The 99,578-nt window shown below is 72.8% G+C and carries 88 protein-coding genes and 1 pseudogene; 45 read left to right on the top strand and 44 right to left on the bottom strand.

The features are described 5' to 3' along the window. Window positions 1-661: 661 nt before the first annotated feature. Window positions 662-1,330 carry a hypothetical protein gene (locus AB0H28_RS23225; protein WP_358043783.1) on the top strand — a complete coding sequence of 223 codons (669 nt, stop codon included), beginning with the start codon at window positions 662-664 and terminating at the stop codon, window positions 1,328-1,330. Window positions 1,331-1,796: 466 nt separating this feature from the next. Here AB0H28_RS23225 and AB0H28_RS23220 read toward each other — a convergent pair whose 3' ends face one another. After that, entirely contained in the window at window positions 1,797-2,042 is a 246-nt protein-coding gene (locus tag AB0H28_RS23220) for a site-specific integrase (RefSeq protein ID WP_358043781.1), read from the bottom strand. Between the two features lie 304 nt (window positions 2,043-2,346). After that, window positions 2,347-3,129, bottom strand: a complete 783-nt coding sequence (locus tag AB0H28_RS23215) for an HAD family hydrolase (RefSeq protein WP_358043777.1) — start codon at window positions 3,127-3,129, stop codon at window positions 2,347-2,349. 948 nt (window positions 3,130-4,077) lie between these two features. Here AB0H28_RS23215 and AB0H28_RS23210 point away from each other — a divergent pair. The 3 genes from AB0H28_RS23210 (at window position 4,078) to AB0H28_RS23200 (ending at window position 8,107) form a co-directional block, all read left to right on the top strand. Continuing rightward, the gene (locus AB0H28_RS23210) at window positions 4,078-6,249 is read left to right on the top strand and encodes an N-6 DNA methylase (protein WP_358043774.1); all 2,172 of its coding nucleotides are present in this window, start codon (window positions 4,078-4,080) and stop codon (window positions 6,247-6,249) included. After that, window positions 6,236-7,462, top strand: coding sequence for a restriction endonuclease (locus AB0H28_RS23205; protein WP_358043771.1), 1,227 nt, complete (start codon window positions 6,236-6,238; stop codon window positions 7,460-7,462). The genes AB0H28_RS23210 and AB0H28_RS23205 overlap by 14 nt, the downstream gene beginning before the upstream one ends. Window positions 7,463-7,573: 111 nt before the next feature. After that, on the top strand, window positions 7,574-8,107 hold the full coding sequence (locus tag AB0H28_RS23200) for a hypothetical protein (protein WP_358043768.1): 534 nt from the start codon (window positions 7,574-7,576) through the stop codon (window positions 8,105-8,107). 93 nt (window positions 8,108-8,200) lie between these two features. Here the strand turns inward: AB0H28_RS23200 and AB0H28_RS23195 are convergent, their stop codons facing one another. Continuing rightward, window positions 8,201-8,479: a hypothetical protein gene (locus AB0H28_RS23195; protein WP_358043766.1), complete on the bottom strand. Its 279-nt coding sequence runs from the start codon at window positions 8,477-8,479 to the stop codon at window positions 8,201-8,203. Window positions 8,480-8,561: 82 nt separating this feature from the next. Then, window positions 8,562-9,878, bottom strand: a complete 1,317-nt coding sequence (locus AB0H28_RS23190) for an ISL3 family transposase (RefSeq protein WP_358043763.1) — start codon at window positions 9,876-9,878, stop codon at window positions 8,562-8,564. A 597-nt stretch (window positions 9,879-10,475) separates the two neighbouring features. Here AB0H28_RS23190 and AB0H28_RS23185 point away from each other — a divergent pair. Both AB0H28_RS23185 and AB0H28_RS23180 read left to right on the top strand, forming a co-directional pair. Then, window positions 10,476-11,384 (top strand): septum formation family protein, encoded by a 909-nt coding sequence (locus AB0H28_RS23185; RefSeq protein WP_358043760.1) that lies wholly within the window; start codon window positions 10,476-10,478, stop codon window positions 11,382-11,384. 115 nt (window positions 11,385-11,499) lie between these two features. Then, window positions 11,500-12,174, top strand: coding sequence for a pyridoxamine 5'-phosphate oxidase family protein (locus AB0H28_RS23180; protein ID WP_358043757.1), 675 nt, complete (start codon window positions 11,500-11,502; stop codon window positions 12,172-12,174). 35 nt (window positions 12,175-12,209) lie between these two features. On the opposite strand, the gene AB0H28_RS23175 is transcribed toward AB0H28_RS23180, so the two are convergent. Continuing rightward, window positions 12,210-13,127, bottom strand: a complete 918-nt coding sequence (locus tag AB0H28_RS23175) for an NB-ARC domain-containing protein (RefSeq protein WP_358043754.1) — start codon at window positions 13,125-13,127, stop codon at window positions 12,210-12,212. Window positions 13,128-13,638: 511 nt separating this feature from the next. Here AB0H28_RS23175 and AB0H28_RS23170 point away from each other — a divergent pair. The 9 genes from AB0H28_RS23170 (at window position 13,639) to AB0H28_RS23130 (ending at window position 22,293) form a co-directional block, all read left to right on the top strand. Further along, window positions 13,639-14,022, top strand: coding sequence for a cupin domain-containing protein (locus tag AB0H28_RS23170; RefSeq protein ID WP_358043751.1), 384 nt, complete (start codon window positions 13,639-13,641; stop codon window positions 14,020-14,022). Further along, complete coding sequence (locus AB0H28_RS23165; RefSeq protein ID WP_358043748.1) at window positions 14,015-15,379, top strand: class I tRNA ligase family protein; 1,365 nt, start codon at window positions 14,015-14,017, stop codon at window positions 15,377-15,379. Before AB0H28_RS23170 ends, AB0H28_RS23165 begins: the two co-directional genes overlap by 8 nt. Beyond that, window positions 15,366-16,430 (top strand): FAD-dependent oxidoreductase, encoded by a 1,065-nt coding sequence (locus AB0H28_RS23160; RefSeq protein ID WP_358043745.1) that lies wholly within the window; start codon window positions 15,366-15,368, stop codon window positions 16,428-16,430. The genes AB0H28_RS23165 and AB0H28_RS23160 overlap by 14 nt, the downstream gene beginning before the upstream one ends. Window positions 16,431-16,444: 14 nt before the next feature. Further along, window positions 16,445-17,704 carry a SidA/IucD/PvdA family monooxygenase gene (locus AB0H28_RS23155; RefSeq protein WP_358043743.1) on the top strand — a complete coding sequence of 420 codons (1,260 nt, stop codon included), beginning with the start codon at window positions 16,445-16,447 and terminating at the stop codon, window positions 17,702-17,704. 5 nt (window positions 17,705-17,709) lie between these two features. Continuing rightward, on the top strand, window positions 17,710-18,108 hold the full coding sequence (locus AB0H28_RS23150) for a hypothetical protein (protein ID WP_358043800.1): 399 nt from the start codon (window positions 17,710-17,712) through the stop codon (window positions 18,106-18,108). Beyond that, window positions 18,101-18,799, top strand: a complete 699-nt coding sequence (locus AB0H28_RS23145) for a LysE family translocator (protein WP_358043740.1) — start codon at window positions 18,101-18,103, stop codon at window positions 18,797-18,799. Before AB0H28_RS23150 ends, AB0H28_RS23145 begins: the two co-directional genes overlap by 8 nt. A gap of 205 nt (window positions 18,800-19,004) precedes the next feature. Continuing rightward, on the top strand, window positions 19,005-20,018 hold the full coding sequence (locus AB0H28_RS23140; protein WP_358043737.1) for an acetamidase/formamidase family protein: 1,014 nt from the start codon (window positions 19,005-19,007) through the stop codon (window positions 20,016-20,018). 168 nt (window positions 20,019-20,186) lie between these two features. Then, complete coding sequence (locus AB0H28_RS23135; RefSeq protein ID WP_358043735.1) at window positions 20,187-21,122, top strand: peptidoglycan-binding protein; 936 nt, start codon at window positions 20,187-20,189, stop codon at window positions 21,120-21,122. Window positions 21,123-21,342: 220 nt separating this feature from the next. Continuing rightward, a complete protein-coding gene (locus tag AB0H28_RS23130) occupies window positions 21,343-22,293 on the top strand; it encodes a TerC family protein (protein ID WP_358043733.1) in 951 nt (316 codons plus the stop codon). A gap of 12 nt (window positions 22,294-22,305) precedes the next feature. Here AB0H28_RS23130 and AB0H28_RS23125 read toward each other — a convergent pair whose 3' ends face one another. Next, entirely contained in the window at window positions 22,306-23,349 is a 1,044-nt protein-coding gene (locus AB0H28_RS23125) for a helix-turn-helix domain-containing protein (protein ID WP_358043730.1), read from the bottom strand. A 140-nt stretch (window positions 23,350-23,489) separates the two neighbouring features. Here AB0H28_RS23125 and AB0H28_RS23120 point away from each other — a divergent pair, with 140 nt between their 5' ends. Both AB0H28_RS23120 and zwf read left to right on the top strand, forming a co-directional pair. After that, a complete protein-coding gene (locus tag AB0H28_RS23120) occupies window positions 23,490-23,945 on the top strand; it encodes a DUF2690 domain-containing protein (protein WP_358043727.1) in 456 nt (151 codons plus the stop codon). A gap of 618 nt (window positions 23,946-24,563) precedes the next feature. Next, on the top strand, window positions 24,564-26,057 hold the full coding sequence (gene zwf / locus AB0H28_RS23115) for a glucose-6-phosphate dehydrogenase (RefSeq protein ID WP_358043724.1): 1,494 nt from the start codon (window positions 24,564-24,566) through the stop codon (window positions 26,055-26,057). Between the two features lie 40 nt (window positions 26,058-26,097). On the opposite strand, the gene AB0H28_RS23110 is transcribed toward zwf, so the two are convergent. Then, complete coding sequence (locus tag AB0H28_RS23110) at window positions 26,098-26,946, bottom strand: formate/nitrite transporter family protein (RefSeq protein ID WP_358043721.1); 849 nt, start codon at window positions 26,944-26,946, stop codon at window positions 26,098-26,100. 254 nt (window positions 26,947-27,200) lie between these two features. Between AB0H28_RS23110 and AB0H28_RS23105 the strand changes: the two genes are divergently transcribed. Genes AB0H28_RS23105 through AB0H28_RS23090 form a run of 4 tightly spaced genes read left to right on the top strand, consistent with a single transcriptional unit; the run spans window position 27,201 to window position 30,224 of the window. Next, complete coding sequence (locus AB0H28_RS23105; protein ID WP_358043718.1) at window positions 27,201-28,160, top strand: acyl-CoA dehydrogenase family protein; 960 nt, start codon at window positions 27,201-27,203, stop codon at window positions 28,158-28,160. Further along, complete coding sequence (locus AB0H28_RS23100; RefSeq protein WP_358043715.1) at window positions 28,154-28,891, top strand: PIG-L family deacetylase; 738 nt, start codon at window positions 28,154-28,156, stop codon at window positions 28,889-28,891. The genes AB0H28_RS23105 and AB0H28_RS23100 overlap by 7 nt, the downstream gene beginning before the upstream one ends. Further along, window positions 28,888-29,508, top strand: a complete 621-nt coding sequence (locus AB0H28_RS23095) for an SAM-dependent methyltransferase (protein WP_358043712.1) — start codon at window positions 28,888-28,890, stop codon at window positions 29,506-29,508. Before AB0H28_RS23100 ends, AB0H28_RS23095 begins: the two co-directional genes overlap by 4 nt. 5 nt (window positions 29,509-29,513) lie before the next feature. Beyond that, window positions 29,514-30,224, top strand: coding sequence for a glycosyltransferase (locus AB0H28_RS23090; protein WP_358043709.1), 711 nt, complete (start codon window positions 29,514-29,516; stop codon window positions 30,222-30,224). Between the two features lie 65 nt (window positions 30,225-30,289). On the opposite strand, the gene AB0H28_RS23085 is transcribed toward AB0H28_RS23090, so the two are convergent. The 3 genes from AB0H28_RS23085 to AB0H28_RS23075 all read right to left on the bottom strand — a co-directional run bounded on the left by AB0H28_RS23085 (window position 30,290) and on the right by AB0H28_RS23075 (window position 32,046). Continuing rightward, window positions 30,290-30,496, bottom strand: coding sequence for a hypothetical protein (locus AB0H28_RS23085; protein WP_358043706.1), 207 nt, complete (start codon window positions 30,494-30,496; stop codon window positions 30,290-30,292). A gap of 21 nt (window positions 30,497-30,517) precedes the next feature. Next, on the bottom strand, window positions 30,518-31,318 hold the full coding sequence (locus tag AB0H28_RS23080) for a DUF4253 domain-containing protein (RefSeq protein ID WP_358043703.1): 801 nt from the start codon (window positions 31,316-31,318) through the stop codon (window positions 30,518-30,520). Between the two features lie 62 nt (window positions 31,319-31,380). Further along, window positions 31,381-32,046 carry a hypothetical protein gene (locus tag AB0H28_RS23075; protein WP_358043700.1) on the bottom strand — a complete coding sequence of 222 codons (666 nt, stop codon included), beginning with the start codon at window positions 32,044-32,046 and terminating at the stop codon, window positions 31,381-31,383. A 144-nt stretch (window positions 32,047-32,190) separates the two neighbouring features. Here AB0H28_RS23075 and AB0H28_RS23070 point away from each other — a divergent pair, with 144 nt between their 5' ends. Further along, window positions 32,191-32,661 carry an SRPBCC family protein gene (locus tag AB0H28_RS23070; RefSeq protein ID WP_358043697.1) on the top strand — a complete coding sequence of 157 codons (471 nt, stop codon included), beginning with the start codon at window positions 32,191-32,193 and terminating at the stop codon, window positions 32,659-32,661. A gap of 261 nt (window positions 32,662-32,922) precedes the next feature. On the opposite strand, the gene AB0H28_RS23065 is transcribed toward AB0H28_RS23070, so the two are convergent. The 4 genes from AB0H28_RS23065 to AB0H28_RS23050 all read right to left on the bottom strand — a co-directional run bounded on the left by AB0H28_RS23065 (window position 32,923) and on the right by AB0H28_RS23050 (window position 37,596). Further along, window positions 32,923-33,879, bottom strand: a complete 957-nt coding sequence (locus tag AB0H28_RS23065) for a glycosyltransferase family 2 protein (protein WP_358043694.1) — start codon at window positions 33,877-33,879, stop codon at window positions 32,923-32,925. Window positions 33,880-33,894: 15 nt separating this feature from the next. Beyond that, window positions 33,895-35,673 (bottom strand): hypothetical protein, encoded by a 1,779-nt coding sequence (locus AB0H28_RS23060; protein ID WP_358043691.1) that lies wholly within the window; start codon window positions 35,671-35,673, stop codon window positions 33,895-33,897. Between the two features lie 85 nt (window positions 35,674-35,758). Continuing rightward, window positions 35,759-36,178 (bottom strand): PPOX class F420-dependent oxidoreductase, encoded by a 420-nt coding sequence (locus AB0H28_RS23055; protein WP_358043688.1) that lies wholly within the window; start codon window positions 36,176-36,178, stop codon window positions 35,759-35,761. A gap of 113 nt (window positions 36,179-36,291) precedes the next feature. Then, a complete protein-coding gene (locus AB0H28_RS23050) occupies window positions 36,292-37,596 on the bottom strand; it encodes a cellulose binding domain-containing protein (protein ID WP_358043685.1) in 1,305 nt (434 codons plus the stop codon). A 464-nt stretch (window positions 37,597-38,060) separates the two neighbouring features. On the opposite strand from AB0H28_RS23050, the gene AB0H28_RS23045 reads away from it, so the two are divergent. Together AB0H28_RS23045 and AB0H28_RS23040 are read left to right on the top strand one after the other, a co-directional pair. Continuing rightward, window positions 38,061-38,558, top strand: coding sequence for a YcxB family protein (locus AB0H28_RS23045; protein ID WP_358043682.1), 498 nt, complete (start codon window positions 38,061-38,063; stop codon window positions 38,556-38,558). Window positions 38,559-38,663: 105 nt separating this feature from the next. Then, the gene (locus tag AB0H28_RS23040) at window positions 38,664-39,530 is read left to right on the top strand and encodes an aldo/keto reductase family oxidoreductase (RefSeq protein ID WP_358043680.1); all 867 of its coding nucleotides are present in this window, start codon (window positions 38,664-38,666) and stop codon (window positions 39,528-39,530) included. Between the two features lie 139 nt (window positions 39,531-39,669). Here AB0H28_RS23040 and AB0H28_RS23035 read toward each other — a convergent pair whose 3' ends face one another. From AB0H28_RS23035 to AB0H28_RS23020, 4 genes are all read right to left on the bottom strand, one after another. Beyond that, the gene (locus AB0H28_RS23035; RefSeq protein ID WP_358043677.1) at window positions 39,670-40,791 is read right to left on the bottom strand and encodes an RICIN domain-containing protein; all 1,122 of its coding nucleotides are present in this window, start codon (window positions 40,789-40,791) and stop codon (window positions 39,670-39,672) included. A 13-nt stretch (window positions 40,792-40,804) separates the two neighbouring features. After that, window positions 40,805-42,574 carry a family 43 glycosylhydrolase gene (locus AB0H28_RS23030; protein WP_358043674.1) on the bottom strand — a complete coding sequence of 590 codons (1,770 nt, stop codon included), beginning with the start codon at window positions 42,572-42,574 and terminating at the stop codon, window positions 40,805-40,807. A 36-nt stretch (window positions 42,575-42,610) separates the two neighbouring features. After that, on the bottom strand, window positions 42,611-44,131 hold the full coding sequence (locus AB0H28_RS23025; protein ID WP_358043671.1) for an arabinofuranosidase catalytic domain-containing protein: 1,521 nt from the start codon (window positions 44,129-44,131) through the stop codon (window positions 42,611-42,613). 326 nt (window positions 44,132-44,457) lie between these two features. Further along, entirely contained in the window at window positions 44,458-44,832 is a 375-nt protein-coding gene (locus AB0H28_RS23020) for a metalloregulator ArsR/SmtB family transcription factor (protein WP_278106822.1), read from the bottom strand. Window positions 44,833-45,173: 341 nt separating this feature from the next. Here AB0H28_RS23020 and AB0H28_RS23015 point away from each other — a divergent pair, with 341 nt between their 5' ends. Further along, on the top strand, window positions 45,174-46,226 hold the full coding sequence (locus AB0H28_RS23015; RefSeq protein ID WP_358043668.1) for a transporter substrate-binding domain-containing protein: 1,053 nt from the start codon (window positions 45,174-45,176) through the stop codon (window positions 46,224-46,226). Continuing rightward, window positions 46,112-47,230 (top strand): hypothetical protein, encoded by a 1,119-nt coding sequence (locus AB0H28_RS23010; RefSeq protein ID WP_358043665.1) that lies wholly within the window; start codon window positions 46,112-46,114, stop codon window positions 47,228-47,230. The genes AB0H28_RS23015 and AB0H28_RS23010 overlap by 115 nt, the downstream gene beginning before the upstream one ends. 40 nt (window positions 47,231-47,270) lie before the next feature. On the opposite strand, the gene AB0H28_RS23005 is transcribed toward AB0H28_RS23010, so the two are convergent. Both AB0H28_RS23005 and AB0H28_RS23000 read right to left on the bottom strand, forming a co-directional pair. Beyond that, complete coding sequence (locus AB0H28_RS23005) at window positions 47,271-47,546, bottom strand: class I SAM-dependent methyltransferase (protein WP_358043662.1); 276 nt, start codon at window positions 47,544-47,546, stop codon at window positions 47,271-47,273. 190 nt (window positions 47,547-47,736) lie between these two features. Then, window positions 47,737-48,720 carry an NAD(P)-dependent alcohol dehydrogenase gene (locus AB0H28_RS23000; RefSeq protein ID WP_358043659.1) on the bottom strand — a complete coding sequence of 328 codons (984 nt, stop codon included), beginning with the start codon at window positions 48,718-48,720 and terminating at the stop codon, window positions 47,737-47,739. Window positions 48,721-48,821: 101 nt separating this feature from the next. Here AB0H28_RS23000 and AB0H28_RS22995 point away from each other — a divergent pair, with 101 nt between their 5' ends. After that, window positions 48,822-49,556 (top strand): TetR/AcrR family transcriptional regulator, encoded by a 735-nt coding sequence (locus AB0H28_RS22995; RefSeq protein WP_358043656.1) that lies wholly within the window; start codon window positions 48,822-48,824, stop codon window positions 49,554-49,556. Window positions 49,557-49,699: 143 nt separating this feature from the next. Further along, entirely contained in the window at window positions 49,700-50,602 is a 903-nt protein-coding gene (locus AB0H28_RS22990; protein ID WP_358043653.1) for a sulfotransferase domain-containing protein, read from the top strand. A 132-nt stretch (window positions 50,603-50,734) separates the two neighbouring features. On the opposite strand, the gene AB0H28_RS22985 is transcribed toward AB0H28_RS22990, so the two are convergent. Both AB0H28_RS22985 and AB0H28_RS22980 read right to left on the bottom strand, forming a co-directional pair. Next, window positions 50,735-50,905 (bottom strand): hypothetical protein, encoded by a 171-nt coding sequence (locus AB0H28_RS22985; RefSeq protein WP_358043650.1) that lies wholly within the window; start codon window positions 50,903-50,905, stop codon window positions 50,735-50,737. Beyond that, complete coding sequence (locus tag AB0H28_RS22980; protein WP_358043647.1) at window positions 50,902-51,225, bottom strand: metalloregulator ArsR/SmtB family transcription factor; 324 nt, start codon at window positions 51,223-51,225, stop codon at window positions 50,902-50,904. The genes AB0H28_RS22985 and AB0H28_RS22980 overlap by 4 nt, the downstream gene beginning before the upstream one ends. Window positions 51,226-51,299: 74 nt before the next feature. Between AB0H28_RS22980 and AB0H28_RS22975 the strand changes: the two genes are divergently transcribed. Further along, window positions 51,300-52,046 (top strand): hypothetical protein, encoded by a 747-nt coding sequence (locus AB0H28_RS22975; RefSeq protein WP_358043644.1) that lies wholly within the window; start codon window positions 51,300-51,302, stop codon window positions 52,044-52,046. Window positions 52,047-52,061: 15 nt separating this feature from the next. Here the strand turns inward: AB0H28_RS22975 and AB0H28_RS22970 are convergent, their stop codons facing one another. Then, window positions 52,062-52,487, bottom strand: coding sequence for a hypothetical protein (locus AB0H28_RS22970; RefSeq protein WP_358043641.1), 426 nt, complete (start codon window positions 52,485-52,487; stop codon window positions 52,062-52,064). A gap of 234 nt (window positions 52,488-52,721) precedes the next feature. On the opposite strand from AB0H28_RS22970, the gene AB0H28_RS22965 reads away from it, so the two are divergent. Beyond that, a complete protein-coding gene (locus AB0H28_RS22965) occupies window positions 52,722-53,267 on the top strand; it encodes a DinB family protein (RefSeq protein WP_358043638.1) in 546 nt (181 codons plus the stop codon). Window positions 53,268-53,353: 86 nt separating this feature from the next. Continuing rightward, complete coding sequence (locus AB0H28_RS22960; protein WP_358043635.1) at window positions 53,354-53,968, top strand: dihydrofolate reductase family protein; 615 nt, start codon at window positions 53,354-53,356, stop codon at window positions 53,966-53,968. Between the two features lie 31 nt (window positions 53,969-53,999). Here the strand turns inward: AB0H28_RS22960 and AB0H28_RS22955 are convergent, their stop codons facing one another. Continuing rightward, window positions 54,000-54,896 (bottom strand): LysR substrate-binding domain-containing protein, encoded by an 897-nt coding sequence (locus tag AB0H28_RS22955; protein WP_358043632.1) that lies wholly within the window; start codon window positions 54,894-54,896, stop codon window positions 54,000-54,002. Window positions 54,897-55,009: 113 nt separating this feature from the next. On the opposite strand from AB0H28_RS22955, the gene AB0H28_RS22950 reads away from it, so the two are divergent. Next, on the top strand, window positions 55,010-55,954 hold the full coding sequence (locus tag AB0H28_RS22950) for an FAD-dependent oxidoreductase (RefSeq protein ID WP_358043629.1): 945 nt from the start codon (window positions 55,010-55,012) through the stop codon (window positions 55,952-55,954). Window positions 55,955-56,003: 49 nt separating this feature from the next. Beyond that, window positions 56,004-56,426, top strand: coding sequence for a pantetheine-phosphate adenylyltransferase (coaD, locus tag AB0H28_RS22945; protein WP_358043626.1), 423 nt, complete (start codon window positions 56,004-56,006; stop codon window positions 56,424-56,426). Window positions 56,427-56,495: 69 nt separating this feature from the next. Here the strand turns inward: coaD and AB0H28_RS22940 are convergent, their stop codons facing one another. From AB0H28_RS22940 to AB0H28_RS22930, 3 genes are all read right to left on the bottom strand, one after another. After that, window positions 56,496-57,152 (bottom strand): HAD family hydrolase, encoded by a 657-nt coding sequence (locus AB0H28_RS22940; RefSeq protein ID WP_358043623.1) that lies wholly within the window; start codon window positions 57,150-57,152, stop codon window positions 56,496-56,498. A gap of 564 nt (window positions 57,153-57,716) precedes the next feature. Further along, entirely contained in the window at window positions 57,717-57,941 is a 225-nt protein-coding gene (locus tag AB0H28_RS22935) for a hypothetical protein (RefSeq protein WP_358043620.1), read from the bottom strand. A 96-nt stretch (window positions 57,942-58,037) separates the two neighbouring features. Beyond that, window positions 58,038-59,411, bottom strand: coding sequence for a DNRLRE domain-containing protein (locus AB0H28_RS22930; protein WP_358043617.1), 1,374 nt, complete (start codon window positions 59,409-59,411; stop codon window positions 58,038-58,040). 227 nt (window positions 59,412-59,638) lie between these two features. Here AB0H28_RS22930 and AB0H28_RS22925 point away from each other — a divergent pair, with 227 nt between their 5' ends. After that, the gene (locus AB0H28_RS22925) at window positions 59,639-60,952 is read left to right on the top strand and encodes an MFS transporter (RefSeq protein WP_358043614.1); all 1,314 of its coding nucleotides are present in this window, start codon (window positions 59,639-59,641) and stop codon (window positions 60,950-60,952) included. Beyond that, on the top strand, window positions 60,949-61,923 hold the full coding sequence (locus AB0H28_RS22920; protein WP_278106795.1) for a hypothetical protein: 975 nt from the start codon (window positions 60,949-60,951) through the stop codon (window positions 61,921-61,923). The genes AB0H28_RS22925 and AB0H28_RS22920 overlap by 4 nt, the downstream gene beginning before the upstream one ends. On the opposite strand, the gene AB0H28_RS22915 is transcribed toward AB0H28_RS22920, so the two are convergent. The 4 genes and pseudogenes from AB0H28_RS22915 to AB0H28_RS22900 all read right to left on the bottom strand — a co-directional run bounded on the left by AB0H28_RS22915 (window position 61,809) and on the right by AB0H28_RS22900 (window position 66,284). Beyond that, window positions 61,809-65,024: a hypothetical protein gene (locus tag AB0H28_RS22915; RefSeq protein ID WP_358043610.1), complete on the bottom strand. Its 3,216-nt coding sequence runs from the start codon at window positions 65,022-65,024 to the stop codon at window positions 61,809-61,811. The genes AB0H28_RS22920 and AB0H28_RS22915 overlap by 115 nt on opposite strands. Before the next feature lie 54 nt (window positions 65,025-65,078). Then, window positions 65,079-65,731 (bottom strand): annotated as a pseudogene (locus AB0H28_RS22910) (nucleotidyl transferase AbiEii/AbiGii toxin family protein). Window positions 65,732-65,733: 2 nt separating this feature from the next. Continuing rightward, entirely contained in the window at window positions 65,734-66,048 is a 315-nt protein-coding gene (locus tag AB0H28_RS22905) for a hypothetical protein (protein ID WP_358043607.1), read from the bottom strand. A 50-nt stretch (window positions 66,049-66,098) separates the two neighbouring features. After that, on the bottom strand, window positions 66,099-66,284 hold the full coding sequence (locus AB0H28_RS22900; protein WP_358043604.1) for an AAA family ATPase: 186 nt from the start codon (window positions 66,282-66,284) through the stop codon (window positions 66,099-66,101). A gap of 241 nt (window positions 66,285-66,525) precedes the next feature. On the opposite strand from AB0H28_RS22900, the gene AB0H28_RS22895 reads away from it, so the two are divergent. Beyond that, window positions 66,526-66,774 (top strand): hypothetical protein, encoded by a 249-nt coding sequence (locus AB0H28_RS22895; protein WP_358043601.1) that lies wholly within the window; start codon window positions 66,526-66,528, stop codon window positions 66,772-66,774. 89 nt (window positions 66,775-66,863) lie between these two features. On the opposite strand, the gene AB0H28_RS22890 is transcribed toward AB0H28_RS22895, so the two are convergent. Continuing rightward, window positions 66,864-67,046 carry a DUF397 domain-containing protein gene (locus tag AB0H28_RS22890; RefSeq protein ID WP_358043797.1) on the bottom strand — a complete coding sequence of 61 codons (183 nt, stop codon included), beginning with the start codon at window positions 67,044-67,046 and terminating at the stop codon, window positions 66,864-66,866. A gap of 136 nt (window positions 67,047-67,182) precedes the next feature. Between AB0H28_RS22890 and AB0H28_RS22885 the strand changes: the two genes are divergently transcribed. Beyond that, the gene (locus tag AB0H28_RS22885; protein ID WP_358043598.1) at window positions 67,183-67,752 is read left to right on the top strand and encodes a hypothetical protein; all 570 of its coding nucleotides are present in this window, start codon (window positions 67,183-67,185) and stop codon (window positions 67,750-67,752) included. A gap of 89 nt (window positions 67,753-67,841) precedes the next feature. Here AB0H28_RS22885 and AB0H28_RS22880 read toward each other — a convergent pair whose 3' ends face one another. The 3 genes from AB0H28_RS22880 to AB0H28_RS22870 all read right to left on the bottom strand — a co-directional run bounded on the left by AB0H28_RS22880 (window position 67,842) and on the right by AB0H28_RS22870 (window position 69,208). Beyond that, complete coding sequence (locus tag AB0H28_RS22880) at window positions 67,842-68,024, bottom strand: DUF397 domain-containing protein (RefSeq protein WP_358043794.1); 183 nt, start codon at window positions 68,022-68,024, stop codon at window positions 67,842-67,844. A gap of 115 nt (window positions 68,025-68,139) precedes the next feature. Next, the gene (locus AB0H28_RS22875) at window positions 68,140-68,322 is read right to left on the bottom strand and encodes a DUF397 domain-containing protein (protein WP_358043791.1); all 183 of its coding nucleotides are present in this window, start codon (window positions 68,320-68,322) and stop codon (window positions 68,140-68,142) included. Window positions 68,323-68,326: 4 nt separating this feature from the next. Then, window positions 68,327-69,208 (bottom strand): helix-turn-helix transcriptional regulator, encoded by an 882-nt coding sequence (locus AB0H28_RS22870; protein ID WP_358043595.1) that lies wholly within the window; start codon window positions 69,206-69,208, stop codon window positions 68,327-68,329. 205 nt (window positions 69,209-69,413) lie between these two features. On the opposite strand from AB0H28_RS22870, the gene AB0H28_RS22865 reads away from it, so the two are divergent. The 4 genes from AB0H28_RS22865 to AB0H28_RS22850 are packed head-to-tail and all read left to right on the top strand — an operon-like array spanning window position 69,414 to window position 71,177. Then, entirely contained in the window at window positions 69,414-69,665 is a 252-nt protein-coding gene (locus tag AB0H28_RS22865; protein WP_358043592.1) for a DivIVA domain-containing protein, read from the top strand. Window positions 69,666-69,709: 44 nt separating this feature from the next. Then, entirely contained in the window at window positions 69,710-69,922 is a 213-nt protein-coding gene (locus AB0H28_RS22860; RefSeq protein WP_358043589.1) for a hypothetical protein, read from the top strand. Then, a complete protein-coding gene (locus tag AB0H28_RS22855; protein WP_358043586.1) occupies window positions 69,919-70,911 on the top strand; it encodes an FAD-binding oxidoreductase in 993 nt (330 codons plus the stop codon). The genes AB0H28_RS22860 and AB0H28_RS22855 overlap by 4 nt, the downstream gene beginning before the upstream one ends. Further along, complete coding sequence (locus tag AB0H28_RS22850; RefSeq protein ID WP_358043583.1) at window positions 70,911-71,177, top strand: DivIVA domain-containing protein; 267 nt, start codon at window positions 70,911-70,913, stop codon at window positions 71,175-71,177. The genes AB0H28_RS22855 and AB0H28_RS22850 overlap by 1 nt, the downstream gene beginning before the upstream one ends. On the opposite strand, the gene AB0H28_RS22845 is transcribed toward AB0H28_RS22850, so the two are convergent. Continuing rightward, entirely contained in the window at window positions 71,162-71,770 is a 609-nt protein-coding gene (locus tag AB0H28_RS22845) for an NAD(P)H-dependent oxidoreductase (RefSeq protein WP_358043579.1), read from the bottom strand. The two genes, AB0H28_RS22850 and AB0H28_RS22845, sit on opposite strands and share 16 nt — an antisense overlap. A 154-nt stretch (window positions 71,771-71,924) precedes the next feature. Between AB0H28_RS22845 and AB0H28_RS22840 the strand changes: the two genes are divergently transcribed. Both AB0H28_RS22840 and AB0H28_RS22835 read left to right on the top strand, forming a co-directional pair. Further along, the gene (locus AB0H28_RS22840) at window positions 71,925-72,956 is read left to right on the top strand and encodes a sigma-70 family RNA polymerase sigma factor (RefSeq protein ID WP_358043576.1); all 1,032 of its coding nucleotides are present in this window, start codon (window positions 71,925-71,927) and stop codon (window positions 72,954-72,956) included. A 264-nt stretch (window positions 72,957-73,220) separates the two neighbouring features. After that, entirely contained in the window at window positions 73,221-73,895 is a 675-nt protein-coding gene (locus AB0H28_RS22835; protein ID WP_358043573.1) for a winged helix-turn-helix domain-containing protein, read from the top strand. Window positions 73,896-73,987: 92 nt separating this feature from the next. On the opposite strand, the gene AB0H28_RS22830 is transcribed toward AB0H28_RS22835, so the two are convergent. Continuing rightward, on the bottom strand, window positions 73,988-78,379 hold the full coding sequence (locus AB0H28_RS22830) for a S8 family serine peptidase (protein ID WP_358043570.1): 4,392 nt from the start codon (window positions 78,377-78,379) through the stop codon (window positions 73,988-73,990). Window positions 78,380-78,630: 251 nt separating this feature from the next. Between AB0H28_RS22830 and AB0H28_RS22825 the strand changes: the two genes are divergently transcribed. Both AB0H28_RS22825 and AB0H28_RS22820 read left to right on the top strand, forming a co-directional pair. Beyond that, a complete protein-coding gene (locus tag AB0H28_RS22825; protein WP_358043567.1) occupies window positions 78,631-79,167 on the top strand; it encodes a helix-turn-helix domain-containing protein in 537 nt (178 codons plus the stop codon). 26 nt (window positions 79,168-79,193) lie between these two features. Then, window positions 79,194-80,633: a cryptochrome/photolyase family protein gene (locus AB0H28_RS22820; RefSeq protein ID WP_358043564.1), complete on the top strand. Its 1,440-nt coding sequence runs from the start codon at window positions 79,194-79,196 to the stop codon at window positions 80,631-80,633. A 69-nt stretch (window positions 80,634-80,702) separates the two neighbouring features. Here the strand turns inward: AB0H28_RS22820 and AB0H28_RS22815 are convergent, their stop codons facing one another. The 7 genes from AB0H28_RS22815 to AB0H28_RS22785 form a co-directional block, all read right to left on the bottom strand. Beyond that, entirely contained in the window at window positions 80,703-81,818 is a 1,116-nt protein-coding gene (locus tag AB0H28_RS22815) for an epoxide hydrolase family protein (RefSeq protein WP_358043561.1), read from the bottom strand. A gap of 107 nt (window positions 81,819-81,925) precedes the next feature. After that, entirely contained in the window at window positions 81,926-83,137 is a 1,212-nt protein-coding gene (locus tag AB0H28_RS22810) for an aminotransferase class I/II-fold pyridoxal phosphate-dependent enzyme (protein WP_358043558.1), read from the bottom strand. After that, entirely contained in the window at window positions 83,134-88,512 is a 5,379-nt protein-coding gene (locus tag AB0H28_RS22805; RefSeq protein ID WP_358043555.1) for an amino acid adenylation domain-containing protein, read from the bottom strand. Before AB0H28_RS22805 ends, AB0H28_RS22810 begins: the two co-directional genes overlap by 4 nt. Continuing rightward, complete coding sequence (locus tag AB0H28_RS22800; protein ID WP_358043552.1) at window positions 88,509-89,528, bottom strand: TauD/TfdA family dioxygenase; 1,020 nt, start codon at window positions 89,526-89,528, stop codon at window positions 88,509-88,511. The genes AB0H28_RS22805 and AB0H28_RS22800 overlap by 4 nt, the downstream gene beginning before the upstream one ends. Next, window positions 89,525-90,568 carry a TauD/TfdA family dioxygenase gene (locus AB0H28_RS22795; RefSeq protein ID WP_358043549.1) on the bottom strand — a complete coding sequence of 348 codons (1,044 nt, stop codon included), beginning with the start codon at window positions 90,566-90,568 and terminating at the stop codon, window positions 89,525-89,527. The genes AB0H28_RS22800 and AB0H28_RS22795 overlap by 4 nt, the downstream gene beginning before the upstream one ends. Next, entirely contained in the window at window positions 90,565-93,750 is a 3,186-nt protein-coding gene (locus tag AB0H28_RS22790) for an amino acid adenylation domain-containing protein (protein WP_358043546.1), read from the bottom strand. Before AB0H28_RS22790 ends, AB0H28_RS22795 begins: the two co-directional genes overlap by 4 nt. Beyond that, the coding region (locus AB0H28_RS22785) for an amino acid adenylation domain-containing protein (protein WP_358043542.1) at window positions 93,747-99,578 on the bottom strand (5,832 nt) is incomplete at its 5' end. The genes AB0H28_RS22785 and AB0H28_RS22790, both read right to left, overlap by 4 nt.

Raw genomic sequence — 99,578 nt, 5'->3', positions numbered from 1 at the left:
GTGTCTACATGGCACTGATGAGCCTCGACCCGACCGGAGACGGACGCCGGCGCTGGACCATGCGCTGGAAAGCACCCCTGAACGCCTTCCAGATCGCCTTCGAAGGCCGGCTCACCCCGGCCAACCACTGACCACCTCAACAACCAAGATCAGCCGTTAACTTGACAGACCCCCGCCTGGGCGCGTGCCCGTCGCTCCGCTGACGCTCCGACTCCGGCCACGCAACACGCCCGGCGGCTGGCGCGGAAGCGGGAAGCCCAAGGAGCCGCCGCAGAACGACAGCGGCGTTGACCGGGTGGGGGTGAGCCGGCAGCCGGCCGGGCCGCGCGGCCACGAGCCCGCGCGGCGTAGGGGAGCGCACGCCGGCCGCGTCGGCGAGCTGGCGGCGGTCGCGGGGTTGCGGTTACTGCGCCTCCGGCGGGGGCGCTCCGGCTCCAGGATGGCCGGGGCTCCGTCGGCGGCTCGCGGTCCGTGGGTGGTTGCGGTAGCCATCCTGCCTGCCATCGACCCGGGCAAGCCGAGCAGACCACCGCCCGGCCCGCCAGCGTCCGACCGTGCGTCAAGTCCGTCTTGACGTGGCGGGCCGGGCGGAGGCCCGCTCCCCAGGAGGGCGGGTCGACGGCAGACGGGATGGATGGTCAGCTCGGGTTAGGATCTGACCGTGGCATTGAGACGTGATCCGCCGCCTAGAAGAACGGGTCCTGAGCTCTACCGTCGCCCGTTTGGAAAGCTGGCACTCCATGTTGGAGACATCGACGACGTTTTGACTCTGCTAAGGCGGAGAACAAGCGACGTAGCGCTTAGGGCTGGCCGAGCAATCGCTGACGAAGCCTCGGACCTCAAAGAAGCTACGTCAGAAGAACTGACAAACATAACGATCGTGACGGCAAGTCCGGCAATAACGGTCCGGCTTGGACAATCCGCTGCGGAGGTTAGCACCGCCGAGGCTTCGAGCGATGCCGCCAAGGTGATCGTGGACGACGTGCACGCGTTACTCTCGGAGCGACAGAGCTTTTGGGCTGGCTCCGGACCGTTTTGGGCATTCGCTGGCATCGGCATCGCTGCTTCGTTCGTACTCATTGGATCTGACATGCTCAGCCGCGAGGAGCAAGACATTCTCTTGCCGGCAATCGGGCTAATCGCGACGGGCGTCCTATTCGGTCTAATTGTCTGGCGCGATCACGTTAAGGGCGGAATTGCTGTCGTCAAGCCGGCCAGAATAAGCGAGCGACGTTCTTTCCTGCAAGGGGCATGGGTTGTGGTGTTCAGCGTCGTTGCTTCATCAATTGTCACCTTCTTTCTGACGTATTGGCAAATAAGCGCGAAATAGACGTGGTGGACCTGTTGTGCCTGTCGTTGCTGGGCAACACCGTCAAACGTCGGCAATCAGCCGGCAGCGACGGCAGCCCACAGCGGAGCCGCGACAAGGGTGACAGCCAGGTCGCCACAGCTCGCGCGCGAGCCGGTCAAGGTTCCACTTCGACGTCTGACACCCGAGCTGGGTAACCAACTGGGTGACGATGGGCACGAGCAACGCCGGACACCCATGGACTGCGGTGGACCCTTCAGGCAGCTCAGCCCTGCTGCATGTGCAGCTCATGGACGGCTGATAATTCCTTCACACCGAAGAGGTCACTGGTTCGATCCCAGTATCGCCCACCATCGAAATACGCAGAAGAGCCATCCTCGTGGGAGGGTGGCTCTTGCTGATTCCATCGTCAGTCGTCGTTGGCGGTCAGCGGATCGTCAGCGAACGCTTCCCGGATGCGTTGATCGCACCCGTCCGACCGGTGGGTTTAGAGGTTGAGCGTGGTCGACGGTTTCTCGTGGCCCATCACCGTCTGGACGTCGTTGACCGGGACGCCGCGCGACACCAGCTCGGTTGCGTACGAGTGCCGTAGATCGTGAAACCGCAGCCCGCCCGGTGCCGTCTTCGCCACGTGTGCCACCGCTTCCCTTTCGGTGGGGAACTCCACCGACTGCTTGGCGCCTTCCAGGTCGACCCAGGACGCACGCCATGTGAAGTGGCCGACCCGACTCACGTCACCGAGGAGCCCGGCGCGGACCAGCGACGGGCGCCAGACGCGAGCCCGGAAATGGGTCCGGCGCAGTGGACCGACGACGAGTTGGTGAAGACCTCACCGCAGCGGTCACAGGTGTTCGCTGGTGCGTGGTCTACCTCTGGTGCCCACGAGAGGTAGCGGAGCAGCGGATCGTTGCCCGGCGAACCGGAGACACTGAGGCGCGTCTACGGGTGTGGGATGCGACCGAGCCGCTACCCGGGGCCGACCTGACTGTGAACACGTCCGAGTTGTCTCCCCGCGAGGCCGCCGAGCGGATACACCGTCACGTCCTGGCCGACGATGCTGCGGAGGTCCCCCAGGTTCGGCGTAACAGTGCGAGCAGCTCGTAGCCGTCGTCAACCCTGGCGTCCGGTCGCAGGTCCTCGCGCGGTGGCTCCCGGTCCGTGCGGGGTGAGCGCATGAGAATCGCCGCCTGGGCGCCGGCACGCCGAGCGCAGGCAACGTCGCGGCCGAGAGTGTCACCGATGAACCAGCAGGCGCCGATTGGTACGCCGATGGCGTCGGCCGCGAGGAGCGCGAGTTGCGGGTTCGGCTTCCGAGGGCCGGCTTCATCGCTGTAGAACTCGGCGGCGAAGAGAGGCGACAATCCGACGCTGGCGAGGAATTCACGGTGTGCCGCGCCGCAGAGAGTGTTGCTGACGACGGCGAGAGGTAGGCCGGCGTCGGAGGCTGCCTGTAGCGCTTCCGGAATTCCGGGTCTTACTTCCCATTCGGCGCGCCAGGTCCACGTGTACGCCAGAGAGGTAGCTTCCCGCTCGACGGCGTCACGGGCCGGCTGAGGCCAGGTGCGGGTGACAAAGTCGGCCCACACCCGAGCGTGCGGCAGCTCGACCGGATGGCCGGTTCTGCCGACGTCATCGCGCCACCGCGCGTACGCCCGAGCGCCCTCGCGGAGGTCAGTGGCGATTTGCTGGCTGGGGACCGTACCCGCGACCAGGTACGAGAGCTGGTCGACCAAGTCCGGCTGTGCCGGAGCTTGGGGAGACGGTGCGTCGACCAGGACGCCACCAAAGTCCAGAAGGAGCGCACTCGGGGACCGAAGCATGTCGACCATCCTCTATGACGTGGGAGACGGCGTGGGTGAAGGGGACAGGGGTGACCCAGGCAGAGGGCCGAGCGGAAACCGTGGAGCCGATGAGCAGAAGGACGAAAGGCGACCACGAACGGAGCAGGTAGAGGCAGCCAGCGTCACGCGAGGATGAGCCCCATTCTTCACGAGGCCGCACAGGACGACGGCGGCGGGGCCGTGTTGTGGTCGTGCCGGGCTGAGGCCGACTCGGCGCGCTGTCCGTGATCGAGGTCGGCCCAGGGCGCGCGTCCGTCGCTCCGCTGGCGCTCCGACTCCGGCCACGCAACACGCCCGGCGGCTGGCGCGGAGGGCGGGTAGCCCGGAGGGCCGCCGGATGACGACAGGCCGTTTCCGGTGACTGGTGGGCCGGCAGCCGGCCGGCCCCGCGGCAGCATATGAACTTCTGTACGTCTGTTAAGGCGGCCCGCAACGGGCGCACGAGCCGCCGGTCAGCACCGCGTGGCGTGGGAAGCGCACGCCGGGTCCGTCGGCGGCCGGCGGCCGGTGGCGGGGTTGCGGTTACTGCGCCTCCGGCGGGGGGCGCTCCGGCTCCAGGGTGGCCGGGGCTCCGGCGGCGGCTTGCGGTCCGTGGGTGGTTGGGGTGGCGGGGTCACCCCGTCCGCCGTCGACCCGGGCGAGCCGAGCAGACCATCGCCCGACCCGCCAGCGTCCGTACGAGCCGTCAAGGCCGTCTTGACGTGGCGGGCCGGGCGGCGGCCCGCTTCCCCGAGAGCGGGTCGACGGCATGCGGATGGCACAAGGTAGTGAGGGTCTAGCTGCGTGTTACATCGTGTCCGGCTGAGGGGTGGCGGTACGGACTCCGGAGGGGCTTACGACATAGGATCTCCTCGCACCTAGCCGGATGATCTTTACGGCGAGCAGCGCAACCCGTGATCGTCGGCACATGCAGGATCGGAGACAGTCATGCCGCCTCGGAGTAAGAAGACAGCAGTCTTGGGCCTCGAAGCTTCACTGTGGGAGGCAGCAAACCGACTCCGGTCAAGCATGGACGCCGCCGAGTACAAGCACATAGTCCTAGGGCTGATATTCCTAAAATACGTATCAGACCTCTTCGACGCTCATCATAACCGCATCGTTAAAAGAGACCCAGACCGCTGCACTCGCCAGTTGGCAGTGGCCGACCTCCGGGCCGAGTATTCCTCCGCAGGCGTCTTCTGGATTCCTGAGGGGCATCGATGGGATGATCTTCTCTTCAAATCGGCGCTACCTGAAATTGGCGACCACATTGACAACGCGATGGAAGCGGTCGAGCAGGCGAATCCGGCGCTCTGCGGAGTTCTGCCGAGAAACTACTCCAGGCGCGAACTGACACCCGCAATGCTTCGGGGTTTAATCGAAGCTTTCTCACGAGACGATTTGTTGGCGGCAGAGCGGACGGATCTGGATGTGCTCGGACGAGTCTACGAGTACTTCTTGGGTCAGTTCGCCTCGGCCGAAGGACGTCAAGGTGGAGAGTTCTATACTCCTCGAACGGTCGTGCAACTTCTCGTAGAGATGATTGAGCCTTATAGTGGCAGGGTATACGACCCAGCCTGCGGCTCAGGCGGTATGTTCGTTCAAGCTGACGCCTTTGTTCAAGCGCATGGCGGAAGCCGGGGCGACATTAGTGTCTTTGGGCAGGAGCAGAATCCGACCACTTGGCGTCTGGCCAAAATGAATCTCGCTCTCCGAGGCATCGAGGCCGACTTGGGCGACAAATGGGGAGACTCGTTCCTAAATGACAAGCACCCGGATTTGCTTGCCGACTACATCTTGGCTAACCCGCCATTCAACATCAGCAAATGGGGCGGCGACGAACTGCGGAGCGACAAGCGCTGGAAATTCGGGGTACCGCCGGAATCGAACGCAAACTTTGCGTGGATCCAACACATGGTCCATCACCTCGCTCCGAATGGCTCAATGGGAACGGTTCTTGCCAACGGCTCACTCTCATCGACTCAAAACGGCGAAGGCGAGATTCGAAAGAGGCTCGTAGAGGCAGATCTAGTCGAGTGCATCGTCGCGCTTCCCACGCAACTCTTCTACACCACTCCCATTCCGGTATGCCTGTGGATTCTCGCGGCCGATAAAAACGCGCGGGCTGACGAGCATGGAGGATCCCGACGTGACCGCCGAGGTGAAGTCCTCTTCATTGACGCGCGGGAGTTGGGACGCATGACGAGCCGCACTACCCGTGATTTGTCTCCTGGGGACATTTCAAAGATCGCTGAGACATACCGATCCTGGCGGGGGCGGCCCGATCTGAAGCCTTACGGGGATGTTGCAGGCTTCTGCGGTAGCGTCAACCTAGAGGTCCTCAGGCAGCACAACCACATCCTTTCGCCTAGCCGATATGTGGGGATGAACCGCGTTGGCACCGACGAAAGTGCATTGGCCGAAGAGAACCAGAGGCTAATGGCGCAAGTGCGCCAGCGCTTTAGCGAGCGCGTCCAGGCGCAGGAAGGCGTCCTCAAATCGTTCGCAGATTTAATGCGCCCTGAAGAAAGCACCTGGCAACGGGTCCGGATCGGAGATGTCGCGAAAGTCGTTGGTGGTGGGACGCCCCCGACTAGCGACCCCGACAACTTTGGCGGTGAGGTGCCTTGGGTCACGCCTAAGGACCTAACTGCGCATGTTGGGCGCTACATTTCTCGGGGCGCCCGGTCTCTATCCCAGCAAGGGTTTGCGAGATCCAGCGCAAAGCTCCTGCCGAAGAACGCCTTGCTCGTGTCGAGTAGGGCGCCTATCGGGCTCGTCGCACTCGCGGAAGACTCGCTGGCCACTAATCAGGGCATCCGATCTCTGATTCTGGACGAAACGCAAGTGCCGGAGTTCTGGTACTACTTGTTGCGCTTAGCTACTTCTCTCCTAGACGCTCATGCCAATGGCACGACCTTCAGGGAAATCAGCGGCGGCAGTCTCGCAAACATAAGTATCATGGTCCCGGATCAGCCTCGCCAGCAATACATTGCTGACATGCTCGGTGCTCTCGATGCCGAAATCGAAAACAACCTCCGTGTTAATGAATCGCTCGCTCGGCTCGTATCAGCCAACTCCTCTCATTTACTAGGGCGTGCACTGCATGGTGATCTATGATGCGGAACTCTGCGGCCAACTAGGATGCAGGAAACTCGCTAAACATGGCGGAGTCCACAAAGAAAGGCCAGAAGATGCCTGGGATTTCCTCTTGCCCAAAGACCGGGCGAAGGTCAATAAAGCAGGGTATGCGACGCCTCGTGGTGGCGCCAAAGGTGCCTACCAAAATCACGTCTACAGGAACAGCAAGGTAATCGTTCCTTACGAGCGCTTGGCGGAAGTTGATCTGGCGCAGTTCAAAGACGGATACGTCATTCGCCTTCTGCCTAACCAATACTTCGCCTCGGCCGGTGTGCCACGATCAGAGTTCGAAAGACCTGGCAGCCCGCAGGTGGGGTTGGACGCCTTCGTGCTATATCGAAGCCATCAAGCCCTAGAGAAATTCCCGCCAGTCGCAGGCTGGCACGTACGCGGGTTGCTTAAAAACGGCGTGGCGGTCGATCGCAGATCGCAAGGGGTGAAAGACACTGGGCATTATGTACTGAGACTGCCTAATGCTGGCGCTGGACGGCCGCACACAGTAGCAGGGCCGCCGCAAGGCATCTTTGCGCCAGAATATGCGGATGTCGAAGTCAACTACCTCTGCAAACTGGTGCTTGTTTGGTTGATTGTTCACACCAGACGGAGCCCCTACGTTACTTCGCAGGCGCTACATATTCGCTCGATACTACGCAATGCGAGCCTGCTGGATCACCAGCAACAAGAGTTCAGCGGCGTCACGCGGAATGGACTGTCATGCTGCCCGCTGTGTCTCAGGACCTTGGACTACACTCAGCTCCACGATACGGTTTCGTTTACTGCGGCAGCCGGCCTGACCAATGCTGGAATGCAAGTCGAGGGTGCGACTAGGTCGACCGAGGTTAATCTGTTCCATTTAGTGCCGCTCGTATACGGTGAGCTACAACACGCTCCCAGCGCTATCGGCTGGGGGCACGCGAATTGCAATACGCTTCTCGGTCAGCGGAGATGTTATTCGCTCGGAGAACTGCAAGATCTCGACTTGAAGCTTGGAATCGTAAGCGAAGAAGGAGTCCATACCATCGGTTGGATATCTGAAGACTATCAGATGATCAGATCACCGATGGGTGCTGTATGGGTTCAGCTCTGCGGTGACATGACCGAGGCCGAGTTGGCGGGCGAAGTAGCATCCGTGCCTGCTATTGCCGGGGATGAGGCGTTGGCAGAGATCGCCGAGGGCGTTGGGGGAGACTGATTGCTCCAGGCTGACTTTGCCAAGTAGTCGAGGACTGGCCCACGGCCGTAAGGCTGTGGGCCATAGTCCGCGTTCTCCACGATCGAGGACAACCACATCTACCGCATCAGCGTGAAGCGCGAGTTCTACGGCTACGAGATCGCCGGCATCAAGCTGCACGCGGCCATCGATGTGGTGATTCGGCACAACCGGATCCACGGCTGCTCGCTCGGCACCTGGCTGGACTGGCAGGCGCAGGGCACACGGCTGTCCCGCAACCCGCCCAGCGATCAGCAGAAATACGTCGACGTGAAACAACCGGTGTACGCCCGTGCGAACGCCTACACCGCAGGCGCCCGGCCGTTCGAGGGTGAGCGCGAGCCGTGGGTGCTGGGCGCCGCCACCGCGACAGTTGTCGACGAGGACGATGCGGTCTGGCTCGTCACGGATCTCCCCGAGGCGTTCGACGAGGTCCGGGTCGGTGTGATCACCGGCCGGGATCTGGACCGGGTCCGGTGCGCCGACGCGGAGTTCGAGGAGGTCGACGGCAGCCCCGCCGTCATGGACATCGACCTGTCGGGCGCGTGCCGGCAACCTGGACGAGACGGCGCCGTCGGCCCGCTCGCGCACCTTTGGTCCGGGCCGTGCCGAACGCGCGTCTTCTGACCACGGCGGCCCTCGGGTCGCGCCGGGACGATCGAAAAGGTAACGGGCCGGGAAGGGATGGCGACCTTCCCCGGGGCGGGTGCCGCGGCACCATCACCTGATCGTCATGCGCGCCGGGGCGCGCTTGTCCGGTTTGCCGCTCGACGCCATCGGTACCCGCTCGATCGACTGGATCGTCTGCGGAACCGACGGCCGGCCCGGTGCCTCCGCCACCATCGCACGCAGCCGGCCGGCATCGATGTCGTGGCCTGCGGCCGGCACCACGTACGCGTGCACCGCCTCCCCGCTGACGTCGTCGGGACGGCCGACGACGTAGGCCTCGGCGACGGTGGGGTCGGCGGCGAGAACCAGCTCGATCGGGCCGGCGTACACCAGGTTGGCGTGCACGATGACGATGTCCCGGATCCGGCCGAGCAGGTGCAGGTAGCCGTCGCCGTTTAAGGGCTCTTCGAACTTAAGCGGGGTTGAGGTGTCCGCGGTGGCGTCGGGTGGTGGCGGTGCGGGTCCGTAGGCGCTGGTTTTCGGGGTTCCGGAAGCCGTAGGCGTCGCGGGCGACGGTCTTGATAACTCGATTGGTTCCTTCCGAGCCGGCGTTGGTGATGCCGGTCGTCAGGAACGCCAGGATTTGTGGCCACCAGGTCTCGATCGTGGTGGCGATCCGGTGGAGCTCGGGCAGGTCAGAGGCGGCGCAGCGGGCGTAGAAGCGGTGCAGCAGCCGGTGGACGTGTTCCCTGTTCGGCTGGATGCGGGCGGTCGCGAGCAGGTCGAGCAGGTCTTCTTTCGCGTTCCACGCGGTGAGGATCGGAGCACCGATCGCCGCCGGGAGGGCCTCGAGGGTGTCGACGAGGCGGTCGACGTGCTTGCCGGGCATCCGGGCGGCCGAGCGGGTCAGCCGGTTACGCATCCGCCATTCGGGGTCGCTGCCGCGACCGCGGCGCCCCCGCTGGGTCAGGGTCATGCGGCGGCGGACCTCGGTGACCGCCCGGTTGGCCAGCTGCACGACGTGGAAGTGATCGACGACCAGCACCGCGTGCGGTAACACCTGCCGGATCGCGGACTTGAACACGGTGCACATGTCGATCGCCACCGCCTGGACCTGCTCACGCCAGGCCGGCGGGCGGGCGGTCAGCCAGCCGGTCACCGCCGCCGTGGTACGGCCTTCGACCTGCGCCAACAGTCCCTGACCACCAGACAGATCGCAGAAGCCGACGTGCCAACGGTCCGCAGTCACGGTCCACGAACCGGCGTGGGCATCCCAGATCCAGTGCGGTTTGCCGCGGCGAACCTCGTCGATGCCCAGCACCGCGACCGGCTCCGGCTCGGCCGGCAACACCGCGCTTGCGTGGGCGGCGAACGCGGCAGCGACAACCGGCCAGGAGATGCCGTGGTCCCGGGCGGCCTGCACGATCGTGCGACCCGCGTCGGCGACCGCCGCCCCGGCCGCCTGCCGCAGCCGGCTGGTCAGCCGGGCACGGGCCGGGACCTGCGCGACCTGCTCGGTGAACGACTTACGCGGACAGGCCGGGGTCGGGCAGTACCAGCGACGTTTGCGCCAGCGCAGCCGTACCGTCCGGCCTCCGACTGGCAGGTCCCGCGGCCGGGTTGTAGTCCACTGCTTCACCTTCATCGCACGCTGCCCGCACTGCGGGCAGCATCGTGCCTGCTCACAGCCGGTGGACAGATCCACCACCGGGACGCCGGTGACGTCCAGTTCGACCCGCTCGGCGACCAGGCCGTCAAGGCCCAGCAGCCGGGTCGTATCGTTGACCATGCTCGCAGCTCTTCACATGTGACCATCCGAACTAGACACTCAGATGATCACTGATGGGCTGCGAGCCCTTCACGCTCGGGTCAGCTCAGCCGCGAACCCCGCTCAAGTTCGAAGAGCCCGTTTAAGCGGGCCAGGTCGCGGGTGCGGACCCAGCCGTCGACGAAGACGTCGGCCGTCTCGGCCGGGTCCGCCCAGTAGGCGGCGGCCTGCGCCGGTGTCCGGACGAACAGTTCCCCCTCGGCGGCGGGACGGCCGTCGGTGTCGAGCCGCCCGGGCCGGGAACAACCGGCCCGTGGGCCGCGGGCCGGAGCGCCGGGTCACCGATCCACACGTCGCCGGCTGACGGGCGGCCGTCCGGCCGGCGCGGGCACCCCTCGACCCGCCCGACGGTCGAGATCGCTCCGCCCGTGATCGAGTACGGCACGCCGGGGGAGTCGTCCCGGTGCGGGCCCCCGCGCCCCGACCACGATCGCTCAGTTCGCCGCCAGGCTCGGGGCCGGCCGAGCAGGTTCCCACCCGGTGCGGGAGTGCGACCCGCCGGGTCCCTGGTGATGCCACCGGGTGGAATATGCTGCGCCGGCACGATGGGAGGGTGACATGCGCCGGTGGCGGATGTGGGTGACGGTGGCTGCCTTGGCCGGGGCGGTGACGGCGTCGGCGGGGTGCGGGGCGCCGGCCGGGCTGGACGGCGACCTGACCGACGACTGGCGGCCCGCCGCGGCGGCCGTGCAGTTCACCCCGAACGTGGGCGACTGTCACGTGATCGCCGACCCGTCGAGCTACCTGACCAGCTACCAGCCGGTCGACTGCACCCGGCCGCACCTGTTGGAGACCTTCCACCTGGGCACGTTCACCGGCGCGGTGGCCGAACGGGACAGCCCGCCGCGGGTGGGTTCGGCGGTGCTGCGGCCGGCGTTTGCCGAGTGCGACGCGAAGGCGACCGCGTTCGTCGGTGGTGATTGGCGGGGCGCCCGGCTGACGGTGCAGGTCGCGCCGCCGTCTCCGGGTGGGTGGCAGGGTGGCAGCCGCTGGTTCCGGTGCGACATCTTCGAACTGGACACGGTCGACGGCGGCACCGCGCGAGAGCATCCGGACGACCATCCGGTGCAGCACACCGGCAGCCTGCGGGGCGCGCTGAACGGCCCGTCGCCGCTGGCCCTCGGGTGCCTCAACGAGGACCGGTACGGCGCCTTCCAGCAGTCCGACTGCGCCCGGCCGCACACGTTCGAGTACGTCGGCTCGTGGACGGCGCCCGGCACCCCGTACGAGGACGCGGGCCGCGACGAGGACGGCGTGCACGCGCGGTGCCGGGCCCTCGTGGCCCGGTACGCGAAGGTCCCGTTCGACGGCGCGCTGCGTTACCGGACGGGCACCTCGTACCTGGTGCCGTCCCCGGAGGCGTGGGCGCGCGGCGACCGGGGCATCCGCTGCTTCTACTGGTCGGGGGGCTCGAAGGTGAGCCGCTCGATCAAGGGCGGTGGCACGAAGGCCCTACCGGCTCGCTGAACACGGCGGCAACGCGAACGCCGCCAGGACCTTTCCGCCGGCCGAGGAGTGCGGCGGGCGCCGACCGGTCAGTACGCTCGCGCCCTGGTCCGTTCCGACCGACGGGAGACGAGTCATGAGCGACACCGACGCGCCGTTGTCCGCAACCCCCCGCACCCGGCTGCGCCGCATGAGCCAGAAGGGACGCGACGACCGCGACGCACTCTTCGAGGTGCTGCGGGCCGGTCTCGTCTGCCACCTCGGCGCGCTGGTGGACGGCTGTCCGATGGTGGTGCCGACCGTCTACGGTTTCGACACCACGCACCTCTTCCTGCACGGTTCGGTGGCCAGCCGGAGCCTCACCACCGACGCCGAGGTCTGCGCCACGGTCACGGTCGTCGACGGGCTGGTCCTGGCGCGTTCGGTCTTCGAGCACGGGGTCAACTACCGCAGCGCGATGATCTACGGGACCCCGCGCAGGGTCGTCGACGCCGAGGAGAAGCGGTACGGCCTACGGTTGCTGACCGAGCACGTCGCGCCGGGCCAGTGGGACTACACCCGCGCGCCGAACGGCAGAGAACTCGCGGCCACCGTCCTGCTGGCGCTGCCGCTGGCCGAGGCGTCGGTCAAGACCCGCAGCGGGCCGCCCGACGACGGCGCCGGCCCGGACGCCGCGCTCGGCCTCTGGGCCGGTGAGCTTCCCCTGGTCGCGACGTGGCAGCAGCCGCTGACCGATCCGGCGCTGCCCGCGACCGTGGCGGTGCCGGCGCACGTGGCCGCCCGCGCCGGGACCCGCGCCGACCGGTCCTGAACCCCGCCGGCGGGGGCGGGCGGACGACCGGCGCGCTAGCGCAGTCGCCGCGCCAGCTCGGTGAGCGACACCCTGGGCTGGACGGCCGCGCAGGCGGCTACCATCGCCAGCGCCCGGGGCACGCCCCGGCAGTGGGCCACGATCCCGCGCACCGCCTCGGGTTCCGCCGCGAGGCGGTGCGCACCGAGGCGGGCGCACAGCAGCTCGTACGCCTCCTCCGGGGCGAGGCGGTCGAGCACGACGGGGCGCGCGACCTCCCCGGCGACCAGCCCGATGAGCCGGGTCCGGCTGGTCACCAGCACCGTGCACCCCGCCGTGCCGGGCAGGAGCGGCCGGATCTGGTCGGCGTCCCGCGCGTCGTCGAGCACGATGAGCATCCGCCGCCCGGCGAGCAGGCTGCGGTAGAGCCCGACCCGGGCGTCGAGGCCACGCGGGATGCCGCCGGCCGGCACGGCGAGCGCCTCGATGAGGCAGCCCAGGGCTTCGGCGGGCGACGCCGGTGACCTCTGCGCCCGGTTGCCGCCCAGATCGACGTGCAGCACCCCGTCGGCGAAGCGGGCGGCGATCCGGTGCGCCCAGTGCAGCGCCAGCGCGGTCTTGCCGATCCCGTTGCGACCGACGAGGGCGACGACCACTGTGGACGTTGCCCGGAGGCTGTCGTCGAGGAGCCGGTCGAGCTGGGCGAGCTGGGCGACGCGGCCGGTGAAGCCGGGCACGTCCAGCGGCAGTTGCATCGGCCGCGGCAGGGGCGATGACGGGCCGGGCAGGCCGAGCGCGTCGCGGATCAGTCGGACGGTGGCGGGCCGGGGACGCAGCACCCGCGCCGACTCCAGGTTGCGGATGCTGCGCACGCTCAGCCCGGTTCGGGCCGCCAGCTCCTCCTGGGTGAGGTGGGCCCGCTGCCGGGCCGCGACGATCTCATCACTCAGGGCGACCTGGTGGTCGATCACCATGCCATCTCCACTCGCCTGCTCCGGGCGGATCTGGCCGATTCGTGCCGACGGTACGCCGCAGTCGAGGCCACTGATCCGGGGCTCGGCAGCGATGTTGCCGTTGAATTGCCGGTTGTCTGCCTGTTCGCAGCGCGACCCTACGCCGACAGTGGCAGTGCCGCCATTCACCGCGGCGAATTGACCGAAGCCGGGGGAGGCGGTGTCTCGATCAGCGGTGGGCCATGACTGATGTCGGCCTGGTCGCGCACCGCGCCACCCGGCACGCGCCGGGCCCGGCACCTGACGGTGCCGCCCCGGCGCCGCCTCCACCGGGCCGCCGGCGCGAGCGGCGCCCGCCACCATAGCCACCGACGCCGGGCCCGCCCCGGCTGGTGGCACGCCGCCGACCTGTCCGCGCCGCGACGCCGGCGGGACGTGAACCCACCGTCACGCCGACGACCGCCGCCCCGCCGGGCCGCCGGCACCGACCCAGGACCCCGCCGCTCAGGTGACCGCGATCAGGAGGACAACCATGCGGAAGTACATCAGCGACACCGCGCAGCTCACCGACGAGTACGGCATCCAGATCGGCCGTTGGCAGCAGTACCGCGACCTGGGGTCGCTGCCGTTCGACGCGATGTGGTGCGTGATCCCGCCCGGAGCCAGCAGCGCCGAGGACGTGCACCCGGAGGTCGAGTTCGCGGTGGTGACCCGCGGCACCGCCATCTACGAGGCGGCCGGAGAGAAGGTCGAGGTGCCGACCGGCGGGGTGATCCTGCTCGACCCCGAGCGGCCCCACGTGATCCACAACCCCTCCCCGGAGATCCCGCTGACCATCCTGAGCATCTACTGGATGCCGCGTACCGCCGATGCCGGCGTCGAGGGCGGCCGGGACGCCGGGGCGGGCCGTGACTGACGGCGCGGCCCCCGCCGGGGTGGTCCTCGTGGTGACGCCGCCACCGACGCCGAACGGGCCGCTGCACGTCGGGCACCTCTCCGGCCCGTACGTCGCCGGGGACATCGCGGCCCGCGCGCTGCGCGCCGACGGCCGACGGGTCCTGACCCAGTGCGGCCTGGACGCCCACCAGAACTACGTGCCGGCCCGGGCCGAGACGCGCGGCGAGACACCCGCGCAAACCGCCGCGCACTACGGCTCGCTGGTGGGCGAGGCGCTGCGCGCGGCGCGCATCGGGTACGACGTGATGGTCGACCCGCTTGCCGACGCGGGCTACCGCGACGCCGTGGCCCGACTGCTCACCGAGCTGGTCGAGGCGAAGGTCGTCGAGCTGGCCCCGATGTCGCTGCGTGCCTGCGCCGGCTGTCACCGGATCCTGCACCACGCCCGGGTGGTCGGGACCTGCCCGGGCTGCGGGGCCGGGGCGGCGGGCGGCACCTGCGAGGGATGCGGCGGTTTCCGCACTGCGGCGGACCTGGTCGACGCCCGCTCGACCTGCTGCTCGGCCGTCCCGGAGCCGGTGACCCATCCGGTGCCGGTCCTCCGGCTGGAGGAGCACCGGGAGCGGCTGTGCGAGTTCTGGTCCCGGGCGGTCCTGCCGCCCCGGCTGCGCCGGCTGGTCGCGGCCTACCTCGACACGGGGCTGCCGGACGTCGCGCTGGCCTACCCGAGCGACTGGGGCATCGAGTGGGGTGACGGCCTGCGGGTGGACGTGTGGGCCGAGATGGCCCTGGCCAACCTGGTGTTGCCGGCCCGCCATCTGCGCCCGGAAGCGGGCGCGCTGACGGGTTACCTCGACGCCTGGGGTGACGTCGACGAACAGTTGCTCTTCCTCGGCATCGACAACGCCTTCTACTACGCGGTGCTCATCCCCGCCCTGCACCTGGCCGCCGGGCTGCCCGAGCGGCCGACCCGGCTGGTGGTCAACGAGTTCTACCGGCTCACCGGCGCGAAGTTCTCCACGAGCCGGGGGCACGCCATCTGGGCGCACGAGTTCCTGGCCACCGAGGACCCGGCGGTGGTCCGGGCGTTCGTGAGCTGGGACCGGCCGGACAGCTACGAGTCCGACTTCCTGCCGGCGGCGTACGAGGCGTTCAAGGCCCGCTACGCTGCGGCGCTCGACGGCACCGGACCTCAGCTCGACGTGGCGCTCGCGGACACCGAGCTGACCCGAGGCGAGCGGGCGTTGCGCCCGGACGCCTTCGACCCGGCCGCCGCGGTCCGCGCGGCGCTGGCCGCCGCCGGCAGCCGACCCGAACGGGCGGCCCGGCTGCTGGGCCTCGTCGGCGGCACCCTCCCGGCGGGTGCCGGTGACTGAGCCGCGGATACTCGTCGTCGGCGCCGGACTGGCCGGGGTCCTGCTGGCCCGGCGGTTGCAGGACGCGGGCGCCGAGGCGGTGCTCGTCGGCACGGCGACCGACGGCCCGTCGGGCGGGTACCGGGACGCCACCGCCGCGTCGGGCGGGCTGGTCCGGGCCTTCGAGCCGGAGCCGACCGCCCGCGCCCTGGCCGCCGCCAGCCTCGCCGAGCTGCGGGGCGACCCCGGCCTGGCGGCGGAGGCCGGCTGGCGGCGCACCGGCTCGCTCTACCTGCTCGACCCGGACACCGTTGCCGGGGGTGTGGGCGGGGTCGGGGCCGGTGCCGACGCGGCCGACGCCGAGGTGCTCGACGCGGCGGAGGTCGTCCGCCGCTTCGGTGTCGCCGGGCTGCCCGCGCACGCGGTGGGGGTCTGGGAGCGGCGGGCCGGCCACGTGGTGCCGGACCGGCTGCGGCGGGCCGTGCTGGCCGGGCTGACCCGGACCGAGGCGGTGCCGATGGCCCGGCTCGACGGCGACACGGTGGAGTTGCGCGACGGCCGGCGACTCGCCGGTGACCTCGTGGTCGTGGCCGCCGGGGCGTGGACCCCGGGACTGCTGCGCGCCGCCGGGCTGGACACCCGCCTGCGCACCAAGCACATCCAGTACGCCCACCACGTCGTGCGCCGCGCCGACCTGCCGTCGTTCGTGGACGAGACCAGTGGCCTCTACGGCCGGCCCGCCGGCCCCGGGCGACTCCTGCTCGGCCTGCCCAGCTCCCGCTGGGACGTCGACCCGGCCACCCCCGCGCCCGACGCCGAACTCGCGGCGCGGGTCCGGGTGGTGGCGGCGCGGCGGCTGCCCGGCCTGGACCCGCGACCGGCGGGCCCGCCGGTCAGCGCGGCCGACTGCTACAGCGAGCCCCCCGGCCTGGCGCTGCGGGCCGTCTCCCGGACCGTGCACACCTTCACCGGCGGGAGCGGAGGCGCCGCCAAGACCGCCCTGGCCGCCAGCCGACGCGCAGCCAGCGCTCTGCTGGACCACCCATCGTCCGTCGGGGTTCCGACGCCTTAGCCGAAGGCAGAGAGATGACGCAGACATACCACACCGTGGGGATCGGCGCGGGGCCCGCGAACCTGAGCCTCGCGGCGATGTACGACGTGCTCGCGCCGCACGAGATCGCGCTGTTCGAGTCCCGGGACCAGCCGGGCTGGCACGACGGGATGCTGCACAGCGGCGTGCGGATGCAGACCGGCTGGGTCAAGGACCTGGTGTCGCTCTACGACCCGACCCACCCCTTGTCGTTCCTCAACTACCTGGTCACCACCGGGAGGGTCTACGCCCTGCTGGGCGCCGGTTTCGACACGATCCCCCGGATCGAATACCAGCAGTATCTGAGCTGGGCGGCGGGCCAGTTGCCGAACATCGTCTACGGCACCCGGATCGATCGGGTCGACTTCGACGGCGCGCTGGTCAGCCGCAGCGGTGACGTGGCCGTCGCCCGCTCCCGGCACCTGGTGCTCGGCACCGGCACCGTGCCGTTCCGGCCGGACTTCCTCGCCGCCCTGGATCCCCGGCACGTCTTCGTCGCCGACGAGCTGCACCACCGCCTGTCGACGGTGGCGGACGAACCGGACGCGCCGTGGATCGTGATGGGCAGCGGGCAGACCAGCGCGGAGTGCGTGGCGGCGCTGCTGGCCCGCGGGGTCCGGGACATCCGGTGGATCGGCCGGCGGTCGTGGTTCGCGCCGCTGGAGGACTCCCCCTCGGCCAACGACCTGTACCGGCCGGCCTACCAGGAGGCGTTCCTCAACCTCTCCCGGGACGTGCGGGAACGCCTGGTCTCCGGGCAGATCCTCACCAGCGACGGCATCTCTCCTGGCACGTTGCGCGGCATCTACCAGCACAACTACGAGGAGCGGCTGCGCACGGGCCGGTTCCCGGTGACCATCATGCCGAGCCGTACCGTCACCGCGGCCCGGCAGCTCGACGGGGAGATCGAGCTGGAGTGCCTCACCGCCGGCAGCGGCGAGGAGCGGCACCGGGCGGTGCACCTGGTGGTCGCGGCGGGGCGGAAGCAGGCCCCGCTGCCGTTCGACGAGGAGCTGACCGCGCTGGTCGACGTCGACGAGCGGGGTCAACCCGTCATCGAGTCGGACTACTCGATCCGGTGGAAGCACGCCGACCAGCACAAGATCTTCGTGCTGAACCGGGGGCGTTACGTGCAGGGGCTGGTCGACTCCAACCTCAGCATCCTGCCGGTGCGCAGCGCCATGGTGCTCAACTCGATCGCCGGCCGGGTGGTCTGCCCGTTCCGCGACGAGTTCCTCAGCACCCGGTGGGCGTGACCCCGATGGCCTCCTTCGACTACGACGGCCGGGTCTTCGTCGCCGCCGACCAGGCCGGCACCGACCACGGCGCGACCGGCGACGCCGGGCCGCTGACCGGGCACTACCACCAGCGCGGCGACCTGGTCTGGGCCGAGATCACCGGCGGCGCGGTGCGGCACGGCTCGCTGGCCGGGACCTGCGACGCCGAGGGGGTGGTGCGTTTCGCCTACCTGGAGGTGCTCACCGACGGCACCATCGTCGTCGGCGAGTGCGTCTCCCGTCCCGAGCGGCTGCCGGACGGGCGGATCCGCCTGCGCGAGCAGTGGTGCCGGCACGGGCCACGCCGGGACAGTGGCGTGTCGGTCATCGAGGAGGCCCGCCCGGCCCTCGTCGCACAGGAAGAGATCAACCAGCATGTCTGACATCCAGCTCGTCAGCTTCGTCGCCGCGAGCATCCTGATCATCGTCGTACCCGGGGTGGACTTCGCCCTGGTCACCCGGCAGACCGTGCGGTACGGGCGGCGGGCCGGGTTCGTGGTGCTGGCCGGGCTCTTCGTGGCCGCCCTGGTGCACGCCACGCTCGCCACGGCCGGGCTTTCGGCCCTGCTGGTGTCCTCGCCCCGGCTGTACACCGTGCTGCGCATCGCCGGCGCTCTCTATCTGGTCTACCTGGGCGGCAGCATCCTCTGGGCCACCCGGCCCCGACGCCGGGCGCCGGCCGCGCAGCCGGTCCCGGTGGGTGCCGGCGGGGGTGGCGGCGCCCCGGGCGGGCCGTCCGCGCCGCCCGAGCACGCCCCGGCGGTCGACGAGCCGCACGTGGCCCGCCGCTCGTTCGTCATGGGCATCACCAGCCAGCTGTTGAACGTCAAGGTGGTCATCTTCTACGTCTCGTTCGTCCCGCAGTTCGTCAAGCCCGGCGACGGGGCGGCGGCCCGCACGGCGGTGCTCGCCGCGACGTTCATCGGCCTCGCGGTGCTCTGGTGGGCGTGCTACATCCTGCTCATCGACCGGTTACACGCCTGGTTGACCCGCCCGGCGGTGCTCCTGGTCATCGAGCGGCTGACCGCGGTGATCCTGATCGTCCTCGCCGTGCGGATCGCGCTGAGCCGGTGAGCGCGCCGGTGGCCGGCCCCCGTCTCCCGGGTGCCGGCCACCGCCGCGGGGTCTCGCCGGGGGAGCGCCACGGCGTCGGCCGGGCTTGCGCGCGGTCGGGTGGACGCCGGGCGGGGCAGGATGGCGTCGGATGGGACGAGCGGGCGGCCGATGGTCAGATTCCCCTGTCCACGCCGGCCGCTGTCGATCGAGACGAGGAGTTGTCATGACCGAGGTCGTCACCTACCGGCCCGAGCCGGCGGAGATGTCGTACACCTTCGGCGGCCGGGAGCCGGTCCTGCGGGTCCGGCCCGGCACCGTCGTGCGGCTCTACACCGAGGACTGCTACGGCGGCCGGGTGCGGGGGATCGACGACCTGCCCTCACGGGTCTGTCAGTTCCCCTACCTCAACCCGGTGACCGGGCCGATCCACGTCGAGGGCGCCGAACCGGGGGACACCCTCGCGGTGCACGTGGTGGCGATCGAGCCGGCCCGGGACTGGGCGGTCTCCAGCACCTTCCCGCACTTCGGCGCGTTGACCGGGACGCACGCCACCGCCATGCTGCACCCACCGCTGGACGAACTGGTCTGGAGGTACGACGTCGACGTCGCCGCCGGCACCGTGACGTACCGGGCCCGGCGCGGCGACTACACGGTGGCGCTGCCGTTGGACCCGATGCACGGCACCATGGGCGTCGCGCCGGCCGGGTTCGAGTCGCGGATGACGATCGTGCCGGACGCGCACGGCGGCAACATGGACTCTCCCGAGCTGCGGGCCGGCGTGACCGCGTACTTCGGGGTCAACGTGCCGGGTGCGCTGTTCGCGGTGGGTGACGGCCACTGCCGGCAGGGCCACGGCGAGGTGTGCGGCACCGGGGTCGAGGCGGCGATGAACACCACGCTGATTCTCGACCTGGTGAAGGGCGTGTCGACGCCGTGGCCGCGCCTGGAGTCCGACGACGCGCTGATGAGCACCGGCTCGGCCCGGCCGCTGGAGGACGCGTACCGGATCAGCCAGCACGACCTGGTCACCTGGACGGCAGAGCTGATGGGGCTGGACCGGCTCGACGCGTACCAGCTCGTCAGCCAGGCCGGTGAGGCGCCGGTGGGCAACGTCTGCGACCCGAACTACACGATGCTGGCCCGGGTGGCCCGGCGCTACCTGGGCGGCGTGACCGCGTACGAGGGCGTGCACGCGCGGCTGCGCGAGACGGGCCGAGCCCACCTGGCCGGGCGCTGACGCGCGACGGCGTCCGCGCCCGGGCCGCCCGGCGAAAACCTTGCCCAGGGCTACGAGAGTTGTAAATATTTACCGGCTTCGAGATACTGCTGACGTGCCCGACGCCCGTCGGTCGGGCGGTCCGCGACCCGAACCGACCCGCGTCACCCCCCTGCGCGAGGAGCCCCGATGAACCCTCTCGTCCGACGCCGCACCGGCCGGCTGGCCGTGGTGCTGCTCACCCTCTTCTCCGTCCTGGTCGGTCCGGCCGCCGCGCGGGCCGCCACGCCGGCATGGCCGACGCTGGGCGGCGGCATGTCCGGCGCCAACGTGGCCTCGGCCCAGTTCCTGCTCCGGCACCACGGGCAGACGCTGACCGTGGACGGCGCCTTCACCGCCGGCACGACCGCGGCGGTGCGGGCGTTCCAGTCCGCGAACGGCCTCACCCCGGACGGCGTCGTCGGCGCCCTCACCTGGTCCCGGCTCGTCGTGACGCTGGATCCGGGCGCGAACAACAACGCGGTACGCGCGCTGCAGACGGCGTTGAACAAGTACGGCTACGGGTTGACGGTCGACGGGGTCTGGGGTGGCGCCACCACGAGCGCGGTGACCGCCTTCAAGGCGTCGCGCGGGCTCACCGGCGGCACCACCGTCGGCGCGACCACCTGGCAGTGGTTGCTGGGCGGCGGGGGAGGCGGGGGCCTCTACGCGCCGGTCATCGACCGTTCGGTGCTGCCCCGTTCGGAGTACGACGACCCGCACCACGACTACCCGGCGATCGACCTGCCCACGGTGACCGGCGTGACCACGTACGCGATCACCGCCGGCACGGTCGGATACGCGGGCGGCAGTTGCGGCAACGGCATCGGAATCACCGCCGACGACGGCGCCTACTACCTCTACTGCCACCTGTCCTCCCGCGTGGTCGCGGCCGGGGCGCGGGTCGCTCCCGGGCAGGTCGTCGGATACACCGGCGCCAGTGGCAACGTGACCGGGCCGCACCTGCACCTGGAGATCCGGGTCGCCGGCGCCAACCGGTGCCCGCAACAACTCCTGCTGGCCGTCTATGACGGCGCCGCCGTCCCGGCCCCGTCGAGCCTGCCCGCCACCGGATGCTTCTACTGACCGCGGCGCCGGCCGGCACTTGACGTGGGAATCGCTATTCGGGAATACTGGTTCGTAGTTCGAGGGGGAGTACCCATCCCGCACCGGACGCGTCCGCCGTCACCACGAGCCCACCGACGGGCTCCGGCGACGCGAGCCGCCCGCATCGGCCGGGCGGTCAGGGGAGACCTTCGACCCGTTCGCCGGCGACCAGCCGGCCCGGTCGGAGGGAGCGCCTGCCGTGTCCGTACCCCTGTGGGCCTGGTTGGTCCTGAGCCTGGTCATCGCCGCCATGCTCGCGGTCGACCTGTTCCTGCACCGCGACGACCACGTCATCGGGTTCCGCGAGGCCGCGATCTGGTCGGCGATCTGGATCACCGCCGGCCTGGCGTTCGGCGTCGTGCTGTGGCTCTGGCAGGGCGACGAGGCCGCCGGCGCCTACTACGCCGGCTATCTCATCGAGAAGGCGCTGTCGGTGGACAACGTCTTCGTCTTCGCGCTGATCTTCGGCTACTTCGCCGTCCCGGCCGCGTTGCAGCACAAGGTGCTGTTCTGGGGCGTCGTGGGCGCGCTGCTGTTCCGGCTGGTGTTCATCTTCGTCGGCGCCGAACTGCTCGACAGGTTCTTCTGGACCGCCTACGTGTTCGGCCTGTTCCTCGTCTACACCGGCTGGAAGATGGCCTTCCAGCACGACGCCGAGATGAACCCCGACCGCAACCTCGTCGTCCGCCTGGTGCGGCGGGTCATCCCCACCGACGCCCGCTACCACGGCAACAGGTTCTTCGCCCGGGTCGACGGCAGGCGGGTCGCCACCCTGCTGTTCGTCGTCCTCATCGCGGTCGAGGCCACCGACCTGATCTTCGCGATCGACTCCGTCGCCGCGATCCTGGCCATCACCACCAGCACGTTCATCGTGTGGACCGCCAACGCCTTCGCCGTCCTCGGCCTGCGCAGCCTCTACTTCTGCCTCGCCGGCCTGCTCCGCCGCTTCGTGCACCTGCACTACGGCCTGGCGTTCCTGCTCGCCTTCGCCGGAGTGAAGCTGATCCTCTCCGAAACGCCGGTCGGCAAACTACCCATCCCGCTCACCCTCGGCGTCATCGTCGCCACCCTCGCCGTGGCCATCGGCTGGAGCCTCGCCAGCACGCGCGGCCAGGTGCCGGCCGGCGACGAGCCGCACAGCACCGGCTGACCTCTCCGTCCCTCACGGGATGGGTCGAACCTCGGTGGCGCCCCGCCAGCAGCCGGTGCGGCCCACGGCCGAGCGCCATCCCGCCCCGGAGAGCTGCACCTGCCCGTACACGCAGGTCTTCGTGCTCGTCAGCAGGTTGCCGAAGGTCGAGATGCCGCCGTAATCCATGGCGAAGTCGGCCGTGCGGGTCGGCTGGTCGCCGTCGGTGACGGTGAGCTGGATGCGGGCGGGGCGGGGCACGACGTCCGCACCGCCCGGCACCGGTACGAACCGGGGCCAACTCACCCCGCAGGCCGGGGCGTAGCGCAGCTCGACCGTGCCGATCACCCGCTCGTGCAGCAGCACGGCGGCACTGTCCACGGTGGTCACCCCGGGATCGGCGGCGCAGTTGGCGTCCTTCGGGTCCGCACCGTCGCGGATGCCCGCCCGCACGGCCGGCGACGCGCCCTCGCCGGAGGGCGTCGACACCGCCCCGGCCGGTGGCTCCGGCCCGACCGCCGCCGACGACGGGCCCCCGTCCCCCGGTGTGCCGAGCCCGCCGGCGAGCCAGGGCACCGCGACGAATCCGGTCAGCAGCACCGCGGCGGCCAGCACCCGAACGTGGCGATTCGGACGGATGGCCGTCCACGCCAGGGCGGCGCTCGCGGGCCGGTTCGGGCGGAACGGTCCGGAGCTGTCGCCGGGCCGGCTCGCCGGACCTGGCCGCAGCTCCGACTCGGGCCCCAACTCCGACCCGGGCCCGGGCTTCGGGCCCAGGTCCGGCTGCCCGGGCTTCGACTCCGGCGCCGACCCGATCGCGGCGGCGACCGCACGCCACCGCGCGGTCCACTCCGTCTCGTCGCCGCCGAGCGCCCGTACGTAGGCCAGGGTCGTGTCGAGGGTCGGCAACCGCCGTCCACCGGCTGCCTCCGACAGTGAGCTCGCCGAGCGGTGGGCCCGACGGGCGAGTGCCTGGTAGGTGGGCCGGCCGGCCCGGTCGCGCAGAGCCCTCAGGTCGGCGGCGAACGCCTGGAGCGGGCCGGCGGTCGGGTCCAGGGGGCGCTCCGCCCGGGCCATGGATGGCTCCTCGAATTGATTGACCACAACCGTGATTCATTGTCCGACGCGACACAGCGTAGAGAACAATGTGGACGGACGGTAGAGATTGGAGCCGACACCCCTGGGGCTGACCCAGTCCACGACACGGAGGAGAGATCATGATCCGCAACGTCAGGCGGGTGACCGCCGCTGCGGCGGCAGCCCTCGTGACGGCCAGCCTCCTGGTCGCGTCGCCCGCCAGCGCCGCGACGTGCAGCGGTTACGGCTGCGACGGCACCGACCCGATCAACACCGGCTGCTCCGCCGATGCCCGCAACATCACGCCCTACCCGGCGCGCATCATGCAGGGAGCCAACGAACTCGCCGTGGTGGAACTGCGCTGGAGCGACTCCTGCAAGACCAACTGGGGACGGATCTCGAACCGCGTGAGCCCGCAGAACACCGCCCGGGTGCGCGTCTACCGGTCCAACCCCTACGCCAACACCTCGTGGTACGGCGGCACGGGCCGGCAGTACTACGGGGACCAGCTCTACGGCGACGGCATGACCGTCTGCGCGGTCGGTGAGGTCGTCACGCCCTCCGGCACGCTGAGCAGCACCCCACTCTGCGCCTGACAGCTGCCGGCTTCGACCCCGCGGTGCGAGCAGGGTCGAGGTGCCGTCCCAGCAGCCGCCCGGTTCGTTGCTGACCGTGCCGGCGGTGGCGCTGGCCGACGGCAGCGGAGATCCGACCCGGCGGCACCGGGCCGGGTCGGCGCGTCACGGGACCACGCGCCGGCCCGGCCCCTCCGAAAGCGCGGCTCCTTCGTCCGGGGCCCCGCCGGGCGGCGGAGGCGAGCATCACCGCCCGGCGTCGCCGGACAGTCCTGACGACCCCCGAGAACGACAGGTCGGCGCCCTGCCCTGCCGACCAGCAGATCCAAGGCCACCTCCCGGCTTCGGGAGGTGGCCTTTCGCCGTCCCGAACGCCGGCCACCCGCCCCCTCGCGCGGCACCGTCGGTCGGTCGCGAGGACCGGAAGCTCCCGACGTGGCTCCCACACACTGGGAGCCGAATCCTCCGGGCGAGCTTCTGAGCAGGGGCAGCCCCAGATGATCGCGGCGAACTGCGGCCGGGTCGCCTACTCGTCGGGCCGACGTGCGACGCTCGAACTCCGCCCCCGAACCGCCGCACCATTCCCGGCCTGGCAGCCCACCCGACCCGACACCCCTGATGCCCGGAGGAACGCAGACCATGGACCACGCATCCCAGCTCATCCAGGAGCGGAGCGCCCCGCCGGCGACGCTGGTGATCTTCGGCGCCTCCGGTGACCTGACCCGGCGCAAGCTGCTGCCCGCGGTCGAGAGCCTGGCCCGGCACGAGCGGCTCCCGGACCAGTTCGCGCTGGTCGGCGTCGCGCGTACGCCGATGACCGACGAGCAGTTCGCCGAGAGCGCCCTCGGCGGGCGCGCTCTCGCCGGCAAGCGTCAGCTCCACGGCGGCATCCGGTACGTGGCCGGCGGCTACGACGACTCGGACACCTACAAGCGGTTGGTGGAGACGCTCGACGAGATGGACGCGCGGCGGGGCACGTCCGGCAACCGGCTGTTCTACCTGTCGACCCCGGCCGGGGCCTTCGAGCCGGTGATCAACGGGCTGGCCGGGGTCGGGCTCAACCAGCCGCGTGAGGGTTCCTTCTCCCGCCTGGTCATCGAGAAGCCGTACGGGCGTGACCTGGTCACGGCCCGCGAGTTGGACGGCGTCGTGCACAGCGCGTTCGACGAGCACCAGGTGTTCCGGATCGACCACTATCTGGGCAAGGACACCGTCCAGAACGTGCTGGCGTTGCGCTTCGCGAACTCGATCTTCCAGCCCATCTGGGACCGCTCCTGGGTCGACCACGTGCAGATCACCGTCGCGGAGACCCTCGGCGTCGGGACGCGCGGCGGCTTCTACGAGGACGCCGGCGCCATGCGGGACATCGTGCAGAACCACGTGCTCCAGGTCCTCGCGCTGGCCCTGATGGAGCCGCCGGCCTCGTTCGAGTCCGAGGGCCTGCGCAACGAGAAGGTGAAGCTGTTGCAGGCGATCCGGCTGCCCACCGACCGGGACATCGCCGAGGCCGCGGTCCGCGGGCAGTACACCCGGGGCGGCACCCGCGAGGAGTTGATGGCCGGCTACCGCGAAGAGACCGGCGTCGACCCGCTGTCACGCACCGAGACCTACGCCGCGATGCGGCTCAACGTGGACAACTGGCGGTGGGCCGGGGTGCCGTTCTACGTGCGCACCGGCAAGCGCCTGCCGGCCCGGCTCACCGAGGTGGCGCTGCAGTTCCAGCGCCCGCCGCACCTGCCGATCCCCACCGACCAGCTCACCGGCCTCGAAGCGGACGCGCTGATCCTGCGGATCCAACCGAACGAGGGCATCTCGCTGCGCTTCGGCGCCAAGGTGCCGGGCCACTCCTTCCGGGTCCGCACGGCCACCATGGAGTTCTCCTACGACCAGACGTTCGTCGAGGAGTCCCCGGAGGCGTACGAGCGTCTGCTCCTGGACGCGCTGATCGGTGACGCGTCGCTGTTCATCCGCAGCGACGAGGTGCAGCAGTGCTGGCGGATCGTCGACCCGATCATCGAGTACTGGGAGAAGGACAACTCGCCGATCCCCACCTACGAGGCCGCCTCCTGGGGGCCGACCGACGCCGACCGGCTCATCGGCCGGCACGGCCGCAGGTGGCGCAACTCGGCGTAGCGCCCCGCGCCGGGTGGGCCGAGCGGCTGCGCCTCCACGACTACGACCTGGCCGCGCGTGGGATCGTGCGGGGCCGCTCGGCGCGCTCCCGGAGCAGTCGGTGCTCCACCCGCACCAGCCGCAGGAACGCCACCAGCCCCACCCCGCCCACCACGTTGCCCAGCACCGACCAGCCCAGCGCGCCGAGCCAGTCCAGGTAGCCGAACGGAGCGTGCCCCGTCACCAGCGCGCCGAACATGAAGATCGAGTCCAGGACGCTGTGGAAGAGTTGCCCGCCGGCGAGCAACGCGCCGAACAGCAGGGCGGGCACCAACTGGACGCCGAGGTTCCCGGTGGCGTGCTGCATCCGGGTCATCAGAGTGATCACCATGCCGGCGAGCACCGCCAGGACGAACGAGCGCAGGTTGATGCCCAGGTCGGCGTAGAAGCGGCCGGACTCGATCGCGGTCTCGGACAGCCCGGGCAGGCCGGTGATGATCAGCCAGGCGAGCAACCAGCCGCTGACCAGGTTGCCCACCAGGGTGACCGCCCAGAGCCGCAGCAGCGACCCGAGCGACTTGCGTCGGGCGGCCACCGCGGTCACCGGCACCAGGAAGTTCTCGGTGAACAGCTCGCTGCGGGCGAGCAGCAGCGCCACGAAACCGACGCTGAACGCGAGCCCGGCCAGCAGCGGCTGCCCGGTGGCGTGCTCGACCAGCAGGTACGCCAGCACGCCGGTACCCACGTCGATGCCACCGAGCAGCGCGGTGGCGATCAACGCCGACCACGGCCGGGCCAGCCGCGTGTCGCCCTCCTCCACCAGCCGGTCGAACGCCTCTTCCAGCTCCGGCTCCGGCCGCTCGGGGGTGGCCTGCTCGGCACGGTCCGCGGTGCGACGCTGCTCGCTCATCGACCTGCCGTACCCGGATCCGGTCGGGTTAGCCGGAACCCGGACGGGACAAGCGCCCCGACGGTGACGTAGCTCGCGTGAGGTTTCGCCTCGTGCGGGAAGGGCATCTTCGGGCCGCGACCCCACGAGTCGCCCTCGCCGCCCAGATCGGAGTCCGCGATGACCATCGGCCCCGCAGGATCCCGGCCAGCGCTCGCCGACGACGCGGGCCCGGCCGGGCGGCGTGCGGTCCGGGCCGTGACGGAGAGCTGAGGATGGACACGGGGGACGAGCGGACGGCGGAGGCGTTCCGATCGGCCGTTCTCGGCGGACGCCTCGACCTGCCGTTGCCCGGCGCCGGGCGGACGGGCGAACGGTTCCGGCGCCTCGTCGAGCTGGGCCGCGCCGACCCGGCGCTGGCCCGGCTGGGGGAGGGGCACGCCGACGCGCTGGCGATCCTCGCCGAGTTGGGCGCGGCGATCGATCCGGCCCGGCGCCGCGAGCCGTGGGGCGTGTGGGCGGCCGTGCCGGCCTCGGTCACCGCGACCCGGGACGGCAGCCGGTGGCGGCTGACCGGGGAGCGGCCCTGGTGCTCGGGGGCGGGTCTGCTGTCCCGCGCCCTGGTGACCGCGACCGCCGCCGACGGGGTACGCCTGTTCTCGATCGAGGTCGGTGGCGCCGGAGTCACCCCGTTGGCCGGCACCTGGCCCGCGGTCGGCATGGCCGCCACCGACAGCCGGACGGTTCGCTTCGACGGCGTGACCGCCGTACCGGTGGGCGGGCCCGGCTGCTACACCGCGCGGGCGGGCTTCTGGCACGGCGGGGTGGGCGTGGCGGCGTGCTGGTACGGCGGAGCCGTCGGCGTCGCCGACACGCTGCACGCCGCGGCCCGGCGCCGCCCCCTGAGCCCGCACGCCCTGGCGCACCTCGGGGCGGTCGACGCGGCTCTGGCCGCCGCCCGCGCCGTGCTGTTCGCCGCCGCCGACGAGATCGACGCGCACCCCACCCGCGACGCGGACCGGTTGGCGCACCAGGTGCGGGCCACCGTCGAGGCCACCGCCACCACCGTCGTCGACCGGGTCGGCCGGGCATTGGGGGCGGGCCCGCTCTGCCAGGACGCCGACCACGCCCGGCGGGTCGCCGACCTGACCGTCTATCTGCGGCAGAGTCACGCGGAGGCGGACCTGGCGCACCTGGGCGAGCTGGTGACCACGGACGGAGACCCCGGATGGTGAGGCCGATCGCCGGCGCGGGCACCGACGAGCAGGCGTGGCGCGAGTGGGCGGCGCCGGCCCGCTGGAGCGTACTCGATCTGGCCGGCCCGGCGCGGACCGCGCCGCCGCTCGTCGTCGCCCCGCATCCTGACGACGAGGTGCTCGGCGTCGGCGGGCTGATCGCCATGCTCGCCGGTGGCGCGGAGATTGCGGTGGTCACGGACGGTGAAGCCTCGCACCCCGGTTCGACGGTGTACCGGCCGGCGGAGCTGGCCGCGATCCGCCGGGCCGAGACCGTCACGGCGTGCGGACTGCTCGGGGTGGTCCCCGCCGCCGTCGAGCACCTCGGGCACCCCGACGGCGGGATCGACGAGACCGCGCTCACCGACACGCTGACCGCCCGGCTGGCACCCGGCAGGTGGTGCGTCACGACGTGGCGCGGCGACGGCCACCCGGACCACGAGTCGGTCGGTCGAGCGGCCGAAGTCGCCTGCCGTCGCACCGGCGCGACGCTGCTGGAGTTCCCCGTCTGGACGTGGCACTGGGCCGAACCGGACGACCCCGAGGTGCCCTGGCACCGCGCCCGACGCATCGACCTGACCGACGCCGCGAGGGCGGCCAAACGAAACGCGATCGACGCCTTCCGCAGCCAGATCCTGCCGCTCGGGCCGGCGTCCGCCGACGCCGCGATCCTTCCCCCGCACGTCCTCGCACGCTTCGCGCGTCCCTACGAAACGGTGTTCGTGCCATGACCCCAGGCGGCACCCCGGCCGAGTACTTCGACGACATGTACGCCCGGGCCGAGGACCCGTGGAGCTTCGAGACCCGCTGGTACGAGCACCGCAAGCACGACCTCACCGTCGCCTGCCTGCCGCGTCGGCGCTACCGGTCGGCGTTCGAGCCGGGCTGCTCGACCGGCGTGCTCACCCGTCGCCTCGCGCCGCGGTGCGACCGGCTGCTGGCGGTCGACGTCGCCGCCGCGGCCGTGGAAAGCGCCCGGCGGCGGCTCTCCGATCGGGCGCACGTGCGGGTGGAGCGGATGCGCGTCCCCGACGAGTGGCCGGCGCAGGCGCGCTTCGACCTGGTCGTGCTCTCCGAACTCGGCTACTACCTCGACGACGCCGGACTGGACCTGCTGACCGCCCGGACGGTGGACTCGCTCGAACCGGGCGGCACCCTCGTCGCCGTGCACTGGCGGCCGGCGGTGGCCGAACACGCACGTGGCGGGGACGACGTGCACCGGCGGCTCGACGACCTGGCCGGGCTGGAGCGGACGGCCCACCACGAGGAGGCGGACTTCCTCCTCGACGTCTTCCTGCGGGTGCCGCCGGCGGCCCGGTCCGTGGCGCAGGCCGAGGGCCTGTGGTGAACCGGATGGCGGTCGTGGTGCCCGCCCACGACGAGCAGGCGTCGCTGCCCGACTGCCTGGGCTCGGTCCTCGGCGCACTCCGCCACCTGCCGGTCCGGTCGGAGGTGATCGTCGTGGCCGACGACTGCCGGGACGCCACGGCCACCGTCGCCCGCCGCCTCGGTGTCGTCGTGGTGACAGTGCACGCCCGCAACGTCGGCCGTGCGCGCGCCGCCGGCATGGCCCACGCGCTGCGCCACGGCACCAGCGGGCTGTGGCTCGCCACCACCGACGCGGACAGCCGGGTGCCCCGACGCTGGGGCGGATGGCAGTTGCGCCACGCCCGCGCCGGCGCCGACCTGCTGGTCGGCACCGTGCGCGTCGACGACTGGGCGCCCCGCTCCGAGCAGGTTCGCACCCGGTTCGAGACCCGGTACCGACAGGGCCTGAGCGTCGCCGGGCACCGCCACGTGCACGGCGCGAACCTGGGCTGCGCCGCGACCGCCTACGAGCGGCTGGGCGGGTTCGCCGACCTGCGTCACGGCGAGGACCACGACCTCGTCGAGCGCGGTCGCCGGCAGGCCATGCGGGTCGTCGCCGACCCGGCCTGCCCGGTGTCGACCAGCGCCCGGCGGCGCGGTCGAGCCCCGCACGGCTTCGCCCACTACCTCGACGCCCTCGACGACCGGCCTTCGTCCGTCGACGACCGGCCTTCGTCCGTCTTTGGCCGGGCCTGAGGCCGCTGCGCCGGCCGGGCCAGGGGCGGTTGACGGCGGTTGCCCGCAGGCGGGACGACCTGGGCCTACGGGGTGGTTACCGTCATGGCCTCACGTGCCTCGAGGAACTGGGCGGTGCGGTCGCCCTGTGGGCGGGACGACAGAAAGGCGACGATGCCCACCGTCTGGTCGTCGGCCCAGGCGCAGGCGACCAGGTAGCTCTCCTCGCCGAAACGGCCCTGGCCGCAGCGCGTCGTCATCGCCGTCTCGTCCCCCGGGCTTGTTGGTGTCATCCGCCGGCAGAGCGTACGACCTCAGTCCCACCAGAACGACCAGGTGTCCGACCCGATGATCTGGCCGGCGTACGCGGTGAGCGCCCCCGCCCCCTGCTCGATGTTGTCCGGGCAGAAGGCGAAGTGCTCCGCCGCGACCCGACGGGCGTGCTCGGGGGACGTCGGCGGCGCGGCGACGGCGAGGTGGAGGGTGTCGAAACCGAGGCCCACCACCTGCGCCCCGAAGCGGTCCTCCCAGCTCCGCACCACCGCCGACAACATGCCGGCGTCGGAGACGTAGTTCACCGGGCCGGACCAGCCGGTCAGCGCCAGGGTGTCGGCGCCGCGCGAGGCCGGCACGAGTCCGAGCCGCGCCGGCGCCCACAGGAGGTTTCCCGGGCAGGGCTCGGCGACGTGCCCCGCCGACCCGGCGGGATCTCCCGGCTCGGCCAGGCCGGGCCAGCGTCGACCGAACGGGGCCGTGGCCGCCACGCGATCGGCCTCGGCCCCGGCGTCCTCCTCCTCGTCCGCCTCGGCGCGGTCTGCCCACCACCGGGCCAGCAGCTCCGCCGCGTCGTGCAGGTCCGGTGCGGTCATGTGGGCCGGGAACACCTCGCCGTCGGCCCACGGCCGCCTCTCGTCGCGCGGCAACCCGGTCAGCAGCAGCGGCCACAGCCCGCTGTCGTCGTGGCGCGAGCGCAGCCGCGCCCAGAGCGCAGGCTCGACCGGTTCGTCGCTCAACCAGTACACCGGCGGCCCGCCGTCCTCCGGCCGGACCAGCCGACCGGCCGGCAGCGTGCCCGGTGGCAGCAGACCGAGCAACCGGGGCAGCTCAGTGATCATGGGGAGAGGGTATGCGAACCGTACGACGCCAGGCGGGTGCCATCCGCCGCGGCCGGAGCGTTTCACCGGGCGGCGGGATACCAGTTCAGCAGCTCGTTGGAGGGGGAGAAGATGCGACCGGCGGTGGCGCCGGCCCGGCGCAGCTCCTCGACGAGAATGCGGATGTCCGTCCGGGCCATCAGCGGCATGACGCCGTCCTTGCAGTCCATCCCCAGCCATGGCCCGTTCACGTCGTCGCGGACCGCGGAGACGAAGTTGGGGGTGTACAGCTCACCGTCGTCCGCTTCGGTCTCCGCACCGATCTCGTTGACCATGGGGAACCGGAGTGCAGCCGCCGCCAACGCCGCGCGGGCCGCCTCGGCGGGCTCCGCGCAGACCTGCACCGTGAACGTCTGAGCGGTGACGTGGCCGGTGCCGTGGTAGTCGTAGACGCCGAAGACACCCGGATCGACGGCGAACTCGCACCCCGCCCACTCGGTGGTGACGGCCCGCCGCATCCACCTGCGGATCGGCTCGAACGCGATCGTGCACACGTGCTCCTGGGTGATCCGCCACAACAGGTCGGCACCGGGGTCGAGCGTCGTCGCGTACTCGAACCACCGCCGCGCCTCGCCGTCGGCGCCGGTCCGGCTCAGATGCAGCGCGCCGAGCGCGAACGCCGCCTGGGCGTCCCGGTCCTCGACGGCCTGCCTGCGCCAGACCTCTTCCTGTTCGACACTGCCCGCCATGGCTGTCTGTATCCCACAGCGCGCGCCGGTCGCGCTACCCCGCCCCGCCGGAGCCGGCCCGGCCGGGGATGTGACGCACCCGCAGGGTTGAACCGGTCGCACCGGGGCACCACGACGTTACGACAAGTCGTTTGAGGAGGCCCAGTGAGCACCGTGACCGAGTCCGTCGACGTTCAGGTACCGGTCCGCACCGCGTACGACCAGTGGACGCAGTTCGAGTCGTTCCCGCAGTTCATGGACGGCGTCGAGTCGATCACCCAGATCGACCCGACGCACACCCGCTGGGTGACGAAGGTGGCCGGGGTGACCCGGGAGTTCGACGCGGAGATCACCGAGCAGCACCCGGACGAGCGGGTGGCGTGGAAGAGCACCGGTGGCGACACGAAGCACGCCGGGGTGGTGACGTTCCACCGGCTCTCCGACGACGAGACCCGGGTGACGATCCAGCTCGACTGGGAGCCGGAGGGCCTGGTGGAGAAGGCCGGCAGCGCCGTCGGGGTGGACGATCACCAGGTGAAGGCCGACGCCAAGCGGTTCAAGACGTTCATCGAGAGCCGCGGGGGCGCCACCGGTGCGTGGCGCGGGGACGTCGACCGCCCGGGCACCGCGTCCTGATCGCCGAGGGGCCGTGGGCGCGACCGGCGCCCACGGCCCCTCGGGGCCGGGAACAGCGGTACGGGCCGGATGCGCGCCGGGCTGGGCGAGCGTGCCGTCCCCTGGCGGGAGCAGCGGCGGTGCCGGCAGCCCGCACTGACGCTCGTCCGACGGCGCCAACGGCGTACCGTCGTTGTCCTGCGCGGCCGGTCGAGCCGACCCCGAACCGACGGGCCCGGGCGTCGCGGCGGGCGGGCGGAGGCCGCCTGACGCGCGTCCCGCTCAGCGCTCGTCGCCGGCCTCGGTGACCAGCCGCTCGGTCTCGCGCACCAGATAGTGCGGCCGGCGCTTGGTCTCGTAGTAGATCCGGCCGATGTACTCGCCGATCACCCCCAGCAGCATCATCTGGATGCCGCCGAGCCCGATCACGCTGACGATGATCGTGGTGTAGCCGGGAACGTCGATGCCCTTCTCGACGGCGTCCGCGACCACCCAGGCCATGTACGCCACCGCGATGAGGGTGAGGAACAGGCCGCCGTAGATCGCCAGTCGCAGCGGCCGGTTGTTGAACGACAGCAGGCCGTCGAACGCGTAGTTGAACAGCTTGCCGAACGTCCAGCGGCTCCGCCCCGCCTGCCGGACCTCGTTGTGGTGGGCCACCACCACGGTCCGGAAGCCGATCCAGGAGAACAGGCCCTTGGAGAACCGGTTGTATTCCGGCATCTCCAGGATCGCGTTCACCGCGAGCCGCGAGAGCAGTCGGAAGTCACCCGCCCCGTCCAGCAGGCGCACGTCGATCCACCAGTTGATGGCCCGGTAGAACGACCTGGTGGCCATCGTGCGCAGGAACCGGTCACCGCGCCGGTCGCGTCGGGCGATCACCTGGTCGAAGCCCTGACGGTAGAGCGCCACCATCTCCGGCAGCAGCCGCGGCGGGTGTTGCAGGTCGGCGTCCATGATGACCACCGCGTCGCCGGTCGCCCGGCGCAGGCCGGCGAGCATCGCCGCCTCCTTGCCGAAGTTGCGGCTCAGCGAGGTGTAGCAGACGTCCGGATCGGCGGCGGCGAGCCGGCGCAGCGCCGCGAGCGTGCCGTCCTCGCTGCCGTCGTCGACGTATACCACCTCGACGTCCACGTCGGGCACCTCGGCGAGCGCGGCGCGCACGGTCTCGTGCAGCCGCTCCACCGACGCCTCCTCGTTGAAGCAGGGCACCACGACGGACAGTCGCACGTCCGTCACCTCGCCCGGCCGCGCTCAGAGGTGGTAGACGAGCGCGCCATCGCGTTCCTCCCGGGTGATGCCCAGCCCGTCGACGGGCCGCGCCTCGATGCCCTCCCACGGCGTCCCCGCGGCGCGGCCCGGCAGGGCCACCACCGACCGCACGCCGATCCCCCGCAGGTATGCCACGCTGCCCGGGTCGGGGAACGACGCCACCGCCACCCGCGTCTGCGCCTGGCTGGCCGGCTCGAACCCGCCGAGCCCGTTCGTCACCCGGGGGAACCCGTCGGTCGTCCACAGCATGTACGTCAGGTCTCCCACGCCGCCGGCGGGCAGCACCAGGATCGGGTCCGGCGCGGTCCGCAGCGCGGCCGGCGGCCGTGGCACGGTCAGGTGCGGGGTGCGGTTGACCCCTTCCAGCGTGACCAGCGCCAGCGGCGCCAGCAGGACCAGCGACGTGAGGATGCGGGCCCGGCGGCGGTCCGGGTGCCGACCCGACGACTCGGCCAGCGCCGTCACCACCCCGGCGGCGAGGATCGCGAGCAGCAGGCTGGTCCAGTGCATCATCCGGCCCGGGGTGCGCAGTGCGTCCCAGCCCGGCAGGTGCATGGACAGCGTCAGATAGCCGGGATCGCCGTCCCCGCCGAGCGTGGCGCCCAACCCCAGCAGCACCGTGCCGAGCACACCGAGCCCCAGCCCGATCCGGCGCCGCAGCGGGTACGCCGAGACGAACAGCCCGGCCGCGGCCAGCCCGATCAGCGTCATCCCCGGCAGCAGCGCCATCTCCGGCGGCCAGCTCAACTGCTCGCGCGCCGCGGCGTGCCGCTCGCCCCACAACCACGAGTCGGCCGGCGCGGTGAGGAACCCCATCAGCGGCGGGGAGAACATCTTCGTCCAGTCCAGCGTCCGTTGCGCCTGCGGATTGAGGTCGACCACGCGCAGGTAGACCAGGCCGAGCAGCACCGTCACCGTGCCGAACGCGGCTCCGCCGGCCAGGTCCGCGAGCAGCAGACGCCGGCCGAACGGCGGCCGTTCCCGTCGGCGCCACCAGGACCAGCCGTAGCAGCCGGCCGCCACCAGCACCGCGGCGAGCAGGAAGTAGACGAGCGGTAACCCGATGCCGAAGCCGAGGCTCACCTGCCAGGCGGCGGTCAGCCACCCGGCCAGCGCCCAGCCGGGCCGGCGCCGCTGCGGCCGGTAGCCGTGGCGCAGCGACCAGCCGTGGCCGCGGGCCAGCATGGCCAGCGCCAGCGCGATGCCGCCGCTGGACAGGATGTTCAGGTGACCGGCGTGCGCCAGCCGCCACGGCGCGTACGCCCAGGCGACGCCGGCGACCGCCCCGCCCCACCGGTTCGCCCCGAGCTGCCGGGCCAGCGCGTACGCCCCGAGGAACGCCAGCGCGTGCAGCAGCACGTAGAGCACGTTGTAGCGGACCACGGCCGCCTCGAAGCCGGAGCCGAGCATCCCGGCCGGCGCGTACCCGAGCAGGGTGTCGCTGTAGGCGTAGGTGTATCTCTCGGGGTAGAACGTGTTCGAGTCCCAGAGGCCGAGCGGGTTGCTGAGCAGGGCGTGCCCCGACCAGGCGACCTGCCACGCCTGCAGGGTGGGGTCGCCGAGGTCGCCGGGGATCGTGGTCGCCGGGTGCCGCAGCGTCGGCCAGGTCAACGCCACCGCCAGCAGCAGGCTGGCCAGGATCGCCAGGACCCATTCGGTCGGGAGTCGCCGGCCCCGCCCGTCCGGTGGCCGCTCGGCGGGGATCTGTGCGGGGCTGGCGCTCTCGGCCGGGGGGCGAGTGCCGGCGGACCGGGCTTCCATGGGGATTGATGCTGCCCGATGTTGATCGCGTTGTCGATCGTTGTCCGGGATGTGGATCGATCGACCGGAGCCCGATGGTGAGCGCTCAGCCGACCTGGCTGTTGTCCTTGAGCGCGCCCCACCCGTGCCAGCGGTCGATCTCGACCAGGGCGGTGACCCGCCCGCGCTCCCGCCGGGGATACGGCCGTCCGGTGTAGTGCTGGGAGAGCCGCTCGATGTCGGCCAGGTCGGTGTCGTCACGCAGCTCGACGACGCGCCCGACGATGCTCAGGTGCGTGTACCAGCCCTGCTCGTCCAGCACCGTGAGGGTGACCCGGGGGTCGTTGCGCAGGTGGCCCAGCCGGCGGCGGCCCTCGTCCATGTTGACCAGGATCCGGCCGTCCGCCCAGAGATACCAGGTGGCCGCGGAGACCGGCTGACCGTCGGGGCGCAGCGTGGCGATGACGGCGGGGTTCGGCTTGCGCAGCATGGCAACGGCCGGCTCGGGCAGCGGCGGCTTCGACATGGCTCTCCTTCTCGCGACGGTGCTGTCTCCGCACTGTACGTACCGGCGCTGTCCCGTGGCGGGGAACGCGGGGGCCCGGAGCCGTCCGGCTCCGGGCCCCGTGGTCGGCGTCGTCAGGAACTCGTGCAGGTGACGTTGCCGGGCGCGGTGGCGCCGTTGCCGGTGGCGGTGAACCCGAAGGTGGTCGACGCGTTCGGGCCCAGGGTGCCGTTGTAGGCGGCGTTCTGCACCGAGACGGTGCCGGTGGTGCCGGTGTTGACGCCGTTCCAGAGGCTGCTGATGGCCTGCCCGGAGGCCAGCGTCAGGCGTACCGTCCAGCGGTTGACTGTCGCGGCGGTGTTGTTGGCCACGGTGACCTCGGCCTGGAAGCCGCCCGGCCAGGTGTTGACGGTGCGGTAGGTGGCGGCGCAGCCGGTCGCCGGCGGAGTCGTCGGCGGCGTGGTGGTGGGCGGGGTCGTGGTGGGCGGCGTGCTGGTGGGCGGCGTGCTCGTCGGCGGGGTGGTGGTCGGCGGTGTGGTCGACTCGAACTGGCTGAAGAACCGCCAGATCTCGCCCGAGGTCCAGGTCCGGGAGTCGTTCGGGCTGCCCGAGCCGTCGACCGGGCTCGGGGTGTGGTCGCCGTCGAACGCGGCCCACTGCACCGGGTAGCCGGCGCGGCAGCCGGAGTAGGTGGTGGTGATGTGGCTGAAGCTGTTCAGGGCCGGCTCGCGCGGGTTCTGCGGGGTGCAGCCGTTGTTCCGCACGAACGTGTCGCGCAGCGACCGGCCCATCGAGATGTTGAGCACGCTGTCGTGGGTGCCGTGGATGCCGAAGTAGGGCACGGGCTGGGTGCCGCCGTTGCAGCCGCTGAGGTTGGCGCCGGACAGCACGGCGACCGCGCGGATGACGCTGGGCCGGGCGCAGGCGACCGCGTAGCTCATCGCCCCGCCGTAGCTCCAGCCGAGTGCGAAACGCTGCGTGGTGTCGACGCAGAGGTCGTTCTCGACCTGCCGGGAGATGTCGTCGAACAGGGTCAGGTCCCGGCCGTTGGTGTTGGCCCAGCCGTTGTCGATGCCCTGCGGCGCGACGAAGATCGTGCTGTTGTTCGACAGCGGTAGCAGCCCGTAGTAGCCGGCCGAGGCGACGTTGTTCGCCGAGCCGTTCAGCCAGTGGAAGCCGAAGACCAGGCGGTAGGGACGGTTCCGGTCGTACCCGTCCGGGATGCGCAGGATGTAGCTGCGGTTCTGCCCGCCGCTGGAGATGGTGCGGGTGCCATTGCTGAGCGTGGGGGCCTTGCCGCAGCCGGCGGTGGCGGCGAGGGCGCCGTTCGTCGCGGCCTCCGCCGCGCCGCCGAGGCCGCCGCTCAGCACGCCGCCGGCGGCCGTCGTGACGATCAGGGCCGCGGCGGCGAGGGTCGAGAGAAGGTGGGTACGTTTCACTGTTGCGCCTCCTTGCCAGTGGTGGTGGTCCGGCGCCGGGCGAAGCAGGCCCGTGGGGAAGCGAGGTCCTCGGGGCGATCTGCGGTCGACGGGCATCGGCACGGCGGCCCGGACTGGTTACCGGGCGGCGGGAGGGCGTGCCCTCGTCGGCGCCTTGCCGGTGACCGGGAGCGTGCCCTTCGCTCCCGTGCCGAAAGATAGCAGTTTATCGATAACAGGTTCAACCGCTCGTGTTGCGGAAAGCTCTGCCGTTCCGGGTGGCCTGCACGGTCGAACCCGGCGACGTCAGCGGCGCTGAACTGGCCCTGGCGGGCAAGCTGCCGGCCGAAATTCTCGGTTTGGGCACCGGAAATTTTCGGGAATCACTCCGGCGGCGGGAGGTGAGCGTTAACAGTCGTGGCGTACTCCACGGCGGTGTGTTCGGCGCCCCGCCGGCCGCCGGCGTCCCGGGCTATCGTGCGGGCGTGCACATCCGAGTCGACGTCCCGGCCGATCCCACCTACCCGGGCCGCGTGGCCGCCGCGCTCAGCCGGGTCCGGCTGCGCCGGTTCGGCTACGTGGGAGCGGCGCTCGCCGGCGTCGGTGCGCTCGGGCTCGCCGTCTCGTGGGCGCGCGCGTCGGGAGACCGGTTCTCGGCGCTGTGGACCGCGCTGCTCGTGGGCGGCCTGCTGTCGATGCTCTACGCGCCGTGGGTGCGGTGGCGCGCCCGGCGTCGCTCCGGTGGCTATGCCGTCGAGGGTGGCTACGACATCACCGAGGACAACATCATGATGCGTAGCGGCTCGGAGTCCGGCGGCATCGCCTGGGACGGGGTCGCCAAGGTGACCGACGACCCGGAGTTCTGGATCGTCCACGTCGGCCGGATGCCGGCGACCGTGATCCCGCGCCGAATGCTGTCCGACGCGGACGCGGAGACGCTACGGGCGTTCATGACCGAACGCGGGCTGCTCCGGCGCCGGTGAGACGGGCGGCCTGCTCATCCAGGGATCGGTGGGGCCTGGTTGCGCCGGCCGGCGAGGGGCACCGTACGAGGTGCCGCCGGAGAATCCGGCGCGCGGAAGGGAACCATGACAGGCGACAAGCTTCCCGGTGGCACCTACCAGGTGGGCGACCTCACCCTCACCAGGATGGGCTACGGGGCCATGCAACTGGCCGGTCCGGGCGTGTTCGGGCCACCCCGGGACCGCGCCGCCGCCGTCGCCGTGCTGCGGACGGCGGTCGAACTGGGCATCCGGCACATCGACACGGCCGACTTCTACGGCCCGCACGTCACCAACGAGATCATCCGCGAGGCGCTCGCGCCCTACCCGGACGGCCTGCACATCGTTACCAAGGTCGGCAACCGCCGTGACGAGCGGGGCGGATGGCCGCCCGCCCGCACCCCGGCCGAGCTGACCCGGCAGGTGCACGACAACCTGCGACGCCTCGGCGTCGAGGCGCTCGACGTGGTGAACCTGAGGCTCGGCGGCTTCGACGCCCCGGAGCCGGGCTCGCTCGCCGAGCCGTTCGCAGCGCTCGCCGACCTGCGCGAGCAGGGACTGATCCGGCACCTGGGGCTGAGCACGGTCACCGCGGACCAGCTCGCCGAGGCCCGGTCGATCGCCCCGGTGGTGTGCGTGCAGAACCTCTACAACCTGGCCAACCGCGGCGACGACCGGCTGGTCGACGAGACCACCCGCGAGGGTATCGCGTTCGTGCCGTACTTCCCGCTGGGCGGCTTCTCACCGTTGCAGTCCGGCGTCCTGGACGGGGTCGCGAAGCGGCTGGCGGTCACCCCGATGGCCGTCGCGCTGGCCTGGCTGCTGCGCCGGTCGCCGAACATCCTGCTCATCCCCGGCACGTCCTCGGTCGCGCACCTGCGCGAGAACGTCGCCGGTGCGGCCCTGGACCTGCCCGCCGACGCGCTCGCCGAGCTGGACGCGATCGGCGGGTGATCCGTTCGCGGCCCCGGGGCGGCGCGGGAGCCGGCCCGACGGGCCGCCCGGCTGAGCCGCGCCCGGCTGAGCCGCCAGGCGGAGTGAGACGGGGCCCCTTCTCTACCGGAGGCGTTAACAAGGGGCCCCGCCTTGCACCTCAGCTGCGGGTGCTCCAGAGCTGATTGGAGCCGCCGTGGCAGTCCCAAAGGTGGATCTTCGTGCCGTTGGCGGTGCCGTAGCCGACCGCGTCCAGGCAGCGCCCGGACTGCACGCCGGTGATCGTGCCGTTCGCGTTCACGTTCCACTGCTGGTTGGGCTGACCGTTGCAGTCCCAGACGATCACGCTGGTGCCGTTCGCGGTCCCCCGGCCGTTCGCGTCGAGGCACTTGTTGCCCAGCACCTGCAACTGCTTGGCCGAGGTGTAGCTCCAGCGCTGCATGGTGCCGCCCCAGCAGTCGTACAACTGCACCTGGACGCCGTTTGTGGTGCTGCCGTTCGGCACGTCCAGGCACCGGAGAGAGCCGGCGCCGACCAGTTGCACGTTCTGGTAGGTGTCGCCGCCCCCGCTGCCCGGGGAGCCGACGCTGCCGTCCACCGCCTGCAGCGCCCGATACCAGACGGCCGCCATCTTGTCGTAGCCGGTGGCGGTCGGGTGGATGCCGTCGATCAGGTCCGCGGCGGTCAGCGCGGAATGCTGGTCGACCAGGTGTACGCGCTTACCGGCGTTCACCTTGGCCTGCACGATGCCCGGGATGGCGGCGTTGAAGGTACGCACCGCCGACTCCTGACCGGAGTTGGCCAACGGGATGATCTGCGCCACGAACACGTCGGCGTTCGGCGCGGTCGCGGTGATGCGGTCGATGAGCGTGGAGAGCCGGTTCGGCGCCGTGGAGACGTTGTAATTCTGCAGGATGTCGTTGGTGCCGATGTGCAGCAGCACGGTGCGCGGTTGGTAGTTGTTCAGCCAGCCGGTGATGTTGGCGTCGATCTGGTCGATCCGCCAGCCGGGGTGGCCCTCGTGGTCGTGGTCGCCGAGGTTGCCCGGCCCGTTGAACTGCGAGCCGACCAGGTCGACCCGGTAGCCACCGGCGGCGAGCCGCTGCCACAGCCCGATCCGGTAGCCGCCCGGCACCTGGGTGCCCTCGGTGATCGAGTCACCGAGCGGCATCACCCGCACCCCACCGTTGGACTCCGCCGCCGCCGGGCCGGCCGGGGCCAGCGCCCCGGCGGCCGACATGGCGAGCGCCGCGACCGCGGCCAGCCATTTCCTGGTACGCATGGATCCGCTCCTCTCAGGGGGTGGCGCAGGTGAGCGACGGGGTCGACGGCGAGCCGTTGGCCAGGAAGCCGAACGTGGTCGAGCCGGCGGCGGGCACCGCGCCGTTGTACGACACGTTGCGGACGGTCGCCGTGGAGCCGCTGGTGCTCAGCGTGCCGCCCCAGATCTGGGTGATGCTCTGGCCGCCGGCCAGGTTCCAGCCCACCGTCCAGCCGTTGAGCGCCGAGGCGCCGGCCGTGACGGTCACCTCGCCCTGGAATCCGCCGGACCACGTGCTGGTGGTGCGGTACGTCGCGGCGCAGGCGCCGCCGGTCGGCGGTGGGGTGGTGGGCGGCGGGGTGGTCGGCGGGGGAGTGGTGGGCGGGGCGGTGGTGGGCGGCGGGGTGGTGGGCGGCGGGGTGCCGGTGCCGGAGCTGAACCGCCAGTGGTCGACGTTGAACAGCGAGCCGCTGCCGCCGGTGAACCGCAGGTAGAGGTCGTGGGTGCCGGTGGCGCCGCTGACCGGGCAGGTCGTGTCGGTCCAGGTCTGCCAGCCGCCGGTGCCGGACACCCGGCAGGTGCCCACCAGCGGGCCGCTGGTGCCGTCCAGGCGCAGCTCGATGCTGCCGCCGCTGGTGGCGGAGGCGACCCGGGCGGTGTAGGAGGTCGCGCCGGTGCCGAAGGCCACGCCCTTGACCTTGATGTAGTCCCCGTTGTCGATCCAGCCGACGTTCATCCCGCCGCCGCTGGCCGGCTCGGTCTCGACGCCCTGCCCCCAGGCGATCGTCTCGGCCTCCTGCCGCACGTACGGGTTCAGCGTGCCGACCTGCGGCGCGCCGGCGTTGCTCATGGTGATCGTCGGGATGGAGCCGTCCGCGCCGTAGGAGAACTTCTCCACCGCCACCGAGCGGGTGAATCCGCCGCCGCCGGGCAGCGCCCCGTTGTGGTAGAAGAAGTAGGAGTTGCCCTTGAAGTCGACGATTCCGGGGTGGTTGGTGAAGCTGCTGCCCTGGGTGGGCATGACCGTCCCGCGGTAGGTCCACGGCCCGAGCGGGCCGGGTGCGGTCGAGTAGGCGATGAACTCCGAGCAGCACTTGGCCGCGTAGACCAGGTAGTAGAGGTTGTTGCGTTTGTAGACCCAGGGCCCCTCCTCGAACAGGGTGGGCCGGTTCGCGTCCCCGGTCCGGGTGCCGAAGCCCGCGGTGGTCAGCGGGATCTGCGTCGGGCTGCCCGAGTACGAGGTCATGTCCGCGTTCAGCTTCACGTACCACAGTCGGGGGTTGCCCCAGTAGAGGTACGCCTGGCCGTCGTCGTCGATGAACACGGTGGGGTCGATCTCGCCGTTGCTCACCAGCGGGCGGCCGATCGCGTCCCGGAACGGCCCGGTCGGGCTGTCGGACACGGCCACGCCGATGCCCATCTGGCCGGTCGCCCGCACGACCATGGGTACGTACCAGTAGAACTTGCCGTTGCGGTAGACCGCCTGGCCGGCCCAGGCGTCCTGCTTGGCCCAGCTGAACGTGCCCAGGTTGAGCGGCGAGCCGTGGTCGGTCCAGTTGACCATGTCGTCGGACGAATAGACCCGCCACTCCTTCATGGTGAACCAGGTCGAGTTGTCCTCGTCGTGGCCGGTGTAGAGGTAGACGCGGCCGTTGTAGACCAGCGGCGCCGGGTCGGCCGTGTAGATCGTCTGCACGATCGGGTTGTCGGCCCGGGCGACCGCCGGGAACAGCCCCACCAGGGCGATGAGCGTGACGAGTAGGGCAAGCCTACGCCGGCCCGGTCTTTTTGATAGCGCTAACATCACTGTCCTTTCGAGCGGGGAGTCGAGCGGGGGGTCTCAGCGGTAGCCGGCGGCCACGATGTTCGCCTGGACGGCGTTCTCGGTGGCGTCGGACGGGTAGCCGGCCACCATCGCGCCCTCGTAGAACGTGCCGGCGCTCAGGTTGGCGCCGCCGCCGGGCTTGCAGCAGTCGCCGCCGCTGCCGAGGATGATCGCGCCCTGTTTCTTCATCGGGCTGTAGCCGGGGGGCAGGGCGCCGTCGTAGAGGGTGTAGAGGTTGCCGGACTGGGCGTTGCTGCCCTTGATGGCGAAGCGGGAGGTGCCGTTGTTCTTCAGGGTGGCGGTGACGAACTTGTTGGTGAAGGCGCGTTGGTTGGGGTTCCAGGACTGGCTGCCGCCGGGGTAGAGGCCCCATTCCAGGTCGGCCTGCACCCAGGGGCCGCCGCCGGAGCAGCCGCCGAACCAGCAGCTGGTGCCGAAGTAGATCGCGTCCATCGCCCCGGCGGCGTCGGCCCGGCGGGTGGTTTCGCTGTTGCCGTAGTCGAAGCAGCAGCCGCTGTTGACGTGGGTGCCGCTGGTCACCATGTACATGCCCTCGGGCGCGCTGCCGGTGGGGACGCCGGTGGCGTGGCCGTCCCGCCAGTAGCTGTTGCCGGGATTGATGTAGAGCGAGTAGGCCCGGGTGCCGCCGACGGTCAACGACTCGCTGGTCGCGGTCGCGGGCCGGCTGGAGGTGGAGCCCGGGACCTGCACCGATCCCTGGTACCACAGGTCGTTGCCTCGGCCCGACTGGTCGTAGACCACGGTGATCACGCAGGTCGTGCCGCCGCAGAAGGCGTCCTGGGCGGCGGCGTCGGCGTGCCCGCCGGCGCCCAGCACCCCGATGGCGCGCGTGGTGTTGTCCGAGGCGCGACGGACCTGGTAGAGGCCGCCGCTGTAGGCGGAGAACAGCGCCCGGGTGGTGCTGTGCGCGGCCACGCACGGCGTGCCACCGGCGGCGTAGATGTCGCACGGCCGGCCGCTGCCGGGCGGCGGCGAGGTGGGCGGTGGGGACGACGGACCTGTCGACGTGGTCCACCGCTGGTTGGCCTGGCCGTTGCAGGTCCAGAGGATGAGTTTGGTGCCGTTGGCGGTGCCGGCGCCGTTGGCGTCGAGGCAGAGCCCGGACTGCTGGCCGGTGATGGTGCCGTTGGCGTTGACGTTCCACTGCTGGTTGGCCTGGCCGTTGCAGTCCCAGATGATCACGGTGGTGCCCGGGCTGGTGCCCTGGCCGTTGGCGTCCAGGCACTTGTTGCCGTACACCGTGAACTGCCGTGCCGCCGTGTAGGTCCAGGTCTGCGCGGCGGCCCCGGTGCAGTCGTAGAGCTGGACCTGGATGCCGTTCGTGGTGCTGCCGTTCGGCACGTCGACGCAGCGGCCGGACTGCGCCCCCACGACGGAGCCCGGCCCGGGGGCGGCGGCGGCCGTGCGGGGCTGCGTGACCAGTGCGGCGCCGCCGACGGCCAGGACGAGGGCCAGGGCCGCGAACGCCAGGCGCGCGGGTCTGGACCGGACGGATCGGGGACGGGGGATGGGCATGACGGCTCCTCGGATGCGCAGGGCTCCGAGACCTTCCGTACCGGCGCGGAGCCTTCCGGGTGTGATGGCCGTCGATGGAACGCTGGCGCACGCAGGAGGAACCCACCGCCGGCGCCCGATTCCGGCGCGAGGCCCGCACGCGCGTCGATGCCGGCGGTGCCGAGGGTGGTGGCGACCGGTCATCGATGTTAGCGCGAACATCGACGTGGTTAATTAGAACACATTCATCGGGCGAGCGCGCCGGTCGAGGCTCGGGCCGGCTTAGCCGGCGCGCCCCGGGTGCGCGCGGCCCCGCGAGGTGCGGTCACGCCGGGCCGAGCGAGCGCTCAGCGAGCGCGCTTCGTCGCGCGCTTGCGGGGCGGGGTCAGCAGGTCGGCGATCGCGGCGATCGCGGACGGCACCACCCGGTAGTAGGCCCAGACGCCGCGCTTCTCGCGCTCCAGGAGCCCGGCCTCGGTGAGGATGCGCAGGTGGTGGCTCACCGTGGGCTGGGACAGCCCGAGCGGCGCGGTCAGGTCGCTCACCGACGCCTCGCCCTGCGGGGCGGACTGGATCAGGCTGATCAGCCGCAGCCGAGCCGGATCGGCGAACGCCTTCAGCACCCCCGCGAGGCGCTCGGCGTCGGCCCGCTTGATCGGCTCACCGGTCAGCGGCGAGATGGACGGCATGGCGGCAGTTTTCGCAGTTCCCACGCCCTCCATAGTCGCACCGCCGGCATCGATGGGACGGCAAAACCGCCAACCATCATCGAACGTGAATCTCGGTAGGATGTGGCGCGTGCCCCGGCCGGTGATCTTCGACCCGGCGATCCGGCCGTCGGCGACCTGCCCGCCCGGCTCGGCGCGCCGGCCGGGACACCGTCCGGTTGACCGCGCGGCGGCGCGGCGGAACTCGTCCCACCCTTGCCACACCCCCCACAATGGAGCCGCTACCACCGGTCGCGTAGGGGGAGGCACGGGTGAACGAGGCAGGCGAACCGCGCACTCCAGAACCGGCGGCGGGGGCACCGCCGCGGACCGACCGGGCCCGCCGGCTGCGACTGGTGTCACTGGCCGCCGTGCTCGCCGTCCTCGCGGCGGCGATGGTGCCGATCGTGCTCCGGCTCGGCCCGCCGACTCGGGACGATCTGATGGACCGGGCCGGGCTGAAGGGCAAGCCGGAACTGCTGATCGGGGCGAAGGACGACCAGCCGGGCGTCTCCCAGCGACTGCCGAACGACGTCTGGCGGGGCTTCGACGTCGACATCGCCTACATGATCGCCGGCTACCTCGGGTTCGACCGGTCCCAGGTGCGGTTCCTGCCGATGGAGAGCGAGGACCGGGCCCGCCGCCAGGCTCGGGACCGCGACGGCTTCGTCACCGTCGACCTGGTGATCGCCTCCTACAGCATCACCAAGCGGCGGGAGGAGGAGGAAGGCGCCGTCTTCTCCGCCCCGTACCTGCAGACGGAACAGTCGGTGGTGACGCTGAGCAGCGACACGCGCCCGGTGAGCAGCCTGGAGGACCTGGCGGACCGCACCGTGTGCACGCTGACCACCTCGACCGCGATCCCGCGCCTGCGCCAGGCCGGCGCGAGACCGATCGGCCGGAACCGGATCAGCGACTGCTTCCAGGAGATGTTCGACGGGAAGGTGGAAGCGGTCACCAGCGACGCGGCGATCCTCGCCGGATTCGTCACCGGCGACCGGCCGAGCGACGACGGCCGACGCTTCCCGGTCACCCTGCACGACGTGAAGCCGCTTCAGCACTGGGACATCGGCGAGTCCGCGGCGGAGCGGTGGGGCGTCAACACCGGCCCGAACGAGGCGCTTCGTGACCTCGTCGACCTCGCGCTCTACGCGTCGGCGCGGGACCCGGAGAACTCGGCGTGGGAGCAGGCGTACGCCACCAACTTCCGGTGGCAGCAGCGGTACAACTTCCCCCAGCCGGTCGCGGTCGGAGAGCAACCCGACCCCAGGAAGGTGGAGGTGCGGCAGTGGCCGTGGGAGAGGATCGCGTTACCCGCCCCGGCGTACCCGGGATCGCCGGCGGCCCCGGCCGGAACGCGCGGCCCCGCCGGACGGCCGCGGCGCGGCAGGCGCAGCAGTGGCTGCTGACCCTCCTTCCCGCGTTCCCCGTCCTGCTGCTGGTGCTGCGGCTGTGGCAGCTCAGCCGCCAGGACATGTCCACGATGCTGCTGCTGGTGCAGTACGTCAGCCCACTCGGCCTGCTCAGTGCCCTGCTGATCGCGCTGGTCTGGGCGTTCCCGCTGGTGGTGCTGACGTTCGGGGTGCTCGGTCGGCTGCTCCGGCTGAGCGCACCGGAGCGCTTCGACCCGGAACGGTCGTTGCTCGCCTCCTGGACGGCGCGAACCCCCGGTTGGGTGGCCACCGGGGCGGTCGCGCTCGGCGCGCTCACCTGGCAGCTCCGCTTCCTGCCGACGCTGCTGATGCTGGGGCTGTGCCTGCTCGCGCTGCGCGCCCGCTACCTGTACCCGGACCAGCCGACCCGGATCCTGCTGGTCAGCGTGGCAGCCCCGGTGGCCGCGGCCGTCCTCGCGTACGCCCTGCTGGCACCGGCGGCGTGGACGGCGCTCCGCTCGGGTGAGCCGGCCACGGCCGCGCTGCTCGCGGTGCCGCCGGTCGCCACCGTGCTGCTCACCGGCCCTATCCCGGCGGGAAGCGCCCGGGCGGTGACGCACGGCCTGGCGTACGCGGTCGCCGCCGTGCTCCCGCTGGTGACCGGCGCGGTCTTCCTGGCCGCGCCGGTGCTGCCCAGCGCGGCGGTCGTGGTCGCCCCACCCGCCCCGGACGGCGCGACGCCGGGCGGCGGGGTCGAGCCGGAGGTCGTGCTCGGCGCGCTGATCACGGTCACCGACACCTCGACGGTCCTGCTGGACCGGACCGCCTCCGTGCGGTTCCTGCCGAACGGGCGGGTGCGGTCGCAGGTCCTCTGCCCGCAGCCCCGGCCGGTGCCGTACAGCGTCGTGGCGGTGCACGGCTGGCCGGTGGAGGAGACCGTCCTGGACTGGATGATGCTCCGGCGTCCGGTCGCCGCCCCCGACGTACGCTGCGCCGGCCGCCTCCGGATCGAGGACCGGTCCGGCCGGAGCCCCGGGTAGCGCCGTCGGCGGGCACGTCAGGCGCGGCGGAGCACCAGGGTCACGAAGCCCAGCAGGTTGCGAGCCCGCGCGCCTCGGCCGCCGCGGCAGCGTGTTCGAGGGCGGGTCCGCTGATGTCGACGCCGTCCGCGTGCCCGTCCGGGTAGTGGGCGAGGGCCTGCATCGCCCAGGCCGCCCGTCCGCAGCCGAGGTCGAGGATGCGCGCCGCCGGTCGTCGGTCCGCCCGGCGCAGGAGCCGGTTGACGTTCACGCCGGAGACCGGCGCCGCGAACGGATGGTGCGAGTGCGCGATGCTGCTGAGCCGATGACGATCCACGGGTGCCAGTGAACACCAGTGACGCCTGAGCGGTGGGTGCAGCCGTCGGTGGGCGAACCAGATCAGGGCCGGCGCGCCGAGCCCGAGGCCCGGAGGTCGGGTCCCGAAGTGGTCGACGGCGTGGAGTGGTGGCGCGTCCGGCTTGGTGGGATGGTGGGTGGCGTTCCTCGGTGCGCCGTCGCGGGCGCGGTCAGACGGTGATGACGACCTTCGCCCGCGCGTGCTCGCCTTCGAGATATCGAATGGCCTCGGGCACCGCGTGCAGCGGATAGGTGCGGTCGATGACCGGGGTGAGGTGTCCGGCCTCGGCGTGCGCGCGGAGCGCGTCGAGGTGGTGCCGGCCGGGCGTCGTGGCGAGCACGACGACGCGCTGCCGGAACAGCGGCGCCAGCAGTCGCCCGCGCGCGAGCAACCAGACCGGCCCGACCAGGCTGCCGCCGCGCCAGACGCCGCCGCCGGAGAGCACAAGCGTCCCGGTCGGGGTCAGCGCCCGCCGCAGCGCGGTGAGCGAGCGGTTGCCGACCAGGTCGAACACCACGTCGTGGCGGCGCGGGTCGCGGGTGAAGTCCTCCCGGGTGTAGTCGACGACGTGGTCGGCGCCGAGGGAGCGGACCAGGTCGACGTTGCGCGTGCTGCACACGCCGGTGACCGTCGCGCCGAGTGCCTTGGCCAGTTGGACCGCCAGGGTGCCGACGCCGCCGGAGGCGCCGTTGACGAGGACGCGGTGGCCGGGCTCGACCCGCCCGGCGTCGCGCAGCCCGGTGAGCGCGGTCGCGCCGGCCAGCGGCAGCGCCGCCGCCTGCTGCGGCGTCAGGTTCGCCGGCTGCGGCGCGACCAGCGCCTCGGGCACGCACACGTATTCGGCGAACGCGCCGTTGGCGTCGCCGAGGTCGGCGAAGACGGCGTCGCCGGGGCGGAGCCGTCGGACGTTCGCGCCGACGGCCTCGACCCGACCGGCGACGTCACGGCCGCGGATGCGGGCCCGGGGCCGCGCCGGCCCCATCGCCAACCGCGCCAGCCGCGGGTCGCCGCGCACGGCGTGCCAGTCGTACGCGTTGAGCGAGGCCGCCTCGACGCGCACCAGCACCTCGTCGGGTCGGGGCGCCGGCACGGGGACCTCCGCGAGCGTGAGTGTCTCCGGCGGGCCGTAGCGGTCCTGCACGATCGCCTTCATCTTTCCTCCCAGGTGTACGCCGTACACCAATGGTGAGTGTACGGCGTACACCTGTCAAGGCGGCTAGGGTTCAACCACCGCCGACCGAGGACGAGGACGCGATGGCCGAGCAGGCAGACGTGCTGCGCCGCACGCCCCTGAGCAGGGACCGGATCCTGCGTGCCGCCGTCACGCTCGCCGACGGCACCGGCATCGAATCCCTGAGCATGCGCAACCTCGCCCAGGAGCTGGGCGTCGTGCCGATGGCCCTCTACAAGCACGTGGCGAACAAGGACGAACTGCTCGACGGCATGATCGACGTGGTCGTCGGCCAGATCGACCCGCCGGTGCCCGGCGACGACTGGAAGCCCACGGTCCGGCTGCGCGTCCTCGCCGCGCGGCGGATGCTGGGTCGGCACCCCTGGGCGGCGCTGGCGATCGAGTCGCGGAACACCGCAACGCCGGGTGTGCTCGCTTACCTCGACTCGATGGTCGGGGTGTTCCGGGCCGCCGGGTTCTCCGTCGACCTGGCGCACCACGTCATGCACGCGATGGGCAGCCGGATCCTCGGCTTCAGCCAGGAGTTGTTCGACGACACCCGCCGGGCGGGCCGCTCCGGTGCCAGCGAACCCCAGCCGGCGCCGACCTTCCCGCCCGAGGCCGCGGCCCGCTTCCCCCACCTCGCCGAGATCGCCGTGGCCGCGTCGCACGACGACGGGTCCGTGGTGGGGTCGGGCTGCGACGACCAGTTCGAGTTCGAGTTCGCCCTGGACCTGCTGCTCGACGGCATCGAGCGGCTGCACCGGCAGGGCTGTACGCCCCCGCCTTTCAGCGAGTTCTCAGGTCCCCGGCGTTGACATCATTTGGGCGGTCGGGGATATTCCTAGCGCGCGTCGGGGCGTGGGCGACAGCAGGCGAAGTCTGCGGATTTCTCCTGCCTGACGTGCGGGAAACTGTCGGCGTTGCCCCTGTTCAACAGGGTGCGGTTAGGGCTTCCACGATGATCGATCGCGCTGTCGAATTTGCCAAGCACAACACGCCGAATTCCTTGCGCGTCGCGGCCCGGCGGGCGCAGATGGAAGCGCGCAACACCCGGATGCGGCTCACCGTGCCGGTGGTCGACCGCAACGAATTCGACAACGTCTTCCACTGCACCGTACGCAAGACGGGCAGCCAGTGGATCAAGGCGTTGTTCAGCGACCCGGCCGTCTACCGGCACTCCGGCCTGCTGCCCTACGACCCGCGCTTCTACTCCGGCGGAGTGACCGCGCCCGTCCCGGCCGGCCGTACCGGCCTGGCGATCTTCCTGTCCCACAGGCGCTTCGAGGCAGTGCCGAAGGCCGGCACGTACCGCGCGTTCTTCGTGATCCGCGACCCGCGTGACGTCGTGGTGTCCAGCTACTTCTCGTTGCGCAACTCGCACGCCCCGATGGGCGACATCCCGCAGGCGCGCAAGGTGTTGCAGGAGAAGCCGAAGAAGGAGGGGATGCTGCACGTCATCGAGCGCCTCCGCGACAAGAAGCAGTTCGGGCAGATGAGGTCGTGGGCGACGGCCCCGCCCGCGGAGACGTTCCGCCTGTTCCGCTACGAGGACCTGACCGGCGAACGGCAGGCCGAGGAGGTCGACCGGCTGCTGCGGCACTGCGGAATCACGCTGCCGACGCCGGAGCTGGAGGCGCTGCTCGCCCGCTACAGCTTCACCCGGATGAAGAAGGGCGGCGACGCGCCCGGCCGGATCTCGCACTACCGCAAGGGCGCGGCCGGCGACTGGCGCAACCACTTCGACGACGACATCTACGCCGCCTACCTCGCGGCGGCCGGCGACCTCGCCGAGCTGCTCGGCTACCCCACGCGCGACGACCCCACCGAGGCGCGCGACGGGCAGGAGCCCGCCACCCGGTAGCGCGACCGTGTGCTCTCGGCGTGAGAGGCCGGCCCGGTTCGGCGGGTTCCGGGCGCTCGGCGGTGGTGCCGCCGTCATCGCGGTGACGCTGCTGATCCTGCGCCCGATCGTCGACCGTCGGGACTGTCCCAACTACGGCGGGAACGGAAACGCGAGTTCCTTCGGCGACGAACGGCTCGACCTCGCGTTCGTGCTGCTGCTTCTCGGCTTGCTGGTGGCGGTGGAGCCGGCCCGTGCGGGCGTGGCGTTCAGGTGGCGTCGGGTGATCAGTTCGTCGCCGTGCAGCTCGGCGCGGGTGCTCATCGCGCGCCCTCCTCATCGGTAAGGTGCTGATCGAGCGCGTCGAGCCGGTCGTTCCAGGTCCGCCGCTGCTCGTCGATCCAGGTGCCGAGCAGCGTGAGCTGGTCGGCGCGGAGCCGGCAGGGCCGCCGGGTGCCCTCGCGTCGCTGCTCGACCAGCCCGCAGCGTCGCAGGACGCCGACGTGATGGGAGATCGCCTGCGGAGTGAGGTCGAACGGCTCGGCCAGCTCGCCGACGGTGGCGTCGCCGCGGGCGAGCCGGGTCACCAGGGCCCGGCGGACCGGGTCGCCGAGCGCGGTGAAGGCGAGATCGAGATCGGGCACGAGATCATCTTAATGAAAGCGTACGCTTGCACAAGCGCTTGTTTGTAAAGTTGGATCACCGGACGGAGATCGACGTGAACGGACCGAATCGACGCCACCGGAGGCTGCCGGGCGCGCTGCTGCTCGCCGTCGCGCTGTTGGCCGGCGGGTGCACCGACGGCGGCACCGACCAGGGGCAGGGCGCGACCGCGACCCCGACTCCGACCACGGCGTCGGCGGATGCCGGCACCCCCACCGCCGCACCGTCGACCGGCGGGCCGGTGACCATCCCGAAGTCGGCCTTCGTCGACCTGCCCGCCGAGCTGCGCAAGAGCGCCCCGCAGCCGATGCAGGTCGCCGACGCCCTGCCGAAGCTGTGCGCCGAGGAGTTCGCCACCGGCGGGCGGTCCACCGCAGCCGCAGCGATGATGAGCATCTACAAGACGCCGAAGGACCCGCCGGAGAACGTCCCCTACGGGACGCTGCACCAGACCGTCTTCGCCTTCGCCGGCACCGACGCCGGCGACTACCTGCGCCGCGTCCGCGCGGCGCTGGAACCCTGCCGCTCCTTCACCGAGGCGGGCAACACCGTCACCGTCCGGTCGCAGCCGCTGGCCGACACGGGCGACGACGCCCTGCTGGTGACGCTGACCAAGCCGGCGACCAGCCTCGACGGCGCCCCCGTCGGGGGCCAGGCCACCAGTCAGATCACCGTGGTCAGGGTCGCCGACGCGGTCACCGTGGTGCACGACCAGGGTTGGGAGGGCACCAGCAACAACCCGGACTTCGCCGACGACTTCGCCCGGGCCGCCGTGCGCGGCCTCGACTCCTGGCAGCGGTGAGGCGACCCCCCGACGTCAGGAGACCGCCGCCCGCACCAGCTCCGTGAGCTTCTTCTCCACCTCGGCGCTCCACCGCAGCAGCGCGTACGACGCCGGCCACATGTCGCCGTCGTCGAGGTTGGCCGCGTCCTGGAAGCCCACTGTCGAGTAGCGGTAGTTGAACTTCCCCGAGTCCTGGAAGAAGACCACGATCTTGCCGGCCGCGTTCGCGTAGGCGGGCATGCCGTACCACGTCTTCGGCGACAGCTCCGGTGCGTTGGCGGTGATCGTCACGTGCACCCGCTCGGCCAGTTCCCGGTCGGCCGGCGCCATCTGCGCGATCCGGTCGAGGACCGCCTGGAGGTCGTCGGCCTTCTTCGCGCCCTTCTTTCCCTCGTTGCGCAGCTCGGCGGCGCGCTCCTGCATTGCGGCGCGTTCCTCGGCGCTGAAGCCCTCGCTCATCTCGTTCCCCCTCGTCGGCGGCTGTTCGGCACGGTGCCGTCCGCTCGGCAGGAACGCTATGGCCCGACCGGGGCCGGCCGCTTCTCGATTCCTGACCAGCTCGGTCCCTCCGCCGGCACCAGTTCGCCGAGGCGGCGGTGTCGACGCGCTCCGGATACCGCCACCTCGGCGGAACCGTGTCGATCTTGGGTGTCCGGGGCAACCAGGGACGCCGCGCTGACCTATGCTCCGGCGATGGGTGAAGAGTCGTCGTCGAATACCCCCACCGAGGCGGAGCCGTTGCTGTCGGTCCTGGAGCGCAACCGGCGGACCTTCGCCTGGAAGACGTCCGGGCTCGACGCTAAGGGCCTGGGCGCGACCACGGCCGCCAGCTCGATGACGCTCGGCGGCCTGGTCAAGCACATGGCCCTGGTCGAGGCCGACTGGCTGGCCGTCAAGCTGGCCGGCCAGGAATACGGCCCTCCGTGGCAGGGCGTCGACTTCGACGCCGACCCGGACTGGGAGTGGCGTACCGGCGCGACCGACGCGCCGGGCGAGGCGCACGCGCTGTGGCGGGCCGCGGTCGAGCGTTCCCGCACGCTGGTGGCCGCCGTGATCGAGGAGCGTGGCCTGTCCGGCCCGGCGTCCTTCACCTGGCCGGACGGTCGCACGCCCACGGTCCGCGCCATGCTCCTCGACATGATCGAGGAGTACGCCCGCCACACCGGGCACGCCGACCTCCTGCGGGAGGCGGTGGACGGGCGGGTCGGCGAGGGTGCGCCAGCCGACTTCACGATCTGAGGCGTGGTGACCCGCTCCGGGCCGATGAGTTTGGCATGCTGCGGCGGTCCACCCGTCGACATCACCTGACGTGAAGGAGCACCGCGATGGCGAAGGTCATCTCCACCCTGTTCATCTCGGCCGACGGCGTCGCCGAGATCGACCCGGACTGGCACTTCCCCTACTTCGACGACAACATGGGCCGCGCCGTCACCGAGGACTACGCCACCGCCGACGTCCTGCTCATCGGGCGGGAGACCTACGACAGCTTCGCCGGCGCGTGGCCCGACCGCGAGGCCGCCGGTGGTGAGGACGCGCCGTTCGCCAAGCAGCTCGGCGACATGCGCAAGGTGGTCGTGTCGCGGCAGCCGCTGGAGTTCTCCTGGCGCAACTCGGAGGTGATCGAGGGTGACCTCGTCGACGCGGTCGCGGCCCTCAAGACCGACCCCGGCGTCCGGGGCGTGCTCATCCCCGGGTCGATCTCCGTGGTGCAGCAGTTGCTCGCCGCCGGGCTGGTCGACGAGCTGCGGCTGCTGGTGCACCCGGTGGCCGCCCGCAAGGGCCGCAGGCTGTTCGACGAGGGCGACTCCCCATACCACCTGCGGGTCAGCGCGACGGAGGCGTTCCCCACCGGCGTGCTCCGGGTGATCTACACGCCGGCCGAGGCGCCGGGCACGGTCGGCTACGACGACGTCAAGGAGCAGGTGCCGGCCGGGAGCTGAGCACGGGCAGGACGAGGTGGCCGGCCGGCGCTCAGTCGAGCAGGGCGAGCAGCGCGTGCAACGCCGGGTTGGTGCTGTCGACCGGCCAGGCCAGCCCCACGTCCACGGTGGGCGAGGGCGCGGCGAACCGGCGCAGCCGGACGCCGGGCAGCCGCAACGCCCGGGCCCGGCCGGCCGGCACGGCCGCGACCACGTCGCCCTGCGCCACCGCGCGCAGCAACTGCTCGTCGTCCGGCTCCTGCCGCACGAGCCGGAAACCACCGCCCGGCCACACCTGGGCGATGGTCCGGTCGAACATGCCCGGCCCGTTCTCCCGCGGCCACATCACCGCCGGCAGGTCGACCACCTGGGCCCGGCTGATCCGGCGGCGGCCGGCGGCGAGCGGATGCCCCGCCGGCAGCGCCAGCAGCAACTCCTCGGTGTCGACGGTGCGGCAGGCCAGCGCCGGCTCGTCCACCGGCGGGCGGACGAACGCCGCGTCCAGCCGGCCGGCGAGCAGGCCGGCGACGTTCGGGGCGGTCCACGCCGTCTCGGAGACCACCTCGACGCCAGGGTGGGCGGCCCGGAACCGGCCGATCAGCGCGTCGACCCGGCCGCCGCGCGCCGAGCGGGTGTACGCCAGTCGCAGCCGGCCGCCCCGGCCGCGCACCAGGTCCCGGATGCGGGCGGTCGCGGCGTCCACGTCGGCGAGCAGCCGCGCCGCCTCGTCGGCGACCCGGGCCCCGACCTCGGTCAGCGTGCAGCCCCGGCTGGTGCGATGCACGAGCGGCACGCCGAGCTGCCGCTCCAGCGCCCGGATCTGCTGGCTCAACGCGGGCTGGGCGATGCGCAGCCGGATGGCCGCGCGGGTGAAGTGCAACTCCTCGGCGAGCACCGCGAAGGAGCGCAGCCGGCGCAGGTCCGACCAGGCGCCCGTGGCCTCCACCATCCCGCCATCATAAGCGCCGCTTATCGCCGGCTCTCCGATCCGTCTTGGACGACATCGTCACCGGGCGGTCACCATCGGCAGCACAGCGACGGTACGAGTGGCGGGAGCGGACCATGGCGGCGGCGGACGTGGTGGTGGTCGGTGCGGGAGTGATCGGCCTGACGGCGGCGGTCACGCTCCAGCGGCGCGGCGCGCGGGTCACCGTGCTGACCGCCGACGACCCGGCGGACCTCGTGTCCACGGTGGCCGCCGCGGTCTGGTATCCGAGCCGCACCGAGGCGGACCCGCGGGTGCTGCGCTGGGCCCGGGACACGCACGCCGAGCTGCGCCGCCAGGCCGCCGACGGGGTGCCCGGGGTGGTCGACCGGCCCACCCGGATGTGGCTGCGCCACCCCTACGCCGGGCCGCCCTGGTGGGCCGACGCCTGCGGCGGGTTGGTGGCCGAGCCGGCCGGCGCGCCCTGGACGGCGCTGCTGCGGTTCACCGCCCCGACCGTGGAGATGACCCGCTACCTGACCTGGCTGCACCGCCAGGTCGAGGCCGGCGGCGGGCAGGTCGTCCGCCGCCCGCTGGGCAAGCTCTCCGAGGCGTACGAGATCGCGCCGGCCGTGGTCAACGCCACCGGTCTCGCCGCCGGTCACCTCGCCGCCGACCCGGCCGTGTACCCGGCGCGCGGGCACGTCCTGTTGGTGGCGAATCCCGGCCTGACCGTCTCGGTGCGCGACGAGGACGACCCGGCCGGCATCACGTACGTGCATCCGCGCCGGCACGACGTGGTGCTCGGCGGCACCTACCAGCCCGGCGTGGCGCACACCCGGCCCGATCCGGACGCGGCGGCGGCGATCCGGCGGCGGTGCGTCGCCCTGGTGCCGCAGTTGGCCGGCGCGCCGGTGCTGGGGGAGCGGATCGGGCTGCGGCCGGCCCGGCTCGGCGGGCCCCGGGTCGAGGTGGACCCCGGGGGTGGGCGGCTGGTGCACGCCTACGGGCACGGCGGGGCGGGGGTGACGCTGTCCTGGGGTTGCGCTGCCGAGGTCGCGGACCTGATCCTGGCCGGTTAGCGCCTCGGCGGCGACCTCCGGCCGGGACAACACCGCATAGGGTCGGGTCGTGGGCAGCGATGATCGCGTGCGGGCCGTCTATCCCGGCAGCTTCGACCCGTTCACCCGCGGGCACCTGGACGTGGTGGACCGGGCCCGCGGCCTCTTCGACGAGGTGGTCGTGCTCGTCGCGGTGAACGGCGACAAGCAGCCGGACGCCGACGAGGAGCAGCGGGCGACCGCCGTCCGCGCCGTCGTGCCGGCCGACTGGACCACCGTCACGGTCGCGGCCTGGCGGGGGCTCACCGCCGACTACTGCCGTCGCCACGACGTCGCGGTGATCGTCCGGGGCGTGCGGAACACCACGGATCTCCAGGCCGAGCACCGGCTCGCCGCGATGAACCAGTCGCTGGGTGTCGCCACGGTCTTCCTGCCTGCCCGGTCCGAACTGGCCGGCGTGTCGTCGACGGTGGCGCGGGCGGCCGGTGGGTGACGGCCGCGTCGGCGTCCGGCCGCGTTCGTCGCCGGTGGTGCGGGCGGCGGGTGGGCGGCGACCGCCGGCCTAGCGTTCGGCCGCGTTGTGCGCGGCGACGAGGGTCGGGAGTTCGTCCAGCGACCCGATCCGGAACAGGCAGCGCGTGGCCACCTCGGGCAGGTCGAGGATGTGGCCCCACGGGCCGCGCCGGATCAGGCACGCCGGCATTCCGGCGGCCATCGCCGGGCGGGCGTCGTTGTCGGGGCGGTCACCCACGTAGAGGATCGTCGACGGGTCGCCGCCGCCTTCGCGGACGACCCGGTCGAAGAAGGCCGGCGCCGGTTTCGCCACGCCCCACCCGTGCGACGTGCCGATCACGTCGACCGGCAGGTCGAGCGCGCGCAGGCTCGCCTCGGCGTGCGCCGGTTGGTTCCCGGCCAGGCCGACGCGCAGGCCCTGCTCCTTCAGGGCGGCCAGGCACGCCCGGGCGTCGGAGTGGAGATCCTCCTCGCCGAACGCCTCCGGCCGGCCGGCGGCGGCCCGGCGCTCCAGTTCGGTCGCGAGGTCGAAGTCGGGCCGGAACGTGCGGAACGACTCCTGCCAGTCCTGCCCTCGGGCGATGACCGCGCCGAAGACCGCCGAGAAGGTGTGCCGGGGCACGCCCAACCAGTCCGCCCAGTCGGCGAACTCGCGGGTCTCGTCGAGGATCGTCCCGCCGACGTCGAAGAAGACCGCCCCGATCACGTGGACGCCTCCAGGTAGGACCGATGGGAGCGGGCCGCGTGCTCATCGGGGCGGAGGCGGGGGCATCGTCGGGTGAGCAACCGAGACGAGTGGTAGGGAGCCAGGGAGACGGCGGTGCGAGTGCGGATCACGGCAGGAGGATAGCGGTCAGGCGACGTCGCGGGGGGCCGCCAGCCGCTCGCGTCGGCGTGCGCGACCAGCTCGTATTCGCGTACCCCCCTCGGGGGCTGCCTGCCCCGGCCGGACAACCACCACGTTCCACCCACCGGCGAGTACGCCGGCGAGTGGAACACCACGCGCCTCTCAGCCCCTCGCAGACCTCCACCGTGTTCCACCCGTCGGCATGACAGCCGCTGAGTGGAACCCGGTGGCTGTTTCCCGTCCGCGCGGGTGACCGGCCGGCGGCAGATCGCCCGCGCGGACGGCACGCTGCTGCGCCGGCCGCTGGACGCCGACCCCCGAACCGCAACGTGCTCGACCTGCCGGCCGGTGCGGTGACGGTGCCGGTCGACGTGTGACACCGCCCCGCCACCGGGTGCTCCGGCGGCGGGGCGGCTGGTCACGTCACTCGTCGGCGGCGCGCTCGCGGTCGGCCTCGGCGTCGGCGGCGCCGACCGGGGTGCCGTCGTTGTCCCGGGTGGCCGCGGACAGGTCCACGTCGGCGCCGGCGCGGGCGGCGTCGGCCGCCGCGTCGTCCGCGCCGACCACCTCGCCACCGTCGGTCTCGCTGTCGTTGTCCACCAACTGCCCGGCGGCCAGCCCGATCGGTGCGTACCTGGGGTCGGTCATCTCGTCCTCCTCACCGGTTCCTGCCCCCACCGGTACCCGCCCGCGGGCCGGGGCACACCGCCCGGCCGGGGAAGCCCGGCCGGGACGGTGGTGCGGTCAGTGGCAGGTGCCGGTGCCGCTGTCGCCGTAGGTCTGCCCCGCCACCGGCACGAACTGCCAGTCGTAGGTGTTGGCGTGCAGGGTGAACTTCAAGACCCCGTACGCGCTGCTGTTGCGCGCCTCGCTGTTGGGCTGGATGGTGCCGAAGCCGTAGTGGCTGGCCCCGCCCATGCCGGCGACGAAGCTGCGCAGCCCCCGCGCGGCGTCGTAGCCGCCGTTGGCGTTCATCGGCGCGAACCGCTCGTACACGTGGTTGTGCCCCCAGACCACGACGTCCGCGTTGTGGTCGTAGAGCGCCTGGTAGAGCGGCCGGGTGCCGGTCGACGGCGCGTGGTTGGAGCTGGACGTGTAGAGCGGGTGATGCCAGTAGGCAAGCGTGCACGGCTTGGTGCTGGCCGCCAGGTCCGAGCGCAGCCACTGCTCCTGCGTCGACCCGGCGGACATGCTGACGTTGGAGTTCAACGACACGATGTGCCAGTTGCCCAGGTCGTAGGAGTAGTAGCCGCGCCCGCTCGGCCCGGCCTGGCTGCCGAAGTAGTTGTAGTAGCCGCTCGCGCCGGAGGTGTTGTAGTCGTGGTTGCCCGGCGACGGGCGGGTGCGGGCCTTGTGCCGTCCCCAGGTGGGCGCGTAGTAGCTGTTGAACTGCGAGGCCGTGCCGCTGTCGTAGACGTTGTCGCCGGTGGTGAACACCGTGCCGGAGATGCCGTCGAGCAGCGCCGCGGTGGCGCTGTCGCCGGAGCCGGAGTTGCTGATGTCACCGGCGCCCACCAGCACCGGGTCGCCGGACGGCGCGGTGCTGCCGGTGGTGACCACCAGTTGCGGGGCGTTGCCGCCGCTCTCCCGGGCGGAGTAGTAGGCGCCGTCGCTGCTGGTGGACGTCGCGCCGAAGCTGAACGTGCCGTTGCCGGTCACCGCCGCGGTGACGTCCACCTCGTACCAGGTGCCGGGCCCGACCGACCCGATCGAGCCGAGGGTGGCGCCGTCGACGGCCGGCTGGTTGTTCCAGGTGGTGCCGGTCTCCGACCAGCTCGTGCTGGACATCGCCCGCACGGTGCCGCCGACGTCGCTGCCGTTGTTGCCGCTGATCGTGCGCAGCCGCAGCTTGGCGCTGGTGACCGTGCCGCTGACGCCGCTGACCGTGAACCGCAGGAACATCCGGCGGGTGGGAGAGGTGTCCACCACGATCTGCGTGGCGGTGCCGTAGTTGGTGCCGGCCGTGTCGCTCTGCACGTACGTGTCGGCGACCGGGGTGAACGTGACGCTCGCCGCCGAGGCGGCGCCCGAGCCGGTGAGGACGGCGGCGGCGCTGGCGGCGACCAGCACGGCAGCCGCGCTCAGGGTGACCGGCGGCCGGGGGAGTCGAATGCCCATCCAAGGGCCCCTTCCGTGGGGGTGATGACAGCCCACGGAATGTAGGGACGTCGATGGACCGGCGGGCGGCGGAAAGGTGAACGCCGCGTCCGGGTAGGCAAACTTCTCGATGTTCGCGCGCTGTTCGCCGAGCGCACACCCGAGCGGTGCCGACCGTCCGTTGTGGTGACCGGGCCGCGACCGGACGATGGCTGTCCGTCAGGCCGCCGACCGCGAGGGGACCGCCCGTGTACCTGTCGACCGTGTCCCGGCCGGCGGCCGACCCGCCGGCCGCCGCCCGGCCGCGCCGCCGCCTCACCGGGGTCGGCGGCACCGTGCTGGCGCTCGGCACGGTCAGCCTGATCACCGACGTGTCCGCCGAGATGGTCACCGCGGTGCTGCCGCTCTATCTGGTGCTCGGGCTGAACCTCAGCCCGCTCGCGTTCGGCGTCCTCGACGGCGTCTACACCGGGGCTACCGCAGTGCTGCGGGTCGTCGGCGGGTTCGTGGCCGACCGGTTCCGCCGGCGCAAACTGGTCGCCGGCGCCGGCTACGCGCTCTCCGCGGTGGCCAAGCTCGGGCTGCTGCTCGCCGGCCGGTCGGTGCCGGCGATCGGCGCGGTGATCGCCGTGGACCGGCTCGGCAAGGGCGTGCGCACCGCGCCCCGCGACGCGCTGATCACACTCGCCACGCCGCCCGAGGCGCTCGGCCGGGCGTTCGGGGTGCACCGGACCATGGACAGCGTCGGGGCGTTCCTCGGGCCGCTTGTCACCCTCGCGGTGCTGCTCGCCGTCGGGCCGAACTACGACGCGGTCTTCGTCGCCAGCTTCTGCGTCGCCGCGCTCGCCGTCGTCGTGCTGGTCCTCTTCGTGCGGGAACGGCCCGCGCCGGTCGCTGGCGACGTCGCCTCTCCCGCCGGGACGAGGCCCGGGCCGAGCCGGCCGGCCGGCGGCGCGGACGACCGCCGGGTCACCGTCCGGGAGGCCGCCGCCCTGCTCCGGGACACGTCGACGCGCCGCCTGGTGGTCGCCGCCGCGCTGCTCGGGCTCGCCACCATCGGCGACGGCTTCGTCTACCTGCTGCTGCAACGACGCGAGGACATCGGCCTGCGCTGGTTCCCGCTGCTCGCGGTCGGCACCAGCCTGGCGTATCTGCTGCTGGCCGGCCCGCTCGGCGCGCTGGCCGACCGGGTCGGCCGGCTGCCCGTGGTGGCCGGCGGCTACGTCGCGCTCGGCCTGACCTACCTGCTGCTGGCCGGGCCGGTGCACGGTTGGGCGCTGCTCGTGGCGACGTTGACGCTGTACGGCGCGTTCTACGCGGCCACCGACGGGGTGCTGATCGCGCTCGCCGGTCCGGTGCTGCCGGCGCGGGTACGCACCACCGGCATCGCGCTCGTGCAGACCGGCCAGGCGCTGGCGTACCTGCTCTCCTCGGTCCTGTTCGGCCTGGCCTGGCAGGTGTGGGGCCCGCGCCCGGCGAGCGTCGCCGCCGCCGTGGCCGTGACCGTCACGCTGCTGGCCAGCGTGTTCCTGCTCGCTCCCCGGCAAAGGACGGCCCGATGATGTCGACAGGCGCGAAGCTCGCCACGCTGGCCGCCTCGGCCGTCGCGCTCGGCGCGCTGGCCACCGGCTACGCGGTGGTGTCGGCCCGGCCCGCACCGGTGCCGGCCGCCGCCGCCGACCGGGCGGTCACCCTCCGTCCCGGCCCCCGGCTGCTCGCCGTCACCGACCGGCACGTCTCCACCGCCGCGCTCGCCGACCCCGCCGGGCCGCGCGCCGTCGCCGCCCTGGAGTGCCTGCGGGTGTACGCCGCCGCCGGCACCGGCGTCTGCCTGGCCCCGAGCAGCGCGTGGTCGTACCAGGTGGTGGTGCTCGACGCGGAGCTGCGCCCGGTCCGGCGGCTGGACGTGCCGGGGCTGCCCAACCGGGCCCGGGTCTCGGCGTCCGGCCGGATGGTGTCGTGGACCACGTTCGTCGGCGGCGACTCCTACAGTGGCGGCGGCTTCTCCACCCGCACCGGTTTCCTCGACGCCCGCACCGGCGTCACCGTCGCCTCGCTGGAGGCGTTCGCGGTCCGGCGCGACGGCCGGCCCTACCGCAACGCCGACGTCAACTTCTGGGGCGTCACGTTCGCGGGCGACGACAACACCTTCTATGCCACCATGTCCAGCGCCGGGAAACGGTGGCTGGTGCGCGGCGACGCCGCCGCCCGGACGGTGGCGACGGTACGGGAGAACGTCGAGTGTCCGTCGCTGTCGCCGGACGGCACCCGGATCGCGTTCAAGGAGGCGGTCGACGCCGATCCTTCGAAGGGCTGGCGGCTGTCCGTGCTGGACCTGCGCACCATGCGGGTGACCGCCACCGCCGAGCGCGCCAGCGTCGACGACCAGGCCGCGTGGCTCGACGGCGGCACCCTCGCCTACACGCTGCGCGCCGACGACGGCCGACCGGACGTCTGGTCGGTGCCGGCGGACGGCTCCGGCGCACCCCGGCTGCTGCTGCCCGGCGCGGAGTCGCCGTCGCCGTTGACCTGACGCCCTGTCGACAGCAGCGCCCCGGCGGCGACCAGCGCCACCCCGACCCCGGCCGCGTGACCGGGCAGCCCGGTCGGGATGCCCAGGTAGACGGTGATGCCGAGGATGCGCGACAGCCCCCACGGCAGCAACGCCATCTGGTCGTTCCACACCGTCAGCGCGCGTTCCGCGCCGATCCAGGCGACCAGCCCGGCGAGCACCGCCAGCGGCACTCCGGCGGCGGCGAGCACCAGCCCCGCGGCGCGGCGGCGGGTCACCCCGTAGCGGTCGCGCAGCACCACAGCGGTCGCCACGAACAGCCAGCAGAACGCCGCCACCGCGATCGTCAGGTAGACCGCCCGGCGGGCCGGCGCGGTCCAGAACACCATCCAGTAGCCGCCCGGCCCACGCCCGGCCAGCACCGCCAGCAGCAGCACGCTGCGCAGCAACGCCACCCCGCCGACGACCGCCCACAGCGCGAACGGGTCCCGCCGGCCCACGGCCAGGCGTGCGACGAGCGCGAACAGCGCCCAACCGCCGAGCGTGACAAGCAGGTGCGCGGGCGCGGCGAACCAGGTGAACACCAGCCGGCTCGCCACCAGCACCGCCGCCGGCACCAGCCACACCAGCACCCGGTCCGCCCGGGACGCCGGGGCCGGCAGCCCGGCCAGCCGCCACGGCCGCAGCGCGCCCAGCAGCAGCGCCCGCGCCGCCGCGCCGCCCGGCCGGCGCCCGCTGTCGCGTCGGCGCCCGCGCAGGCCGAGCACCACCACGACGCCGACCAGGGCCAGCAGCGCCCGCGCCGCCCAGGCCATCGCCGGGTCGCGGTCGGCCCGCTGCGCGCCGAGGTCGGCCGCGGTGAAGCGGTACGCCGGCAGGTCGAGGTCACCGCCGTAGCGCTGCCGGTGCCGGTCGCGCGCCTCCCGGTACGCCCCGGCGGCGGACCGCCAGTCGGCGTAGGCGTCGGCGGAACCGGTGTCCAGCCACTGCGCGTGCCGCAGCACCATCGTGCGGTAGGCGGCCAGCGTCGCGAACAGGTCCACCTGGTAGTCGAGCGTGTCGACGAAGCGTTGCCGCAGCGCGGCGTCCCGCCACGTCGCCGGGTCGGTGCCGGCGACCAACGCCCGCATCCGCCGGGCCGTGGCGACCGCCGCGCCGCCCTCGGCGACCGCCTCGTCGACCCGGTCGCCGGTGACCGCGTAGATGCTGTCCAGTGCCGCCGAGTCGCCGGTCGGGATGTCCCACTCGAAGATCCACATCATCGGTGGTGGTTCCAGCCCGAGCGCCCGCACCGACGTGTCCGCGTACGGGCCGACGTAGAGGCCGGTGGTGACCGCCGACCGGGACAGCGCCATGGCCGCCCCGATCGCCGCCACGGTGGCCGGGTCGGCGGAGAACGTGCGGTAGGCCCAGTCCGCCGTCACCCGCGCCGGGTCGGTGTCCGGGTCCCAGGCAAGCCGCGCCACCGCGTAGGTGTTCAGGTCGTAGAGCTGCCAGAAGCCGGCGCGCAGGTAGAGCGACATCGGGCCGGCGCGCAGCGGCCCGCCGTCCTGGGTCCAGTTCCACACGCCCTCGACGTGCGGGTTCGCGGCGAGGAACGCGCGCAGCGCCGCCGCGTGCAGCGGGCCGAGGTCGTTGGGCAGCGCGCCGAACCCCTCGAACTCGCGCCGGGCCTGGAACTCCACGATCCGCCGCTGCGCGCCACCGAACAGGGTGGTGTTGAACGGCAGGTGGCTGTAGAAGTCGCCGAGCGTGTACTTGGTGGACACGATCAGGTGCGGGTCGTCGAACCCGCCGAGGACCCGCGCATACTCCTGCGGGTTGGTGTGCAGGTCGCCGACCTCTCCCACGCCGACGGTCCAGGTGCGGAAGATGATCTCCTTGCCGGCCGGTCCGGCGGTGTCGAGCAGCGCCCGCAGCATCGCGCGCACCCCGTCGGCGGTGGTGACCGCGAGCTTGGAGCTGTAGTCCCAGCCGCTGCCCGCGTACACCTCGCCGCCCTCGCCGACGCGGACCATCAGCCCGGCGACGAACGGCATCCGCGCGAACAGCTCGGCCAGCCCGGCCCGGTAGACCGCCCAGAGCCGGGGGTCGGCGGTGTCGAGCCCGCCCACGGTGCGATCGAGGTACGCCTCCAGCGGCGGCGACACCGCCAGCATGTCGGTGAGCAGGAAGACCTTCAGGCCCATCTCGGCGGCGTACCGGAAGACCGGCCCGAACGCCGCCACCATGGCCCGCGCCCGCGCCACGTGCGGGTCGCCGGCCGGATAGACCCCGTGCCCGTCGCCGACCTTGTCGAACGTGACGTACTCCAGGAAGCCGGGCACCACGACACCGTTGTAGCCCTGCGCCGCCGCGTGGTCGACGAACTGCCGGAACTGCGCGTCGACGCGGGCCACCGCCGCGGCGTCCACCCACGGCGCCTCGGGCAGCAGCGCCGAGGTGACCACGTCGGTGTTCAGGCGGTAGTCGTCGCCGGCCGCGAACGCCGCCGCATCCGGCTCGCGGCCCACCGAACCCGCGTCGGTCAGCCGCAACCCCAGCCGGGGCGCGACCGGCCGCCCGACCTCCGCCGCCGGCAGCACCTCGGCGCCCGAGCGGATCCGGTCGGCCAGCCGGTAGAGCCCGGCCGCGATGCCGGCGAGGTCGCCGGTGACGGTCAGCTCCTCGCGGCGGACGCCGATCCGGTACGCCTCCGGCGTCCCGCCGGCGCGCAGCTCCGCCCGCAGCGTCGTCACCGCCGACAGGTCCGGCGTCGGCGTGCTCGCGGTTGCCGGTCCGGTTCCGCCCGGCTCGGCCGTGCCCGCGTCTGCTTTCGGGGTCGGATCGGGGGCCTTGGTCGGTGTGACAGCGGGGCGGGGACGGCCCCGGGCGGCGAGCGCGTCGGCGACAGCTCCGGCGGCCTTGACGGTGCGGAGCTGGTCCGGCACCACGATCGAGGTCAACGGCGGCACCGGCGCGGGCGCCCGGGGCGGCGCGGCGACGGCCCGCTCGGGCGGCACGTCGGCCGGGGTGTGGCTGAGCCCCAACGTGTCGTCGACACCCCAGGCCACGCCCGCGCCGAGCAGCAGCACCACCACGAGGGCGGCGACCAGTTGGTACGGGCGCCGAATCCGAGCCACGCTCGCATCGTAGTGGCGACAGGCCGCCCACCCGCCAGGTGGACGCTCCGGGTGCTACTTCTCGCCGGCGAGCAGCACCTCGCGCCACTGCGCGAATCGTTCGCGTATCGCGGCGATGGACGGGGGATCAGCGCCCATAGGCGGCAAAGCGGCGGTCCGGATATCGCTGGAGCATCGCGAACAGATCGGCCAGCGTCCGCCTGTCGAAGCCGGCATCTGCCTGCCCGGCGAGTTCGAGCACCTGCTCGCGGGTGTACCGGCCGGTCGCCACAGCCGCGTCCACGTCGAGGAAGTCCCGCGGCTCGGCGCGGGTGAACAGGGCGGACATCTTGCCGGTGACGACGTCGTCGACGTGCAGTACGGGCCCACGTCCATCGTCACGGGCGGGCGCGCACGCCAGTTCGCGGCGAGTTCGACCTTGTATGGCCGGTCCGGCATGACGGGATCGGTGACGGCGAGCCGGGCGAACGTCTCGAACCGTTGCGTGACCTCGACCGCATAGCCGTCGGCGCGGTAGGCGTCGACGACGGTGTCCACCGCTACGGCAAGTCGCCGCGGTGCTCCCACGCGGTGAACAGGTCCACGTCTTCACTGGGCCGGTTGAGAATGCCGTGAGCTTGCACGGCATAACCGCCGGCCAAGGCGAAGCCGTACCGGCCAGCCACGCGAAGACCGATCTCCGCCAGCCGGAGGCGGACCGGTTCCACGCTCAGCCCGCCAGCGTCCGCGGTGGGACAGCCAATTCGGGAAAGCGGGCCTGCCACAGTGCCCGCAGCCGCGCAGGCAGCCACAGCTCCGGCCAGAGTCGGCGAAGTGTGTCGCCGTCGAGCCACCGGCGCAGATCAGCCGCCGTGGTGGCCTGGTTCAGCACCGTCTGGTACATCACCTGAAGATCTCCGAGGTCCTCCAGGTGGTAGCTGGCGTCACCCGACCAGTCGAGACGACGGTCGAGCGTCACTACGCCGCTCGTCGGGCCACGCAACTCGGCCAGGCTCGCAGGCACGATGAAGTGCCGCTGATCCACGTATCCCGAACCAGCGGGCGCGTCACCTGCCCTCTCCATCGCTGCACCTCCTACTCCGATCGTACGATGCGGCGCACCGCCTGGCTGTTCAGGCCGCCTTGTCGTCCCGTCTGGTCCTGGATGATCTGCCGGCCCGCTTCCGCCACGCAGGCGTGACCGGCACGGCGCAGTGCGTCGACAAGCGTGGTCTTGCCTGCGCCGGGGCCACCGGTGACCACCACGAACCGGCTGCTCATGCCATCCCTCCAGTTCTTCGGCCGCCCGACTCCGCCGCCGAAACGTCAGCCGGGGGCCTGGCCGGCGAGGTACGCATGGACGTCGTACCCGTTCGCGACGGGCACACAGGCCGCTGTTATGCCTGCAAGAAGGGCTTCCGTCAGTGACAGGACTGTTACTCGGCGGCGTCTCTCGTAGCGTGGATCACGCTCAACCGTGCCGCTCGCGGAAGAGCACCCCGAGGCCCCGAAAGGACCGCACATGTCTGATCTTGACCACTCTCCAGAACATGCCGCCCGGGAGGCCGGGCTTCGTGAGGTCTCCGAAGCGCTGCTCAACATCGAACAGGCGATCAAGAGAACTCAGCGGGCAAAGCGCACGGTCTCGATGACCGTCGGCTGTGACGACCTCGCGCGGATGCTGGACACGGCGGCCCGCAACCTGGAAATCGCTCGCAAGGACCTGTTTCAGGGCGCCTACTTCTCGGCGGATTCGCCTAAGCTCTTCTGACCATGCGCAGTGGTGAGCAGATCCGGTCGGCAGTAGCCGGTTGACTCGGGTGCCGGGACGGTGCCGGCACCCGAGTCACCATCGACGGGTCAGATGCGGTTGTTGAAGCGGCCGGTGCGGGTGGCCGCGACGAATCGGGTCCAGCTCGCCGGTGCGAAGCTCAGTGCCGGTCCCTGCCGATCCTTGGTGTCCCGCACTCCCACCGAGTCGGCGAATCCCGCCACCTCCACGCAGTTGCCCTCGCCGCCGGATCGGGACGACTTGCGCCACATTCCGTCACGTCCCATGGGTCATCTCCTTCGCGATCTCCGTGATCAGCTCACGGGACTCGTCCGCGTCGAGCGCCCGCTCGCCGAGCGAGCGCCACGCTTCCTCTTATCCTGGCCCAAAGCAGCAGAAGGAGCGGCAATGACGAGCCAGGAGCCATCGAGCAAGGCTTCCCATCAAACGTGGCGTCGTCTCGTCACACCCTTGCTGGCCGCCTCGGTGGTAGTCGGTCTCGCACTGACGGTCGGCACGGTGATGGCGGGCAGGGAGAAGACCGCCGCGCTGGCATCGTCGGCCGCATCTGTCACGAACACGGAGCCGGGCCCCGCCCGCTGCCCCCAGACGTGGACCGACACCGCACCGACGAAGCCCGGCACGGACGTCCTTGTCCCCGTCGGCGCCACGGAGGCGTTGTTGTGCAGTTATCGGCATGAGGCAGATCCGCCCCTGAGCCTTGCCGCCAGCCGACGTATCACCAACCGGGTCGACGAGCTGACGACCGATCTTAACGGGCTGCCCACCTCGCCTCCGGCGGGCACCGTCTGTCTGCTCGGGCAGTCGACCGAGCACGCATTCGTGTTCGGCTACCCCGGGCAGCGCGCAGCCGTCATTCGACTCAGCAACTGCGCCTGGCAGCGTGAGGGCGCGACCCGCTACGGCGGTGACATACGTAAGGTGACCGCGTACTGGGGTGCGCGCTGGAACGACTAACTTGATCTTTAACCTGCGGGGTTATCGCCTGAGGGCAGCCGGACGAGTCGGGTGCCGGCGACACCGGCACCCGACCCTCTGTCACTGCATCACGGCCGGTTGTCGAAGCGGCCGGTGCGGGTGGCCGCGACGAATCGGGTCCAGCTCGCCGGTTCGAAGCTCAGCGCCGGCCCCTGCCGGTCCTTGGTGTCGCGCACTCCCACCGAGTCGGCGAAGCCCGCCACCTCGACGCAGTCGCCGTTGCCGCCGGATCGGGACGACTTGCGCCACACCCCGTCACGTCCCATGGGTCATCTCCTTCGCGATCTCCGTGATCAGCTCACGGGACTCGTCCGCGTCGAGCGCCCGCTCGCCGAGCGAGCGCACTCGGCTGACCGGTCGGCCGGTTCAGGCCGGGTGGTCGAAGCGGCCGGTGCGGGTGGCCGCGACGAATCGGGTCCAGCTCGTCGGTGCGAAGCTCAGCGCCGGTCCCTGCCGGTCCTTGGTGTCGCGCACTCCCACCGTGTCGGCGAAGCCCGCCACCTCCACGCAGTTGCCGTTGCCGCCGGATCGGGACGACTTGCGCCACATTCCGTCACGTCCCATGGGTCATCTCCTTCGCAATCTCCGTGATCAGCTCACGGGATTCGTCCTCGTCGAGCGCCCGCTCGGTGAGCGAGCGCCATGCTTCCTCGTAGGTCTGGATCTCATACGGCTTGTCAAGGTAGACGGCACCGCACGGCCCGTCCATGTAGATCGTGGTCGGCTCCTGCTCTCGCACGTCGGTGGGGAAGTCGAGCATGGTGAACGTGCCGGCTACCGCCCAGCGATGGAGCCCGACGCTGAGCGGCAGCACCCGGATGCTGATGTTGTACCGCTGGCTGTTCACTACCAGGGCGTCAAGCTGTCGAGCCATCGCGCCCGGAGCACGCAGTGGTCGGCGTAGCACCGCCTCGCTCAACACCATGTCAAAGTAAGGCGCGCGTGGCACCGGGCGCGCGAGCAGCCGCTGGCGACGCAGGCGGACATCCACCTTCGCCTGCCGCTCGACCTCATCCAACTGGGGATTGTCGGTGGCGATCACCTCCGTCATGTACTCGACGGTCTGCAACAGGCCCGGCACGAGATTGGCTTCGTGGTGGCGAATCTTGGTGGCAGCGGCTTCCAATCCCACAAAAAGCTTGAACCAGTCCTCGACCGCCTCGCCGTAGCTGTGCCACCAGCCGTGGGCCTTGGTTTCCCGGGCCAGCGCCCGCATCGTCTCGATCGTTTCGCGGGACGCGCCGTACACCCGGCACATCGCCTCCACGTCGTTCGGATGCATGGAGACCTGGCCCGTTTCGTAACGCCAGATCCGGGGCGTCGACCATTCGAGTTCCTTCGCCGCCGCGCTCACCGTGATGTGCGCGTTCTCGCGAATCTCCTTCAGATATCTGCCGAGCTGCCTACGCGGGACGGTGCTGCCCGAGTCGTCCACGTCATCTCCTCTGCTGTTGTCGCGTAAGGCACCTCATCCCTTGGTCCGCATTCTTCTCCAAAACATTGCCACAGGCCAGCACCGAAATGACCATTCGTGGTGCCTGCCGCGATCCGGCAGCGTCCGCCCGGAGCGGGCACCATTCCCCGAACCTCATCCCGGTGCCCGCCCCGGTGTCGGTCCCCTTTCGACAGCCGGAGGCGTGATGATCCGCGTGACCGCGAGACGGCTGCTTCCGTACCACGTCAGGTCTGCGGTCTTCGATCGGCGCTGGCGCGGCCTGGACCCCGGTCAGGTGCGCGACCACCTCGACCGGGTGGCGGACGAACTCGACCGCCTGAGCCGCGAGCTGACCACCGCGAGATCCGAGACCGAACGGGCGCGTCAGGTGCTCCGGCGGTGGCAGTCCCGGCACCGCCGCTGCTGCCGTGACCCGGACGCCCCGGAGCACCGATGACCGCGCCCCGCATCCCCGACACCCGATCCCGGAGGCACCCCCCGATGTCCGTCCTGCTCGCCGACTTTCCCGTCGTCGTCCCCGTCCCCGACGAGGATCTGCTCCTGGCCCAGTTGGCCGTGCGGGTGCACGTGCCGGAGCGGTGGCCGCAGGGCCCGCTGTGCCGCAGCGAGCGCGTCCCGTACCCCTGCCGGTTGGCCCGGTGGGGGCACGCGACGCTGCGCGCGGCCGGTTTCGGCGCGGGCCAGCTTCCGTGACCGGCGAGGCGCACCGGTTCTGGGCGGCGGTGCAGGACCGCTGCCCGGGGCTGCTGCCGGAACGCGACGCGCCGCTGCTGCACGCCGGCCTGCTGCGGCTGCTCGACGGCGGCGACGACCGCGCCGGGCGGTTGGCGTTGCTGCGGGTGCTCGGGTCCGCGTACCGAAGCTTCGGCCTGCGGCCGTGGCACGCGGCGGCGGTCGGCGACGCCCTGCTGCCCGCGCCGGGCCTGCGCTGGTGGCGGGCCTGGCGGCTGGTCGAGCGCACCGCCGCCCGCCTCGCCGACACGCCGCCGTGGTGGCCGGTCGAGGTCGTCGACCACGACCGGCCCGTCGACACCGTCGCCGTCCTGACGGTACGCCCCTGGCGGCGGCTGCCCCACCGGCCCGGTCAGGCGATCCCGGTGCACACGCCGCGCCGGCCGGGACGCTGGCGGTGGCTGTCCCCGGCCGGCGTGCCGCGCCCGGACGGCACGCTGGAGTTCCACGTCCGGGCCGTGCCCGCCGGGTCCGTCTCCGGCAGCCTCGTGCACGAGGTACGCCCCGGCGAGCTGCTGCACCTCGGCGCGCCCGCCGACACCGGCCTCGAGTTGACCGATGGTTCCGACGAGCTGCTGCTGGTGGCCGGCGGGACCGGGCTGGCACCGCTGCGCGCCCTGGTGGAGCAGGTCGCCGCCGCGCCGGCCGGTCGCCGGGTAACGCTGATCGTCGGCGCGCGCACGTTCACCGACCTGCACGACGCGATCGCCCTGGACAAGCTCCAACAGGCGCACGCCTGGCTGACCGTCGTGCCGGCGTTCTCCGCCAACCCCGACGCCCTGCCGGCCGAGCAGGGCACCGCTGTCGCCCTGGCCACCTACCACCACCGGCCCGGGCAGCACGTGCACGTGTGCGGCCCACCCGCCATGATCGCCGCCGCCCGCCGCTGGCTCACGATCGCCGGGGTGCCCGCCGACCGGCTGCACCTGCCGGTGATCGGGGACCGGTGATGGGCGTCTACCGCAGCCGCCACGCCTTGACCGGGCCGCTCACCCCCGCCCGGATCGAGGCCATCAGGTTGCCGTTGACGTCGCGGCTGCGGCGCGGCTACCGCATCGACGACGTGGATGCCGTCCTGCGCCGCCTCGCCCACGAACTGGCCGAACGGTCCCGCCAACTGAGCGTGGTCGCCGCCGAGAACCACCAGATCAAGACCGCGCTGCGCGCCTGGCAGTCCGAGCAGGTCGACGGTGTGCGCGGTCAGCTCGGCGGATAGGGGCTGTCGGCGAGCAGGTGGGCCAGGTGGGCGGCGTTCGCGGCGACCGTCTTCGTGGTGCTGCCGGTGGTGTCCGGTTTCGGCCCGGCGTCCCGGTAGTCGACGCTGCCCATCGCCTCACCCACCCAGTAGGTCGACGCGGTGGCGGCGGCCGAGAAACCGACGTCGTTGAGCGCCTGGAGCACCTCGGCGCTGACGTGGTGCGCGCCGTCCTCGTTGCCGACCACCGCCACCGCCGCGACCTTGCCGAAGGTGAGCAGTCGTCCCTGCGCGTCGGTCTCGGCGAGCTCGGCGTCGAGGCGCTCCAGCACCATCTTGCAGACGCTCGACGGCTGACCCAGCCAGATCGGGGTGGCGATCACCAGGATCTGCGCGGCGATGAGCTTTTCCCGGATCGCCGGCCACTCGTCGCCGCCGCCCTCGTCCAGCGAGACGCCGAATTTGACGTGGTGGTCCACCACCCGGACCACCTCGCCGTCCACGTCGTGGTCGGCGAGCGCGGCCAGCAGCTCCCGACCGAGCAGGTCGGCGCTGGACTCGGCGGGTGACGGCTTCAACGTGCAGTTCAGGACCAGGGCACGAACGGTGCTCACGGCGGGGCCTCCTCGATTACGGTGACCCTGCCGCCGTACCCGAGCCGACGCCACCCAACCGCGCGATTCGTCCCGCCGCGACGGGCCGTACCCGCGATCGTGGGTTGTGGGGCCCGGGACGCCGGGTTCCTCCGGGTGTTCGCGTTCGCGCAGCATGTGGTCTAGTTTCGAACAGGTGAGCGAGGTGGCGAGCGTCCCCGTCGAGACGCGACTTGAGGCGTACCGGCCGGAACTGACCGGCTACTGCTACCGGATGCTGGGCTCGGCCTTCGAGGCGGAGGACGCGGTGCAGGACACGTTCGTCCGGGCCTGGCGCAACTTCGACCGGTTCGAGGGGCGGTCCGCGCTGCGGACCTGGCTCTACCGGATCGCGACGAACGTCTGCCTGAACATGGCCGCCAGCGCGCAGCGCCGGATCCGGCCGATGGACCTCGGCCCGGCCGGCAGCGGCACCGCGAGCCACCCGGGCGAGCCGCGTCCGGAGCAGATCTGGCTCGGCCCGATCCCCGACGACCGGGTGCTGCCCACGGCCGGCGACCCGGCCGAGGTGGTCGCCGGGCGGGAGTCCGTCCGGCTGGCGTTCGTCGCGGCGTTGCAGCACCTGCCGCCCAGGCAGCGGGCCGTGCTCATCCTGCGCGAGGTGCTGGCCTGGTCGGCCCAGGAGGTCGCGGAGCTGCTCGACACGTCGGTGGCGAGCGTGAACAGCGCGCTGCAACGGGCGCGGGCCACCATCGCGTCCGCCGACACCGCCGCCGAGACGCGCCGCCCGCTCGACGAGAAGCAGCAGGCGTTGCTTACCCGCTACGTGCGGGCGTTCGAGGCGTACGACCTGCCGGCGCTCACCGAGCTGCTGCACGAGGACGCGACGCTGTCGATGCCGCCGGTGCCACTGTGGCTGCGCGGTGCCGACGACATCATGGCCTGGATGACCGGCGCGGGCAACGGCTGCCGCGGGTCCCGCGTGGTGCCGGTGGCGGCCAACGGCATGCCGGCGCTGGGGCAGTACCGGCACGACCCCGAGTCGGGATACGTGCCCTGGGCGCTGATCGTGGTGGGGCTGTCCGGTGACCGGATCACCTCGATCAACAGCTTCCTGGACACCGAGCGGCTGTTCCCGCTCTTCGGCCTGCCCGACCGGCTCGTGGCGGGCGTCGACCAGCCCGAGCAGGCCGGCCGGGTCGCATAGCGCCCGACGACGTGAGCGCCCGGCGACGCAATTTCTCCGACGCATGTTGCCGGTCGCAGTTACATCGACGTTAACTGCTATACCAATCATCGGTGTGCGGCTATATGATCCGCGGTAGCTCCGCCCGAAGCCTCACGAAACAGCAGCTCCCGCACGCCTCAGGCCGCCCACCGCACCGCACCGGTGGGTGGCTCGGCCCACCGCGCCGCAAGTCGCGCGGCAATTGCCGGGTGCTGCGTCAGCCTGCCGGGAAGGTGGGAACGGATGACCGCGATCCCGTCCTTGGTCATCGGCATCGCGTCGTCGGCGGCCGAACGCCGGCAACTCGCCCAACTCCTCGGCGGCACCGAGACGTTCCTCATCGTCTCTAGCGCCCACCAGGCCCGCCGGTTCCTCGACCTGGTCCGCCGGCCGGCGGTCGCCCGAGGGCCGCTGACCCCGGCCAACGCCCCCGAGACGCCGGCCGCCGCCGTGCCCCTGGACGCCGTGCCTGTGGACGCCGTGCCCCTGGATGCCGCGACCGCGCCGGCGGGCGACGTGCCCAGGGATGCCGCGACCACGCCGGCAGGCGTCGCGCCCGGCGGTGCCGATTCCGCGTACCCGGGCGGTGGGGAGCCGGCCCGCGACGGCGGTGCGCCGATCGCGCTGCCGGCGCTGGGGCTGGCCGTCGACTCCGACCGGCGGGTGTTGCGCTGGCGGGGACGGGAGGTCGGGTTGACGCCGCTGGAGCACGACCTGCTGGTCTGCCTCGCCGGCACGCCGGGTCAGGTGTGGACGTACGCCCGCCTGCACCGCACGGTCTGGGGCAACGAGCACCTCGGCCGAGGCTCCGACATGCACTCGGTGGTCCGCCGCATCCGGCACAAGCTGGGCCGCCTCGACGCCGCCGCCACGATCCACGCCGTCCGAGGCGTCGGCTTCCGCCTCACCCCCTCCTGACCCCCACCACACCCCGCCCCTCGTGGGTGGGGTGTGGTGGGGGTGGCCCGCCCGGTGGGAGCACCGGGCGGGCCGGGTCGGGCCGCCGAGGGTCAGCAGCGGGTGGGGGAGAGGGTGAAGTCCTCCACGGTGGGGGTGCTCGAACTGATCCGCGCCTGGCGCGTCTGGGGCTGCCAGCCGTCCTTGGCGACGATCAGGGTGAGCGGGTTGTTGCGCCGGTCCATCCAGTAGGCGTACTTACCGTCGGCGTCGGTGGTGAACGTGAAGGACATCGCCCAGGAGTCGACCTGCACGGTCGCGCCCGGCAGCGGCGCGGTGCCGCCCGCACAACTGCGGCCGGTGACCGTGCCGGACAACTTGCCCCAGGTGGTCGGCGGCTGCGCGATCATGGTGACCGCCACCGGCGGCACCGCGTACGGGGTGTTCTCCTTGATCACGACCGAGGCCGAGTAGGTGCCCGGCTGATCCACGTTCGCGGTCATGCCGACCGTGACCGTGACCTTCTCACCGGGCGCCAGCGTGACCTTCGACGTGTCGACGGTCAGCCAGCTCACGTCGGCCGCACCCTCGGCGCACTCGCCGAAGCCGGGCAGGACCTCGCTGTCCTTGGTGGCCGTGAAGCCGCCCGACGAGCCGCCGACCTTGTAGAACCCGCAGGCCGCGCCGCCCCGGTAGCGGGGTGCGTTGGCGTTGGGCAGGTTGGCCCAGGAGTTGGTCGCCGGGTCGTACGCGAAACCGGCGTTGGTGATCGCGCCGCCCTGCGACCCGCCGACGACCAGCAGCTTGCCGTTCGCCACCGCGTACGAGGCGGCCCAGTTGTCGGCCGGCGCGTCGGGGATGGCGGTCCAGGCGTTGGCGCCTGGGTCGAAGGCGTAGCCGACCTTCTGCGAGTTCGTGCCGTCGTTGCCGCCGGTGCAGTAGACGGTGCCGTCGATCCCGCCGCAGGACAGGAACGCCACCGACTTCGGGTAGGCCGGCAGGGTCTCCCAGGCGTCGGCGCCCGGGTCGTACCGGACCACCGTGTTCGACATCGGCAGGCAACTGGACGTGGTGCAGCCACCGATCGCGTACAGCTTGCCGCCCGCGACCGCCTGGCCGGCCGCCGCGCGTGGCGACGGGTTGGCCGCCTTCGCCGTCCAGGTGTTCGCCCCCGGGTCGTACGACCAGGTGCCGCCGTCCGGACCGGAGGCGCCCCAGCCGCCGGTGACGACGATCTTGCCGTCGATCACGCCGGCCGTCACGGCGTTGCGGGCGCCGGGCAGGTCGGCGATGCCGGACCAGGACTGCGCGACCGGGTCGTAGCGGTAGTTCTTCGCGCTGGACGTGGTGCCGTCGCCGCCGGCGATGGAGTAGACCTTGCCGTCGACGGTGACGACCCGGTTGTCCATCACGTTCGCCGGGTAGCCCGGGATGGCGGTCCACGGGTCCGCCTGCGGCGCGGTCGGCGCGACCGACGTGGACGACTTGCCCGACGAGCGGGCCGCGAGCGACGTCGCCGCGGTCAGCCGCTGCGCCGGCGCGCCGGTCGAGCCGAGCAGCGCCTGCTGGGACAGCTGGGAGCCGTCCGCGCGTTGCAACACGAACCCGCCGTCACGCTCGGCGAACTCGACGTTGACCGGGGCCCCGCCGGTGTTGGTCACGGTGAACGTCCTGCTGACCTTGCCGCTGGGCATCCGGGCCGTGCCGGTCAGCGACGTCGGCTGCACCGACAGCCGGCCGGCGGCCAGTTGGAAGGTGGCCGCGGTGGCCCAGTCGGGCTGGACCGTGACCCGCTTGGTCTGGCTCACGTAGTTGCCGGCGCTGGCGGTGAACGGGTGCTTGCCGGTCAGCGACGAGAACATCCAGTAGAAGCCGTCGGGCAGCTCGGTGTCGTCCGGGGTGGCGACCGTGGTGGCCTGCTCCGCCGGGCGGTCCTTGCTGGTCACGGTGGCGCCGTTGACGTAGCTCTTGTCGTTCTTGTCGCGCACGTGGCCGAGCACCAGGCCGCCGTCGACCGGCTTGCAGACAAGCTTGCTGCCGATCAGCACGTTGTCGACCTCCCACCACCACTCCCAACTGGCGTCGTAGTAGTGGAAGCGCACCCGCACCTGCGACTGGTTCGCCGCCTGCGGGATCGGCACCTCGGTCACCTTGTTGCGCACGTCGGCGGCCTGCCGGAGCACGTTGCTCCAGGTGGTGCCGCCGTCGAGGCTCAGGTCGACGTCCGCGCGGTCGCTGTTGAGCCAGTTGTAGTCCTGGTTGAACCGGATCACCGGGGCGCTCACCCCGGTCAGGTCGACGACCGGGCTGACCAGCGACGTGTCCTGCTGGCCGCCGCTGCCGTAGTTGTCGCTGTCGATGATGGCGAAGTTGCCGCTGCCGCCGGTCAGGTTGCCGCGCTCGCCCTTGTCGTCGAACTCCCAGACCTGGCCGCTGCCGGCGTTGTCCACCACCGACCAGCCCTCCGGCACGCCGGTGCCGTCGAACGTCTCGTACTCGCCGTCGGAGCTGACGGTGTAGCCGGGTGCGGTGGCGCACGCCTCCGGGTCGGCCGGCACGTCGACGTCCGCGGTCAGGTTGCCGGCGCCGACCGTGACCTCCTTGGTGACGGTCAGGTAGCCGGCGTACTGCGACTCGACCGTGAGCCGGTAGGTCGTCCCGGCCGGCAGCTCCAGGCTGTAGCGGCCGGTGGCGGGCGTGGTGTAGTCGGAGATCGGGGTGCCCTCGACGCTCACCTTCGCGTACAGCGGCCAGCCGTGCCCCGAGCCGTCGGTGACCTGCCCGCTGACCGTGACGCTCGGCACCGCGGTGAGCGTGACGTCGAGCGTGGTGGTCGTGTTCGCGGTGACGGTCGCGCTCAGCGTGCGGCTCGCGTACCCGAACGCGGAGACGACCACCTGGTAGTCGCCGGCGGGCAGCAACGAGGAGAACGTGCCGTCGGCGCCGGTGGTGAGCGTGCGGTCCGCCGCGCCGGTCAGGGTGACCGTCGCGCCGGCGACCGGGTCGCCGGAGGCGTCGGTGACCGTGCCGGCCAGCGTGCCGTTGTCGCCGATCGGGGCGGCGGCGAGCAGCGCGAGCGCGTCGAGGCGACCCTCGCCGTAGACGCTGTTGTCGTCGGCGGTGCCGCCGCACTGCGTGTCGGCCTTGTCCACCGCCGTGTCGTCGAGCAACGCGCGGGTGGCCGTGACGTCACCGACCAGGGTGGGCGCCGCCGACCAGAGCAGCGCGACCGCGCCGGCCAGGTGCGGCGCCGCCATCGAGGTGCCGCTGATGCTGGCGTACGAGTCGTCCGGCACGCTGGAGCGCACGTTGACGCCGGGCGCCGAGATGTTCGGCTTGATCTCGCCGTTCTGCCCGGTGCCCCGGGACGAGAAGCTGGCGATGTTGTTGTTGATGTCGTACGCGCCGGCCGAGTAGTTGCTGGCCAGGCTGCCCGGTGAGCCGCTGGTCTGGCAGGACGGGCCGTTGTTGCCGTTGGACCAGACACCGAAGATGCCGGAGGCGGTCCAGGCGTCGGTGACGTCCTCCATGAACGGCTCGTTGGACGGGGCCGTGGTGCCCCACGAGTTGTTGATGATGTTCGGCCGCTTGCTGGCGTCCGGGTTCTCGCCGTCGAGGTCGGTCGGCTCCAGCATCCACTGCCCGGAGGAGATCAGCGCGGCGTCGGTCGGGCAGCACCCGTTCGCGGCGATCCACTTGACGTCGGGGGCGACGCCGATCTGGTTGGCGCCGTCCGAGCCGGCCATGGTGCCCATCGTGTGGGTGCCGTGCCCGTCGGAGTCGCACGGCCCCTCGTCGCACTCGCCGGCCGCGTCGTACCAGTTGTAGTTGTGGTCGAACGTGCCGTCGCCGTTGTTGCCCCGGTAGGCGTTCACCAGCGCCGGGTGGTCGAACTGCACGCCGCTGTCGATGCTCGCCACGGTGATGCCGGCGCCCTTGACGCCGTACTGGGACCAGACGTCGTCGGCGTTGATGTTCGCGATGCCCCACTCCAGGGCGTTCGTCGACTTCTCGTCCGTGCCGGGGGTGGTCTTCGGCAGCTTGTAGTCCACCGGCGCGTAGATGCCGTCCACCTCGGCGTGGGCGGCGAAGTTCTGCGCCATGGCCAGCGAGCCGCCGCTGACCTTGATGGCGTTGGTGGCCCAGAACGTCTGGTACGTCGTGCCGGAGCGGTCCAGTTCGGCGCGGATCTTCGCCTGGCTGTCGGCAGCGGTCTTCTTCAGCGTCGCGGCGACCGCCGCGCCGCGCTGGTTCCAGTCCTTGACCGCGGCGGCCTTGCCCAGGTCGGCCCGGTCGGCGAAGTGGATCCAGAAGTCGCCCTCGCTCTTGCCCTGAAGCTGGCGGGTGAGTTCGGGGCGGATCTTGTCGCCGGCCGTCGCGCCGGTGCCCGTGCCGGCCTGCGCGCCGGTGCCGGTGGCGGCCAGCGCGGTCGCGGCGAGAACCAGTGCGGCGCCCGCGCTCACCAGCCGCCCGGCCAGACCCCTTCGGTGTGGACGTCTCAGCATCGGTGCTGCCTCCTACTCCGATGACCCGCTGATGGTCGAGCCACGACAGAAGGGCCAGGAGACCGCGCTCCCGACTGATCACACCGGATTGAAACGAACCCCCCAGGCCCCCCAGGTGCCGTGCGGGTCTACGCCGGTCACCTGTGTGGACACTATGATCGACAGCAGAGGGCGATCAATGACCGTAGGTGAGCAACTTGTCACCAACAGGTCAAGGCTTGATTGACAGTCATTGTCACGGTGGGGGCGCGGTGACAGCGGACGACCCGGACGCGACGCCCGCCGGCACCGACCCGGCGGAGCGGCCCTTCTCGCTGGTCATCGGCGTGACGCCGTCCCCGGCCGAACGGCTGCGGCTGACCGAGCTGCTGGACGGCGTGGCGCCGCTGCTCCTGGTCGCCGACCTGGACGAGCTGCGTGAGCTGATCACCCCCGGCGCGGACGCGCAACCGGAGCCGGCGCCCCACAACCGACCCGACAACGCGTTGGTGATCGACGCGGCCCGGTCCCTCGCCCGCTTCGCCGACCGGGAGATCGCCCTCACCCGGCTGGAACGCGACCTGCTCACCTGCCTGACCACCGAGCCGGTGCGGGTGTGGAGCTACGCCGAGCTGCACCGCGCGGTCTGGCGCGACACGCCGACGCGGCACCGCGCCGACGTGCAGTCACTGGTCAAGCGGCTGCGTCGCAAGCTCGACGAGCTGGGCACCGGGGTCACGATCGTCGCGGTGCGCGGCGTCGGGCTGCGGCTGACCGACCACCGCCGCCCGCGGGTTCGCGGCGGCTGACGGCCGGGCAGGGAAAGATGGCGGACATGTCACGTTGGCGTTGGCTCCTGGCGGACCAGCTCGGTCCCCACTTCCTCGACGACGACGCGCAGCGCGTCCTGCTGGTCGAGAACCGGTCGCTGTTCGCCCACCGGCCGGTGCACCGGCAGAAGGCGCACCTGATCCTGTCCGCGTTGCGGCACCGGGCGGTGGAACTCGGCGACCGGGCGCGGCTGGTCCGCGCCGACACCTTCCGGGCGGCGCTCACCGGCCTGGGCGAGCCGGTCGAGGTGGTGCACCCGCCGTCGCGGGCGGCGCTCGCGTTCGCCCGTACCGTCGACGGGCTGACCGTGCTGCCACCGCGCGGCTTCGTCACCGACCGGGCCGACTTCGCGGCCTGGGCCGACCGGCGGCGCGGCCAGCTCCGGATGGCCGACTTCTACCGGTACGCGCGCGACCGGCACGCGATGCTGCGGGACCTCCCGGCACCCGCCCGCCGACCCCGCCACCGCACACCGGCCGAGGTGCCGCCACCGCCACCGGTCGTCGAGGACGACATCGACGCGCAGGTACGCCGCGACCTGGACCGTTGGCAGGACGAGGGGATCCGGTTCGTCGGCCGGGACGCACCGCGCCGCTACCCGGCCACGCACGCCGAGGCGCACGCCCGGCTCACCCACTTCCTCGCCCACCGGCTGCCCGGGTACGCCGACACCGACGGCGTGCTCAGCGACGACGATCCGCTGCTCGCGCACAGCGTGCTGTCGTCCTCGTTCAACCTCGGCCTGCTCGACCCGGAACCGGCGATCCGGGCCGCCGAGCACGCCGGCCGGGCCGGGGCCGCGCCACCGGCCGCGGTGCACCGGTTCGTGCGCGGCCTGCTCGGCTGGCGCGAGTTCCTGTGGCAGCTCTACTGGTATTTCGAGCCCCGCTACCGGGGCGCCGGCTGGCTCGGCGCCACCCGGCCGCTGCCCGAGTGGTTCGACCGGCTCGACGCCGACGCGGTCGAGGCCCGCTGCCTCGCCGACGTGCTGGCCGGCGTGCGCGACACCGGCTGGGCGCACCAGACCGCGCGGCTGACCGTGCTCGGCAACTACGGCCTGCAACGCGGCTGGCGCCCCACCGAGCTGGCCGACTGGTTCCGGCGCAGCTTCGTCGACGGCACCGACTGGGTCATGAACGCCACCGTCATCGGCATGAGCCAGTACGCCGACCTGGCCCGCATCGACACCCACCCGTGGGCGTTCGACGGCGCGCACCTGGACCGGATCGGCGCACCCTGCGGCGGCTGCCGGTACGTGCCGAAGGAGACGCTCGGCGACGACGCCTGCCCGTACACCGGGGGTTTCGAGGCGTTCCTGCACCGCAACCGGGAGCGCCTCGCGGCCGACCCGCGCCTCGCCGCCGAGCTGGCCGGGCGCACCGACCCGCAGCGCCGTGACGCGGTGCTGGCCCAGGAGGACAAACGCGGCGACGAGGCGCCCTAGGGAAGAGGCCGGTGTCGACTGCGCCTGACGTGGCTTCGCCGCCGTCGCGCGTGCCGCCGCCGGGACCGGTCAACGGTAGGAGCGGAAGAAGCCCCGCATGTCCTCGGCGATCAGGTCCGGCGCCTCCCACTCCAGGAAGTGACCGCCGCGCGGCAGGTCGGTCCAGTGCACCACCCGGTAGGAGCGCTCGACCCACTCGCGCGGGGTGGGAAACATGTCGCGGTCGGACATGGCCATGCCGGTCGGCACCTCGACGCGCCCCCAGGCGGCGTGGCTGCTGCGAACCGTCTCGTAGTAGAGCCGCATCGACGAACCGATCGTGCCGGTCGCCCAGTAGACGGTGAGGTTCGTCAGCAACTCGTCGCGGGAGTAGGCGGCCAACCCGCCGTCGCTCCACCGGTGGAACTTCTCCAGGATCCACGACGCCAGACCGGCCGGTGAGTCGTTCAGGGCGTGTGCGAGCGTCTGCGGCTTGGAGGAGTGCTCCATCGCGTACGCCATCTCGGCCTGGTTCCACTGCTGCGCGGCGGCGACGAACCGCTGCTCCGCCTCGGACAGGTCCGGCGGGACATCACCCAGGTAGGGGTTCGTGCCGGACAGGTGCAGCGCGACCAGCCGGTCGGGTTGGCGGAGCGCGAGCTGTTGCAGCACCCCGGCGCCGAGGTCGCTGCCGCGCCCGGCGAACCTGTCGTAGCCGAGCTGCGTCATCACCGACCCGACGAGGTCGGCGATCCGGGCGACGTCCATGCCCGGCTCCGTCGGCCGGTCGCCGAAACCGAAACCGGGCAGCGACATCGCCACCACGTCGAACGCGTCCGCCGGATCGGCAGGCGCGGTGAGGAGCGGGATGAGCGGCAGGAACTGCACGAAGGAACCAGGCCACCCGTGGAGCAGAACCACCGGCATCGCCGGGCCGCGGTGCGCCGACCGCTCGTGCACCACGTGCACGGCGAAGCCGTCGACGTCCACCAGGACGTGCCGCACCGACTGCAACCTCGCCTGCTCCGCCGTCCAGTCGTAGCCGTTCCGCCACCGGTCGACGAACGCGCGTAGGACGTCGGTGTCCATCCCGTAGGTCCAGCCCGCGTTCGTTATCTGGTCCGGCCAGCGGGTCATGGACAGTCGGGTCCGCAGATCCTCCATCGCCGCCGGGTCAACGGTCGGCCGGAACTCCCTCAACGCCATCCGGTTCTCCATCGATAGTCGCCTGACCAGCCGTCAGTGCCGGGACCAGTCTGCACCGACGGGCCGGTGCGCCGACAACAACTTGTGGTTGTCGCCCGATCGACGCGTCACGCGGCCCCGGGCCCCCGCTCCCCGGTCGGGGCAGCCCGGCCCGACACCCCTTGCAGCGCGGTGAGGAAGTCGGCCACCAGGTCGGCGGTGTCCTCGATGCCGGTGGAGACGCGGACCAGTCCCGGGCCGATCCCGGCGGCGGCCAGCTGCTCGGCGTCGACGATCCCGGCCCACATCGAGCGCGGATGCACCACAAGCGTGCTGACGCTGCCGAGGCTGGCCGCCCGCTTCGCCAGACGCAGCCGGGCCAGCAACGCCGCCGCGCCGTCCCGACCGGCGGCCAGCTCGACGCCGAGCACGCCGCCGAACCCGGTCATCTGCCGGCGGGCCAGCGCGTGCTGGGGGTGCGAGGGCAGCCCGGGGTAGCGGACCCGGGCCACCGCCGGATGGTCCGCCAACGCCTCGGCCAGCGCGAGCGCGTTGGCGTTGTGCCGCTGCACCCGAAGCGGCAGCGTCCGCAGGCCGCGCAGCAGCAGCCAGGCGTCCACCGGCCCGAGCGTGGCGCCGGTGACGATCGCCGTGCGCCACACCCGCTCGATCAGCTCCGCGCCGCCGACCACCACCCCGGCGGACACGTCGGAGTGCCCGCCGAGGAACTTCGTGCCGCTGTGCCACACCAGATCCGCGCCGGCGGCCAGCGGACGCTGGTTGACCGGCGTGGCGAACGTGTTGTCCACCACCACCAGCGCGCCGGCCGCGTGTGCCGCCGCCGACACGGCGGCCAGGTCGGTCAGTTCCAGCAGCGGGTTGCTCGGCGTCTCCACCAGCACCAGCCGGGTCTGCGGTCGCAGCGCCCGGGTGAACGCGTCCGGGTCGGTCTGGTCGACCTGGGTGCAGGCCACGCCGAAGCGCGCCAGCAGGCCGGTGGTCAGCGCGGTGGTGCCGCCGTACGTGCTGCGCTGCACCACCACGTGGTCGCCGGCGGCGAGCAGGGCCAACGCGACAGTGCTGATCGCGCCCATCCCGGAGGCGGTGACCAGCCCGGTCTCCGCGCCCTCCAGCTCGGCGACCACGGCGGCCACCTGTGCGTGGTTCGGGTTGCCGTAGCGGGTGTAGAACGCGCTGCCGCGCGCCTCGGTGGCAACCTCGGTGAACCGTTCGTCGGACTCGGCGCTGAACGTGGCGCTCTGCACGATCGGCGGCGCGACGGCCCCGCCGGGAACGAGACCGTCGTCGCCGTGCACCGCGGCGGTGCCGAACCCGGTCATCCGCGCGCCACCCGGTCCACCAGCGCCCGATAGCTGCCCAGCGCCGTGAACTCCGGCAGCGTCAGGTCGCTGCCGTGACGCTGGCGCAGCACGGTGACCAGTCGCAGCGCGCGCAGCGAGTCGCCGCCCGCGGCGAGGAAACCGGTCGCCGGGTCGCGCGGGACGGTGCCCAGCACCTCCTGCCAGGCCGCCGCCACCCGCTCCGCCCACCGCTGCCGCGCGTCCCCGGCGGCCACCGGCGACGGCGCGGCCACCGGCGGCAGCGGGGCGTCCGGGTCGGCCGCCAGCAACCGCCGGAAGCCGTCGGCCAGCGCGTCCACCCGGTCGGCCGGGACGTGCCGGTGGTCGTACTGGACCATCAGCCCGAGCCGCCCGGCGTCCAGCTCGGCGTCGACGGCGAGGCTGAACGCCACGTCCACGGTGACGCCCCGGCTGTCCACGACGCGGCTGCCGGCACCGGCCGGGCGCGGCGGGAAGTGCGTCCAGTTGAAGAAGTGGTCGAAGCGCGGACCCGCGCCGCCGGCCCGGACGATCTCGGCGAGCGGGAAACGGTGGTGCCCCATCAGCTCCCGCTCGGCCCGCCACGCCTCGCCGGCCAGCTCCACCACCGACCGGGTGCCGAGCGCGATCCGCACCGGCAGCGTGTTGAGGAACAGCCCGAGCGTGGCGGCGCTGCCGTCGCCCGCCGGCCGGCCGCCGACCACCAGGCCGCTGACCACGTCGTCGCGGCCGGCCAGCTCGCCGATCAGCCGCAGGTGCACGGCGAACAGCCAGGACTTGACCGGCACCCCGGCGGCGCGGGCGACCTCGGCGACCCGTTCGGTGGTGCCGGGCCGCAGCGGCACCCGCTGGGTGGTGGTGGTCCTCGGCTGCCCGCCGCCGACCAGCAGCGGCGGCGCGGCGCCGGCTCCGTCCAGCCAGAACCGGCGGGTCGCCGGGTCGGCCAGGGCGGCCCGCTCGGCCGCCACGAACTCCCGGAACGGCAGCCCGGCGTCGACCGCCGCGGGCGTGCCGGCCCGCTCCCGGTCGTACGCGGCGAGCAGGTCGGCCAGGAACAGGTGCAGGCTCCAGCCGTCGAGGACGGCGTGGTGCTCGGCGACCAGCAGGGTGAACCCGTCGCCGCCGGCGCGGACCGCGTGCAGGCGCAGCAGCGGCGGCCGGGTCCAGTCGAACGGTCGGCGGCGTTCCTCGGCGACCAGCGCGTCGATCCGGGCCCGCCGGGCCGGCGCGTCCAGGCCGGTCAGATCCGTCACCGGCAGGTCGACCGGCACCCGCGCGTGCACGAGCTGCAACGGCTCGGCGTACGTGCCGAGCGCGAAGCCGGTGCGCAGCACCGGGTGCGCGTCCACCAGGGCGGCGAGCGCGCGGCGCAGCGCCGAAGAGTCCAGCGGCGCGGCCACCTCGTGCGCGGTGACGTTGTGGTAGACGGCCGGGTCACCGGTCAGCTCACCGTGGTAGACCATGCCGAGCTGGAGCGCGGTCATCGGGTAGGCGTCGGCCAGCCCGTCCGGCAGCAGCTCCCGGTCGGCGTCGCCGACCAGCGTGAACCGGCCGTCGCGCGTGGCCGGCTCGGGCGCGACACCGTCGAGCGTGACCCGCCCGTGTGCCACCAGGTCCCGGATCGTCTGGTGGGCGAAGATGTCGTTGAGCTGGAACGACAGCCCCCGCTTCTGCGCCGCCACCTGCATCTGGATGCTGCGGATGGAGTCGCCGCCGAGCGCGAAGAAGCTGTCCGTCACGCCGAAACCGGCCACGCCCAGCACCTCGCGCCACGCCTCGACCAGGATCTCCTCGGCCCGGTTGGCCGGCGTCACCGCCGGGTCCCCGGCCGGTCGCTCCGGCACCGGCGCGGGCAGCGCCGCCCGGTCCAGCTTGCCGTTGCGGGTCAACGGCAGCTCGTCGAGCACCACCACGGCGGCCGGCACCAGGTGCGCCGGCAGCCGTTCGGCGAGCCACTCCAGCGGCGGCGCGACGGCCGGGCCCGCGTCCACCACCGGGTCGTCGGCGGCTGCGTACTCCGGGCGGACCGCGTGCAGGGTGTGCCGGTCGGTGCCGGCCAGCAGGTCGTCCTGGCGGGTGAGCACGGTGAAGCCGCGCGCCTCCAGCAGCGCCACCAGCTCGGCCAGCCGCCCCTCGGTCGCGGTGCCCGGCGCGTCGTGCACCTCCATGGCGACCTGCGCGACCAGCGGCCAGTGCCGGTCGTCGAGCCCGGCCAGCACGTCCGCCTCGGCCCGCTGCACGTCGACCTTCAGCAGGTCGACCCGGGCCGGCGTCAGCTCGTCCAGCACCGCCGACAGCGGCCGGACCGGCACGGTCAGCTCCCGGCCGGCGAACCGCTCGGCGAGCAGCTCGTCGGCGCGGTCGAGCAGCACGTCCCGCTCGCCCGCGCCGGCGTCGCGCTCGTTGGCCAGGTACCGCTTGATCACGCCGATCTCGGCGTCCGGGTCGGCGTACGCGGCGTGCCCGGACATCATCGAATAGCCCGGGTAGTAGGTGAACGACACCTCGCCCGGCTCCCGGGACAGCCCGTGCGCGTGCACCGTGGCCGGCACGCCGAACTCGGCGACGTTGCGGCGCAACGCCTCGACCACGGCCGGCACCGGCTCGAACGCGTGGATCGTCGCGTCCGGGCAGACCTGGTGCACGAAGAGCGAGAACATGCCGATGTTCGCGCCCACGTCCAGCACCGTCGCGCCGGGACGCAGCACGATCCCGTCGCGCAGGTAGACCCGCTGGGTGAAGATCTCGTCGTACAGGTAGCGGGTCTCGTGCGGGTTGATCCCGGTCACCCGGGTCAGGTCGAGCGCGGCGCCGGCGCGGGGCCGGACGTAGGCGACCAACCGGTCGCCGTACCCGTCGTCGTCGCGGGCGACCACCGCGGCGTCGGCCACCTCCGGGTGGCCGCGCAGCACGGCGGCGACCTCGCCCGGCTCCACCCGGAACCCGTGGATCTTCACCTGGTCGTCGAGCCGGCCCAGGTAGCGCAGCCGCCGCCCGGCGTCGAAGCGGACCCGGTCGCCGGTGCGGTAGACCCGCTCCACGCCGCCGTCGGGCAGCGGCAGCGCCACGAACCGGCGGGCGGTCGCCTCCTCGTCACCGAGGTAGCCGTCGGCGAGCTGCGGCCCGGCCACGCACAGCTCCCCGGCCACACCCGGCGGCACCGGCCGCAGCCACTCGTCGAGCACCCGCACCGCCACGCCGGGCAACGGCCGGCCGATGGTCGGCGGGTCCCCGGCCCGGATCTCCGCGACGGTGCTGTCCACTGTGCACTCGGTCGGGCCGTACAGGTTCACCGCGCGCACGCCCGGCCGGGTCGCCACCGCGTCCCACAGGTCCTCGGGCACCGCCTCGCCGCCGAGCAGCAGCAGGCCGGGCAGCCGGGTGTCACCCGCCCCGGCGAGCAGGATGCGAAGTTGCGAGGGGGTCAGGTCGAGCACGTCCACCCGGTGCGCGGCCAGGGTGGCGGCGAGCGCCGCGCCGTCGCGGCGCACGTCCTCCGGCACCAGGAACAGGTTGCGCCCGTGGGCGAGCTGCACGAGCTGCTTCACCGAGGCGTCGAACGTCAGCGGCGCGTTCACCGCCACCCGCAGGCCGGCCGGGCGGCCCGCGTACACGCTCGCCTCCAGCGCGCCGGTCAGGTGCGCGGCGGCGGCGTGCGACACCCGCACCGGCCGGGGCGTGCCGGTGGAGCCGGAGGTGAAGATGACGTAGGCCGCGTCGGTCGGCGCCGGCCCCGCCGGCGCTGCGCCGCCGGCCGCGACCAGCTCGTCGACCGACACGGTGGCCGGCCCGCCGACGCCGACCACGCACCGCGCGCGCACCGCGCGCAACTGCGCGGCCAGGCGCGGCGCCGGCGCGTCCGGGTCGAGCGGCACGAACACCGCGCCGGCGCGCAGCACACCGAGGAACGCCACCACGGTGTCCCGGGTACGGGCCGCGAGCACGCCCACCGGCGCGCCGGCCAGACCGCGCGCGGCCAGCGCCGCGGCCACCCGCGCGGCCCGCCGGTCCAGTTCCTCGACCGGGTACGCGCCGTCGGCCGCCACCACGGCCGGGGCCTGCGGTTCCATCCCGGCCAGGCCCGCGTCGAGCAGGTCGACGAGGGTACGGGTGGACGCCGCCCCCGCCGCGCCGCCGGCCTCGGACAGCCAGCCGCCCTCCCCGGCGCCGAGCACCGCCAGCGGCGCGTCCCCGGCCAGCGCGGCCGGCAGGCTGCGCAGCACCGCCACCAGCGAGTCGAGCAACCACTGCCCGCCGTTGACCCGGAGCGTGACCTCACCGGTGCCGTCGTCGCCGCCGGTGCCGTCGTCGCTGCCGCTGCCGCTGCCGCTGCCGCTGTCGCTGCCGGTGCCGGTGCCGGTGCCGCTTCCGTCGTCGCTGCCGCTGCCGCTGCCGGTGCCGCTGCCGGTGCCGGTGAGCACGGTGAGCCGGGGACCGGCCGGCGGCGGCGGGACGGACACTACGGCGGTCGCCGCGCCCAACGCGGCGAGGACGTCCGGGGCGACCGCCGGCTGCACCGCGAACCCGGCGACCGCGCCGGTCGTCTCGTCGACCGGGTCGATCAGGTGGAACGTCTCGTCGGCGGTGGCCTCGGCGGCGCGTACCGCGGCCAGCAGCTCGGCCGGCGCGGCCGGCAGCGGCAGGGCCAGCCGCAGCGGGCCGTAGCCGCCCAGCGGGCCGACCACACCGGCGGTGCCCTCGGCCCGGCGGCCGTCGTGCCAGCGGGCCAGCACCAGATCCGCGTCCTGCGCCCCGTCCTGCGCCTCGGCCCGGCGGGCGACCGCGAGCGCCCAGGCGGCCAGCAGCACGGTTTCGGTGCCGCAGCCGGCCGCCTCGGCGATCCCGGTCAGCTCGGCCGCGGGCAGCGTGGCGGTGACCACCGCGCCCGGGTCGTCGCCGTGCGGCTCGACCAGCCGGGCGGCCGGCGCGACCGGCGCGGGCGCCGGGGCGGCGTCCCGCTCCTCCACCTGCCACTCGGTGACGTCGAGGAACTGCAACGCCTCCTCGTTGGCCGGCGGCAGGTCGCCCGCGTAGGCCCGGGCCAGGTCCGCCAGGACCAGGCGCAGGCTGGCCGGGTCGGCGATCAGCGGGGTGGCGGCCAGCTCCAGCGCGTCGTCGGCGAGCGTCACCGACAGCTCGCCCTGCGCGCCGACGGTGACACTCCGCTCGTCGTCCACGTCCTGCAACGGCACCCGCAGGCCGGGGTGGTGCACCAGGGTCAGCCGCAGCGCCTCGTGCCGGGCCACCACCGCGTCGACGGCGGCCTGCAACCGGGCGCGGTCCAGCGGCCGGTCCAGCCGCACCCGGGCCCGGACCAGATCCTGCTTGCCGGCCCAGGCCAGCCGCTGGACCGGGGACAGACGGTATCCGTTCACCACACACTCCGGTTGACGTAGAGGTCGGACATGGCGACCAGGATCTGCCGGTCGCCGGTGAAGGGTTCCCGGCCGTGGGTGGCCAGGAAGTTGTCCACCACCAGCACGTCGCCGCGCCGCCAGGGCACGGAGATCGCGTGCTGCCGGTACAGCTCACGGATGCTGCCGACCACCTCGTCGCCGATCGGCTCACCGTCGCCGTGGTAGGCGTTGCGGGGCAGCCCCTCCGGGCCGTACTCGCGCAGTAGCGCGCCGGCCACCTCGGGCGGCATGTTGGACACGTGGAACAGGTGGGCGTGGTTGAACCACACCGTCTCCCCGGTACGCGGGTGGGTGGCCGTCGCCTGCCGCCGCGCCACGGTCCGCAGCCCGTCCGCGCCCAGCCAGGTGAACTCCGTCGCCGAGGCGGCGCAGTACGCCTCCACCTCCGCCCGGTCCGTGGTCTGGAACGCCTCCTGCCAGGGCAGGTCCAGGTGCGGGCCGTAGTTGCGCACGTAGCGCACGCCGTCGCGGGCGAACCGCTCCCGCACCTCCGCCGGGATCAGCGGGGTGATCACCCGTTCGGCGGCCAGCGGGGTCGCGCCACCGTCGCCGGTGGCCGGCTGCGCGCAGAAGAAGAACAGGTGCGTCGGCCAGTTGTGCGAGTACGACATCTCGTGGTGCAGCGGAATCCACTGCGCGGCGTTGAACTCGGTGGAGGTGAACACCTTGTCGGCCACCTCGTGCCGGGGCGCGGCCCGCTCCAGGTAGCCGAGCAGCTCCGGGCCGACCTCGCGGGCGGCCCGGCCGAAGTCGTCCGCGCCGCGCACGTCGAAGCCGCGGAAGAACACCGCGGCGTGCCGGTCCAGGTCGGCCAGCAGCTCGGCCCGCCGCCCGGCGAGCCAGCCGGCCAGGTCGAGATCCGGCACGGCGGCCTCGACCAGCAACACGAAGCCGTCCGGGCCGAGCGTGCGGCGGGTCACCGGCGCGGTGGCCGTGCCACCGGCGGTACGGCGGCGGGGCCCCGGGGCGCTCATGACGCACCGCCCTGGGTGTGCAGTTCGGGGGCGGCCACCGGGTCGGACATCGCGGTGAGGATCCGCCGGGGCGGGGTGAACGGCTCCCGGGCGTGCGCGGCGAGCATGTTCTCCACCAGCAGCACGTCGCCCGCGCGCCAGTCGAACGAGCGGGTCTCCGCGGCGTACGCGGCCCGCAGCTCGGCCAGCACGTCCGCCGGGATGGGCGTGCCGTCGCCGTACGCGGTCTGGTAGGGCAGGTCGTCCTCGGCCAACGCGGCCCGCAGCCCGGCGCTGACATCCGCGGGCAGCGAGGTGACGTGGAAGAACAACGCGTGGTTGAACCAGGTGCGTTCCCCGGTGACCGGGTGCCGCCGCACCGCCGGGCGCACCTGCCGGGTGCGCAACTGCGCCTCGCCCACCCACTCCACGTCGATCATCGCCCGCGCGCAGTACGCCTCGACCTCGGCCCGGGAGTCGGTCTGGAACGCGGTCTGCCAGGACAGGCTGATGCCGGGCAGGTAGTTGCGCCGGTAGAGCACACCCCGGCGCTCGAACCCGTCGACCGTCTCCGGGCGCAGCCGGGCCAGCACCCGGCGGCTGTCCGCCAGCGGCGTACGCCCACCGGCGGCCGGCGCGACCTCGCAGTGGAACACGATGCGCAGCGGCCAGGTGACCGTGTACGACTGCTCGTTGTGCAGCACGATCGGCTGGTCGGCCGGGTGCTCGGTGGAGGTGTAGACGCCCTCGGTGACCCGGCTGCGCGGCGACGACCGTTCGCCGTAGGCCAGCACCTCGCCGGAGAGCGCCCCCATCACGGTACGGAAGTCGTCCGCGCCGGCCACCGCGAAGCCGCGGAACAGCACCGCCCCGGCGCGGCGGGCCAGCTCGTCCACCTCGTCGCGGTGCCCGGCGAGCCAGCCGGCCAGGTCCACGTCGGGCACGCCGGCGCGCACCAGCGCCGGCAGCGGGCCGCCCGGCCAGTCCGGGCGTACGTCCACCAGGTTCCGTTCCCGGCCGCGGCGGGGGACGGGCCGCGCGACCCGGATCTGATCGGTCATCTCTCACTCCCAGCGGTGTCGGCGCAGTCGGCCAGACTGCGCCGGGGGTCGGCGGCGGCGGTACGCAGCAGCGCGGTGAGGCGGCGGTGCCACGCCGCCACCGTGTCGTGGTCGAACAGGTCGGTGCGGTAGGTCCAGAGCGCCTCCAGGGCGTCCCGCCGGTCGTCCAGCCAGAGCGTCAGGTCGAGGCGGGCGGCGTCCGGGGTCAGCTCGACACCGGTGAACTCGCCGCCGGCGACGCTGCGGTGCCGGGCCGGCGGGGCGTTCTGCACCCCGAACGCGACCTGCACCAGCGGGTTGCGGTCCGGCCGGCGGGTCGGGCGCAGCCGCTCCACCAGCAGGTCGAACGGGACGTCCTGGCGGGCGGCGGCGAACAACGTGACCCGCCGCGCCTCGGCGAGCAGGTCGGCGAACGCGCGGTCCGGCGCCGGGCGCAGTCGCAGCGGCAGCGTGTTGACGAGGCAACCGACGCTGCGCTCGGCGGCCACGCTGGTGCGGCCGGCGAACGCGACGCCGACCAGCAAATCGTCGCGGCCGGCGGCGGCGCCGAGCAGCGCCGCGAACGCGGCCAGCCCGACCATGTGCAGGCTGGCCCGGCAGGTGCGGGCCAACTGGCGTACCGCCGCCGCCGTCGCAGGGTCCACGGTGGTCCGCAGCGCGGCCCCCCGCCCGGTGCCTCGGGTGCCTCGGGTGCCTCGGGTGCCTCGGGTGCCTCGGGTGTTAAGAAGGGGCCCCTGCTCTACCACAGGCGTTAAGAGGGGGCCCCTGCTTACCTCCGGGGCGTCGCGGAGTTCGCGCAGCAGGTCGTCGGTCGCGCGGCGGCCCTCGGGGGCGGCCAGCCAGGCGCGCTGGGCGGCGGCGAGGACGGCCGGGCCGGGCGCCGGCTCACCGGGTGGCGCGTCCGGGTCGTCGTAGGCCTCCGCGAGGTCCCGCACCAGCACCCCGAACGACCAGTCGTCCGCGACGGCGTGGTGCGCCACCAGCAGCAGCGCCTCCGCCCGCCCGGCGTCGTCGGGCACCAAGCGCGCGCGCAGCAGCGGCCCGGCCGCCAGGTCCATCGGGGTCGCGGTGGCCTCGGCGGCCAGCCGGGCGAGCCGGGCGTCGAGCGCGCTGCCCGGCTCGGACGGCGCGACGTCGACACCCGGCCGGGCGTCGGCCCGGACCACCTGCACCGGCCCGTCCGGCCCGGTGGGGAAGACGGTACGCAGCGCGGGATGCCGCTCGACCACCCGGTGCAGCGCCCGGGTCAGCCGGGCCGCCTCCAGCGGCGCGGCGAAGCGGACCGCGAACGCCAGCAGATAGGACGTGTCGTCCGGGTCGAGCCGGTGCAGGAACCAGAACCGCCGCTGCGCGGCGGAGAGCGGGGCCGGCCCGTCACCGGCCGCCGCCTCGGCGACCGGCGCGTCGTCCGGGGTGGGCGGTGTGTCGAGGTGGGCGGCGAGCGCGGCGACGGTCGGGTGGTCGAACAGGTCGCCGGGGTGGACCCGACGGCCGGTGGCGGCGGTCAGCCGGGTGGCGCAGCGCACCGCGAGCAGCGAGTCGCCGCCGAGCGCGAGGAAGTCGTCCTCGCCGCCGGTGACCGGCACGCCGAGCAGTTCCCGCCACACCGCCGCCACCAGCGCGCCGGTCGCGCCGAGCGGGCCGGCACCGGGGTCGGAGGTGGGGCCGAACGCCGGGGCGGGCAGCGCCGCGCGGTCCACCTTGCCGTTGGGCAGCGTGGGCAGCCGGTCCAGCCACACCACGGCCGCCGGCACCAGCGGCGCGGGCAGCACCTCGGCCAGCCGGGCCCGGACGTCGTCGCGCCGCCGCCCGACCAGATAGGCGACCAGCAACGGAAGCCCGGCCGGGCCGGGCCGGACGGCGGCGGTTGCCCCGCGGACGCCGGGCAGGGCGGCGAGCCGGGCTGCCACCTCGCCCAGCTCGATCCGGTAACCGCGCAGCTTCACCTGGTCGTCGAGCCGGCCCAGGTAGGCCAGTTGCCCGTCCGGGCGCAACCGGACCCGATCGCCGGTGCGGTACATCCGCTCGCCCGGCCGGAACGGGTCCGGCCGGAACCGGGCCTCGGTCTCCGCCGGCCGGTCCAGGTAGCCGCGCGCCAGCCCGGCGCCGGCCAGATACAACTCACCGTCCTCGCCCGGCGGCACCGGCCGGCCGGCCGGGTCGAGCACGTACGCCCGGGTGCCCGGCAACGGCCGGCCGATCGGCGGGTCGCCGCCGTCCGGCGGCACCTCGGCCCAGGTCGAGTACGTGGTGTCCTCGGACGGGCCGTAGAGGTTGCACAGCCGGCGCACCTGCGGGCGCGCCCACACCCGCGCGGCCAGCGCGGCGGTGAGCGGCTCGCCGGCCAGGCAGACCGTGCGGACGCCCGGCGGCAGCGCCCCGGCGGCGAGCAGTTCGCCCATCGCGGCCGGCACGGTGTTGACGAGCGTGACCGGCAGCCGGTCCGCCCCGGGCGCGGCCAGCGCCAGCACGTCGTCGACGAGCAGCACCCGGCCGCCCCAGGCCAGCGGGCCGAAGATCTCGAAGACGGACAGGTCGAAGCAGACCGAGGTGGCCGCGAGCATCCCACCCAGCTCGGTGTCGTCGAACGTCTGCCGCACCCAGTGCAGCAGCGCCGACGCCGAGCGGTGCTCGATCGCCACGCCCTTCGGGCGTCCGGTGGAACCGGAGGTGTAGATGACGTACGCCAGGTCGTCCGGGGTGGCCGGCGTCGCCGGGTCGGTGTGGTCGCCGGCCGGGTCGACCCGGTCCACCCGCACGGTCCGGCCGCTGAACCGGTCGGCGAGGCCGGTGGTGGTCAGCACCAGCCGCGCCCCCGAGTCGGCGGTCATGAACGTTACCCGGGCCGCCGGGTACGCCGGGTCCAGCGGCACGTACGCGGCACCGGCCTTGAGCACGGCGAGCAGCGCGACCACCAGGTCCGGCGTACGCGGCAGGCAGACGCCGACCCGGTCGCCGCGGCCGACGCCGCGCGCCAGCAGCACCCGGGCCAGCCGGTTCGCCGCCACGTCGAGATCCCGGTAGGAGATTGTGGTGTCGCGGTGCCGGACCGCCTCCGCGTCGGGGGTCCGCGCCGCCTGGGCGGTGACCATCCGGTGCAGGCAGTCGACAGTGGCCGCGCCGCCCCCGGAGCGGCGAGCGGCGCGGCGGGTCGGGCCGGCGGGCCGGGCGGGCGCGCTCACCGGGCCCCGCCGACCGCCGCGAGGCGGCGGTCCGCCTCCTCCTGGATGCGGTCCTTGTCGGCCAGGACGACGCGGCCCGGGTCGTTGTCCGGCAGCTCGTCCTCCAGTCGCCGGATCCGCCGGTACGCGATCCCACCGGCGGCGAGCGCGAGCGCGCACAGCCCGGCCAGGATCACGGCGAGCGCCATCCCGCGCCCCGGCCCGGTGCCGACCAGCCCGGCGAGCGGGCCGCCGGGCCGGGCCAGCGGCGCGAGCACGCGCTCGGCGAGCGGGCCGGCGCTGAGGAAGCCGGCCGGCACCATCAGCCAGGACAGCATCTGCGCCATGGCCAGCACCCGGCCCTGGAGTTCGAGGCCCACCTTGGCCTGCACGATGGCCAGCCAGTGCGTGTTCACCAGTGCGGTGGCCAGGCCCATGCCGAACAGGCCGAGCGCCGGGAACAGCGGGTCCGGCCGCAGCCCGACGGTGAGCAGCGAGACGCCGAGCAGCACGACGCTGGCCAGGATGCCCGTGGTGCGCCGGGCGGCGCCGCCCCAGACGCCCATCAGCACCGACCCGACGACCATGCCGACGCCGCTGGCGGCCAGCACCCGGCCGAGCACCGCCGGGTCGCCGAAGGAGAGGGTGAGCGGCGTGACCAGCACCTCGACCATGGCGAAGAAGTAGTTCAGCGACGCGACCAGCACGACCAGGGCGACCAGCCCGTGTCGTCGGACGATGAACCGCCAGCCGCCCAGCACCTCGCGCCGGAACGGTTCCTCCCGGCGCACGAACAGCGTGTCCGGGAAGCGGACCGACAGCGTCACGGTCACCGCCACCGCGAACGTGACCAGGTCGATGACCACGATCCCGCGCAGCCCGACGGCGAGCACCAGCGCGCCGCCGACCAGCGGGGCCAGCACGGTGCTGGTGGCGGTGCCGAGCGAGACGATGCCATTGGCCCGCCCGTAGTAGCGCTTCGGCACGAGCTGGGTCACCGCCGCCTGGTAGGCGGGTTGCTGGAACGCGGTGGCCACGGCGGTGACGGTGATCGCGGTGAAGATGTGCCACAGGTGGAGCTGGCCGAGCCAGAGCAGCAGCGCCAGGCTCACCGTGCCGGTGGCGGCCAGGCAGTCGGCGAGCACCATGATTCTTCGGCGGTCCCACCGGTCGGCCAACGCGCCGGCGATCGGGGAGAGCACCACCGCCGGCAGCAGCGCCAGCACGGTGGCGGTGGCGAACAGCGACACCGAGCCGGTGCGCTGGTAGACCCACAGGCCCATGCCGAACGCGGTCAGGCCGCTGCCGATCAGCGAGACCAGTTGGCCGATCGCGACAAGGTAGAACACCGCCAGGCTGGGCGTCGCCCGGCGCCGGGTGGCGACGTCCCCGGCGGGCGAGGTCCGCGTGTCGGTCCGGGCCGCGTCCGCCGGCCGCGTCTTGACGGGTACGGCGGCGGTCCGGTCGGGGTCCGCCGGCGCGGGTCCGGCGGCGCTCGGAGCCGGGTCCGCCGGCGCGGGTCCGGCGGCGCTCGGAGCCGGGTCCGCCGGCGCGGGTCCGGCGGCGGTGCCGTCCGGCGCGGTTCGGCGGGTGGAGCCGTCCGGCGCGGCAGCGCAGTGCCGGAGGATGATCGCGGCCAGCTCGGCCGGCTGGTGCTTGGCGAAGTAGTGCCCGGCACCGTCGATGACCTCCAGCGACACCCGGTCGGCGAAGAACTCCCACTCCAGGTAGCGCTCCTGGTACAGCTCGGTGGCCCGGTCGCCGCCGCCGACCACGCAGACCAGCGGTGCGGACAGCCTGCGCGGCAGCCCCGCGGCGTAGACGTCGGTGTAGTAGTCCTCGCCCCGGGCCGCGTCGGCCAGGACCACCCGCATCACGAAGTCCTTCTCCCGGGCGTCGAAGACCTCGGTGAAGAAGCCCATCGCGCGCAGCGACTCCAGCGTCCGCCGCTTCGACGCCCAGCGCTCCACCGGGAACCACCGGCGCAGCCAGCCGAACACCCGGCCGGGCAGCCGGGGCGCGGGGAAGTGCGCGCCGATCGCCACGCCGGTCACCTCGACGCCGGCCGCCTCCAGCCGGCGGGCCAGCTCCACCGCCTCGGCGCCGCCCACACAGTGCCCGTACACCGCCACCGGGCCGGTGATCTGCTCGACCACCTCGGCCACACAGCGTTCCACCAGCTCGTCCAGGCCGAGCATCGGCTCGTCCGGGCGGTTCAGGTCGTGCCCGGGCCGCTCCAGCGCGTACAGCGACACCCCGGCCGGCAGGGCGTCCGCGAGCGGCTGGAAGGTGATCGCGGAGCCGCCGCCGAACGGCACGCACAGCAGCGTCAGCGTGGCCGGCGGGCCCGGCCGGGCCGGGGTCAGCTCGTGCAGCAGCCGCCCGGCGGAGCCGCCGGTGGCATCCAGGTGCGCGGTCAGCGCCCGGATGGTCGGGTGGCGGAACAGGTCGAGCACGCTGATCGCCGGCTCGCTGCCGGCCAGCGCCTTGATCGCCCGGAAGGAGTCGCCGCCCAGGTCGAAGAAGTCGTCGTCGATGCCGACCCGGTCGTAGCCGAGCACCTCCGCCCAGCGCCGGGCCAGCGCCGCGCGCAGCGGGGTGTCCGGCTCGCCGGCGCCGGCCGCCGCCCGGTCCCGGCGGGGCGCGGGCAGGGCCGCCCGGTCGACCTTGCCGTTGGCGTTGAGCGGCATCCGGGAAAGCGGCACGAACGCCGACGGCACCATGTAGTCCGGCAGCCAGGTCCGCACGTACGCCCGCCACGGCGCCGGGTCGGCGGTGAAGTCGGCGGTCAGTTCGCCCCCGGCGTCGGGCTCGGGCCCGCCGGTCAGGGTCAGGTAGGCCACCACGGACTTCTCGCCCGCGTCCTCGCGGACCACCACGGCCGCGTCGCGGACCGCGTCGTGCCGGCGCAGCACCGCCTCGATCTCACCCAGCTCGATCCGGAACCCGCGCACCTTCACCTGCGAGTCGCCCCGCCCGAGGAACTCGATCCGCCCGTCGGCGAGCCGGCGGCCGAGGTCGCCGGTGCGGTAGAGCCGGCCGCCACCGTCCGGGTCGGGCACGAAACGCGCGGCGGTCAGCGCCGGGTCGCCGTGGTAGTCGCGGGCCAGCCCCGGCCCGCCCAGGTGGATCTCGCCGGGCACGCCGACCGGGACCGGCTGCGCCGCCGCGTCCAGCAGGTGCACCCGCATGTTGCCGATCGGGCGGCCGATCGTGGGCCGGGTGTCGTCGGCGGTGATCCGGTCCATGGTGGCCCAGACCGCGGCCTCGGTCGGGCCGTAGAGGTTCCACAGCGCGTCCACCCGGTCGGCCAGTTGCCGGGCCAGCGGCGCGGGCACCGCCTCGCCGCCGCAGACCGCGGTCAGCCCGGGCGTGCCGGTCCAGCCGGACTCGATGAGCAGCCGCCAGGTCGTCGGCGTGCCCTGGGCCAGGGTGACCCGCTCGGCGGCGAGCAGCGCGGCCAGCCGGGGCGCGTCGTAGGCGACGTCGCGGTCCACGAGCAGCATCCGGGCGCCGACCACGAGCGGCAGGAACAGCTCCGGCACGGACATGTCGAAGGCGAAGCTGGCCATCGCCAGCATGGTGCCGTCGCGGGTCAGGCCGGGGCGTTCGCGCATCGCGGCGAGCGTGTTGACCACCGCGCCGTGGGTGACCCGCACGCCCTTGGGGCGGCCGGTCGAGCCGGAGGTGTAGATCAGGTACGCCAGGTGGTCCGGCCCGACCGACGGCGGGGGCGCGGTGTCCGGCTCCCCGGCCGCGTCCGGCGTCGTCACCGTGCCGTCGAAGTCGGCGAACCGGTCGACCAGGCCCGGCTCGGTGACAAGCACCGGGGCGCCGCTGTGCGCCAGCACGTAGCGCTGCCGCTCCACCGGGTACTCCGGATCCACCGGCACGTACGCGCCGCCGGCCTTGAGCACGCCGAGCAGCGCGACCGGCAGCTCGGGCGAGCGGGGCAGGCAGACCGCGACCGGCACGTCCGGGCCGACCCCGGCGCGGCGCAGCCGGTGGGCGAGCCGGTTGGCGCGGGCGTCGAGCGTGGCGTAGTCGAGTGTGGTCGGGCCGAACGTGACCGCCGGCCGGTCGGGGCCGGTCGCCACCCGGTGGGCGAACAGGTCGACGAGCGTCGGCGCCCCGGGCGAGCCGTCCCAGCCGGCCGGCGTGGCGGTGTCGTTCCACTCGGCGAGCCGGGCCCGCTCGGCGGCGGTGAGCAGCGGCAGCGCCGCCAGCCGGACGCCCGGGTCGGTGACCGCGGCGGCGAGCAGGGTCTGCAGGTGACCGACCATCCGCTCGGCGGTCGTGGCGTCGAACAGCGCGGTGTTGTACTCCAGCCGGAACCGCAGCCCCTCGGCCACCTCGTACGCGTACAGCGCCAGGTCCTGCTGGGCGATGCCCGGCTCGACCGCGAACGGGGTCATCCGCACCCCGGCCGCCTCCACGTCCCGCTGCTCGGGCACGTTGAGCAGGTTGAACATCACCTGGAACAGCGGGTTGCGGCTCAGGTCGCGGGGCGCGTCGACCAGGTCCACCAGCCGCTCGAACGGCACCTCCTGGTGGTCGTAGGCGTCCAGCGCGGTGCGCCGGACCCGACCGAGCAGCTCGGTGAACGTCCAGTCGCCGTCCAGCACGGTTCGCATCGGCAGCATGGTGACGAAGAAGCCGACCATCGGTTCCAGCTCGGCGCGGATCCGGCCGGCGACCGGGGTGCCGACGCAGAAGTCCCGCTGGCCGCTCCAGCGGAAGAGCACCGTCTGCCACGCGGCCAGCAACGTCATGGCCAGCGTGGCGCCGTGCTCCTGGCTGAACCGGCGCAGCGCGTCGGCGGCCGGCCGGGGCAGGACCAGCGTGCGGACCGCGCCGTCGAACGTCTGCACCGGCGGGCGCGGCCGATCGGTGGGCAGCTCCAGGGCGGCAGGCACCCCGGCCAGCTGCGCCCGCCAGTACGCCAGGTCCGGGTGGTCCGGTTCGGCCAGCCGGGTGCGCTGCCAGCGCGCGTAGTCGCCGTACTGGACGGCCAGCTCGGGCAGCGGATCGGCGCGTCCCTCCCGGGCGGCGGCGTAGAGCGCGGCCACCTCGCGGGCCACCACGCCGAGTGACCAGCCGTCGGAGACGGCGTGGTGCATGGTCAGCGACAGCACGTGCCGGTCGTCGGCGACGCGCAGCAGCACGGCCCGGAACAGCGGCCCGCCGGCCAGGTCGAACGGGCGTCGCACGTCGGCGGCGAGGGCGGCGTGCACCCAGCCGGGCAGCGCATCGGCCACCGCCGGTTCGACGATGCTCGGCGGCCCGACCGGGTCCGGTTCGGCCGGGGCGGTCCGGACCGGCAGCTCCACCGGCCCGGCGGGGCACACCCGCTGCACCGGGTCGCCGTCCGGGCCGAGCGGGAACACGGTACGCAGCGCCTCGTGTCGCCGCACCACCCCGGCCAGCGCGGCGCGCAGCGCGTCCTCGTCGAGCGCCCCGTCGAGCAGCAGCGTGGTGCCGACGGTGTAGGCGTTCTGCGCGTACGCCTGGTCGAGGAACCACAGGCGGTGCTGGCCGGAGGAGAGCGGCGCCGGGCCGGCGTCCGGTGCGGCGCGGGGGATGCGCGCTCCGGCCGGCGTTACCGGCGCCGCGCCTGCGGGACCGGTTTCGCGTCCGGGGTCGGCGCGGTCACCGGCCGCGCCGGCCTCTGATCTGTCCGCTCCGGCCGGGCCCGTGCCGGCCGTCGGTGTGCCCGCTTCGGCCGTCCCGGCCGGGCCCGTGCCGGCTGTCGGTGTGCCCGCTTCGGCCGTCCCGGCCGGGCCCGTGCCGGCTGTCGGTGTGCCCGCTTCGGCCGTCCCGGCCGGGCCCGTGCCGGCTGTCGGTGTGCG

Source organism: Micromonospora sp. NPDC050980, assembly GCF_040653835.1.
GTDB lineage: Bacteria > Actinomycetota > Actinomycetes > Mycobacteriales > Micromonosporaceae > Micromonospora.
The sequence above is the reverse complement of the archived record's forward strand: the minus strand, read 5'-3'. Positions and strand labels throughout refer to the sequence as shown.

Coding starts and splice junctions, on each gene's coding strand:
- AB0H28_RS23030 (WP_358043674.1), bottom strand. CDS start 42,574: ATGTTAGCGCTATCAAAAAGACCGGGCCGGCGTAGGCTTGCCCTACTC.
- AB0H28_RS22885 (WP_358043598.1), top strand. CDS start 67,183: ATGACGAGCCAGGAGCCATCGAGCAAGGCTTCCCATCAAACGTGGCGT.
- AB0H28_RS23125 (WP_358043730.1), bottom strand. CDS start 23,349: ATGGCCCGGGCGGAGCGCCCCCTGGACCCGACCGCCGGCCCGCTCCAG.
- AB0H28_RS23180 (WP_358043757.1), top strand. CDS start 11,500: ATGAGCGACACCGACGCGCCGTTGTCCGCAACCCCCCGCACCCGGCTG.
- AB0H28_RS23085 (WP_358043706.1), bottom strand. CDS start 30,496: ATGACACCAACAAGCCCGGGGGACGAGACGGCGATGACGACGCGCTGC.
- AB0H28_RS22830 (WP_358043570.1), bottom strand. CDS start 78,379: ATGCTGAGACGTCCACACCGAAGGGGTCTGGCCGGGCGGCTGGTGAGC.
- AB0H28_RS22810 (WP_358043558.1), bottom strand. CDS start 83,137: ATGACCGGGTTCGGCACCGCCGCGGTGCACGGCGACGACGGTCTCGTT.
- AB0H28_RS23205 (WP_358043771.1), top strand. CDS start 6,236: ATGGTGATCTATGATGCGGAACTCTGCGGCCAACTAGGATGCAGGAAA.
- AB0H28_RS23155 (WP_358043743.1), top strand. CDS start 16,445: ATGACGCAGACATACCACACCGTGGGGATCGGCGCGGGGCCCGCGAAC.
- AB0H28_RS23080 (WP_358043703.1), bottom strand. CDS start 31,318: ATGATCACTGAGCTGCCCCGGTTGCTCGGTCTGCTGCCACCGGGCACG.
- AB0H28_RS22950 (WP_358043629.1), top strand. CDS start 55,010: ATGGCGGCGGCGGACGTGGTGGTGGTCGGTGCGGGAGTGATCGGCCTG.
- AB0H28_RS22970 (WP_358043641.1), bottom strand. CDS start 52,487: ATGAGCGAGGGCTTCAGCGCCGAGGAACGCGCCGCAATGCAGGAGCGC.
- AB0H28_RS23210 (WP_358043774.1), top strand. CDS start 4,078: ATGCCGCCTCGGAGTAAGAAGACAGCAGTCTTGGGCCTCGAAGCTTCA.
- AB0H28_RS23055 (WP_358043688.1), bottom strand. CDS start 36,178: ATGTCGAAGCCGCCGCTGCCCGAGCCGGCCGTTGCCATGCTGCGCAAG.
- AB0H28_RS22920 (WP_278106795.1), top strand. CDS start 60,949: ATGATGTCGACAGGCGCGAAGCTCGCCACGCTGGCCGCCTCGGCCGTC.
- AB0H28_RS23105 (WP_358043718.1), top strand. CDS start 27,201: ATGGACACGGGGGACGAGCGGACGGCGGAGGCGTTCCGATCGGCCGTT.
- AB0H28_RS22795 (WP_358043549.1), bottom strand. CDS start 90,568: ATGACCGATCAGATCCGGGTCGCGCGGCCCGTCCCCCGCCGCGGCCGG.
- AB0H28_RS23215 (WP_358043777.1), bottom strand. CDS start 3,129: ATGCTTCGGTCCCCGAGTGCGCTCCTTCTGGACTTTGGTGGCGTCCTG.
- AB0H28_RS22955 (WP_358043632.1), bottom strand. CDS start 54,896: ATGGTGGAGGCCACGGGCGCCTGGTCGGACCTGCGCCGGCTGCGCTCC.
- AB0H28_RS23170 (WP_358043751.1), top strand. CDS start 13,639: ATGCGGAAGTACATCAGCGACACCGCGCAGCTCACCGACGAGTACGGC.
- AB0H28_RS22985 (WP_358043650.1), bottom strand. CDS start 50,905: ATGAGCACCCGCGCCGAGCTGCACGGCGACGAACTGATCACCCGACGC.
- AB0H28_RS23110 (WP_358043721.1), bottom strand. CDS start 26,946: ATGAGCGAGCAGCGTCGCACCGCGGACCGTGCCGAGCAGGCCACCCCC.
- AB0H28_RS23185 (WP_358043760.1), top strand. CDS start 10,476: ATGCGCCGGTGGCGGATGTGGGTGACGGTGGCTGCCTTGGCCGGGGCG.
- AB0H28_RS22850 (WP_358043583.1), top strand. CDS start 70,911: ATGGGCGTCTACCGCAGCCGCCACGCCTTGACCGGGCCGCTCACCCCC.
- AB0H28_RS23145 (WP_358043740.1), top strand. CDS start 18,101: ATGTCTGACATCCAGCTCGTCAGCTTCGTCGCCGCGAGCATCCTGATC.
- AB0H28_RS23100 (WP_358043715.1), top strand. CDS start 28,154: ATGGTGAGGCCGATCGCCGGCGCGGGCACCGACGAGCAGGCGTGGCGC.
- AB0H28_RS23175 (WP_358043754.1), bottom strand. CDS start 13,127: ATGGTGATCGACCACCAGGTCGCCCTGAGTGATGAGATCGTCGCGGCC.
- AB0H28_RS23075 (WP_358043700.1), bottom strand. CDS start 32,046: ATGGCGGGCAGTGTCGAACAGGAAGAGGTCTGGCGCAGGCAGGCCGTC.
- AB0H28_RS23150 (WP_358043800.1), top strand. CDS start 17,710: ATGGCCTCCTTCGACTACGACGGCCGGGTCTTCGTCGCCGCCGACCAG.
- AB0H28_RS22990 (WP_358043653.1), top strand. CDS start 49,700: ATGATCGATCGCGCTGTCGAATTTGCCAAGCACAACACGCCGAATTCC.
- AB0H28_RS22890 (WP_358043797.1), bottom strand. CDS start 67,046: ATGTGGCGCAAGTCGTCCCGATCCGGCGGCGAGGGCAACTGCGTGGAG.
- AB0H28_RS23000 (WP_358043659.1), bottom strand. CDS start 48,720: ATGAAGGCGATCGTGCAGGACCGCTACGGCCCGCCGGAGACACTCACG.
- AB0H28_RS22895 (WP_358043601.1), top strand. CDS start 66,526: ATGTCTGATCTTGACCACTCTCCAGAACATGCCGCCCGGGAGGCCGGG.
- AB0H28_RS23025 (WP_358043671.1), bottom strand. CDS start 44,131: ATGCCCATCCCCCGTCCCCGATCCGTCCGGTCCAGACCCGCGCGCCTG.
- AB0H28_RS22930 (WP_358043617.1), bottom strand. CDS start 59,411: ATGGGCATTCGACTCCCCCGGCCGCCGGTCACCCTGAGCGCGGCTGCC.
- AB0H28_RS23060 (WP_358043691.1), bottom strand. CDS start 35,673: ATGGAAGCCCGGTCCGCCGGCACTCGCCCCCCGGCCGAGAGCGCCAGC.
- AB0H28_RS23090 (WP_358043709.1), top strand. CDS start 29,514: ATGGCGGTCGTGGTGCCCGCCCACGACGAGCAGGCGTCGCTGCCCGAC.
- zwf (WP_358043724.1), top strand. CDS start 24,564: ATGGACCACGCATCCCAGCTCATCCAGGAGCGGAGCGCCCCGCCGGCG.
- AB0H28_RS22875 (WP_358043791.1), bottom strand. CDS start 68,322: ATGTGGCGCAAGTCGTCCCGATCCGGCGGCAACGGCAACTGCGTGGAG.
- AB0H28_RS22815 (WP_358043561.1), bottom strand. CDS start 81,818: ATGGCGTTGAGGGAGTTCCGGCCGACCGTTGACCCGGCGGCGATGGAG.
- AB0H28_RS22995 (WP_358043656.1), top strand. CDS start 48,822: ATGGCCGAGCAGGCAGACGTGCTGCGCCGCACGCCCCTGAGCAGGGAC.
- AB0H28_RS23135 (WP_358043735.1), top strand. CDS start 20,187: ATGAACCCTCTCGTCCGACGCCGCACCGGCCGGCTGGCCGTGGTGCTG.
- AB0H28_RS23190 (WP_358043763.1), bottom strand. CDS start 9,878: ATGGTCAACGATACGACCCGGCTGCTGGGCCTTGACGGCCTGGTCGCC.
- AB0H28_RS22820 (WP_358043564.1), top strand. CDS start 79,194: ATGTCACGTTGGCGTTGGCTCCTGGCGGACCAGCTCGGTCCCCACTTC.
- AB0H28_RS22835 (WP_358043573.1), top strand. CDS start 73,221: ATGACCGCGATCCCGTCCTTGGTCATCGGCATCGCGTCGTCGGCGGCC.
- AB0H28_RS23120 (WP_358043727.1), top strand. CDS start 23,490: ATGATCCGCAACGTCAGGCGGGTGACCGCCGCTGCGGCGGCAGCCCTC.
- AB0H28_RS23040 (WP_358043680.1), top strand. CDS start 38,664: ATGACAGGCGACAAGCTTCCCGGTGGCACCTACCAGGTGGGCGACCTC.
- AB0H28_RS23035 (WP_358043677.1), bottom strand. CDS start 40,791: ATGCGTACCAGGAAATGGCTGGCCGCGGTCGCGGCGCTCGCCATGTCG.
- AB0H28_RS23020 (WP_278106822.1), bottom strand. CDS start 44,832: ATGGAGGGCGTGGGAACTGCGAAAACTGCCGCCATGCCGTCCATCTCG.
- AB0H28_RS22935 (WP_358043620.1), bottom strand. CDS start 57,941: ATGACCGACCCCAGGTACGCACCGATCGGGCTGGCCGCCGGGCAGTTG.
- AB0H28_RS22960 (WP_358043635.1), top strand. CDS start 53,354: ATGGCGAAGGTCATCTCCACCCTGTTCATCTCGGCCGACGGCGTCGCC.
- AB0H28_RS23140 (WP_358043737.1), top strand. CDS start 19,005: ATGACCGAGGTCGTCACCTACCGGCCCGAGCCGGCGGAGATGTCGTAC.
- AB0H28_RS22840 (WP_358043576.1), top strand. CDS start 71,925: ATGTGGTCTAGTTTCGAACAGGTGAGCGAGGTGGCGAGCGTCCCCGTC.
- AB0H28_RS22800 (WP_358043552.1), bottom strand. CDS start 89,528: ATGAGCGCCCCGGGGCCCCGCCGCCGTACCGCCGGTGGCACGGCCACC.
- AB0H28_RS22965 (WP_358043638.1), top strand. CDS start 52,722: ATGGGTGAAGAGTCGTCGTCGAATACCCCCACCGAGGCGGAGCCGTTG.
- AB0H28_RS22865 (WP_358043592.1), top strand. CDS start 69,414: ATGATCCGCGTGACCGCGAGACGGCTGCTTCCGTACCACGTCAGGTCT.
- AB0H28_RS23095 (WP_358043712.1), top strand. CDS start 28,888: ATGACCCCAGGCGGCACCCCGGCCGAGTACTTCGACGACATGTACGCC.
- AB0H28_RS22900 (WP_358043604.1), bottom strand. CDS start 66,284: ATGAGCAGCCGGTTCGTGGTGGTCACCGGTGGCCCCGGCGCAGGCAAG.
- AB0H28_RS22860 (WP_358043589.1), top strand. CDS start 69,710: ATGTCCGTCCTGCTCGCCGACTTTCCCGTCGTCGTCCCCGTCCCCGAC.